This is a genomic window from Stenotrophomonas sp. STK17_22 (assembly GCF_051983905.1).
Taxonomy (GTDB): domain Bacteria; phylum Pseudomonadota; class Gammaproteobacteria; order Xanthomonadales; family Xanthomonadaceae; genus Stenotrophomonas; species Stenotrophomonas maltophilia_A.
Genome location: NZ_CP197010.1, coordinates 891,998 through 1,007,340, shown reverse-complemented (window position 1 = coordinate 1,007,340; position 115,343 = coordinate 891,998). Strand labels below are relative to the sequence as shown.

The 115,343-nt window shown below is 65.7% G+C and carries 94 protein-coding genes, 12 tRNA genes and 1 other RNA gene (1 of these 107 cut by a window edge); 32 read left to right on the top strand and 75 right to left on the bottom strand.

The features are described from left to right. Nucleotides 1-265: 265 nt before the first annotated feature. Together ACSYS9_RS04560 and ACSYS9_RS04555 are read right to left on the bottom strand one after the other, a co-directional pair. The gene (locus ACSYS9_RS04560; RefSeq protein ID WP_440569388.1) at nt 266-1,234 is read right to left on the bottom strand and encodes an IS5 family transposase; all 969 of its coding nucleotides are present in this window, start codon (nt 1,232-1,234) and stop codon (nt 266-268) included. Nucleotides 1,235-1,319: 85 nt separating this feature from the next. After that, nucleotides 1,320-2,558, bottom strand: a complete 1,239-nt coding sequence (locus ACSYS9_RS04555) for a tyrosine-type recombinase/integrase (RefSeq protein ID WP_043033702.1) — start codon at nt 2,556-2,558, stop codon at nt 1,320-1,322. Between the two features lie 507 nt (nt 2,559-3,065). On the opposite strand from ACSYS9_RS04555, the gene ACSYS9_RS04550 reads away from it, so the two are divergent. Next, nucleotides 3,066-4,172: a DUF3667 domain-containing protein gene (locus ACSYS9_RS04550; protein ID WP_071229572.1), complete on the top strand. Its 1,107-nt coding sequence runs from the start codon at nt 3,066-3,068 to the stop codon at nt 4,170-4,172. 75 nt (nt 4,173-4,247) lie between these two features. Continuing rightward, nucleotides 4,248-4,691, top strand: a complete 444-nt coding sequence (locus ACSYS9_RS04545; protein ID WP_049462946.1) for a GNAT family N-acetyltransferase — start codon at nt 4,248-4,250, stop codon at nt 4,689-4,691. Nucleotides 4,692-4,748: 57 nt separating this feature from the next. On the opposite strand, the gene ACSYS9_RS04540 is transcribed toward ACSYS9_RS04545, so the two are convergent. Then, complete coding sequence (locus tag ACSYS9_RS04540; RefSeq protein ID WP_071229573.1) at nt 4,749-15,629, bottom strand: autotransporter-associated beta strand repeat-containing protein; 10,881 nt, start codon at nt 15,627-15,629, stop codon at nt 4,749-4,751. A gap of 357 nt (nt 15,630-15,986) precedes the next feature. Further along, nucleotides 15,987-16,304, bottom strand: coding sequence for a DMT family transporter (locus tag ACSYS9_RS04535; RefSeq protein ID WP_010483859.1), 318 nt, complete (start codon nt 16,302-16,304; stop codon nt 15,987-15,989). 300 nt (nt 16,305-16,604) lie between these two features. On the opposite strand from ACSYS9_RS04535, the gene ffs reads away from it, so the two are divergent. Beyond that, nucleotides 16,605-16,701: signal recognition particle sRNA small type (gene ffs, locus ACSYS9_RS04530), an RNA gene on the top strand. Nucleotides 16,702-16,779: 78 nt separating this feature from the next. Here ffs and ACSYS9_RS04525 read toward each other — a convergent pair. From ACSYS9_RS04525 to ACSYS9_RS04515, 3 genes are read right to left on the bottom strand one after another with little or no spacing between them, the layout of a single operon-like run. After that, nucleotides 16,780-17,169: a nuclear transport factor 2 family protein gene (locus tag ACSYS9_RS04525; RefSeq protein ID WP_071229574.1), complete on the bottom strand. Its 390-nt coding sequence runs from the start codon at nt 17,167-17,169 to the stop codon at nt 16,780-16,782. After that, nucleotides 17,166-17,933 carry an MBL fold metallo-hydrolase gene (locus ACSYS9_RS04520; protein ID WP_032127780.1) on the bottom strand — a complete coding sequence of 256 codons (768 nt, stop codon included), beginning with the start codon at nt 17,931-17,933 and terminating at the stop codon, nt 17,166-17,168. Before ACSYS9_RS04520 ends, ACSYS9_RS04525 begins: the two co-directional genes overlap by 4 nt. Next, on the bottom strand, nt 17,933-18,682 hold the full coding sequence (locus ACSYS9_RS04515) for a 3-deoxy-D-manno-octulosonic acid kinase (RefSeq protein WP_071229575.1): 750 nt from the start codon (nt 18,680-18,682) through the stop codon (nt 17,933-17,935). Before ACSYS9_RS04515 ends, ACSYS9_RS04520 begins: the two co-directional genes overlap by 1 nt. A gap of 20 nt (nt 18,683-18,702) precedes the next feature. On the opposite strand from ACSYS9_RS04515, the gene ACSYS9_RS04510 reads away from it, so the two are divergent. Then, nucleotides 18,703-19,749, top strand: a complete 1,047-nt coding sequence (locus ACSYS9_RS04510) for a glycosyltransferase family 9 protein (RefSeq protein ID WP_049400633.1) — start codon at nt 18,703-18,705, stop codon at nt 19,747-19,749. Nucleotides 19,750-19,767: 18 nt separating this feature from the next. Here ACSYS9_RS04510 and ACSYS9_RS04505 read toward each other — a convergent pair whose 3' ends face one another. Then, nucleotides 19,768-20,172: a DUF6165 family protein gene (locus ACSYS9_RS04505; RefSeq protein WP_046982834.1), complete on the bottom strand. Its 405-nt coding sequence runs from the start codon at nt 20,170-20,172 to the stop codon at nt 19,768-19,770. Nucleotides 20,173-20,450: 278 nt separating this feature from the next. Continuing rightward, nucleotides 20,451-20,541 (bottom strand) — tRNA-Ser (locus ACSYS9_RS04500). A gap of 164 nt (nt 20,542-20,705) precedes the next feature. Between ACSYS9_RS04500 and ACSYS9_RS04495 the strand changes: the two genes are divergently transcribed. Beyond that, nucleotides 20,706-21,410, top strand: a complete 705-nt coding sequence (locus ACSYS9_RS04495; RefSeq protein ID WP_032129328.1) for a PP2C family protein-serine/threonine phosphatase — start codon at nt 20,706-20,708, stop codon at nt 21,408-21,410. 110 nt (nt 21,411-21,520) lie between these two features. Here the strand turns inward: ACSYS9_RS04495 and dnaQ are convergent, their stop codons facing one another. The 3 genes from dnaQ to ACSYS9_RS04480 are packed head-to-tail and all read right to left on the bottom strand — an operon-like array spanning nt 21,521 to nt 23,367. After that, nucleotides 21,521-22,252, bottom strand: coding sequence for a DNA polymerase III subunit epsilon (gene dnaQ / locus ACSYS9_RS04490; RefSeq protein ID WP_071228859.1), 732 nt, complete (start codon nt 22,250-22,252; stop codon nt 21,521-21,523). A gap of 4 nt (nt 22,253-22,256) precedes the next feature. Then, a complete protein-coding gene (rnhA, locus tag ACSYS9_RS04485; protein WP_032129326.1) occupies nt 22,257-22,709 on the bottom strand; it encodes a ribonuclease HI in 453 nt (150 codons plus the stop codon). A gap of 13 nt (nt 22,710-22,722) precedes the next feature. Beyond that, complete coding sequence (locus ACSYS9_RS04480; RefSeq protein WP_071228860.1) at nt 22,723-23,367, bottom strand: methyltransferase domain-containing protein; 645 nt, start codon at nt 23,365-23,367, stop codon at nt 22,723-22,725. Nucleotides 23,368-23,378: 11 nt separating this feature from the next. Here ACSYS9_RS04480 and gloB point away from each other — a divergent pair, with 11 nt between their 5' ends. Next, entirely contained in the window at nt 23,379-24,143 is a 765-nt protein-coding gene (gene gloB / locus ACSYS9_RS04475) for a hydroxyacylglutathione hydrolase (protein ID WP_071228861.1), read from the top strand. After that, on the top strand, nt 24,140-25,339 hold the full coding sequence (locus ACSYS9_RS04470) for a lytic transglycosylase domain-containing protein (protein WP_071228862.1): 1,200 nt from the start codon (nt 24,140-24,142) through the stop codon (nt 25,337-25,339). The genes gloB and ACSYS9_RS04470 overlap by 4 nt, the downstream gene beginning before the upstream one ends. A gap of 190 nt (nt 25,340-25,529) precedes the next feature. Here ACSYS9_RS04470 and ACSYS9_RS04465 read toward each other — a convergent pair whose 3' ends face one another. The 17 genes from ACSYS9_RS04465 to ACSYS9_RS04385 all read right to left on the bottom strand — a co-directional run bounded on the left by ACSYS9_RS04465 (nt 25,530) and on the right by ACSYS9_RS04385 (nt 36,947). Continuing rightward, on the bottom strand, nt 25,530-27,485 hold the full coding sequence (locus ACSYS9_RS04465) for a peptidyl-prolyl cis-trans isomerase (protein ID WP_071228863.1): 1,956 nt from the start codon (nt 27,483-27,485) through the stop codon (nt 25,530-25,532). Nucleotides 27,486-27,631: 146 nt separating this feature from the next. Then, nucleotides 27,632-27,708 (bottom strand) — tRNA-Asp (locus ACSYS9_RS04460). 106 nt (nt 27,709-27,814) lie between these two features. Next, a tRNA-Asp gene (locus ACSYS9_RS04455) sits at nt 27,815-27,891 on the bottom strand. 87 nt (nt 27,892-27,978) lie between these two features. Continuing rightward, a tRNA-Asp gene (locus ACSYS9_RS04450) sits at nt 27,979-28,055 on the bottom strand. 85 nt (nt 28,056-28,140) lie between these two features. Further along, nucleotides 28,141-28,217 (bottom strand) — tRNA-Asp (locus tag ACSYS9_RS04445). A 26-nt stretch (nt 28,218-28,243) separates the two neighbouring features. Continuing rightward, nucleotides 28,244-28,318 (bottom strand) — tRNA-Val (locus tag ACSYS9_RS04440). An 11-nt stretch (nt 28,319-28,329) separates the two neighbouring features. Then, nucleotides 28,330-28,602 (bottom strand): HU family DNA-binding protein, encoded by a 273-nt coding sequence (locus tag ACSYS9_RS04435; RefSeq protein WP_004146343.1) that lies wholly within the window; start codon nt 28,600-28,602, stop codon nt 28,330-28,332. A gap of 217 nt (nt 28,603-28,819) precedes the next feature. Then, the gene (gene lon, locus ACSYS9_RS04430) at nt 28,820-31,270 is read right to left on the bottom strand and encodes an endopeptidase La (protein WP_440568822.1); all 2,451 of its coding nucleotides are present in this window, start codon (nt 31,268-31,270) and stop codon (nt 28,820-28,822) included. Between the two features lie 142 nt (nt 31,271-31,412). Beyond that, entirely contained in the window at nt 31,413-32,702 is a 1,290-nt protein-coding gene (gene clpX, locus ACSYS9_RS04425) for an ATP-dependent Clp protease ATP-binding subunit ClpX (protein WP_032129320.1), read from the bottom strand. 126 nt (nt 32,703-32,828) lie between these two features. Then, nucleotides 32,829-33,455 (bottom strand): ATP-dependent Clp endopeptidase proteolytic subunit ClpP, encoded by a 627-nt coding sequence (gene clpP, locus ACSYS9_RS04420; protein WP_004146318.1) that lies wholly within the window; start codon nt 33,453-33,455, stop codon nt 32,829-32,831. A gap of 76 nt (nt 33,456-33,531) precedes the next feature. Continuing rightward, nucleotides 33,532-34,827 (bottom strand): trigger factor, encoded by a 1,296-nt coding sequence (gene tig / locus ACSYS9_RS04415; RefSeq protein ID WP_071228864.1) that lies wholly within the window; start codon nt 34,825-34,827, stop codon nt 33,532-33,534. A 189-nt stretch (nt 34,828-35,016) separates the two neighbouring features. Continuing rightward, nucleotides 35,017-35,101 (bottom strand) — tRNA-Leu (locus ACSYS9_RS04410). A gap of 139 nt (nt 35,102-35,240) precedes the next feature. Next, nucleotides 35,241-35,606, bottom strand: a complete 366-nt coding sequence (locus ACSYS9_RS04405) for a hypothetical protein (RefSeq protein WP_071228865.1) — start codon at nt 35,604-35,606, stop codon at nt 35,241-35,243. A 442-nt stretch (nt 35,607-36,048) separates the two neighbouring features. Then, nucleotides 36,049-36,124 (bottom strand) — tRNA-Lys (locus tag ACSYS9_RS04400). A 198-nt stretch (nt 36,125-36,322) separates the two neighbouring features. After that, nucleotides 36,323-36,398: transfer RNA gene (locus ACSYS9_RS04395), tRNA-Lys, on the bottom strand. Nucleotides 36,399-36,477: 79 nt separating this feature from the next. Next, nucleotides 36,478-36,554 (bottom strand) — tRNA-His (locus ACSYS9_RS04390). Nucleotides 36,555-36,722: 168 nt separating this feature from the next. Beyond that, complete coding sequence (locus ACSYS9_RS04385) at nt 36,723-36,947, bottom strand: hypothetical protein (RefSeq protein WP_071228866.1); 225 nt, start codon at nt 36,945-36,947, stop codon at nt 36,723-36,725. Between the two features lie 434 nt (nt 36,948-37,381). On the opposite strand from ACSYS9_RS04385, the gene ACSYS9_RS04380 reads away from it, so the two are divergent. Together ACSYS9_RS04380 and ACSYS9_RS04375 are read left to right on the top strand one after the other, a co-directional pair. After that, complete coding sequence (locus ACSYS9_RS04380; protein WP_071228867.1) at nt 37,382-38,302, top strand: hypothetical protein; 921 nt, start codon at nt 37,382-37,384, stop codon at nt 38,300-38,302. Nucleotides 38,303-38,311: 9 nt separating this feature from the next. After that, the gene (locus ACSYS9_RS04375) at nt 38,312-38,803 is read left to right on the top strand and encodes a hypothetical protein (protein WP_162292252.1); all 492 of its coding nucleotides are present in this window, start codon (nt 38,312-38,314) and stop codon (nt 38,801-38,803) included. 318 nt (nt 38,804-39,121) lie between these two features. Here the strand turns inward: ACSYS9_RS04375 and ACSYS9_RS04370 are convergent. After that, a tRNA-Arg gene (locus ACSYS9_RS04370) sits at nt 39,122-39,198 on the bottom strand. A gap of 39 nt (nt 39,199-39,237) precedes the next feature. After that, a tRNA-Pro gene (locus ACSYS9_RS04365) sits at nt 39,238-39,314 on the bottom strand. Between the two features lie 180 nt (nt 39,315-39,494). On the opposite strand from ACSYS9_RS04365, the gene ACSYS9_RS04360 reads away from it, so the two are divergent. Beyond that, complete coding sequence (locus ACSYS9_RS04360) at nt 39,495-40,253, top strand: Bax inhibitor-1/YccA family protein (RefSeq protein ID WP_049461430.1); 759 nt, start codon at nt 39,495-39,497, stop codon at nt 40,251-40,253. A gap of 59 nt (nt 40,254-40,312) precedes the next feature. Here the strand turns inward: ACSYS9_RS04360 and ACSYS9_RS04355 are convergent, their stop codons facing one another. From ACSYS9_RS04355 to grxC, 6 genes are all read right to left on the bottom strand, one after another. Further along, a complete protein-coding gene (locus ACSYS9_RS04355) occupies nt 40,313-41,062 on the bottom strand; it encodes a sulfite exporter TauE/SafE family protein (RefSeq protein WP_071228868.1) in 750 nt (249 codons plus the stop codon). Nucleotides 41,063-41,087: 25 nt separating this feature from the next. Beyond that, nucleotides 41,088-41,996 (bottom strand): LysR family transcriptional regulator, encoded by a 909-nt coding sequence (locus tag ACSYS9_RS04350; protein ID WP_071228869.1) that lies wholly within the window; start codon nt 41,994-41,996, stop codon nt 41,088-41,090. Nucleotides 41,997-42,049: 53 nt separating this feature from the next. Continuing rightward, nucleotides 42,050-42,793 (bottom strand): cysteine hydrolase family protein, encoded by a 744-nt coding sequence (locus ACSYS9_RS04345; RefSeq protein ID WP_071228870.1) that lies wholly within the window; start codon nt 42,791-42,793, stop codon nt 42,050-42,052. A 244-nt stretch (nt 42,794-43,037) separates the two neighbouring features. Beyond that, a complete protein-coding gene (locus ACSYS9_RS04340) occupies nt 43,038-44,042 on the bottom strand; it encodes an isocitrate dehydrogenase (RefSeq protein WP_032129081.1) in 1,005 nt (334 codons plus the stop codon). A 361-nt stretch (nt 44,043-44,403) separates the two neighbouring features. Then, nucleotides 44,404-44,796, bottom strand: coding sequence for a carboxymuconolactone decarboxylase family protein (locus ACSYS9_RS04335; protein ID WP_071228871.1), 393 nt, complete (start codon nt 44,794-44,796; stop codon nt 44,404-44,406). Further along, nucleotides 44,793-45,083 carry a glutaredoxin 3 gene (gene grxC, locus ACSYS9_RS04330; protein WP_049400919.1) on the bottom strand — a complete coding sequence of 97 codons (291 nt, stop codon included), beginning with the start codon at nt 45,081-45,083 and terminating at the stop codon, nt 44,793-44,795. The genes ACSYS9_RS04335 and grxC overlap by 4 nt, the downstream gene beginning before the upstream one ends. 88 nt (nt 45,084-45,171) lie before the next feature. Here grxC and ACSYS9_RS04325 point away from each other — a divergent pair, with 88 nt between their 5' ends. The 4 genes from ACSYS9_RS04325 (at nt 45,172) to ppk1 (ending at nt 51,208) form a co-directional block, all read left to right on the top strand. After that, the gene (locus ACSYS9_RS04325; protein ID WP_177179519.1) at nt 45,172-46,872 is read left to right on the top strand and encodes a M48 family metalloprotease; all 1,701 of its coding nucleotides are present in this window, start codon (nt 45,172-45,174) and stop codon (nt 46,870-46,872) included. Nucleotides 46,873-46,988: 116 nt separating this feature from the next. Continuing rightward, nucleotides 46,989-47,678 (top strand): phosphate regulon transcriptional regulator PhoB, encoded by a 690-nt coding sequence (gene phoB / locus ACSYS9_RS04320; RefSeq protein ID WP_005408258.1) that lies wholly within the window; start codon nt 46,989-46,991, stop codon nt 47,676-47,678. A 106-nt stretch (nt 47,679-47,784) separates the two neighbouring features. Then, the gene (gene phoR, locus ACSYS9_RS04315; protein WP_032129078.1) at nt 47,785-49,116 is read left to right on the top strand and encodes a phosphate regulon sensor histidine kinase PhoR; all 1,332 of its coding nucleotides are present in this window, start codon (nt 47,785-47,787) and stop codon (nt 49,114-49,116) included. A gap of 4 nt (nt 49,117-49,120) precedes the next feature. Next, nucleotides 49,121-51,208 carry a polyphosphate kinase 1 gene (ppk1, locus tag ACSYS9_RS04310; RefSeq protein ID WP_049400920.1) on the top strand — a complete coding sequence of 696 codons (2,088 nt, stop codon included), beginning with the start codon at nt 49,121-49,123 and terminating at the stop codon, nt 51,206-51,208. Nucleotides 51,209-51,433: 225 nt separating this feature from the next. Here the strand turns inward: ppk1 and ACSYS9_RS04305 are convergent. Continuing rightward, nucleotides 51,434-52,785, bottom strand: a protein-coding gene (locus ACSYS9_RS04305) for an IS3-like element ISStma2 family transposase (RefSeq protein ID WP_132809301.1) whose coding sequence is annotated in 2 segments (ribosomal slippage) — nt 51,434-52,338 and nt 52,338-52,785 — 1,353 coding nt in all. Because the reading frame shifts where the segments join, the coding sequence is not laid out codon by codon here. 250 nt (nt 52,786-53,035) lie between these two features. Here ACSYS9_RS04305 and ppx point away from each other — a divergent pair. The 6 genes from ppx to lpxH all read left to right on the top strand — a co-directional run bounded on the left by ppx (nt 53,036) and on the right by lpxH (nt 63,717). Next, a complete protein-coding gene (gene ppx, locus ACSYS9_RS04300; protein WP_010483920.1) occupies nt 53,036-54,562 on the top strand; it encodes an exopolyphosphatase in 1,527 nt (508 codons plus the stop codon). A 304-nt stretch (nt 54,563-54,866) separates the two neighbouring features. Then, entirely contained in the window at nt 54,867-57,836 is a 2,970-nt protein-coding gene (locus ACSYS9_RS04295) for a TonB-dependent receptor domain-containing protein (protein WP_049422614.1), read from the top strand. Nucleotides 57,837-58,173: 337 nt separating this feature from the next. Continuing rightward, on the top strand, nt 58,174-61,092 hold the full coding sequence (locus tag ACSYS9_RS04290) for a TonB-dependent receptor domain-containing protein (RefSeq protein ID WP_071229164.1): 2,919 nt from the start codon (nt 58,174-58,176) through the stop codon (nt 61,090-61,092). 145 nt (nt 61,093-61,237) lie between these two features. Then, on the top strand, nt 61,238-62,383 hold the full coding sequence (locus tag ACSYS9_RS04285; RefSeq protein ID WP_071229163.1) for a glycosyltransferase family 4 protein: 1,146 nt from the start codon (nt 61,238-61,240) through the stop codon (nt 62,381-62,383). Then, nucleotides 62,364-62,903: a phosphatase PAP2 family protein gene (locus tag ACSYS9_RS04280; protein WP_049422612.1), complete on the top strand. Its 540-nt coding sequence runs from the start codon at nt 62,364-62,366 to the stop codon at nt 62,901-62,903. Before ACSYS9_RS04285 ends, ACSYS9_RS04280 begins: the two co-directional genes overlap by 20 nt. A gap of 67 nt (nt 62,904-62,970) precedes the next feature. Then, nucleotides 62,971-63,717 (top strand): UDP-2,3-diacylglucosamine diphosphatase, encoded by a 747-nt coding sequence (lpxH, locus tag ACSYS9_RS04275; protein ID WP_032129072.1) that lies wholly within the window; start codon nt 62,971-62,973, stop codon nt 63,715-63,717. A gap of 87 nt (nt 63,718-63,804) precedes the next feature. Here lpxH and ACSYS9_RS04270 read toward each other — a convergent pair whose 3' ends face one another. Next, nucleotides 63,805-65,058, bottom strand: coding sequence for a zinc-dependent metalloprotease (locus ACSYS9_RS04270; RefSeq protein ID WP_032129071.1), 1,254 nt, complete (start codon nt 65,056-65,058; stop codon nt 63,805-63,807). Nucleotides 65,059-65,283: 225 nt separating this feature from the next. On the opposite strand from ACSYS9_RS04270, the gene ACSYS9_RS04265 reads away from it, so the two are divergent. Then, the gene (locus ACSYS9_RS04265; protein ID WP_071229162.1) at nt 65,284-66,741 is read left to right on the top strand and encodes a DUF2235 domain-containing protein; all 1,458 of its coding nucleotides are present in this window, start codon (nt 65,284-65,286) and stop codon (nt 66,739-66,741) included. A 67-nt stretch (nt 66,742-66,808) separates the two neighbouring features. On the opposite strand, the gene ACSYS9_RS04260 is transcribed toward ACSYS9_RS04265, so the two are convergent. The 7 genes from ACSYS9_RS04260 to ACSYS9_RS04230 form a co-directional block, all read right to left on the bottom strand. Then, the gene (locus ACSYS9_RS04260; protein ID WP_071229161.1) at nt 66,809-67,633 is read right to left on the bottom strand and encodes a ferritin-like domain-containing protein; all 825 of its coding nucleotides are present in this window, start codon (nt 67,631-67,633) and stop codon (nt 66,809-66,811) included. Between the two features lie 9 nt (nt 67,634-67,642). Then, complete coding sequence (gene purF / locus ACSYS9_RS04255; RefSeq protein WP_032129068.1) at nt 67,643-69,109, bottom strand: amidophosphoribosyltransferase; 1,467 nt, start codon at nt 69,107-69,109, stop codon at nt 67,643-67,645. A 30-nt stretch (nt 69,110-69,139) separates the two neighbouring features. Further along, entirely contained in the window at nt 69,140-69,919 is a 780-nt protein-coding gene (locus ACSYS9_RS04250; protein WP_049400926.1) for a CvpA family protein, read from the bottom strand. A 46-nt stretch (nt 69,920-69,965) separates the two neighbouring features. Then, the gene (locus ACSYS9_RS04245) at nt 69,966-70,994 is read right to left on the bottom strand and encodes an SPOR domain-containing protein (RefSeq protein ID WP_440568813.1); all 1,029 of its coding nucleotides are present in this window, start codon (nt 70,992-70,994) and stop codon (nt 69,966-69,968) included. An 81-nt stretch (nt 70,995-71,075) separates the two neighbouring features. Then, the gene (folC, locus tag ACSYS9_RS04240; RefSeq protein WP_071229159.1) at nt 71,076-72,347 is read right to left on the bottom strand and encodes a bifunctional tetrahydrofolate synthase/dihydrofolate synthase; all 1,272 of its coding nucleotides are present in this window, start codon (nt 72,345-72,347) and stop codon (nt 71,076-71,078) included. Nucleotides 72,348-72,388: 41 nt separating this feature from the next. Next, nucleotides 72,389-73,033, bottom strand: a complete 645-nt coding sequence (locus tag ACSYS9_RS04235) for a histidine phosphatase family protein (protein ID WP_010483945.1) — start codon at nt 73,031-73,033, stop codon at nt 72,389-72,391. A gap of 249 nt (nt 73,034-73,282) precedes the next feature. Further along, nucleotides 73,283-75,445, bottom strand: coding sequence for a S46 family peptidase (locus tag ACSYS9_RS04230; protein WP_071229158.1), 2,163 nt, complete (start codon nt 75,443-75,445; stop codon nt 73,283-73,285). A 313-nt stretch (nt 75,446-75,758) separates the two neighbouring features. Between ACSYS9_RS04230 and tdh the strand changes: the two genes are divergently transcribed. Then, complete coding sequence (tdh, locus tag ACSYS9_RS04225) at nt 75,759-76,781, top strand: L-threonine 3-dehydrogenase (RefSeq protein ID WP_010483949.1); 1,023 nt, start codon at nt 75,759-75,761, stop codon at nt 76,779-76,781. A gap of 140 nt (nt 76,782-76,921) precedes the next feature. Here the strand turns inward: tdh and ACSYS9_RS04220 are convergent, their stop codons facing one another. After that, a complete protein-coding gene (locus tag ACSYS9_RS04220; protein WP_440568810.1) occupies nt 76,922-77,617 on the bottom strand; it encodes a TorF family putative porin in 696 nt (231 codons plus the stop codon). Between the two features lie 205 nt (nt 77,618-77,822). On the opposite strand from ACSYS9_RS04220, the gene kbl reads away from it, so the two are divergent. Then, complete coding sequence (kbl, locus tag ACSYS9_RS04215; RefSeq protein WP_005408238.1) at nt 77,823-79,031, top strand: glycine C-acetyltransferase; 1,209 nt, start codon at nt 77,823-77,825, stop codon at nt 79,029-79,031. Between the two features lie 84 nt (nt 79,032-79,115). Here kbl and ACSYS9_RS04210 read toward each other — a convergent pair whose 3' ends face one another. The 4 genes from ACSYS9_RS04210 to ACSYS9_RS04195 all read right to left on the bottom strand — a co-directional run bounded on the left by ACSYS9_RS04210 (nt 79,116) and on the right by ACSYS9_RS04195 (nt 82,182). After that, entirely contained in the window at nt 79,116-79,451 is a 336-nt protein-coding gene (locus tag ACSYS9_RS04210; protein ID WP_049463434.1) for a hypothetical protein, read from the bottom strand. Nucleotides 79,452-79,535: 84 nt separating this feature from the next. Then, nucleotides 79,536-80,345, bottom strand: a complete 810-nt coding sequence (locus ACSYS9_RS04205; protein ID WP_071229156.1) for a pseudouridine synthase — start codon at nt 80,343-80,345, stop codon at nt 79,536-79,538. Between the two features lie 20 nt (nt 80,346-80,365). Continuing rightward, a complete protein-coding gene (locus ACSYS9_RS04200) occupies nt 80,366-80,872 on the bottom strand; it encodes a hypothetical protein (protein WP_049463430.1) in 507 nt (168 codons plus the stop codon). Between the two features lie 218 nt (nt 80,873-81,090). Beyond that, complete coding sequence (locus ACSYS9_RS04195; protein ID WP_010483958.1) at nt 81,091-82,182, bottom strand: OmpA family protein; 1,092 nt, start codon at nt 82,180-82,182, stop codon at nt 81,091-81,093. A gap of 357 nt (nt 82,183-82,539) precedes the next feature. Between ACSYS9_RS04195 and ACSYS9_RS04190 the strand changes: the two genes are divergently transcribed. Next, a complete protein-coding gene (locus tag ACSYS9_RS04190; protein WP_071229155.1) occupies nt 82,540-83,559 on the top strand; it encodes a zinc-binding alcohol dehydrogenase family protein in 1,020 nt (339 codons plus the stop codon). A gap of 114 nt (nt 83,560-83,673) precedes the next feature. Here the strand turns inward: ACSYS9_RS04190 and ACSYS9_RS04185 are convergent, their stop codons facing one another. Next, nucleotides 83,674-84,636 carry an IS110 family transposase gene (locus ACSYS9_RS04185; protein WP_132809226.1) on the bottom strand — a complete coding sequence of 321 codons (963 nt, stop codon included), beginning with the start codon at nt 84,634-84,636 and terminating at the stop codon, nt 83,674-83,676. A gap of 330 nt (nt 84,637-84,966) precedes the next feature. Here ACSYS9_RS04185 and yczE point away from each other — a divergent pair, with 330 nt between their 5' ends. The 4 genes from yczE (at nt 84,967) to ACSYS9_RS04165 (ending at nt 89,455) form a co-directional block, all read left to right on the top strand. After that, nucleotides 84,967-85,596 (top strand): membrane protein YczE, encoded by a 630-nt coding sequence (gene yczE, locus ACSYS9_RS04180; protein WP_071229484.1) that lies wholly within the window; start codon nt 84,967-84,969, stop codon nt 85,594-85,596. 376 nt (nt 85,597-85,972) lie between these two features. Then, a complete protein-coding gene (locus ACSYS9_RS04175) occupies nt 85,973-88,003 on the top strand; it encodes an NADPH-dependent 2,4-dienoyl-CoA reductase (protein ID WP_071229485.1) in 2,031 nt (676 codons plus the stop codon). 297 nt (nt 88,004-88,300) lie between these two features. Further along, nucleotides 88,301-88,759 (top strand): cell wall hydrolase, encoded by a 459-nt coding sequence (locus ACSYS9_RS04170; protein WP_004154513.1) that lies wholly within the window; start codon nt 88,301-88,303, stop codon nt 88,757-88,759. A gap of 84 nt (nt 88,760-88,843) precedes the next feature. Then, complete coding sequence (locus tag ACSYS9_RS04165) at nt 88,844-89,455, top strand: glutathione S-transferase N-terminal domain-containing protein (protein ID WP_032130478.1); 612 nt, start codon at nt 88,844-88,846, stop codon at nt 89,453-89,455. A gap of 67 nt (nt 89,456-89,522) precedes the next feature. On the opposite strand, the gene ACSYS9_RS04160 is transcribed toward ACSYS9_RS04165, so the two are convergent. The 6 genes from ACSYS9_RS04160 to ACSYS9_RS04135 all read right to left on the bottom strand — a co-directional run bounded on the left by ACSYS9_RS04160 (nt 89,523) and on the right by ACSYS9_RS04135 (nt 96,262). Then, complete coding sequence (locus ACSYS9_RS04160) at nt 89,523-90,578, bottom strand: suppressor of fused domain protein (RefSeq protein ID WP_071229487.1); 1,056 nt, start codon at nt 90,576-90,578, stop codon at nt 89,523-89,525. Nucleotides 90,579-90,624: 46 nt separating this feature from the next. Continuing rightward, nucleotides 90,625-91,128, bottom strand: a complete 504-nt coding sequence (locus ACSYS9_RS04155; protein ID WP_049461269.1) for a hypothetical protein — start codon at nt 91,126-91,128, stop codon at nt 90,625-90,627. A gap of 215 nt (nt 91,129-91,343) precedes the next feature. Next, a complete protein-coding gene (prpE, locus tag ACSYS9_RS04150) occupies nt 91,344-93,224 on the bottom strand; it encodes a propionate--CoA ligase (protein ID WP_049400974.1) in 1,881 nt (626 codons plus the stop codon). Between the two features lie 668 nt (nt 93,225-93,892). Then, nucleotides 93,893-94,507 (bottom strand): RluA family pseudouridine synthase, encoded by a 615-nt coding sequence (locus tag ACSYS9_RS04145; RefSeq protein ID WP_032129767.1) that lies wholly within the window; start codon nt 94,505-94,507, stop codon nt 93,893-93,895. Between the two features lie 158 nt (nt 94,508-94,665). Next, entirely contained in the window at nt 94,666-95,652 is a 987-nt protein-coding gene (locus tag ACSYS9_RS04140; protein ID WP_004153634.1) for a malate dehydrogenase, read from the bottom strand. Nucleotides 95,653-95,770: 118 nt separating this feature from the next. Continuing rightward, entirely contained in the window at nt 95,771-96,262 is a 492-nt protein-coding gene (locus ACSYS9_RS04135; protein WP_004153629.1) for a peptidylprolyl isomerase, read from the bottom strand. 273 nt (nt 96,263-96,535) lie between these two features. Between ACSYS9_RS04135 and typA the strand changes: the two genes are divergently transcribed. From typA to ACSYS9_RS04120, 3 genes are read left to right on the top strand one after another with little or no spacing between them, the layout of a single operon-like run. After that, complete coding sequence (gene typA, locus ACSYS9_RS04130; RefSeq protein WP_010483969.1) at nt 96,536-98,383, top strand: translational GTPase TypA; 1,848 nt, start codon at nt 96,536-96,538, stop codon at nt 98,381-98,383. 11 nt (nt 98,384-98,394) lie between these two features. Further along, on the top strand, nt 98,395-98,862 hold the full coding sequence (locus ACSYS9_RS04125; protein WP_049422416.1) for a DUF2127 domain-containing protein: 468 nt from the start codon (nt 98,395-98,397) through the stop codon (nt 98,860-98,862). Nucleotides 98,863-98,903: 41 nt separating this feature from the next. Further along, nucleotides 98,904-100,526 carry an amidase gene (locus ACSYS9_RS04120; protein WP_071229495.1) on the top strand — a complete coding sequence of 541 codons (1,623 nt, stop codon included), beginning with the start codon at nt 98,904-98,906 and terminating at the stop codon, nt 100,524-100,526. Between the two features lie 56 nt (nt 100,527-100,582). Here ACSYS9_RS04120 and ACSYS9_RS04115 read toward each other — a convergent pair whose 3' ends face one another. Both ACSYS9_RS04115 and ACSYS9_RS04110 read right to left on the bottom strand, forming a co-directional pair. Further along, nucleotides 100,583-101,770, bottom strand: a complete 1,188-nt coding sequence (locus ACSYS9_RS04115; protein WP_343124123.1) for a mechanosensitive ion channel family protein — start codon at nt 101,768-101,770, stop codon at nt 100,583-100,585. A gap of 660 nt (nt 101,771-102,430) precedes the next feature. Next, complete coding sequence (locus ACSYS9_RS04110) at nt 102,431-103,822, bottom strand: class II 3-deoxy-7-phosphoheptulonate synthase (protein WP_012479239.1); 1,392 nt, start codon at nt 103,820-103,822, stop codon at nt 102,431-102,433. A 221-nt stretch (nt 103,823-104,043) separates the two neighbouring features. Between ACSYS9_RS04110 and ACSYS9_RS04105 the strand changes: the two genes are divergently transcribed. Continuing rightward, nucleotides 104,044-106,170 (top strand): TonB-dependent receptor, encoded by a 2,127-nt coding sequence (locus ACSYS9_RS04105; protein ID WP_071229496.1) that lies wholly within the window; start codon nt 104,044-104,046, stop codon nt 106,168-106,170. Between the two features lie 121 nt (nt 106,171-106,291). Here the strand turns inward: ACSYS9_RS04105 and ACSYS9_RS04100 are convergent, their stop codons facing one another. From ACSYS9_RS04100 to rplE, 15 genes are all read right to left on the bottom strand, one after another. Beyond that, the gene (locus tag ACSYS9_RS04100; RefSeq protein ID WP_071229497.1) at nt 106,292-106,798 is read right to left on the bottom strand and encodes a disulfide bond formation protein B; all 507 of its coding nucleotides are present in this window, start codon (nt 106,796-106,798) and stop codon (nt 106,292-106,294) included. A 241-nt stretch (nt 106,799-107,039) separates the two neighbouring features. Beyond that, nucleotides 107,040-107,423 carry a 50S ribosomal protein L17 gene (rplQ, locus tag ACSYS9_RS04095; RefSeq protein WP_005408217.1) on the bottom strand — a complete coding sequence of 128 codons (384 nt, stop codon included), beginning with the start codon at nt 107,421-107,423 and terminating at the stop codon, nt 107,040-107,042. A gap of 191 nt (nt 107,424-107,614) precedes the next feature. After that, a complete protein-coding gene (locus tag ACSYS9_RS04090; protein WP_010483975.1) occupies nt 107,615-108,613 on the bottom strand; it encodes a DNA-directed RNA polymerase subunit alpha in 999 nt (332 codons plus the stop codon). Nucleotides 108,614-108,668: 55 nt separating this feature from the next. After that, a complete protein-coding gene (rpsD, locus tag ACSYS9_RS04085; protein ID WP_004145446.1) occupies nt 108,669-109,298 on the bottom strand; it encodes a 30S ribosomal protein S4 in 630 nt (209 codons plus the stop codon). 15 nt (nt 109,299-109,313) lie between these two features. After that, nucleotides 109,314-109,703: a 30S ribosomal protein S11 gene (rpsK, locus tag ACSYS9_RS04080; protein WP_004145443.1), complete on the bottom strand. Its 390-nt coding sequence runs from the start codon at nt 109,701-109,703 to the stop codon at nt 109,314-109,316. Between the two features lie 11 nt (nt 109,704-109,714). Then, a complete protein-coding gene (gene rpsM, locus ACSYS9_RS04075) occupies nt 109,715-110,071 on the bottom strand; it encodes a 30S ribosomal protein S13 (protein ID WP_004154500.1) in 357 nt (118 codons plus the stop codon). A gap of 347 nt (nt 110,072-110,418) precedes the next feature. Next, entirely contained in the window at nt 110,419-111,786 is a 1,368-nt protein-coding gene (secY, locus tag ACSYS9_RS04070; protein WP_005408215.1) for a preprotein translocase subunit SecY, read from the bottom strand. A 7-nt stretch (nt 111,787-111,793) separates the two neighbouring features. After that, nucleotides 111,794-112,237, bottom strand: a complete 444-nt coding sequence (gene rplO, locus ACSYS9_RS04065; protein ID WP_004154498.1) for a 50S ribosomal protein L15 — start codon at nt 112,235-112,237, stop codon at nt 111,794-111,796. Between the two features lie 6 nt (nt 112,238-112,243). Further along, nucleotides 112,244-112,435 (bottom strand): 50S ribosomal protein L30, encoded by a 192-nt coding sequence (rpmD, locus tag ACSYS9_RS04060; RefSeq protein WP_005408214.1) that lies wholly within the window; start codon nt 112,433-112,435, stop codon nt 112,244-112,246. Beyond that, nucleotides 112,428-112,970, bottom strand: coding sequence for a 30S ribosomal protein S5 (gene rpsE / locus ACSYS9_RS04055; protein WP_005408213.1), 543 nt, complete (start codon nt 112,968-112,970; stop codon nt 112,428-112,430). The genes rpmD and rpsE overlap by 8 nt, the downstream gene beginning before the upstream one ends. 161 nt (nt 112,971-113,131) lie before the next feature. Further along, entirely contained in the window at nt 113,132-113,491 is a 360-nt protein-coding gene (gene rplR / locus ACSYS9_RS04050; RefSeq protein WP_024957318.1) for a 50S ribosomal protein L18, read from the bottom strand. Nucleotides 113,492-113,571: 80 nt separating this feature from the next. Beyond that, nucleotides 113,572-114,096 carry a 50S ribosomal protein L6 gene (gene rplF, locus ACSYS9_RS04045; RefSeq protein WP_005408211.1) on the bottom strand — a complete coding sequence of 175 codons (525 nt, stop codon included), beginning with the start codon at nt 114,094-114,096 and terminating at the stop codon, nt 113,572-113,574. Between the two features lie 18 nt (nt 114,097-114,114). Then, on the bottom strand, nt 114,115-114,513 hold the full coding sequence (gene rpsH / locus ACSYS9_RS04040; protein ID WP_005408210.1) for a 30S ribosomal protein S8: 399 nt from the start codon (nt 114,511-114,513) through the stop codon (nt 114,115-114,117). A gap of 258 nt (nt 114,514-114,771) precedes the next feature. Continuing rightward, nucleotides 114,772-115,077: a 30S ribosomal protein S14 gene (rpsN, locus tag ACSYS9_RS04035; RefSeq protein WP_005408209.1), complete on the bottom strand. Its 306-nt coding sequence runs from the start codon at nt 115,075-115,077 to the stop codon at nt 114,772-114,774. Nucleotides 115,078-115,095: 18 nt separating this feature from the next. Further along, a protein-coding gene (gene rplE / locus ACSYS9_RS04030) for a 50S ribosomal protein L5 (protein ID WP_004154491.1) crosses the window boundary here: on the bottom strand, nt 115,096-115,343 show its final stretch. The gene runs 295 nt beyond the window's last position; 248 of the gene's 543 nt are visible here — the last part of the coding sequence; its start codon lies off the right edge, out of view; the stop codon is at nt 115,096-115,098.

Genomic DNA, 115,343 nt, shown 5'->3' with positions numbered 1-115,343 from the left:
ACCCAGGAGGAAAGGGGTCAATAGAGAGAAGGCTGACCCGAAATCCCTTCGGGACCTTGACGTAGAACCTGTCGTATCCAGCCTCAAGGAGCCTGTGAACGAACTCAACAGGGTCGTTCCCGTCAAGCATGCTGGCTAAGGAAGGTCTGATCAAAGCGCTCTGATACTTGGATTTCAGCGTCAAGGCGCCAAGTCGACCTCGATATGATCGATTTTGCGCCGTTTCTGACGCTTTTCGACGGGTTTCCCCGTCCAACAGACGGATTTACCCCGTCGGCAGCAACAGACGTCGCCGCGCCATCCACAGATTCGACAGCGCGAACAGCGTCAGCACCTGCGCCGTGTTCTTCGCCAAGCCGCGGTAGCGCACCTTGGTGTAGCCGAACTGGCGCTTCACCACCCGGAACGGGTGCTCCACCTTCGCCCGCAGGCTGGCCTTGAAGTGCTCCCAGCGCTCGGCGTACTTGCGCTCGCGCTTGTTCTTCAGCGCTCGCAACTTCGAGGGCTTCTCCGCGATCCAGAACGCAGCCTCCACGTCTTGCAGCTCCTCGCGCTTGTCCGCGCCGGTGTAGCCGCTGTCGCCGCAGATCGTATCTTCCTTGCCGTGCAGCAGCTTGTGCACCTGCGTCACGTCATTCACGTTCGCCGCTGTGCACTCCACGTGATGCACCAGGCCCGATTCCTCGTCCACGCCAATGTGCGCCTTCATCCCGAAGTGCCACTGGTTGCCCTTCTTCGTCTGGTGCATCTCCGGGTCGCGCTTGCCGTCCCTGTTCTTGGTAGAGCTCGGTGCCGCAATGATCGTGGCATCGACGATCGTGCCGGCCTTCAAGCTCTGGCCCTTGCGCGCCAGGTGCGCGTTCACGCGCTCCAGGAGCTGCGGCGCCAGATCATGCGTCTCCAGCAGCCGGCGGAAGTTGAGGATCGTGGTCTCGTCCGGAATGTTGTCCAGCCCGCTCAGGCGGGCAAAGCGGCGCATCACCGGCATCTCGTACAGCGCCTCTTCCATGCCCGGGTCGCTCAGCGCGTACCACTGCTGCAGAAAGTGGATGCGCAGCATCGTCGCCAGCGCGTACGGTTGCCGGCCACGCTGGCCCATCTTCGGGTAGTGCGGTGCGATCAGCGCCAGCAATACGTTCCACGGCACCACCTGCTCCATCTCCGCCAGGAAGATCTCGCGTCGCGTCTTCTTCCGCTTGCCCGTGTGTTCCGCGTCCCCGAAGCTCAGCTGCATCGTCGTCATCCGTCGAACCTTGCGCTATTGTCGCCGAGGAATTGTTCAGAGCATCCCTAAGGGCCGAACTCGAATGGCTGGCGATTCAGGCGTCATGCGGCGAGGCATCCTTCTTGGGCTTCTTTGCAGGTGGGTGAACAAAGTCGGCCCAGGCCTGCATCATCGGACGACGTTGCTCCAAGAGATCTGTGCGGTGGTAGGCGGCCTCGACCTTGTCCTTGACCGTATGCGCCAACGCCCGCTCTGCCAGGTCACGGGCATAGCCTTGCTCGCTGCACCAGTCGCGGAAGCTCGAGCGGAACCCGTGGGCGGTCGCAATACGCCCAGGCGTGTCGCTCGGTGCGTTCGCTCTCCGCAACAAGGCTGTGAGCGTCATGTCCGACATGACCGAACGAGCCTGCACAGAGGGAAAGACAAGTTCGTCGTGATGGCCTTCCTGGCGCCTGAGCAGCTTGACGGACTGTTCCGACAATGGCACTCGATGAGGCTGTTTGGCCTTCATGCGAGCAGCAGGAATCGTCCACAGCTTCGCGCGAAGGTTCACTTCCGCCCACGTCATCCCGCGCACCTCGCCGGAACGACTGGCATTCAGGATCAGGAACAGCAAAGCATTTCGCGTGACTTCGTACTCGCCAGCTCCTGCAAGTTCTGCTTTCACGAACGATGGAAGCTTCGCCCAGGGCATTGCTGGCTGATGCTCCTGCCGGACAGACTTTCCCGGCTGCAGCGGAAGCAGATGTGTTACGACATCGACCGGGTTGGCTTGGTTAAATCCGTGCGCCCAACCCCACGCCATTACCGCGTGTAGCCGCTGCTTCACGCGACTTGCCGTCTCTGCCTTGTCGAGCCAGATGGGGCGGAGGACATCCGCAACGTGCCGCGGTTGCAACTGGTCGATGGGAAGGGAGCCAATCCGTGGAAACGCGTACTCAGTCAGCGTATTAAGCCACTGCTGTGCGTGCTTGGGATTCTTCCACCCGGGCTTTAGTTCCGCGTGGAGTAGCTCCGCTGCTTCCTGAAAGGTCGGTGTCTTCGGCTTAGCGTGGTCAGCCGCCTTAACCTCCAACGGATCCTGCCCACTCGCGATCTGCTCGCGCATTTCTCGCGCCAGTTTACCCACCAGAGCAATCCCAACTTCGGGGTAGGCACCCAAGCCGGCGTTGCGTCGCTTGCCCGTGGCAGGACTGACGTAGCGCAGCACCCACTTACCCTGCCCCTTCTGTGAGGGCGACGGATGCAGCGTCAGGCCAGTTATGCCTCCGTGCGGGACAGCCTGACCGCCAGGGCTCAGGCTGCGAGCCTTTGCATCCGTGATCAATCCCATGTCCTTCCTCGGCCCCCCTGTTTCCGGTATGCCATCGAGTATGCCATTTGATGTTTGCTTCCTTTAAGTGTCGTTGGGGTCGATTGGTACGCAGCTGTAGCTAAGTTGCTGAACCGCGTGCTAAAATTTTCAAAGGTTGAGATCGGCTGGGCCCCGTTGGGCATCGCCCGAGCAGTCCCTCTCTCCGCCAGATAACTGAAAAAGGCTGCCCCCAGGGACGGCCTTTTTCAGTTATCTGGCGCGGGACGCGAAGTGCGCTGCGCGCGCTTCGCCCCAAACGTTGCTGCGCAACCTTTGGGCCCCTCCCTTTGCCGGCCTCTCCCCGCCCCAGTCGGGGCAGCCCCTCAACAGAGGGGCTTGTTCCTCCAGATCCATCAGTAGATCCACGCCACGCGTGGATGCTTTTGATCGCCTTACGCACGCTCGTTGGCACTCCAAAACAAAGCTGAACGAAACCTGAAAATTCGCTATCGTAGGCGCCTTCATCCGACGCCTGGCCCATTGCCCATGAGTTCGACCGACAGCGCTCACGCCGACTGCGAGAACTGCAACACCGCCCTGCAGGGCCACTACTGCCATCGCTGCGGGCAATCGGCGCACAACCCGCTCAAGCACGTGGGCCATGCCATCGAAGAAGTGTTCGAATCCTTCTGGCACCTGGACGGGCGCATCTTCCGCACGCTGCGCGATCTTTGGGTTCCCGGCCGCATCACGCAGAACTACCTCAAGGGCCGCCGGGTCGGATACGTGCAGCCTTTGCGGCTGTTCGTCATCCTCACCCTGTTTACGTTCTTCATCGGCAAACTGTTCGTGCACGTCGACGACATCCGCATGGGCGGAGGCGATTCGCTGTATGCCAAGTCCAACACCGTTGAACAGGTCGAGGCCGCACGCGCGAAACAGCTCGCGACGATCGATCGCCAGCAGGCCAACTCACCCGCTACCGGCAACGCCGGCTTCGCCATGGCCAGAGCGGCGGTGAATGCGGCAGCCGCACAGCGCAAAGCCGAGCTCACCGGCACCAGCAAGGAGGTCGCCACGACCGAGCCCGGCACCTTCTTCAACCACACCGTCAACGGCAAACCGTGGGACGCTGACACCAACCCCATCGTGGTGGCCGGCTGGCCCCGGTTCGCCAACAACTGGCTCAACAAGCGCCTGCACAACGGCAACGCCAACATCCAGCGCATGGGGGGCAAGACCGATCTGTACATGCAGGCGATCCTGACCGCATTGCCCGGTGCCCTGTTCTTCCTGATGCCGGTGTTCGCGCTGGTACTGCGCATCGCCTACGTGCCACGGCAGATGGGGTATCTGGAACATCTGGTGGTGGCGCTGTACAGCCACTGCTGGCTGATGATGGTGCTGCTGACAACCTTCCTCATCGCCGGCATCAGCAGCGCGCTCGCATCCCCCGCCTTCGCCGCCGCCAGCCAATGGCTGTATGCCCTGCTGTGGCTGGCGGTCCCGGTCTATCTGCTGTGGATGCAGCAACGCGTGTATGGCGGCAACAAGGCGCTGACCGTGTTGCGCTACCTTGCCATCGGCGGCGTCTACCTGTTCCTGGTGAGCTTCGTGGTGATGTATGCGGTGCTGGCGGGAATCTCGGCCTGAGGGATACACGCACGGCATCCGGCCCATGAATCCACGTGTAGCGTGGATCTACTGACGATCGTCTATCGTGGGCCCATGAACCTCCGCCTCTACCGACCCGCAGATGCCAGCGCCTGCCTGTCGATTTTCGACAGCAACGTGCCAACCTACTTCGCGCCCGAAGAGCGCAGCGACTTTGAACGCTTCCTGCGTGAGCAGGCCATGGACTGCGCCTTCCAGGTGATCGAGCGCGACCACCGCATCGTGGCCTGTGGCGGCCTGTCGCGACGCGGCGATGGTAGTGCCGGTTTCTGCTGGGGCATGGTGCAGCGCGCGCTGCACCGGCATGGACTGGGCCGCGAACTGGCGCTGGCGCGCCTGCGCCAGGCCGAAGTGGATCCCTCGATCAATCGCGTCACGCTCAGTACCAGCCAACACACCCAAGGCTTCTATTCCGGTCTCGGCTTCCAGGTGACACGTGTGGTGCGCGATGGCCACGGTGCCGGAATCGACGCCGTGGAAATGGAGCGGGAGCTCTAGCGCTCCCGCCCCGGTCCCATCCACGCCCGCCGTGGTTCTACCGCTGGCCCGCTCCCCTCAGAAGCCCACTCGCAGGTTGATCTGCCCGCCGACGTCGCGGCGACCGTCGCCGTGCTGGCCCTGCACGAACATCGACAGCTGGCTGTTTCGGCCGAGCCCAACCGCCACGCCCAGCTGGCTGACCAGCGCGTTGCGTGCCATCACCGCGCTGTACACATCGAACGCATTGCCGCCGACCGCGAAGCGGTTGCGGCTGGCCACGTCGGTGTCACCCGAAGCATGCTGCCAGCCGAGGCCGACCGTCAGCTGTGCCGGGAAGCGCTCGCCGCTGCCCACGTCCCAGCGGCCCCGCACGCCCACGGTGCTGACATTGAGCGTGTCCTTGCCGCCTTCCAGCGCCAGCGCAGCAGTGCCGCCCTGCTCCACCGCGCGATCACTGTCGACCCAGTGCTTGGTGAACTGCACGTACGGCTGCAGCTGGGTCCTGCCGTGGGCCCAGGTCCAGCTGCCCTCCACCTGGGCGATGGTCACATCCGAGTCCTGGCGGCTGTACAGGGTCTGGCCCAGCAGCGGCACCTCACGCGTGGTGCGCGTGCGGTAGTCGCCGCGCGACACGCTGCCACCGACCGCAAAGCCGTTGTTCCATTGACCCTGCGCATACAGGCCGAAGGTGTTGCCACGCAGGCGGGCGCGCGAGCTGCGATCGTACAGGCGCGTATCCAGCCGTTCGTTGCCGGCCGCTGCACCCAGCACCACGTGCTCGCCCAGCTGCCAGTCCACGCCGGCCATCAGCGCATTGCGGTTGGAGCGGATGTCGTCGCCGTTGCCATCACCATCCTGCCTGAACACCTTGCCGCTGCCGGCCAGCCAGGCCGAGGCACGCTCACCGCGCACGGTCGGCAGCTCACTGCCCAGACGCTGGCGGATACCCTCTTCCAGGTAATTGTCGTACAACAGCACCGCACGGCTGGCCGCATGCACTTCACCGGACAGCTGGTCGAAGGCCGCGCGCGCGGTACCCGCGTCATACATCAGCAGCGTGTTGTACAGGCCCAGCGCCGGACCACTCTGCGGCAGGCTGTCCAGCGCTGCGGCGGTGTTGTACTGGTTGCGCGTCTTCGCCGCCGTGGTGAAGGCTGCGGTCTGCGCCACATCGATCTGCAGATTGGCCGTGTTCGCCGTGTAGACCGGGGTGATGGTCAGGAAGGCCGACGGCGTCTTCGCCGAAGCGAACTGCCCGCTCACGCCACCGCCCGCATTGACCACGGTGTACTGCTGGCCCTGCTGGTAGCTGGTGCTCGGCGAGATGGTATTCACCTGCACGCTGCTGCCACCCACGTTGGCACTGCCACCCACCTGCACCGTGTCGCTGCCGGTGGCACCCAGATCGATGCCCAGCGTGCTGCCCGGCGACAAGGTCAGGTTGCCACCCACCGTGATCGTGCCGGTGCCATTGCCCGCACCGCTGCCATTGCCTGGGCCATTACCCGGCGACAGCACGCCGCCACTGGATACCGTCACGCCACCACCGGTACCCCCGATGGTGCCGGTGCCGGACAGCGTGGTACCGCTGCCGATGGTCCACTGGCCGCCGATGTTGCCGGTGACATTCAGGCCACCGCCGGTGACCTGGCCGGTACCGCTGAAACCACCGCTGTCGCCGCCAAGGTTCAGGCCCCCCGGACCGGCCTGCACGATGCTGCCGCCACCGCTGATGCTGCCGCCCAGCGTGGTGCCGCCACCGGTGTTGATGATCAGCCCACCGTTGTTGGTGATGTTGCCGGTGATCGAGCCACTGGCGCCGCCATTGCCAACCTGCACGGTGCCACCGGCGTTGATGGTGGTGCCGCCGGTGTAGGTGTTGTTGCCGGTCAGGGTGATGGTGCCAGCACCGGCCTGGGTCAGGCCACCGCTGCCGCTGATGGTGCCACCAACGGTGGTGTTGCCACCGACGTTGAACACCAGGCTGCCGTTGTTGCTGACGTTGCCGGCAATGGATCCGCTCGCGCCGCCGTTGCCGACCTGCAGCGTGCCGCCGGTGTTGATGGTGGTGCCGCCGGTATAGGTGTTGTTGCCGCCCAGGATCAGCGTGCCGCTGCCGGCCTGGGTCAGGCCACCGCTGCCGCTGATGGCGCCGCCGACGGTGGTGTTGCCACCCACGTTGAAGATCAGGCTGCCGTTGTTGGTGACGCTGCCGCCAATCGCACCGGTCGCGCCGCCATTGCCCACCTGCAGGGTGCCACCGGCAGTGATGGTGGTCGGGCCGGTGTAGGTGTTGTTGCCGGTCACGGTCAGCGTGCCACTGCCGGCCTGGGTCAGGCCACCGCTGCCGCTGATGGTGCCGCCCAGCGTGGTGTTGCCCGCGACGTTGGACACAAGCGTGCCGTTGTTGGTGATGTCGCCGACGATCGAGCCGGTCGCACCACCATTGCCCAGCTGCAGCGTGCCGCCGGCATTGATGGTGGTACCGCCGGTGTAGGTGTTGGTGCCGGTCAGCACCAGCGAGCCACTGCCCGCCTGGGTCAGGCCACCCGTACCACTGATGGTGCCGCCCAGCAGGGTGTTGCCCGCGACGTTGGAGATCAGCGAACCATTGTTGGTGATGTCGCCAGCGATCGAACCGGTCGCTCCACCATTGCCCACCTGCAGCGTGCCACCGGCAGTGATGATGGTGCCGCCGGTGTAGGTGTTGTTGCCGACCAGCGTCAGCACGCCGGCACCGGCCTGGGTCAGGCCACCACTGCCACTGATCGCGCCGCCGACCGTGGTGTTGCCCGCCACGTCGAACACCAGGCTGCCGTTGTTGGCGACATTACCGGTGATCGCACCGGTCGCACCGCCATTGCCGACCTGCAGCGTGCCACCGGCATTGATGGTGGTGCCGCCGGTATAGGTGTTGTTGCCGGTCAGAGTCAGCGTGCCAGCGCCGGCCTGGGTCAGGCCACCGCTGCCGCTGATGGTGCCGCCCAGCGTGGTGTTGCCCGCCACGTTGGACACCAGCGCGCCGTTGTTGGTGATGTCGCCGACGATCGCGCCAGTCGCACCACCGTTGCCCACCTGCAACGTGCCGCCGGCATTGATGGTGGTACCGCCGGTATAGGTGTTGTTGCCGGTCAGCACCAGCGTTCCGCTGCCAGCCTGGGTCAGGCCACCGCTACCGCTGACCACACCGCCCACGGTTGCGGTGCTGCCCAGGTTGTAGACCAGGCTGCCGTTGTTGGTGATGTCGCCCAGCACCGAACCGGAGCTGCCACCGTTGCCGAGCTGCAGCGTGCTGCCACCGTTGATGGTGGTGCCACCGGTATAGACGTTGTCGCCGCTCAGGGTCAGCGTGCCGGTGCCGCTCTGCACCAGGCCACCGGTGCCACTGAGCACACCGCCGAAGGTGGTGCTGCCGTTGTTGCCGCCGGTGGTCAGGGTCGCACCGCCCAGCACCACGCTGGATCCGGTTACGCCGGCCAGGCCTCCGATGCTCTGGTTGCCACCGGCACTGATGTCCAGCGTACCGGCACCGGCCAGGTTCACCGTGCTCGCACCCGACAGGCTGCCACCGGCCGCCACCGCCAGCGTGCCGCTGTTGATGGTGGTGTTACCGGTGTAGGTGCTGGCACCGCCCAGGGTGACCGTTGCTGCGCCATCCTTGAGCAGGCCGCCAGCGCCGCTGATCGGGCCGTTCAAGGTCAGCGCGTTGCTGCCGGCAAGGGTCAGCGTGCCACTGGCCAGCTGCACGGTATTGGCCAGCGTCAGCGCGCTGGTGCCGTCCAGGCTGGCATTGCCGCCCACGGTCAGCGTGCCGGTTCCCAGTGCATTGTTGTTACCCAAGGCAAGGCCACCGGCGTTGAGTGCCACGCCACCGCTGAAGGTATTGCTGCCGGTCAGGCCCTGGATGCCTGCACCATTCTTCACCAGGCCACCGGTACCGGTAATGTCACCAGCGAAGGTCGTGTTTCCTACGCCATTGAGGGTCAGCGTGCTGCCGCCGAGCGCAACCGTACTGCCGGTAACACCCGCCAGTGATCCGATGCTCTGCGCACCACCGGCAGAAATATCGAACGCTGTTCCGGCGTTGGCCAGTGTCACCGCGCCATTCGCTGCCAGACTTCCTCCGGCGCCAATCGCCAGCGTGCCCGCATTGATGGTGGTGCCACCAGTGAAGGTATTGGCACCGGTCAGGGTCTGGGTGCCGGTGCCTTCCTTGATCAGCCCACCGGTACCCCCCACCGAACCACTGAACGTGCCATTGACGGGACCACCAATGGTCAAGGTGTTGCCGCCCAGGTTCACCGTGCCGTTGCCGATCAGGGTACCGAACTGCTGCGTGCCGCTGCCCGCCGACAGATCGAAGGTCGCACCACTGGCCAGGTTGACGATGCCACTGGCATTCAAGCTCGCGCCGGCGCCCAATGCCAACGTACCGGCATTGATGAAGGTGCCACCGGTATAGGTATTGGCACCGTTCAAGGTCAGCGTTGCCGCGCCCTCCTTGGTCAGCGAGCCGGTGCCACTCAGGCTGCCGTTGAGGGTGAGGTTGTTGCTGCCGAGCACGGTCAGCCCGGCGTTGAGGACGAAGTTGTTGGCCAACGTCACCGTAGTGTTCGAATCGAGCGTACCGTTGCCACCCACCGTTACCGCCCCGGTGCCCAGCGCAGCATTGTTCCCGACCACCAGGCCACCGGCATTGAGCGTTACACCGCCACTGAAGGTGCTGGCGCCGTTGAGGGTCTGCACGCCTGCGCCGTTCTTGACGAGGCCACCATTGCCGGTGATCGCACCGTTGAACGTGCTGTCTACCGTGCCACCCAGGGTCAGCGCGCTGCCACCGAGTGCCACCGTGCTGCCGGCCACGCCGGCCAGCGAACCGATGCTCTGGTTGCCCGCAGAGATATCGAGGGTACCGGTACCTGCCAGGTTCACCGCGCCGGTCGACGCCAGGCTGCCGCCGGCGCCGATCGCCAGCGTGCCGCTGTTGATGGTGGTGCCTCCGGTGTAGGTGTTCGCACCGGTCAAGGTCACGGTGGCCGCACCATTCTTGATCAGCCCACCGGTACCGGAAACCATGCCGCCCAGGGTCAGTGCATTGCTGCCCAGCAGGTTGAGGTTGGCACCTGATGCCAGCGTGATGTTGTTGGCCAGGTTGGCCGCGGTCGAAGCATCCAGCGTAGCGCTGGCCCCCACCGTCAGCGCACCGCTGCCGAGCGCGGCGCTGTTGCCGACCACCAGGCCACCGCCGTTGAGCGCCAGGCCGCCGTTGAACAGGTTGGCGCCGCCCAGCGTGAGGATGCCGGTGCCGTTCTTGACCAGGCCACCGGTGCCGGAAATCGCGCCGTCGAACACGCTGTTGCCGTTGCCGCCGAGGATCAGCGACTGCGCGCCCAGAGTGACCGTGGAGCCGGTCACCCCGGCCAACGAACCAATGGTCTGGCTGGCACCGGACGTCGAGATGTCGAAGCCGGTTCCCGCTGCGGTAAGTGTCACTGCACCGGTGGCCGCCAGGCTGCCGCCCGGACCGATCGCCAGTGTGCCGGCATTGATGAAGGTGCCGCCGGTGTAGGTGTTGGCACCGGTCAGCGTCTCGATGCCCGCACCGACCTTGGTCAGGCCACCCGTACCTGCGATAGAGCCACTGAAGGTGCCATTGGTCGCCCCGCCGACTTCGATCGAATTGGCGCCCAGGTTGACCGTACCGTTGCCGACCAGGGTGCCGAACACCTGCGTGCCACTGCCGGCCGACAGATCCAGCGTCGCGCCGGTGGCGAGGTTCACGGTACCGCTCGCCGCCAGGCTGGCACCGGCACCCAGCGCCAGTGTGCCGGCGTTGATGTTGGTACCACCGGTATAGGAGTTGATACCGTTCAAGGTCAGCGTTGCGCCACCATCCTTGGTCAGGCTGCCGGTACCGGAAATCACCCCGTTGAGCGTCAGCGCATTGGTGCCCAGTACGGTCAGGCCTGCGTTGAGCGCGATGTTGTTGGTCAGTGCTGCCAGGCCGGTGGTGTCCAGCGTGGCGACCCCGCCGACGGTAAGCGCGCCAGAGCCCAGCGCCGCGTCATTGCCGAGCACCAGCCCGCCTGCGTTGAGCGTCACGCCGCCGCCAAACGTGTTGGCACCGGACAATGTCTGCACGCCTGCACCCACTTTCACCAGGCCGCCGCCGCCACTGATCACGCCATCGAACGCAGCGTTGCTGGCGGTTCCGAACGTCAATGAGTTTCCGCCCAGCGCCAGCGTGCTTCCGCCCGCACCGTTGAGCGCGCCGATGGTCTGGCTGCTGCCGGCACCGGAGATATCGAAGCCAGCGCCTGCGCCCAGCGTGACATCACCCGCCGCGGCAAGGCTGCCACCTGTTCCCAGTGCCAGCGTACCGGCGTTGATGGTGGTACCGCCGGTATAGGTGTTGGCACCGGACAGCGTCAGCGTGGTGGCACCGTTCTTGATCAGGCTGCCGTTGCCATCGATCACACCCGACAGCGTCAGCGCATTGCTACCCGGCAATGTCAGTGCGACACCCGAGCCCAGCGTGACCGCATTGCCGAGCGTCGCTGCAGCACCCGCATCCAGCGTGGTGCTGGCATTCACCGCCAGCGTGCCGGAACCGAGTGCGCCGTTCGCGCCGACCACCAGGCCACCACCGTTCAAGGTCAGGCCGCCACCGAAGGTATTGGTGTTGTTGAGCGTCAGCAGGCCTGCACCGTTCTTGATCAGGCTGCCGCTGCCGGCCACCACGCCTGCAAGGGTGAGATCGCTGCTGCCGCCCAGCGTCAGCTGCGTACCCCCACCGAAGTTCACGGCGTTGGCCAGGTTCAGTGCCGTCGTTCCGTCCAGGCTGACGTTGCCGCCGATGCCCAGCGTGCCCGTGCCCAGCGCCCCCGAATTCCCGAGGATCAGGCCACCGGCATCAAGCGCGACACCGCCACTGAAGGTATTGGCACCGGACAGCGTCTGCACGCCAGCACCGACCTTGATCAGCCCACCGCTGCCATCGATGACGCCGGCAAAGCTGCCATTGCTGGCGCCACCGAAAGTAAGGGTCTGCGTGCCCAATGCCACATGGCCGCCTGCCACGCCGTTCAACGCGCCAATGGTCTGCCCGGCACCCGCTGCGGAGATGTCCAGCGTCGCGCCGGCACCGGCGAGGTCCACCGCACCGATGGCGGCAAGACTGCCACCCGCGCCGAGTGCCAGCGTACCTGCGTTGACCGTGGCGCCACCGAGGAAGGTATTGGCACCGGACAAGGTCAGCGTCGAGGCGCCGTCCTTGATCAGGCCACCGGTACCACTCACCACACCGCTCAGAGTGAGATTGCTGCTGCCCGGCAGGGTCAGCGTATTGGCGCCCAGGTTCACTGCATTGACCAGCGAAACCGGGGCACTCGCATCCAGAGAAACATTGCCGCCGATGTTCAGTGCACCGGTACCCAACGCACCGTTGGCGCCGACCGACAGACCGCCCGCGTTCAGCGCCAGACCACCACTGAAGGTGTTGCTGTTGTTCAACGACAGCACGCCAGTGCCGGTCTTGATCAGGCCACCGGTGCCAGTGATCAGTCCGCCCAGAGCAACATTCTCATTGCTGGTCAGGCTCAGCTGCGCACCGGCATCGAGATCGATGGCATTGCCCAGGTTCAATGCCACCGTACTGCCCAGGGTCGCGTTCGCGCCCACGGCAAGCAGCCCGGTTCCCAGCGCGCCAGCGTTGCCCAGCATCAGGCCACCGCCGTTGAGCGTCAGCCCACCGGCGAAGTTGTTGGCGCCGTTGAGCGTGAGCGTGCTGGCGCCGTTCTTGACCAGGCCACCGGCTCCGGAAACCACCCCGCCAAGCGTGATCGCCTGCGAACCCGGCAGCGACAACACGGCCCCACTGCCCAGAGTGACATTGTTGACCAGGTTCAACGCCGTGCTGCCATCGAGCGATGCATTGCCACCCACGCTCAATGCGCCCGTCCCGAGTGCACCGCTGTTGCCCAGCAGCAGGCTGCCGGCATTGAGGTTCAGGCCGCCGCTGAATGCATTGGTGCCGTTCAAGGTCAGCAGCGAGGCACCGTTCTTGGTCAGGCTGCCGGTGCCGGTGATGTTGCCGCCCAGGGTGAGGTTCTGGCTACCCGGCAGCGTCAGCACCGCGCCAAGGTTGATGGCATTGCCCAGATTCAGTGCTGCGGTTGCGTCGAGCGTGCCATTGCCGCTGACCGTCAACGCGCCGGTACCGAGTGCACTGCCGTTGCCCAGCAACAGGCCACCGGCCGCCAGGTTCAGGCCACCACTGAAGGTATTGGCGCCGCTGAGCGTCTGCGTGCCCGTTCCCTGCTTGACCAGGCCACCGGTACCGCCGATCACGCCGCCGAATGCCTGGTTGGTGGCATCACCGAAGGTGAGCGTGCTGCCGCCCAGCGAGAGGATGCTGCCTGCCGCACCGGACAGCGCACCGATGGTCTGGTTGCCGCCGAGCGAGATGTCCAGTTCGGCGCCGGCCCCCGCCAGGCTCACCGCCCCGGTGGCCGCCAGACTGCCGCCACTGGCCAGTGCCACCTTTCCTGCGTTCACGTTCAGACCGCCGGTGAACGCGTTGGCCCCACCCAGCGTGAGCGTGGAGGCGCCGTTCTTGACCAGGCTGCCGGTACCACCGATCACGCCGCCCAGCGTCAGCGCGTTGGAGCCCAGCACGTTGAGCGAACCACCCACCCCCAGGTTGATGCCGTTGCCCACGGTCAGTGCCGAGCTGGCATCAAGCGTCACCGCGCCACCGACATTCAATGCGCCAGTTCCCAGCGCACCGCCGTTGCCGAGCACCAGTCCTCCAGCCGTGAGCGACAGCCCTCCACCAAACGTGTTGGCGTTGTTGAGGGTCAGGGTGGCCGCGCCGTTCTTGACCAGGCTGCCGGAGCCACCGATCACGCCGTTGAAGGTCAATGCCTGGTTCCCGGACAGATTGAGGATGCTGCCCGCGCCCAGATTGACCGCGTTGGTGAGAGCGAGCGCCCCGGTGCCATCGAGAGACACGTTGCCGCCAACACTAAGTGTTCCAGTACCCAGCGCGCCTGCATTGCCCAGCAGCAGGCCACCGCCGTTGAGCGTGACGCCACCTGTGAAGGTATTGGCGCCCGACAGGGTCTGGGTACCCGTACCGACCTTGACCAGCGCGCCGCCGACACCGCCGATGACGCCGGAGAAGCTGGTGCTGGTGTTCAAGCCACCCAACGTGAGGCTGCGCGCGCCAAGGTTGAGCGCACCGGATCCGGCGAGTGAGCCGATGGTCTGGCTGGCCGCAACCGAGAGATCGAGGTTGGTACCTGCGCTCAGCGAGATCGCACTTGTCGGCGACAGACTGCCACCGGCGCCCAATGCCAGCGCACCACCGGTGACCGCGAAGGAGCCCGTAAGCAGGTTGGTACCATTCAAGGTGAGGGTACCCGGACCCGCCTTGACCAGGTCGCCAGCGCCGGAGATCGAACCATTCAGGCCCAGCGCGTTGCTGCCCAGCAGGTTGAGCGTGCCGCCACCGTTGATGACGAGGTTGTTGCCCAGATTGAAGTTGGCCGAGGTATCCAGCGAAGCGTTGCCACCGACGGTCAGACTGCCGCTGCCGAGCGCACCGGCATTGCCGAGCACCAGGCCGCCAGCATTGAGGTTGACGCCACCGCTGAACAGGTTGGCGCCGCCCAGGGTGACAATGCCGGTGTTGTTGACCGTCAGCCCACCGGTACCGGATAGCACGCCACTCAAACCGAAGCCTTGGGCACCGCCCAGGTTCAACCCGCCATTGAGGGTGAAATTGTTGCCCAGCGACAGGCCTGCACCACTGGCCGCGATCGAGCCGCCAGTGACGGTAAACAGGCCGGAACCGAATGCGGCGTTGTTGTTGAAGTTCACCACGCCGCCACCGAGGGTGATCGCGCCCGTGCCCGACCACGGCCCCTGCAGGTTCCAGGTGCCGCTGTTGACGGTGAGCTTCTGGAAGCCGATGTAGTTGGTCCAGCCGATGCTCGACGCAGGCCCGTTGTTACTGGCGTTGTCCTGCAGCACCAGGGTGTTGTTGGCGGCACCGGTGCCGATGCCTGCATCAACCGTGCCCGCCGCTGCGACCTTGACCCCGGTTACGCCGGCGAGCAGGCCTGCAGGTGCGCTACCGCCACCGGTAACCACGGTGGACCCCGCCACGGCAGTGAAAGTATTGCCGCCGGTGGAATCACCCAGATGCACACTGCCCGAGATCGTGCCCGAATTGGTGAACGTATTGCCTGTCGAAGCACCCAGGCCGACACGACCGGTGATGCTGCCACGGTTGGTCACGTTGGCCTGTGCTCCGCCATAGGTCACCACCGACGTCGCATCCGCAAGCTGCCCTATCCCCAGCAGCGACATTCCAATCGAACCATCATTGACCAGCGTGGTGGTCCCACCTGCGGCATTCTGCGCGGTGACCGCCTGGCCGCCGAAACCCAGCAAAGTGCCGATGTTGAAGATGCCCTTGATCTGGCCGCCAGTCTGGTTGTTGACCGTGATCGCGCTGCCACCGGCGGTGTTGTTGCCGACCACCAGGCCGGCCGCGGCCAGGCTGAGACCACCGGTCAGGAACGGATCGATCGTGCCGGCGTTGTTGACCGTGGTGTTGCTGCCGCTCAACGTCACCGCATTGCCGCCCAACAGCAGAGGCACGCTGAACACCGCGCCATTGGCGATGTTCAACGTCAGGCCGCTGGTCGGGTTGACGTAGTTGTTGATGTTAGTGGAGCTGTCGCAGTTGACGGTCGTGGTGCCAGTGCACGCTGCGAAGGCCGAACCACTGGCCAGCGTGGCAGCCAATGCCACCACCAACTGGTGCGCCCGCAATCGCGGCACCCGCCCTGCGCAGACCGCGCTTCCGCCGGGATTCTGAGTGACCTCCGAAGCAACCTGCATTACGCCGAGGGCGCGATTGAAAACCAGACGGTAAATGCGGTTCATCGGTAAATCTCCATGAAAAGACCGGATGGCACTGCAGGCAGGTTTTTTGAAGACAATGCGGCCCACCCCGGCTCCCGACACGGGAACAAGGCCTGGCGTCATTAACTTCTGAAAATCTTCACATCTTCACGCGACCGCACCTGGAAAAGGCAGGTCAACGTGTCCGTCAAGGCGAAAACCCCCCGATTTCGCATGACGAATGGCGGCACTGTGCGGCCGATGGCGCCAGCGGCATGTGAATCACGCTCGTTATTTTCATGACGCACGTCAAATAAAACGGGAGGACAAAATGGTTTTGCCGAAAATGCATATACCTGCAGCAGGCGGAGATTCCTTTCTCCGCCCAACTAAATGCATTCAGCTGCTCGAGAGTTTCATCAGCACCAGGCCGGAAACGATCAGCACCGCCGCACCGATCCGCATCGGGCTGACCTGCTCACCGAGGAAGACGATGCCGACCACGAACGCACCGACCGCGCCGATGCCGGTCCAGATCGTGTAGGCGGTGCCCAGCGGCAGGCTGCGCATGGCCACCGCCAGCAGCCAGAAGCTGGCGATCATGCCGATGATGGTGACCACGGTAGGGGTGAGCTTGGTGAAGCCTTCGGACTGCTTCATGGACACGGCCCAGACGATTTCCAGCAGGCCGGCGAACAACAGATAGATCCAGGCCATGACAGCCCTCCTCTTGGTAGGGCCAGGCCGTCCTGGTCATTGATTCCCGATGTGGGGGAGGTCGTTCCTCCTGGCCGGCATTCTAGCAACGCCGGTCGGCGCGGGGCGTTGCCGGCAGACGCGGGTTACAGCCGATTCAGTGCACGAAGCTGGCGTCGATGTACCTGCCTGCGCTATAGTTGCCGTCTGCCATCGGCCAGCCGATGTGCAGTCCGGCTGTGGTCTCCGGCGCATCGCGCGCTGCTTCCCCTGATCCGTGAACCGGCCGCCCACTGGGCGGCCAACGTCTCTATGGTGGCCCCGTCGGCCCCTCGCGACGCTAGGTCGAAAATCCCGCCAGGGCCGGAAGGCAGCAACGGTATCGATCGACGCGGGCGCCGAGGTCAGCCGGCGGGGCCACCGCCTTTTCCGGCGACGCCCCGCCTCTGGTAGATGCCAGCCTTGGCTGGCGCCCTTCACCGGGCATCGCCCACCACTACCCCGCCGCGGGCGTGCCCTGGTGAAACACCACCCTCCATTCCTGCGCATGCCGTCGCCACAGCGAACTGCGCAACACCCAGCCCTGGGCCTGGCCATCAACGTGATAGCGGCTGCGGTAGCGCACCTGGGCCAGATCCTCGGCCAACAGCCACACCGCGTACTGTTCCGATTCGATCAGCACCTGAGCGCGCTCCAGCGGGATCTCCTGCAACGCCGCATCACGGCCGTAGCATCGCCCGGAACTGCCGATCTCGCTGAAATCCTCGTCCAGCAGGGCTGCAAGGGACTCGCGATCCCCCCGCACCTGCGGCGCATGCAGCGCGCGTTCCAGCGCCTCCAGCTCGGCAGCCAGCGCCGCGTCGGCGGGCTGGCCAGCACCGCTCACGGCGGATCCTGCACCAGCACGTGCGGTGCAGTGGGGTTGGCCAGCGGCACGCACTGCCCCGGCTGCGCCACACGGTGCCCCCGCGCGGCCAGCGCCTGGCCGTCGGCCGCGCTCGCATAGTGGTAGAGCATCATCCGCGCCTGCAGTTCGACGCTGTACTCGCGCTCCAGGTCGTCCACGCCGGTGTGCGACGGGTTGCCGTGCAGGCCGCAGTCGTGCGCGATCAGTTCATTGTCGTTGGCGAAGCGGGCCAGCATCTCCGGAATCGGCCGGGTATCGCCACTCCAGGTCAGCGCACCCTGCAGGCGCAGGCCATAGGCCGTCTCCGGCCAGTGGTGGCGCACCGGGAACACTTCCAGGCGCACGCCCTCGTGCCAGAACGCCTCGCCCACCACGACCAGCTGGAACGCATCCCAGAAGTTGGCACCGCCCTCGGCCAGCACATTCGGATAATCACCGATGCGCTTGTGCAGCAGCGGCACCACCGTGGCGGGCACGTACAGGCGCACCTTGCCGCGCCGGTGCGCATTGAAGAAGGTGTCCACGAACAGGCGCTCGAAGCCGGCCACGTGGTCCAAGTGCACATGGGTGACGAACAGCGCCTGCGGCATGTGCCCGTAGTGCGCCTTGAACGCGGTCAGTCCTTCGCCGCCACAGTCGATGGTCAACCACGGCCGACCGTCCCGTTCGATCACCGACATCGGCGACCCCAGCTCGACCGCCGACGCATTGCCGACGCCGAGGAAACGCAACGACCAGTCCATCAGGTGCCCCGGTTCCAGGCCATGTCATAGGCGCGGCGCAGCCGCGCGTAATCCTTCTGCACGTCTTCCATGCTGCGCTCGCCGCGCAGCTTGATCAGCGAGCGCAGCAGGCGCTTGAGATTGCGTTCGCGCCAGGCGGTCGCCGGGATGCGGATCACCCCGCGGTCGAAGTCGATCAACCAGCCGTGGCCGTTGCCGTCGAACAGGATGTTGTGCGCATTGAGGTCGGCATGGTCCAGGCCGGCACGATGGAAGCGGGCAATCAGCCGCCCGGTCTCCTCCCACGGTGCGCCCCGCCCCGCGACCAGCGCGCGGTCGGCCAGCGAACGGACACCCTCGATCCGCTCCATCAGGATCGCAGCCCGGTAGCGCAGGCCCTCGCGCATGTAGAACGCCGCCAGTGGCCGGGGCACCGGCAGCTTTTTCTCGCGCAGCGCGCGCATCAGCCGGAATTCGGCGAAGCTGCGCGTCCGGTCCGCGCCGCGCCAGAAGTACTGGTCATGGCTGATCTTCGCCGCCAGGCCACCGCGCAGGTAGTGGCGCAGCACGCTGGCGCCGAACGGCGCATCGACGAACCAGGCGCTGCCACGACCGCCCTCGCCCACCGGCCGAGCCCTGCTGCCCCAGTGCTGGGGCGAGAACAGGCCGATCTCGGCTTGCCGCAGCCGCTCGCGGTCGAACAGAATGGCCCCGATGCCGCGACCCTCGCGGCATGGCGTCAGCGCTTCATTGGCGTCGAATGCGACCATTTCATTGAGTCTAACAACACATGGCATCAGCGTCCTCCTCCTTGTGCCTCCTGCGCCTGTCCGCACTTGGCGATGTCACCCACGTGGTGCCCCTGGTGCGCACCCTGCAGGCTGCGCGCCCGGATACGCCGATCCACTGGATCATCGACAAGGCCGGCCACAAGTTGCTCGACGGCCTGCCCGGTGTCACCTTCCACGCCTACGACAAGAAGAGCGGCATGGCCGGGGTCAAGGAACTGCGCAGGCAGCTGCCGCCGGGGCGCTTCGAAGCGCTGTTGCAGATGCAGGTGGCGTTCCGCGCCAACCTGCTGTCGGCCTTCATTCCCGCAGAGCGTCGCATCGGCTATGACCGCAGCCGCTCGAAGGACCTGCATGGTCTCTTCATCAACGAACGCATCCCCGACCGCCCCGGCATCCATGTGCTGGATGCCATCGGCAGTTTCTGTGAACCCCTTGGCCTGCGCCAGACCGAGGTCAGCTGGGACCTGGCGGTGCCACAGTCCGCGTATGAGTGGGCTGCCGCGCAATGGCAGGACGATGGCCGCCCGGTGTTGATGATCTCGCCCTGTTCCAGCCACGTGCGCCGCAACTGGTATGCAGACCGCTACGCCGCCGTGGCCAACCACGCCGCACAGCGCGGTTGGCAGGTGGTGCTGTGCGGAGGCCGCAGCGAACTGGAGCGCAGCATGGCCGATGCCATCCAGGCGCAGCTGCACACACCGGCGCTTGACCTGGTCGGCAAGGACACCTTGAAGCAGCTGCCGGCGCTGCTTGCCCGCGCCAATCTGGTGATGACCCCGGACTCGGGCCCGATGCACATCGCCAACGCGATGGGCGCCAAGGTACTGGGCCTGCATGCAGCCAGCAACCCGAACCGCAGCGGTCCCTATTCCGACCGCCGCTACTGCGTGGACCGCTACGACGATGCCGCGCGCAAGTACCTGGCCAAGCAGGCCTCGGATCTGAAGTGGGGCACCAAGATCGAGTTCGACGATGTGATGGAACTGATCACCGTGGAAGACGGTATCGCTGCGTTCGAACGCTACGTCGCCGACCACCTGGGGTGAGCAGCAGGCTGCCCCGGATTACGCGCGCTGCGCGTAATCCTGGTAGGACTTCTCTTCCACGTACGCCGAACCCAGCGCCAGGTTGATCGCCTTCTTGATGCGCGCGCGTTCGTCATTGCGCAGGTAGACGCTGCGCGCCAGGTCGATGAAACCCTGGTCGAACGCCTGCGCCTTCTCTTTCAGGCGGATGTCGTCCTCGATGTCCCACAGCTGCTCGTTGACCGCCTTCAGCTCGGCACGCAGCTTGGCGATGTCCTTCACCGCCGCCGGGTGTGCCATCCAGGTCTGCTCCAGCGCCGACAGTTCTTTGCGCACATTGGCCAGCTTGCCCTCGTCACTGATGCGCTCGGACTTGATCTGCAGGATCGAGATCTTGTCCAGCAGCTCGCCGAAAGAAACGGGGACGAGGATTTCAGCGGTCATGGGGAAAGCTCCAACAGGTGATGCAGGCAGTTTAACCCGCAGCTCGCGATGGAATGGGCAGATCCACGCCATGCGTGGATGAGCCTGCCAGCAGGAACAGCATCCACGCATGGCGTGGATCTACTGATGCACCTGCCCCGACAGGGGCGGGGAGAGGCCGGCAAAGGGAGGGGCCCACAGGTTGCGCTGCAACGTGTGGGGCGACGCGCAGAGCGCGGCGCGTCCCGCGCCAGATTAAAGAAAAAGGGCTGCCTTTCGGCAGCCCTTTTTCTTTAATCTGGCGGAGAGGGGGGGATTCGAACCCCCGAGGCGCTATAAACGCCTGCCTGATTTCGAGTCAGGTACATTCAACCACTCTGCCACCTCTCCGGGTGGTCCCCGGCGGACCGGGGACGCGCATCATACGAGGAAGTGAGGCCGACGACAAGTCATTCCGGCCAACGAAGTGAAAATTTCCTGAGCGCACGCCTTGCCGGATGCGCGCAGCCACCCGATGATGCCTGTCTCCCCAGCAACACCCCGCCCCAGCGCCCATGATCGAATTCGGACACCTCACCCACCCCGGCATGCGCCGCGAGCTCAACGAGGACACCTACTACGGTGACAGTGAGCTGGCCCTGTGGCTGGTGGCCGATGGCATGGGCGGGCACGCCTGCGGTGAAGTGGCCAGCGCGCTGGCGCGCGAGACCATCGTGCGCGAGATCCGCCGCGGCGCACCGCTGGCGCAGGCCATCCGCACAGCCGACGAAGAGATCATCCGCGCCTCGCGCCGGCGCAACGACACGTTGCCGATGGGCACTACCGTGGTCGCCGCACGGGTACAGGGCAACCGCTATGAAGTGGCGTGGGTCGGCGACAGCCGTGCCTACCTGTGGCGCGACGGACAGCTGGCCCAGCTCAGCCAGGACCACAGCGTGGTGCAGGAGCTGGTCGCGCAGGGCAACCTGACCGCCGAACAGGCGCGTGCGCATCCGCACCGCAACGTGGTCACCCAGGCGCTGGGCGTGACCGATCCGGCGCATCTGAACGTGGCCACCACCAGCGGCGAACTGCGTCCGGGCATGCAGCTGCTGCTGTGCAGTGACGGCCTGACCGAGGAAGTGGACGACCGCAGCATCGCGCGCACCCTCGCCTTCGAGGATGCCAGCGCACAGGAATGCGTGGACACGCTGGTCGCCGCCGCGCTCGATGGCGGCGGCCGCGACAACATCAGCGTGATCCTGGTGCGCTGCCATTAACCCGTAGATCCACGCCATGCGTGGATGCGGTAGTGCCGGCCGCTGGCCGGCTCACCGGGAAACCGCGTATCACGCAGATGCCGGCCAGCGGCCGGCACTACCCCGGTGCATTAGGCGCTGGCGGCTTCTTCCACCTTCGGGCCATCCCACAATGCGTGGCCGGCCTTCTTGCGCAGCCGCTCCAGCCGCGCGGCATGCGCTTCCTGCTCCGACGGCGTCGCCACCACGCGCGGGCGCGGCAGCAGCTTGCTGGTATCGAAGGCCTGCAGCGCCGCACCGGCGCCACCACCATCGTCATCACCCAGGCCGAATCCGATCTCTTCCTGGCCCGAGGTCAGCGCGATATAGACGTCGCCCAGGATCTGCGCATCGAGCAGGCCGCCATGCAGCGCACGGTGCGAGTTGTCCACGCCCAGCCGCTTGCACAGCGCATCCAGCGAGTTGCGCTGGCCCGGGAAGCGCTCACGCGCCATCACCAGGGTATCGATCACGGCGCAGCGGTCGGTGATCTTCCCGTACTGCGGCCCCAGCAGCGACAACTCGTTGTCGAGGAAGCCGAGGTCGAACGCCGCGTTGTGAATGATCAGCTCGGCGCCATCGATGAAGGCCAGGAACTCGTCGGCGATCTGCGCGAAGTCCGGCTTGTCATCGAGGAACTCCAGGGTCAGGCCGGTGACTTCCTGCGCGCCCTGTTCGAACTCGCAGTCCGGCTTGATGTACTGGTGATAGTTGTTGCCGGTCGGGCGGCGCTTGAACAGCTCCACGCAGCCGATTTCGACGATGCGGTTGCCCTTCTTCCACTCCAGGCCGGTGGTTTCGGTATCGAGGATGATCTGACGCATGGGCTCAGTTTACCGGGCTGGCGTCGCGGATCTGGATCGCCGCGTTGCGGGCCAGCGTATCCACCCGCTCATTGTCCGGGTCGCCGGAGTGACCCTTCACCCAGCGCCAGTCGATCTGATGCCGCAGCGTGGCCGCCTGCAGGCGCTCCCACAGCTCGCGGTTCTTTACCGGATCGCCGCCAGCGGTCTTCCAGTTCTTGCGGATCCAGCCCGGCATCCACTGGGTCAGACCCTGCCGCACATACTGCGAATCGGTATAGAGCACGATGTTGCACGGCTCGGTCAGCGACTCCAGCCCGGAAATGGCCGCCATCAGCTCCATCCGGTTGTTGGTGGTGTGCGCCTCGCCACCGCTCAGTTCGCGCTCGTGGCCCTTGTAGCGCAGCAGCGCAGCCCAGCCGCCGGGGCCGGGATTGCCAAGGCAGGAACCGTCGGTGTGGATTTCGATGGTTTTCAATACAACTCCAGAATCAGGTAGCTACGGTGCCGTGCCAGCGCACCGGCAGCGGTTTCGGCCCAGGCAGGGCCAGCGTGCGCTTTTCAGCATGGAACAGGCAGGCCGCGCGCAGCGGTGCCCAACCTCCGGGACGACGGCTGCCCGCACCGCGCCAGAGCGGGCCCAGGTAACGCATATCGTCGCATTCCAGCCCATGACGGCCGAGCAGCAGGCGGATCCGCTGTGGCGTGCGCACCACCAGTCCATGCTGGCGCCATCGCGTGCGATACGGACTGAACGGATTGAGGCTGCTCAGCCACAGATGGCCGCCCGGCATCAGTACGCGCTCGCACTCGTCGAGCAGCCGATCAGCGTCGGCCGCAGTGACATGCTGCAGCACGATCGCATTGACGCTTTCATTGGCCAGCGGCAGCGGCAGCGCACAACGGGTGTCGCCGTCATAGCCCTGCCCCTGCCGGAACAGGCGCAGACCGCGTCCGCCCAACTGTGCATCGTCCAGCCAGGCCGCACTTGGTGCGATCCACAGCCAGGGCTGCGCCGGCAGCACCGACAGCTGCGGCAGCAGCAATTGCCGCTCCAGCACACGCAAGGCCTCCGCCGGTTCGCTGTCGAACCACGGGGTCTGGCTCGCTTGACGGGTGCTCTGCAGCGCGGGCATGGTCCAATTCTATGCGACTGACTGCCCTGCCCGCATTTGCGGATAACTACATCTGGACGCTGATCGACAACGAGGGCGCTGCCGTGGTCGTCGACCCCGGCGATGCCGCGCCAGTGCTCGCACTGGCCGATCAGGGCCTGCGCGTGGACACGATCCTGCTCACCCATCACCACGACGACCACATCGGTGGCGTGCCGGCACTGCAGGCTCGCTTTCCCGGTGTACGGGTCATCGCGCCGGTCGAAGAGCGCATCCCCACGGCCACCGAACGGGTCGGCGAAGGTGAACGCGTTCAGGCACTGGGCCAGACGTTCCACGTACTATCCGTGCCCGGGCATACCCGCAGCCACATCGCGTTTCACACTGCTGAACATCTTTTCAGCGGAGATTCGTTGTTCAGCCTGGGCTGTGGACGCCTGTTCGAAGGTACGCCGTCCCAGCTGCTGGCGTCGATGCGCAAGCTGGGTGCCCTGCCCGCGCAACTGCTGCTTTGTTGCGCTCATGAGTACACCGTGTCAAATGCCGTCTTCGCGCGGCATGTCGACCCCGCCAACGCTGCCTTGTGGCAGCGCCAAGAGGAGGCTTTGGCCATGCGCCGCGATGACCGTTCCACCCTGCCGGTAACCCTGGCCAACGAATTCGACTGCAATCCCTTCCTGCGTGTGCACGCTGCACCGATCCGTGCGTCGGTGTCGGCACACCTGGGCCGTGACGTCGTGGACGACGTCGACGTGATGGCCGGTCTCCGGCACTGGAAAGACGGCTTCCGCGCATGATGCGCCGAAGTCTGCCGCTGGCCCTGGGCCTTGCCTTGGGGCTGGCCGGAACCGCGGGCGCACAGTCGCTGGGCGCCGGCATCAGCCAGAACCTGACCGCCGCTGCGGCGCTGCCGCTGGATCCGTCCGCGCTGCCTGCGCCCTCGGTGCGCAATGGCCAGGAGATCTTCACCAGCTTCCGCGACGGCCTGGCCGAGCCCAGCTGCGATGCCGAGGCTACCAGCCCGCGCTGGCAGAAGCAGTTCGCCCACGCCCCCTCGCGCCTGGCCAACCAGGATGACGATGCGCTGGTGCTGTTCGGCTATGTGGTCGAAGAGCTGCGCAAGGCGAACCTGCCCACCGAATTCGCGCTGATCCCGTTCGTGGAAAGCGGCTATCGGCCCAATGCCCGCAACGGCAGCGGCCCGACCGGCCTGTGGCAGTTCATCGCCACCACGGCGCGCAACCACCGCGTCCCCATGGCCAACGGCTACGACGGCCGCCTGTCGGCGGTTGATTCCACCCAGGCCGCGGTGCGCTACCTGAAGACCCTACATGGCATGTTCGGCGGCGACTGGCGCCTGGCCACCATGGCCTACAACGCCGGCGAGTACCGGGTGCTGCAGTCCATGCGCAAGGCCGGCATGAACGCGCAGAACGCCAAGCCGGCAGCCCTGCCGGGGCTGTCGCCGGTTACCCATGCCTATGTCGAGAAGCTGCATGCCCTGGCCTGCGTGCTGGAAGACGTGGAGGACCAGCCTCGCGTGATGGCCTCGCTGGACCGCACCGTGCCGGTGTTGAAGGACCACACCCTGCCAGCCGGCACCAGCGTCCAGCAGTGGGCCGCACAGCGCGCCCTGGACCCCGCCAGGATCGCCCGCCTCAACCCGGCCCTGGCCGCCGGCAACCGCGCTTCGGGAACCACCCGGGTCCTGGCCCCGGTCTCGGCCGCCAATGCGACGGTGACGGAAGCCGCGACCACGCTGGTGGCCAGCACCGCACCGGTTGCCACGACCACGCCGACGCCGCAGGTGGCCAAGGCCGTGGCCGCGATCGCCGACCGCCCGCGCAGCCGCCGCCACACCGTGCGTGATGGCGAGTCGGCCTGGACCATCGCCCGCCGCTACGGCATGCCGGTAAAGGCCCTGCTGTCGCTGAACGGCCTGAGTGGCAGCAGCGTGCTGAAGCCCGGCGCAGTGCTGCGCGTGGAAGACTGACGCGCTCCAACCCCGCTGTATCTGCTCTTTGTAGAGTCGAGCGATGCTCGACTGCATCTGCACGACTCTACAAAAGGCGGTCGAGCAAGCTCGACCACTACCAAAGCTCAAGCGCGCCACAGACGACGCGAAGGCACAAAAAAAGGCCCGGCATTGCCGGGCCTTCTTCGATCCTGCCCCGCCGCGAGGCTTACAGGTTCTCTTCGGTGGTCTGGATCACGAACTTCCTGCGCATCGCCTCGACGTAGGCCTTGGCTGCGGCCATGCCGTCGATCTGGCTCAGCTGATCCTTGAGCTGCTTCTGCTGCTCGGCGGTCACTTCCTTGATGTCGCCCGGGTTGACCTTGTTCACTGCGAACAGCAGCGCGTGGCCGTTGACGTCGACCTTGCCGTAGCTCGGCTTGCCTTCCGCCGGCACCGGCGCACTGAAGATCGCGCGGTTGATTTCCGGGGTCGGCACCGGCTGGCTGCGCGGCAGGCCCGGCATCGGGCTCAACTGCAGCTTCTCGCTGGCGGCCAGCGACTGCAGGGTGGCACCGGCCTTCAGCTTGGCCAGCACGGCGTCGGCGGCCTTGTCGCTGGCCTGGCGCTGGCGGTCGGCGCGGATCGCGGCGATCACCTGTTCACGCGCCTTGTCCAGCGGCGTTGCCTGTTCCGGGGTGTGCGCGGCCACGCGGATGACCACACTGTGGTTGGTCGCGCCGCCCAGCGCAATCGGGTCGCTGGCGGTCCCGTCCTGCACCAGCACGTCGGAGAAGGCGGCACGCAGCACGCCCGGGTCAGCGGCGATGCCACTGGCGGTGGCACGGGTGATCGGGCCCAGCGTCTGCAGCGGCAGGTTCACTTCCTTGGCCGCAGCAGCCAGATCACTCGGGCTCTTGTTGATGGCATCGACCAGGTGGCCGGCCAGCTCGTTGAAGCCGCGCTCGCCGTCGGCCTTCAGCTGCTCGGCGGCCAGCGTGTCACGCACTTCCTCGAACGACTTGCCTTCGCCGCCACGCACCGCGGCGACCTTGATGATGTGGTAGCCGAAGTCGGTCTTGACCGGGCCGATCACGTCACCCGCCTTGGCGGCGAACAGGGCGTCTTCGAATGGCTTGACCATCGCGCCACGCTCGACCCAGCCCAGATCACCGCCCTGGTCCTTCGAACCCGGGTCTTCCGAATTGGCCTTGGCCAGTGCAGCGAAGTCGGCACCCGCCGCCTTGGCTTCGGTGGCGATCTTGTTCGCCTTGGCTTCGGCACCGTCACCGGTGATCAGGATGTGCGCGGCCTGGCGCTGTTCCGGCGAAGTGAACTTCGCCTTCTCGTCCTCATAGCGCTTGCGCAGGGTCGCTTCGTCGGCCGCGGTCGGTGCCGGCAGGTTGGCGCCATTGATCTCGACGTATTCCAGCGACACGCTTTCGGCCTGGCGGAAATCCTTGCCGTGGCTGTCGTACCACTGCTTGATCTGCTCATCGGTGACCGGCGCGGTATCGGCCGGAACCTCCGGCAGCGCGGCCAGTTCGACGTCGCGGGTCTCACCCAGCAGCTTCAGCAGGCGCTCGGTCTCGGCCTGGGTGACGAAGCCCGAGTTCTGCAGGCCCGACGGAATCACCGACTGCTGCAGGCTCTCACGCACCAGTTCCTGGAACTGGGTCGGCGTGCGCGGCGGATTGCCACCGGCCAGAGCCAGGCGGTAGTTGTTCTCGTTGAACTTGCCGTTCGAATCGAGGAAGGCCGGGATGGTGGCGATGTACTCGCGCACCGCGCCATCGCCGATCACGACACCGGCCTGCTCGCCGACCAGGCGCACGACCTGTTCGTCGATCAGCTGATCGAGCACGGCCAGCTTGTTTTCGGTGCTTTCAAACGCGCGCGGGTCGAAATTCTCGCCCTGCTGCTGGCGCTCACGCATGCGCTCCTGCTCGAAGCGGGTGCGGAAATCCTGCGCGCTGATCTCATGATGCTGCCACAGCATGCGCACCGGCCACCACGACGGTGCCGAACGCCACCAAGTCGGCGGCGCGGAAACCTTGGCCACGTTCTGTGCGCCAACGCCACCGAGGTAGCTGTTGTCGATCACGAACAGGAACGGAATCATCAGCAGCCCCAGGATCACGGTGACGATCCAGCCTGAGGTCTTGTCGCGGAGTTTCTGCAGCATGGTGAGGAATCACAAGGCCTGATTGGCGAGCCCGGCAGTGTAACCCGCTTCGTCGCAGGGACCAAAAGCAGCACCGGCGTGGCCTGCGCACCGCTTCCGACGGCACAAAGAAAAAGCCCCCGGCTTGCGCCGAGGGCTTTTAGAGTTGGCGGAGCGGACGGGACTCGAACCCGCGACCTCCGGCGTGACAGGCCAGCATTCTAACCAGCTGAACTACCGCTCCGCGCTGAAACTTTACAGGCGCCCAGTATATCCGAAGACTCCCTGGAAACCCAGCCCGATGAACACTTTTTTCAAAGTTTTTTCACAGGGACTTAAGAATTCTGCAATGGCGGAGCGGACGGGACTCGAACCCGCGACCTCCGGCGTGACAGGCCAGCATTCTAACCAGCTGAACTACCGCTCCGTTCTTGCAAAAACCTTTTCGCCTTCCTTCCGAACCTGTCGGTGAGAAGACAAGGCCCCCAGCTTTAGGCCGGGGGCCTCGATGTAGTGGCGGAGCGGACGGGACTCGAACCCGCGACCTCCGGCGTGACAGGCCAGCATTCTAACCAGCTGAACTACCGCTCCGCATTGTTGCTATTTCCTGTTTTCCCACCGGCCTGGACCGGGGAGAAAACAAAGCCTCCAGCTTTTGGCCGGAGGCCTCGTTGAATGGCGGAGCGGACGGGACTCGAACCCGCGACCTCCGGCGTGACAGGCCAGCATTCTAACCAGCTGAACTACCGCTCCACACTCAAACTTTTACCGCGGTGCTGTGGTGGGTGCTGAGGGTTTCGAACCCCCGACCCTCTCCGTGTAAAGGAGACGCTCTACCGCTGAGCTAAGCACCCCAGCGAGCCGCTTAGTTTACAGCATCCTTCAGGGCCTTACCAGCCTTGAACGACGGATTCTTCGAAGCAGCGATCTTGATGGTGTCGCCGGTCTTCGGGTTGCGGCCGGTGCGGGCAGCACGGTCGCGGACCTGGAAGGTACCGAAGCCAACCAGGGTGACCGCATCGCCGTCCTTCAGCGCCTTGGTGACGGCAGCAACGACGGCATCGACAGCGCGGCTGGACTCGGCCTTGGTCAGGTCGGCAGCTTCAGCAACGGCATCGATCAATTCGGTCTTGTTCATTCTCTACAACTCCTTTGGCGGTGGGTTCCGCTTATTCGACAGGGAAGCAACCGCACGCCTTCTGCATGCGGCCGCCATGTGGAAACGGTTCGCCGATTCAGTCATCGCTGACAGCGATCACTCATTCGCGAGTGCTGCTTTTATACCAGTGGCCCTACCCCCACGCAAGCTGGAAAGCCAGCAACGACGCGGGTTTCGGGCCATCGGACGGCGCGCGTCAATGCTTGACGCGCGCGCTTCCACTCGGTTTGGCCTTGCTGCGCACCGTGACACGCTGCGCACTCTTGCGCGCCTTCTTCGGTGCCAGCGGGCGCTCCAGCGCCAGGTCCAGGACTTCTTCGATGTACTTCACCGGCACGATCTCCAGATCGCGGGTGACGTTGGCCGGAATGTCTGCAAGGTCTTTGCGGTTCTCTTCCGGAATGATGACCGTGCGGATACCACCGCGCAGTGCGGCCAGCAGTTTCTCCTTCAAGCCACCGATGGCGGTGACACGACCACGCAGGGTGATCTCACCGGTCATCGCCACGTCGGCACGCACCGGCACCTTGGTCAGCATCGACACCAGCGAGGTGACCATTGCCGCACCGGCACTCGGTCCGTCCTTCGGCGTGGCACCATCGGGCACGTGCAGGTGCACGTCGTGCTTCTGCAGGAAGTCGCTGTCGATGCCAAAGCCCACGGCGCGCGAACGCACCACCGACAACGCCGCCGACGCCGATTCCTTCATCACGTTGCCGAGCTGGCCGGTCAGGATCAGCTGGCCCTTGCCCGGCACCAGCGTCGATTCGATCTGCAGCAGATCGCCACCGACTTCGGTCCACGCCAGGCCGGTGACCAGGCCGATCTCGTTCTCTTCCTCGGCGCGGCCGAAATCGAAGCGACGCACACCCAGGTACTTGTCCAGGTTCTTGCTGGACACGCTCACCAGCGCCTTGGACTTCTTCGCGCCCTTCTTCGCCTTCACCGGCTGCGGACCGGCCAGCGCGATCTCCTTCACCACCTTGCGGCAGATCTTGGCGATCTCGCGTTCCAGGTTGCGCACGCCCGATTCGCGCGTGTAGTAGCGCACGATGTCCTGGATCGCATCGCTGCCGATCTCCAGCTCTTCCGGCTGCAGGCCGTTGGCCTTGATCTGCTTCGGCACCAGGTAGCGGGTCGCGATGTTGAGCTTCTCGTCCTCGGTGTAGCCGGGGATGCGGATCACTTCCATGCGGTCCAGCAGCGGGCCGGGAATATTGAGCGAGTTCGAGGTGGCCACGAACATCACTTCGGACAGGTCCAGGTCCACTTCCAGGTAGTGGTCGTTGAACGCGTTGTTCTGCTCCGGGTCGAGCACTTCCAGCAGCGCCGACGACGGATCGCCACGGAAGTCCATCGACATCTTGTCGATCTCGTCGAGCACGAACAGCGGGTTCTTGCTGCCGACCTTGTTGAGGTTCTGCACGATGCGGCCCGGCATCGAACCAACGTAGGTACGACGGTGGCCACGGATCTCGGCTTCATCGCGAACGCCGCCCAGCGACATGCGCACGAACTTGCGGTTGGTAGCCTTGGCGATGGACTGGCCGAGCGAGGTCTTGCCCACGCCCGGCGGCCCGACCAGGCACAGGATCGGGCCCTTCATCTGCTTCACGCGCGACTGCACCGCCAGGTATTCAAGGATGCGCTCCTTGACCTTCTCCAGGCCGTAGTGGTCGGCGTCGAGGGTGTCCTGTGCGGCCTTCAGGTCCTTGCGCACCTTGCTGCGCTTCTTCCACGGCACGCCCAGCAACCACTCCAGGTAGTTGCGCACGACGGCCGCTTCAGCCGACATCGGCGACATCTGCTTGAGCTTGTTCAGTTCATTGCGTGCCTTGGCTTCAACCGCCTTCGGCATGCCGGCTTCGGCGATCTTGCGGGCCAGCTCTTCCAGCTCGCCCGGTGCATCGTCCAGGCCACCCAGTTCCTTCTGGATGGCCTTCATCTGCTCGTTGAGGTAGTACTCGCGCTGGCTCTTCTCCATCTGCGACTTCACGCGGCCGCGGATGCGCTTTTCCATCTGCTGCACGTCGATCTCGCCATCGACCAGGCCGACCAGCATCTCCAGGCGGTCACCGACGGCCAGCGTTTCCAGCAGGCGCTGCTTGTCGGCCAGGCGCACGCTGATGTGCGCAGCGATGGTGTCGGCCAGGCGGGCCGGCTCATCGATGCCCGACAACGTCTGCAGCAGCTCCGGCGGCAGCTTGCGATTGGTCTTCACGTACTGCTCGAACAGCGACATCAGCGAGCGGGCGATCGCCTCCACCTCGCGTGCTTCGCGCTCGTCGGTGGCGTCGATCTCCACGGCCTGGCCGTGCAGCGAACCGTTACGCTCGTCGACGTGGGTGACCTGCACGCGCGACAGGCCTTCGACCAGCACCTTGATGGTGCCGTCGGGCAGCTTCAGCAACTGCAGCACCTGCGCCAGCGTACCGACCTGATAGAGGTCGGCCGCATGCGGGTCGTCGGTCTCGGCCGACTTCTGCGCCAGCAGCAGGATGCGCTTGTCCGCCTCCATTGCCTGTTCGAGCGCGTGCATGGACTTGTCACGGCCGACGAACAGCGGGATGACCATGTGCGGGAACACCACTACGTCGCGCAGCGGCAGGACCGGCAGGTCGAGGGTTTCACTTGGGGAACGGGCCATGGGGGCTCCAGGGAAGGGGAAAACCGCCTCCGGGAGGGCATCTTCCGGAGACAAAAAAAGCCGATGGCCCCGTTATGGGGCCATCGGCTTTCAGATGCAAGGCATTCCTTGAAAATCCTTTCCAATCAACAACCTGGAAGGATCACTCGGCGCCTGCGGCCTTCTGTTCAGGGGCCGCCGGGGTCTGGTAGATCAGGTACGGCTCGGACTTGTGCTCGATCACCGACTCGTCCACCACCACCTTGCTGACGTTTTCCTGCGACGGCAGGTCGTACATGGTGTCCAGCAGGACCGATTCGACGATGGTGCGCAGGCCGCGTGCACCGGTCTTGCGCTTGAGCGCCTTCCTGGCGATGGCCGACAACGCGTCCGGACGGAACTCCAGCTCGACGTTCTCCATCTCGAACAGCTTCTTGAACTGCTTGGTGATGGCGTTCTTCGGCTCGGTCAGGATCCTGATCAGGGCCGGCTCGTCCAGCTCCTCCAGGGTCGCCACCACCGGCAGGCGGCCGACGAACTCGGGGATCAGGCCGAACTTGATCAGGTCTTCCGGCTCGACTTCGGCCAGCACCTTGCCCACTTCCTGCTTGCGCTCGCTGCTCTTCACCTTGGCGCCGAAGCCGATGCTGCCGACGTCGGTGGAACGGGCCTGGATCACCTTGTCCAGCCCGGCGAACGCGCCGCCGCAGATGAACAGGATGTTCTTGGTGTCCACCTGCAGGAATTCCTGCTGCGGGTGCTTGCGGCCGCCCTGCGGCGGAACGCTGGCCACGGTGCCTTCGATCAGCTTCAGCAGGGCCTGCTGCACGCCTTCGCCGGACACATCGCGGGTGATCGACGGGTTCTCGCTCTTGCGCGAGATCTTGTCGATTTCATCGATGTAGACGATGCCCTGCTGCGCCTTCTCGACGTCGTAGTCGCACTTCTGCAGCAGCTTCTGGATGATGTTCTCCACGTCCTCGCCCACGTAACCGGCTTCGGTCAGCGTGGTGGCGTCGGCCATGGTGAACGGCACGTTGAGCAGGCGGGCCAGGGTCTCGGCCAGCAGCGTCTTGCCCGAACCGGTCGGACCGACCAGCAGGATGTTCGACTTCGCCAGTTCGACGTCGTCGTTCTTCTGCCGGCTCTCGATGCGCTTGTAGTGGTTGTACACGGCCACGGCCAGGGTGCGCTTGGCGCGGTTCTGGCCGATCACGTACTGGTCGAGGACCTCGAGGATCTCGCGCGGCTTGGGCAGCGAACTGCGCGCCGACTGCGCCTTTTCCTCAAGTTCCTCACGGATGATGTCGTTGCACAGCTCCACGCACTCATCGCAGATGAATACGCTCGGACCCGCAATCAGCTTGCGCACTTCATGCTGGCTCTTGCCGCAGAAAGAGCAGTAGAGGATCTTGCCGGTGTCCGTGGAACGACCTTGGCGGTCTTCGCTCATGCTTCGCTTACCCAGTTACCCCACCCGCTGAACGGGGGTTCGATTCGAGAATAGCACAGGGCCGAGGGGACACCAGTCCCGCCCGACCCTGCAGGAACGGGGCCTCCATGGCCCCGTGATGGCCGGTCAGCCGGCCTGGATCGACTCGTCCGGACGACGCTCCAGGACCTGGTCGACCAGACCATAGGCCTGCGCCTCGAAGGCGCTCTTGAAGTTGTCGCGCTCGGTGTCGCGGGCGATCGTCTCCAGCGACTGGCCGGTGTGCTTGGCCAGCACCTCGTTCAGGCGCGAACGCAGGGTCAGGATCTCACGCGCGTGGATGTCGATGTCGGTGGCCTGGCCCTGGTAGCCACCCAGCGGCTGGTGGATCATCACGCGCGAGTTCGGCAGCGCATAGCGCTTGCCGGCTTCGCCCGCGGCCAGCAGCAGGGCGCCCATCGAGGCGGCCTGGCCGATGCAGGTGGTGCTCACATTCGGCTTGATGTACTGCATGGTGTCGTAGATCGCCATGCCGGCGGTGACCACGCCACCCGGCGAGTTGATGTAGATGTTGATGTCCTTTTCCGGGTTCTCCGACTCCAGGAACAGCAACTGCGCCACCACCACGTTGGCCATGTGATCGTCGATCGGGCCCACGAGGAAGATCAGGCGCTCCTTCAACAGGCGCGAATAGATGTCGTAGGCACGCTCGCCGCGGCTGGTCTGCTCGACCACCATCGGAACCAGGTTCAGGGCTTTGGTTCGGTTGTCCATTACGTGAGGTACCTATCTTGGGGGGCAACAACCCCGCGCCGGCAAAGGCGCGGGGCATCCGGTGATCCGCCCGGGCTTACTGGCGGATCGCGTCCTGGAACGACAGCTTCTCTTCGGTGTGCTGGGCACGCTCGGCGATCCAGTCGATCACCTGCTCTTCCATCACACGGTTCTGCAGGCCAGACATCAGCTGGGGGTCGTTGCGGTACATCTCAATGACCTGTTCCGGCTCTTCGTAGGTCGAAGCGACCAGACGCATCGTTTCGTTCAGGCGCTTGGCTTCCAGGCGCAGGTCGTTGATGCGGGCCACTTCACCGACCAGCAGGCCGACCAGCACGCGCTTGGCGGCCGCTTCCTTGAAGCCTTCGTGGGCATCGGCCGGGATCTCGCCGACGTTCTGGCCGTTGCGGCGGATCTGCTCAACCTGCTGGGCCAGCATGGCGCGGGCTTCGTTCTCGACCAGGCGCGGCGGCATTTCCACCGACGAATAGGCGGCGATCAGCTGCTCGCCCACTTCGCGGCGCAGGCGGTTCATCAGAGCGCCCTTCAGCTCGCGCTCCAGGTTGGCGCGGATGTCGCTGCGGAACTGCTCGACGTCGCCGCCCTTCACGCCGAAGCTCTTGATGAAGGCTTCGTCGACCGCCGGCACAACCGGCTCGGACACTTCGGCAACCTTGACGGTCACCTGCACGGTCTTGCCTGCCAGCACCGGCACGCGCCAGTCAGCCGGGAACTCGACGTCCAGGGTCTTTTCTTCGCCCTTGGCCAGGCCGACCAGGCCCTTTTCGATGGTGTCGAACATCATGCCCTGGCCGAGCACGATCGAACCCTTCTCGGTGCCCTCGGCCGGCAGGCGCTCTTCGCCGGCCTGCGACCAGGTTTCCACCGCGACCAGGTCACCGTCCTGCGCGCCACGGCTGACCGGGGCCCAGGTACGACGCTGGTTCTGCAGGTTCTCGATCATCTGGTCGATGTCGGCGTCGGTGATCTCGGCGCTGTGGCGCACGACGGTCAGCTTGCTGACGTCGATGTCGCCGAAGTCCGGCACCACTTCCACGGTGGCCACGAAGGAGAATTCACCCTCGTCGCCCTTGTCGATGCGCGGGCTGCCGACGATGCGCAGGTCGTGCTCACGCACGGCGGCATCGAAGGTTTCGCGCAGCAGGCCGTCCAGCGCCTCGCCACGGACCTGCGCGCCGAAGCGCTGCTCGATCACCTTGGCCGGCACCTTGCCCGGACGGAAACCCTTGATGCGGGTGGTACGGGCGATTTCGCCCAGGCGGCCGACGATGTGGCTCTGCAGACGCTCTTCCGGCAGCGAGAAGCTCAGGCGGCGTTCCAGGTTGCCGGTGGATTCGATCGAAGCTTGCATGTTGACTCCTGCCACCGGTGGCCCACGCCCCCGGCTCGATGATTGGGATGAAACGGTTGTAAGGACACGACGTCTGGGACGCGCCTGCTTGCCGCAGCCCTTTAGTTTCGCCCAATTCGGCCTGCACTGCCAGCGCGTGCCGGTCAAGGGGGCGCAGATGGCCCGATCAGGGCGGGGACAGGCCGGCACTGGTGCGAAAGGGGGGACTCGAACCCCCACGCCTTGCGGCACTGGAACCTAAATCCAGGGCGTCTACCAATTCCGCCACTTTCGCGTGGCCGGCTCAGGCGTTCATTGTCGCAGGCGGGGGCTGGAAGCGGAAGGCCTGCACAAAACTGAATCTGCAGCGATGCGCGCGGCCCCTGCATCGCTGCCGTCCCGGCGGGCGCACCACCCGCCAGGACGACTGCGGCTTACTGCTGCGGCACAGCGCGGGCCGGTGCCATGCCTGCATGTTCGGCGGGCGCCTCCCCCTTGCGGATCTCCACGCCCCCGTCATCGGTACGGCGCAGAGCCACCGACTCCGGCATGGCCTTGCGCACATCCACCGAACCGTCCGCATTGCGCTGCACATCCACCGCGTCAGGCAGGACCTCCGCTTCCGCAGGCTGAGCCGGCTGCATCTGCATGGCGTCACCCACCGGGCGCGCCGGAGTGCTCTCCGTGCCCGCATCGCGTTCAACGGTCTTCGCGGGATCATTGGCCGGCGCGCAGGCCGCCAGCGCCATCAACGCGAAGGGAACCCACAGCGTGCGGTGCAATCGATTGATATCAGCCATCAACATCTTCCTTCGTGCATGCGCCATCGGCGCGGAAGATCCATTGGGTGCGATGCGGGACGCGATGCGGTGAGAAGCAGCGCACAGCATTGAAAACACTGATGACGCGCATGCCCCTGATTTCAGCATCGCTTCAGTAGATTTACGCCATGCACCGTTTCAGTAGATCCACGCCATGCGTGGATGAAGCGCAACCCGGCGTGCAGGCAAGAAAAAAGCCACTTGGCGAACCAAGTGGGAAGCTGCCGCGCATTCGCGCCGCAGCCCCACGCTTTGCGCGGCAAACCGCGGGCCCCACTTCATCAGCCCCCACATCCCCGCGGCTTTGCCGCGCCCCCTTGACTCAAGGGGGCTCCACACCAGCCAGCGCACAGACATCCGCACGCCCAACCCGGCGTGCAGGCAAGAAAAAAGCCACTTGGCGAACCAAGTGGCTTTCGTCTGGTGGGCTGTCAAGGATTCGAACCTTGGACCTATTGATTAAGAGTCAACTGCTCTACCAACTGAGCTAACAGCCCGAAATCGGGGCGCGAATTATGACCCGATCCGCTCGGTGGGTGCAAGCACTTTTTTCAACATCGTTGAAACCAGCACTGCGGTCCCGCTGCGTTGCAGATCCACGGCCAGGTGAGGCTCTGCAACCTGTGAGCCATCGGAACGATGGGAGTCACACTTATAAGAAAAAAGCCACCTGGGATACCAGGTGGCTTCTGTCTTGGTGGGCCGTCAAGGATTCGAACCTTGGACCTATTGATTAAGAGTCAACTGCTCTACCAACTGAGCTAACGGCCCGTGAAACTCAGACGCACATTGTAGCGTGCCTTCTGTTTATTGCAATACCGTTTCGGCTGCGCCGATGCGGTTGAATCAGTGGGGTGGCTGAGGGGATTCGAACCCCCGACCACCGGAATCACAATCCGGTACTCTAACCAACTGAGCTACAGCCACCACTGAAACTTTCGCTCCACCGCCGATGAGGCTGACGCTGGACCTTGATGCTTTGCTCGCGGGTGGAACCAGAAGTCCGTCCCCCGAAGCGAGTCCGGCATTTTCCGGGAGTCGCGAAGGAATTGCAAGCACTTCTTCACATTGATGTGCAGGGGCCGGAACAGGAGATCAATGCTGCTCCGCCGAGGTCACGCGCGCGATGTCCGCATGCCCATCCAGGAATGACAGCGTGGCCTCCCCTTTCGGCGTGACCTGCAGCTGCAGGCGTGGCTGGCCAGCTCCGTCGAGCAACTGAAACATCACGTTGCGCGACTGCGTCCTGCCAGGAAGCACTCGACGGGTAATCGCTTGCACACCCTGCGCGTGCAAGCGCTCATCGTCGGCCCAGAACATCGGTCGCAACTGTCCATCGGCGACATCGTTTCGATCAAGTCGAACGACGTGTTGCGTTCGGCCGTCCCCCCATCAGCAGGCCAGCAAACGCCCGCAAGGCGACAGCACCGCGGCAGAAGGTAAGCCGCCGTTGGCGCCTGCGCCGCCGATGTACTTCGACCAGCACCTGCTTCACCTCACCCACGCCGTTCGAATCTGCATCCATCCCGAGCTAGAGAAGGCGCGTGCCGCACGCACCGGATGTCAGGCGCTGGCGAACAGCCCGCCCGTCGTCGGGCACGCCCCGAGAGCATGAACGCTTAGTGAACAAGTCGTGAATGAATCTCAAATAGGAATGGGGGAGATCCATTCATACAACGTTAGCTGCAGGACATGGAACGCAGGGCGCGCGTTTGCAACCATGCCGATTCCTGCAATGAAGGTGAGATCAATAGATGAGCAAGCGGCTAATCGGATTCGTCGCGCTGGCAGCCGTGCTGGCAGTGGCAGCCGTTGCAATGTCCGGCTACCGGCAGCAGGCAACTGCGGATGCCACGGCAGAGGAATCCGGGAAGAGTGGCAGCCTCGATGAACGGCCTGACCAGGGAAGGCAGCTTCCGGCGTCAGGTGCGGCGGCCGCGCAAAGGCTTGAGCGGGACAACAAAATCCCGCCGGGCTCGTACAAGGCCGTGGGCCCCAAGGCCTACGAAATCGTAAGAGGCAATGAGTTCCGGCCTCCCGGTGACGCGCTTGCCCACGTCAAGCAACTGATGCTGCGCTCCGAATCCGGAGATGCCACGGCAACCTACGAAATCTATCGAACCATCGAGCAATGCCAGACCTTCATCTCGGATCGCGCTGACAAGCTGGCGGATTCGGCCACCACGGTCGGGGCCGGCAACTGGTTCCTGGAGCGGTCGGAACGAATCCTCAAAGAGTGTGAGTCGCTGGCTCTGGATCAGGACATCTATCACGCCGATTGGCTTTCGAAGGCCGCCGCCATGGGCTCGCAGGAAGCGATGCGCGCCTACTCGCGATCGCCGGAGAAAGTCATCGGTTCGCTTGATGACGCAATCCGTGATCCCGCGGCGCTCGAGGCGTGGAAGGACACCGCCACCGGATATCTGCGCGAACTGGAATCACAAGGGAACGTCAATGTCATCAGCGACATGGCGATGGCCTACACCTATGGCGGCATCGTTCCTGCGGATCCCGTTGCGGCCCTGGCGTACACCCGCGTCCTCAACCGGCTGGACCCACGTTTTGCCACCACCGATGACATTGCCAACCATGAGAAAAACCTGAGCAGCCAAGAGAAAGAGAAAGCCCGCATTTCATCGAACGAAATCTTCAAGAACTGTTGCATCCCACGATAAGGACCTATTGTGAAAGCTAGACTGATTGGGATTATCCCTTCGCTTGGTAGAAACTCCATTCCCGCCATTGCAGGCGTGCTGCTGTTCATGGCGGCCGGGAGCCTTCAAGCGAAAAAGCTTCCTGGCGTCATCAACTGCACCGCCGGATGCACGCTGACAACCCCGTATCCCGATCCGGTGACCAACCAGCAGCTTTCCCAAGAGGTCCAGAAGCTCAATGACGGCCGGACCACGGTCTGGACTGCCCAGACGCGCGTCCAGACCGGCGATGTCCTGACCGTCTGTAACGGTATTTCCTGCGTCAACTACACGTGGCGAGGTGCAGGTTTCGACTCCGGCGAAGTGATTTCGACCGTCCTCCCGCCCAACTCCCGCGGCGGTGGTGGTGGCGGCGGCGGTGGCGGCGGTGGTGGCGGCGGCAGCGGCCCGATCAGCGGCGGCTGCCACGGCAACTGCGGCGGTGGCGGCAAGGTGCGAGTGGGCGAACTGGAACAGATGTGATCCATCCGGGGTGCACTCGACCAGAGTGCATCCATCGCGACATTGAAAAAGGCCAGCGCATAGCGCTGGCCTTTTTTCGTTGCCGGGTGCATTGCCCCATCCCAGGCGGCGCTGCTCAAGCACCTGCGGAGTGAGCCGATCGACGTCAGACGCCGGTCAACCGCAACCGGAATGACATCACGTCGTGCGACTGCACCCCATACAAAGGGCATCTTTCATCGGAAAAGAGGAAGGTGGAATGCTCGCCACCCAGGGTCGTGCAGCCATCGAATGGGAACCAATGTTCACGGATGTGAGCACTTAAACCATTGATTCCAATGGCGCGCCCGACAGGAATCGAACCTGTAACCGCCGGCTTAGAAGGCCGGTGCTCTATCCAGTTGAGCTACGGGCGCCCGAACCGGAACGGTGTCCAATCCGACGTGATGTGGGATTGGTCGGGGTAGAGGGATTCGAACCCCCGACATCCTGCTCCCAAAGCAGGCGCGCTACCAGACTGCGCTATACCCCGGTCTTGCAATCCCCTCGGGCCATGCCCGGGGAGCTGGTCATTGTCGCCAAGCGCATTGGGAACTGTCAACGCAGGATGCGCAGATCCGGCGCCTGCCACAACGCCGAAAGCGGTCATCGGCTATGCTCACGCCCATCGGCCGGATGGCCGTCCTGACCTTCATTCGCACGGAGAACGCGTATGCGCAGCGGCAACCCGGCTCTTTCCGAGTCCACCTTCCTCGACCTCGCCAGTGGCTCGGTGGTGACCAGCCCCGACCAGGCCATGACCCTCAACGGTACCGTCAACAAGACCGGCTTCCTGCTGCTGTTGACCGTGCTGACCGCCGCCTTCGCCTGGAACCAGACCATCGATGACTACGGCCAGGTCATGGCCGGAGCCAAGCTGTATGCCATGGGCGGCGCCATCGGCGGCCTGGTGCTGGCGCTGATCACCGTGTTCAAGAAGGAGTGGTCGCCGGTCACCGCACCGATGTACGCGCTGGTGGAAGGCCTGTTCCTGGGCGCCATCTCGGCCGTGTTCAACGCCAAGTTCCCGGGCATCGTGTTCCAGGCGGTGCTGCTGACCTTTGGCACCCTGTTCGCGCTGCTGTTCGCGTACCGCAGCGGCCTGATCAAGGCCACCGAGAACTTCAAGATGGGCGTGGTCGCCGCCACTGGCGGCATCGCCCTGCTCTACCTCGCCTCGTTCGTGCTGGGCTTCTTCAACATCGACGTGCCGGTGATCCACGACTCCGGCTGGCTGGGCATTGCTTTCAGCCTGTTCGTGGTGGTCGTGGCCGCGCTGAACCTGGTGCTGGATTTCGACTTCATCGAAACCGGTGTCGCCCAGCGTGCACCGAAGTACATGGAGTGGTATGGCGCATTCGGCCTGATGGTGACCCTGGTCTGGCTGTATGTTGAATTCCTGCGCCTGCTGTCGAAGATCCAGCAGCGCTGAGCCGAAACATGCCGTAGACGACAAAGGGCGCCCTTCGTGGCGCCCTTTTCGTTCTTCCCTCAGCGCGCCAGCAGTACCGGCAGCGACGACGCCAGCAACGCGATGCCTGACGCGGTCAGCAGGCCCAGCACGACCTGCCGGAAGCGTGCCTCGCTGATGCCGATGTAGACCCGCGCGCCCAGCAGGGTCGGCACCAGCATGGCCGGTGCCACGATGGCGAAGTACGGCAACATCTGCCGGCTCACCAGGCCGCTGCCGACATAGGTGGCCATTGTCACCGCCAGCATCGCCAGGTTGAAGTTCTGGATGACCGCGCGCTGCTCGTCCTTGCCGAAGCCTCGCAGGGTGCTCCACAACGTCGGCACCGGCCCGGCAAAGCCGCCGATGCCACTGAGCACGCCACCGGCCATGCCAGCAATCGCATCACCGATACGGCCGCCGACGCGGACCGGAGGCAACGAGCGCGCCATCAGCATCACCGGGCACCACAGCACCAGGAAGCCACCCAGCAGCGCCTTGAACCAGTCCATGTCCAGCCGTGGCAGCACCGTCACGCCCAGCGGAATGCCGGCCAGCCCACCCAGCACGAACGGCAGCAGCAGGCGCAGGTTGAAACCGCGGCGCACGATGAACACTGCGACCAGCTGCCCGACCAGCGCACCAAACACCGAAAGCGTCGCCGCCAGCCGCGGCTCCAGTCCCCACGCCCAGAACGACATCGCCACCATGCCGAAGGCGAAGCCGGACAGACCCTGCACGAATCCGGCGACGATCGCGCCCAGCGCGACCAGCAGATACACCGACTCCATCACCACCTCGGTTGCTGCCGCGCGACTACCCCGCCGCGCCCACCTGTGCAGCGTAGTGCGCCGCAAGGTGCTCGACCAGCGCACGCACCTTCGGCGCCAGCGCCCGCGCGTGCGGATACAGCGCGAAGTAGCGCCGCTGTCCGGCGTGCCAGGCGGGCAGCACACGGATCAGGCGGCCGGCACGCAGGTCCTCCTGCACGGTCAGCGCAGTAAACAGGCTGATGCCCATGCCAACCAGCGCGGCGGCGTACAACGCTGGCGTCGCATCCACGCGCAGGCGTTGCCCGGCCTCGACGCTCGCACTGGCACCACGCGGCCCCTGCAACTGCCAGGGCGGCATTGACGGCGTGGGACTGAAGCCCAGCAGCGTGTGCTGCGCGAGATCCGATGCCTGACGCGGCAGGCCATGACGCGCCAGGTAGGCTGGCGCGGCCACCAGGATGCGAGGGCAGCTGGCCAGTTCACGTGCGACCAGCTGGCTGTCCGGCAACGCATGCGCGATGCGCAGGGCCAGGTCAAACCCACCACCGACCACATCGACCAGCTGATCATCGGCCGACAGATCCAACGAGACGTGCGGGTAACGCTGCAGGAACGACGGCAACCAATGCGGCAACTCCTGGCTGGCCACGACCTGCGGCACACTGATGCGTACGCTGCCACTGGGTTGCGCCTGCCCGGCGCGGGCACGGTCGTCCGCCTCCTGCAGGCGGTCCAGCAGCGTTGCCGCCTCGCGGTAGTAGCCGCGCCCGGCCTCGGTCAATGACAGCCGGCGGCTGTTGCGATCGAGCAAGCGAACCTGCAGATGCTCTTCCAGCTGGCGCAGTTGCCGTGACATCGCCGAGTGGGTGGTCCCCAGGCGTTCGGCGGCGGCGGTGAAACTGCCTGCATCGACGATGGCGCGCAGCGCACGCAGGGCGGCGAAATGGTCCATCGGCGGGCAGCTCCAGGTGGCGGGGCCCGCGGCGTGCGGGCCCCGTCAGCTTATCAAGCGCCGTCGCCGGCCTTGCGTACCGGCAGGGCCAGGATTGCATCGGTGCCCAGGACGTCGCCGAAGGTGTCTTCAATCTGCGCCAGCGAGGCGTCATGCAGCGCGCGATGACCGATGCGCTGGCCTCCGGCAAGATCCAGATCACGGCTGGCAGTTGCATCGGACGACACGATGACACGGTAGCCACGCGGTGCCGCTGCGGCATCGCGGGCGGCACCGGCCACGCAGGCATGGGTCTGCAGGCCGGTGACGATCAGGGTGTCGATGCCGGCATCCTTCAGCACCTGGTCGAGCACTGCGGCCGAGTCACCGGCGAACACGCTGACGTTGTCCTTCTGCACCACGGTCTCGCCCTTGCGCGGCTGCAGGTCGCGATGGAAGGCGGCATTGACGCTGCCCTGCGCGAACAGCGGCGCACCCGCCGGCAACACGTGCTGCACATGGATCACGCGGATGCCGTGGGCATCGGCGAACTCGACCACCCGCTTCGCCTGCCGCAGTGCGGCCACGCCATCGGGGATGACCATACGGCCACCGGCGAAGCCCGGCGCAGCGCTGCCGTCGAAGTATTCGTTCTGGAAGTCGATCACCAGCACGGCGGTCTTCGCCGCATCCAGCGAAGCCACAACGGGTGCGCCAGCCATGTGGCGGATGGTGGGATGGGGCGGTTCGGCAGCGGTGACGGGGGTAACGGTGGCCATGCCGATCAGGCTGGCCAGACCAAAGGCGGTGAGGTTCATGTTCAAGCTCCTGTGCGGTGAAAAGTGGGCACAGGATGCGAAGCGGACGGCGCACGAACCAGCCATCTAAAAGCACATGATCTGTGCGAATTTCGCACAGACAATCCCCTGTAGAGCCGCCCCATGGTGGCTGCGGACCAAAGCCCCGCCATCCACGCATGGCGTGGATCTACCGAGCCGACCCACAACGCAACGAGGCGCCCGAAGGCGCCCCGCTGCGGTTCCGTCAAGGAACGCCGGCCGCTTACAGGCGGCTGGCGATGGCCTGGGCAAAGCTCATGGTGGTGCCGGTGCCGCCCAGGTCGCCGGTCAGCGAATCCTTGGCTTCCATGGTCGCCACGATGGCCTTGCGCAGGCGCTCGGCATTTTCCGGCTGGCCGACATGGTCCAGCATCTGCGCGGCCGCCAGCAGCAGCGCGCACGGATTGGCCTTGCCCTGGCCAGCGATGTCCGGCGCGGTGCCGTGCACGGCTTCGAAGATCGCCGCGTCCTTGCCGATGTTGGCACCCGGGGCCAGGCCTAGGCCGCCGACGAGGCCGGCGCACAGGTCGGAGATGATGTCGCCGAACAGGTTGGTGGTGACGATCACGTCGAACTGTTCCGGACGCATCACCAGCTGCATGCAGCAGTTGTCGACGATCATTTCCTGGAATTCGATGTCCGGGTACTGCGCAGCCACTTCACGGGCGACATTCAGGAACAGGCCCGAGGTCGACTTGATGATGTTGGCCTTGTGTACGGCGGTGACCTTCTTGCGGCCGGTGCTCTTGGCCAGCTCGAAGGCGTAGCGCACGATGCGCTCGGAGCCCTTGCGGGTGATGCGGGTGCCGGAGAAGGCGGTCTCGCCGTCGGCCGACACTTCCTGGCCTTCGGCCAGGTAGGCACCTTCGGTATTCTCACGCACGGTGATCAGGTCGACGTTGTCGAAACGCGACTTGGTGTTCGGGAAGGTGTGGGCCGGACGCACATTGGCGTACAGGTCGAAGTGACGGCGCAGGCTGACGTTGATCGAGGTGAAGCCACCACCGACCGGGGTGGTCAGCGGGCTCTTCAGCGCGACCTTGTTGCGCGCGATCGATTCCAGGGTCACCGCCGGCATCAGGTCGCCGTGCTTTTCCAGGGCCACCAGGCCGGCGTCGGCGTCTTCGTACTCCAGGCCAGTCTTGAGCTGGTCGAGCACGAACAGGGTAGCGTCCATGATTTCCGGGCCAATGCCGTCGCCGCGGATGACCGTAATTTTCTGCGTCATTGATCGATGTTCCGAACAGGGGGAAAAACGCCGTCCGGACGTGCCCGGAAACGCCGGCGCAAAGGAAGTTTCACCGGCAATTATGCCTGAGCCGGGGCCGAGGTCCCAAATAGACCATGGTCCCAGTGCCCGGCTCAGGCAGAATTGCCCGCGCACCCCACCTTATCCCCGCGCCTGCCGGCGCGCCCCCTTGAACAACAAGGGGGCTCCTGGGCTGATGGATCGCGGGGAAGGCGCCCCGCACGTCCGGTAGTGCCGGCCGCTGGCCGGCAACCTCGGCCATGTGGGGTTCACGGGATGCCGACCAGCGGCCGGCACTACCGGGAGGGCCGCAGACCCCGGTTCCCGGCGCCCGTCAGGTTCAGTGCGCGTGCGCTTCCGGGGCGGCGGCGCCGCCTTCGAGCTGGTCGAGGAAGTCGACCGCGCGGCGCAGGTGCGGGATCACGATGGAACCGCCCACCACCAGGCCGACCGAGAAGGTCTCGAAGAACTCTTCTCGGGTCACCCCGGCGTCCTTGCACTGGGCCACGTGGTAGCTGATGCAGTCGTCGCAGCGCAGCACCATCGAGGCCACCAGGCCCAGCAGTTCCTTGGTCTTCACATCCAGCGCGCCGGCCTGGTAGGTCTGCGTGTCCAGCGCGAAGAAGCGGCGCACCACCTGGTTCGGCTCGCCCAGGATCCGCTCGTTCATGCGCTTGCGGAAGTCGATGAACTCGGCGATGCGGTCCTTGCTGCCGTCGTCGGCCGCGCTCATGCCTGGCCCTGCCCGGCCAGCAGCGGCTCGAGCTTGCCTTCACGGTGCAGGGCCATCATGTCGTCGTAGCCGCCCACGTGGACGTCGCCGACGAAGATCTGCGGCACGCTGGTACGGCGGGTCAGTGCCATCATCTTCTCGCGCTCGACCGGGTCCAGGTCGATGCGGACCTCGGTCCACTGCTGGCCCTTGCTCTTCAGGAAGTTCTTGGCGGCCACGCAGTACGGGCAGACGGCGGTGGAATAGATGGTGATGGCGGGGGCACCGCCGGCGGTCTGGGCTGTCACGGGAAACTCCACGATGGATCGACGGTCTACATATGGTACCGGTGCGCTGGAATTTCCACGCCACGGCCGCAACACTGTGGATTAACGAATGGTTGCCCCCCACCCTGCCACGCTTGGTGCGCCCTGCCCGAGGACCTTCTGCTTGCGAGCCCTGCTGCTGACTACCGCCGTCACCCTGGCCCTGGCCATGCCGCTCGCCCAGGCCCAGGAGAAGCTGCCCGACATCGGCTCCTCGGCCGGCGAGCTGCTGACCCCGGCCCGCCAGGCCGAGTACGGCGCGATGATGCTGCGCGAGCTGCGCAACTACGGCTACCTGCTGGATGACCCGCTGGTCAACGACTGGCTGCAGACCATGGGCACCCGGCTCGGCTCCAACAGCGACCAGCCTCGCCAGCCCTACACGTTCTTCGTGATGAAGGACCGCCAGATCAACGCCTTCGCCACGCTGGGCGGCTACATCGGGGTCAATGCCGGCCTGGTGCTGACCGCCGAGCGCGAGGACGAGGTCGCGGCGGTGCTGTCGCACGAAATCGCCCACGTCACCCAGCAGCACGTGCTGCGCGGGGTCGAGCGTGCCCAGCGCGACCAGATCCCGATCCTGCTCGGCATGCTGGCGGCGGTGGTGGCCGCACAGGCCAGCAACAGCACGTCGTCCGGCAACGCGACCATGGCCGCGATCAGCTCGGGCATGGGCCTGATGCAGCAGCGCCAGATCAACTACACCCGCTCCAACGAATCCGAGGCCGATCGCCTCGGCATCCGCACCCTGTCGCGCAGCGGTTACGACGTGGACGCCATGGCCGGCTTCTTCGAGCGGATGGCATCGGCGATGCGCGGCAACGAGGGTGGCTACAGCGTGCCCGAGTTCCTGCGCACCCATCCGGTCAACATCACCCGCATCAGCGAAGCGAAGGCCCGCGCCGACCAGATGAAGAAGGACACGGTGCTGCTGACCACCAGCACCCCCAGCGGCGAGCGCAGGGAGCGCGTGGACCCGGCCGATCCCAGCCTGGCCGAACCCCTGTTGCGCGGAACCAACCCGCTGCTGCCCAGCAGCGTGCTGCGCATCCCGATGGGCCAGCTCAGCCGCGGCGCCAGTGGCGACTTCGACTGGGCCCGCGAGCGCCTGCGCGTGCTCAGCGCGGATTCCACCCCCGAGCTGGAACGCGAGTATGCCGATCTGGCCAAGCGTCAGAAGGACGGCCTCAACGATGCCCAGCGCTATGGCCAGGCGCTGGCGGTGATGCGCAGCGGTCGCGCCGGCGCCAGCCAGGCGCGGCAGACCCTGGCAGGCCTGCTGCAGACCCGCCCGGACAACCTGTGGCTGGCGCTGGGGCTGGGCGAGGCCGAATCGCGTGCAGGCCAGACCGCCCAGGCCAACAGCCGCTTCGAGCAGTTGCTACGTCAGCACCCCAACAGCCGTCCGGTGGCGCTGACCTATGCCGAGATCCTGAACGAACAGGGCAGCCGCGAGGCGGGCCAGCGCGCGCAGGCCATGCTGCGGCCCCTGCTGTCGCAAAGCGGTAACGATCCGGTCTTCCAGCAGCGGTACGCCCGCGCCAGCGAGTTGGCCGGCGACAGCGTGCGTGCCAGCGAGGCCTACGCCGAGGCGGCCTTCCTCAGCGGCCGGCCGGAACAGTCGCTGATGCAGCTGCAGGCGCTCAAGCGCAATCCGGCGCTGGACTACGTAGGCCGGGCACGGGTGGATGCGCGCATCGAAGCGATCACCCCCACCGTGCTGGAGCTGCGCCGGCAGGGCGTGCAGGACCCGGACCTGGACCGCCGCTGAGCGCTGCATGACCGGCCGATGGCAATCCCGACCGGTTCCGGCCAGGTAGTCACAAACATGTCATCAAACCGTAGTCTACTGGCACCACTCCAGTAACCGAGCCCTACGGTGTCCTCGTGCAGAAACGCATCCTGATCGTCGATGACGAGCCCGCGATCCGTGAAATGGTCGCCTTCGCCCTGCGCAAGGGCGATTACGAACCGGTCCACGCCGGCGACGCCCGTGAGGCCCAGACCGCCATCGCCGACCGCGTCCCCGACCTGATCCTGCTGGACTGGATGCTGCCCGGCACCAGCGGCCTGGACCTGGCCCGGCGCTGGCGCAAGGAAACCCTGACCCGCGAAGTGCCGATCATCATGCTGACCGCCCGCGGCGAAGAGAACGACCGCGTGGGTGGCCTTGAAGCCGGCGTCGACGACTATGTGGTCAAGCCGTTCTCGGCGCGCGAGCTGCTGGCCCGCATCCGTGCGGTGATGCGCCGCGCCCGCGAGGACGACGAGGACGGCAGCGTGGCGGTCGGCCCGATCCGCATCGACGGTGCCGCCCATCGCGTGTTCGCCAACGACCAGCCGGTGCCGATCGGCCCGACCGAATACCGCCTACTGCACTTCTTCATGACCCACCCGGAGCGCGTCTATACCCGCGCCCAGCTGCTGGACCATGTGTGGGGCGGCAGCGTGTACGTGGAGGAGCGCACCATCGACGTGCACATCCGCCGCCTGCGCAAGACGCTGGAACCGTTCAATGCCGAAAACATGGTGCAGACCGTGCGCGGCGCCGGCTACCGCTTCTCCACTGCTACCTGAGTCTCGTCGTGCCGGCGCCACGCACCTGCGGGTGCCGGCGCCGGCAACTCTGCTATAACCCTCGGTTCACCCCAGTGAACCGCCGCACCTCAACGACGAGATCGCAATGCCCCGCCACATCCGCTCTGCCTGGTTGAAGACCCTGGCCACCGTTGCCGCGGTACTGCTGTTCGCCGGACTGGTGGGGTGGTTCACGGGCCATCTGTGGTTGTGCATCGCGTTGGGCGCGCTGGCCACGCTGGCATGGCATTACTGGCGCCTGCGCAGCGTGCTGCGGCGCCTGACCGCGCGCCAGCGCTGGGATACCGCCGAAGAAGGCACCGGCGTCTGGAACGAGCTGGACCGCCTGCTGTACCGCAACCAGGTGGAAATGCGCGTGCGCAAGCGCCGCCTGCTGGACATGCTGCGCAGCTATCGCGCTGCGGCCGCCGCACTTCCCGATGCGGTGGTGGTGCTGGACCGCAACAGCCAGCGCGTGCAGTGGTTCAACGAAGCGGCCACCGCCCTGCTTGGCCTGCATCATCCGGGCGACCTCGGCGAGGCGCTGGTCGAACGCCTGCAGCCGATGCCGCTGGCGCACTGGCTGGCCGGCGGCCGCAACGCCGAGCCGATCCTGGACGTGCCCTCACCCGTCGATCCTGCGATCCGCCTGAACCTGCGACTGATTCCGTATTCTTCGGACTACTGGCTGCTGATCGCCCGCGACGTCAGCAAGCTGCTGCGCCTGGAACAGGTGCGCCGCGACTTCGTCGCCAACGTTTCACACGAACTGCGCACGCCGCTCACCGTGGTCCACGGTTACCTGGACATGATGGACCCGGAGGATTTCCCGGGCACCGGTCCGATGCTGGAAGAAATGCGCAAGCAGAGCCAGCGCATGGCCCAGCTGGTGGAAGACCTGCTGACCCTGTCGCGGCTGGAGTCGCAGGAGCACAGCGAGGAAGAGACCGTCGCGATGCAGCCGATGCTGGCCACACTACGCCGCGAGGCCGAAGCGCACAGCCAGGGCCGCCACCAGATCAGCATCGACGATCTGGCCGGCGTCGACCTGCAGGGTTCCACCAAGGAGCTGCATAGCGCCTTCTCCAACCTGGTCACCAATGCGGTGCGCTATACGCCAGCCGGTGGCCGCATCGCCGTGGAGTTCCGCCGCGAAGGCGATGGCGCGGTGCTGGCAGTGCGCGATTCCGGTTACGGCATCCCGGCTTCCCACCTGCCACGCCTGACCGAACGTTTCTACCGTGTCTCCAGCAGCCGCTCCCGCGAAAGCGGTGGTACCGGCCTGGGCCTGTCCATCGTCAAGCACATCCTCGGCCTGCACCACGCCCGGCTGGAGATTGAAAGCGAGGTCGGCAAGGGCTCGGTGTTTTCCTGCCATTTCGATGCCGACCACGTGCGCCCGCGCGAGTCCGCCCCCCTGACTTCCATCGAAGAATGACGCCATGAGCAGCCTCGGATCCCTCCCCCTCCCCGTGAGCCCGGACAACGATCCGTTACGCGACCCGGCGCTCTACATCAACCGCGAACTGTCGCAGCTGGACTTCAACTTCCGAGTGCTGGCGCAGGCGATGGATCCGCAGGTGCCGCTGCTGGAGCGCCTGCGCTTCATGTGCATCTCCTGCACCAACCTGGACGAGTTCTTCGAGATCCGCGCCGCCGCCGTCCGCCACGCGCAGGAATTCGGCCTGCCACCGGCACCGGACGGGATGAGCCCGCAGGCCATCCTCAACGCCATCCATGACCGCGCCGCGGAACTGGTGGACCAGCAGTACCGCTGCTGGAACGAGACGCTGCGCCCGGCGCTGATGGAGGCCGGCATCGGCGTGCTCGGCCGCCATTCCTGGACCGATCGCCAGAAGCGCTGGCTGCGTGCGTACTTCCGCAACGAGATCATGCCGGTGCTGTCGCCGCTGGGCCTGGACCCGGTGCACCCGTTCCCGAAGATCCTCAACAAGTCGCTGAACATCGTGGTGGTGCTGAAGGGCACCGACGCGTTCGGCCGCGCCGGCCACCTGGCCATCGTGCGTGCGCCGCGCTCGCTGCCGCGCATCATCCAGCTGCCGGAAAAACTCGGCGGTCCGCAGAACTTCGTGTTCCTGTCCTCGGTGCTGTCCACGTTCGTCGATGAACTGTTCCCGGGCATGGAAGTCCAGGGTGCCTACCAGTTCCGCGTCACCCGCAATTCCGAGCTGGTGGTGGACGAGGAGGAAGTGGAGAACCTGGCACTGGCACTGCGCGACGAACTGGTCGACCGCGGCTACCGGCCGGCAGTGCGCCTGGAAATCGCGCAGGACATGCCGCGCGACATCGTGCGCACCCTGCTGCAGAACTTCGGCCTGACCGAGAACGCGGTGTACCGCATCGACGGCCCGGTCAACCTCAACCGCATCATCCAGCTGTACGACCTGATCGCACAGCCAGACCTGAAGTACCCGCCGATGACCCCGCGCACGCTGCGCGACAGCGACGGCATCTTCGAGACAGTGGCGCGCCACGACCTGCTGCTGCATCACCCGTTCGATGCCTTCACCGCCGTGCTGGACCTGATCCGGCAGGCGGCGGTCGATCCCAACGTGCTGGCGATCAAGCAGACCCTGTACCGCACCGGCAAGGATTCGCTGATTGTCGATGCACTGATCCAGGCCGCACGCAACGGCAAGGACGTGACCGTGGTGGTCGAACTGCGCGCCCGCTTCGACGAGGAAGCCAACCTCGGCCTGGCTGATCGCCTGCAGGAGGCCGGCGTGCAGGTGGTGTATGGCGTGGTCGGCTACAAGACCCACGCCAAGATGCTGCTGATCGTGCGCCGCGAGGGCCGCAAGCTGCGCCGCTATGTGCACCTTGGTACCGGCAACTACCACAGCGGTACCGCCCGTGCGTACACCGACATCAGCCTGATTACCGCCGATGCGGACATCGGCAACGATGTGCACCTGCTGTTCCAGCAGCTGTCCGGGCTGGCCTCGAAGATGAAGCTCAAGCGCCTGCTGCAGTCGCCCTTCACCCTGCACACCGGCATCCTCGGCCGCATCGAGCGCGAGACGCGCATCGCCGCCGCAGGCCGCCCGGCGCGGATCATCGCCAAGATGAACGCCCTGAACGAACCGCAGGTGGTGCGCGCGCTGTACGCCGCCTCGCAGGCCGGCGTGCAGATCGACCTGATCATCCGCGGCGCCTGCACCCTGCGCCCGGGTGTGCCGGGCATCTCGGACAACATCCGCGTGCGCTCGATCGTCGGCCGCTTCCTGGAGCACAGCCGCGTCTACTGGTTCGGCAACGACGGCGCACCGGAGATGTACTGCGCCAGCGCCGACTGGCTGGAGCGCAACCTGCTGCGCCGGGTCGAGACCTGCTTCCCGATCCTCGATCCGGAGCTGGCCAAGCGGGTCTACCGCGAGGTCCTGCAGAACTACCTGGACGACAACCTCAATGCCTGGGAACTGGATGCCGACGGCATCTACCACAAGCGTGCGCCCGCCCACGACGAGGCACCGCATTCTGCGCAGATGGCACTGATGCAGGGTCTCTGACCCGGTAGGTGTCGACCTTGGTCGGCACGTTTGGATTCATCCACGCATGGCGTGGATCTACCGTGTCGACCAAGGTCGACACCCACCAACAGCCGCGCAGAACGCCGTCCCGGCAGATCGCAGAGAACTGTCGAAGGCGGGGTGGGTCCGGTGGCAGGGGTGTGAGCCGCATGGATGCGGCGACCAAGCCCCCATGGTGAAGTGACCCCCGAGACTTGGACGGGGTCAGGCGGCCGATTGGGCCTGCTCCCGGTACTTTACCGGGCTCAGACCTTTCAGTTTCAGTTTGATGCGTTCTTCGTTGTAGTACTGGATGTATTCCACCAGCCCAGCCTCCAGACTCTCGAGGCTGTCAAAGCTGTTCAGGTAGAAGAACTCCGACTTCAGCGTTCCAAAGAAGCTCTCCATCGCCGCATTGTCCAGGCAGTTGCCGCGCCGGGACATGCTTTGCTTCAACGAGTGCTTTTCCAGCATGTGCCGGTAGTTTTCATGCTGGTACTGCCAGCCCTGGTCGGAGTGGATCATGGGGCGCTCATCCGGGGAAAGCTTCTTGATGGCCTCCTCCAGCATTTGACCCACCAGATCAAATACGGGCCGACGCTTGATCTGATAAGCCACGATTTCGCCGTTGTAGAGGTCCATGATCGGCGACAGGTACAGCTTCATACCCTGCACCTTGAACTCGGTCACGTCAGTCACCCACTTCTGGTTGGGCCGCTCTGCATGGAACTGGCGATTGAGGTCATTGCCAACCACAACATTGGCCGCCCCCTTGAAGGCCTGGTAGCGCTTCACACGCACCCGCGATTTCAGCCCCATCTCCCCCATCAGGCGCTGAACCCGCTTGTGATTGGTCCGATGGCCCTGATTGGCTAATTCCAGCGTCACCGTGCGATAGCCATAGCGCCCTTGGCTTTGATCGTAGATTGCACGGATGCGCTCGCACAGGGCTGCCTCATCCTGATCCGGATGGGCCAGGACATGGTTCTGGTAATAGAACGTACTGCGTGACAGCTCAGCTGCTTCGAGCAGAAGCGACAGCGTATGAACCTGCCTCAATCCTTGGACGGCTTGCGCTTTGCGTCCTGCGCCGCCTGCTCTTCCCGGATCAAGGCATCGAGTTTTTTTAGGTAGTCGGTCTCCGCACGCAGATAGGCGACTTCCTTGAGCAGCTCATCGCGGCTCATATCTTCAGGCGGCTTGGACGAACGGGTCTTCTTCATCGGCTTTCGGGGCGGCGGCGGAGGGGGTGCCAACGCTTGGGCACCGCCTTGAGCATACAGGCGCCGCCATCGCCCCACCGCGCCGGCATCGCCAATTTGAAAGTAGGTGGTGGCCTCGCGCCCGGACAGGCCGTCCTGGCTCATCTTCTCCAGGACAGCCAGCTTGAACGGGAGGTCATAGGACCGGGCCTGGCGATGAAATCCCCGCCAACCATGCAGCCGATAGGTCGCCACCCAGCGCCTGACCGTGGAGAACTCCAGGCCGTGGCGACGGGCAATGGCTTTGACCGATGTGGAGGTCTTGCAGGCCTCTTTGGCGACCTGCAGTTTGAAACGCGCGTCGTATTTGTTCATGTATCCCTCGGGGTTGGATCTAGCGTCCAACTCCCGGGGGTCACTTCATGGACGGGTTCACGGCGTCCCCTGCCATCGGACCCGCCCCGCCATCCCACGGATAGCCCGCTGTTGCTGTTGCTGTTGCTGTTGCTGTTGCTGTTGCTCTGGCCTCTGCGGGTGCAGGGCGCAGCCCTGCCGCACTCCCCTCTTCCAAAATGTGAAGGCCGCGCGGTGACGAGCACACCGCCCCTTCGGCTAACATTCGTCCATGCCGCACACCACCACGACTCCGCCCGCATTGCAGGATGGCGACCTGCTGGCCGCCATCGACCTTGGCTCCAATAGTTTCCACATGGTCATCGCGCGCTACACGCTCGGCCAGCTGCGGGTAATCGACCGCCTGCGCGAGACGGTGCGCATGGCCGACGGCCTGGATGGCAAAGGGGGACTCTCCTCCGCTGCCCGGCAGCGCGCGCTGGAATGCCTGGCCCGCTTCGGCCAGCGCATCCGCAATGTACCGCCGCACCGGGTGCGCGCACTGGCCACCAACACCGTGCGCCAGCTGCGTTCACCGCAGTCGTTCCTGGTTCCCGCCGAAACCGCGCTCGGGCACGCCATCGAAGTGGTCAGCGGCCGCGAAGAAGCGCGCCTGATCTACCTGGGCGTGGCCCATGCACAACCGCCCAAGCCCGGCCAGCGCCGGCTGGTCATCGACATCGGCGGCGGCTCCACCGAGTTCATCATCGGCATGGGCATGCAGACCCTGGAGCGCGAAAGCCTGCAGGCCGGCTGCATTGCCAGCACCCGGCGTTTCTTCCCCGGCGGCAAGCTGAGCAAGAAGCGCTGGAAGGACGCGCTGGCCGAGATCGGTCGCGAGTTCCAGCCCTTCGCCAGCAAGTACCGCGCGCTGGGCTGGCAGGAAGCGCTGGGTTCTTCGGGCACGCACAAGGCGATCAGCGAGATCTGCGCGACGATGAAGCTGAGCAAGGGCGCGATTACCGCCGAGGCCCTGCCGCAACTGCGCGACGAACTGCTGAAGGCCAAGAAGATCGACGACATCCAGTTGCCGGGACTGTCCAGCGACCGCCGCCCGATCATTGCCGGCGGCATCCTGGTGCTGGAGGCCGCCTTCCAGGCACTGGGCCTGCAGAAGCTGCTGGTCAGCAAGGCCGCGATGCGCGAAGGCATCCTCTACGACATCGTCGGCCGCGCTGGCGAGAACGATCTGCGCGATGAATCGGTGTCCGCGCTCAGCCAGCGCTACGGCATCGATACCGTGCAGGCCGACCGTGTGCAGGACACCGCGCTGTCACTGCTGGAACAGGTGCAGGAACGCTGGCGGCTCGATGCCGACGACGCGCGCATGCTCGGCTGGGCCGCGCGCCTGCACGAGCTGGGCCTGATGATCGCGCACAGCGGCTACCACGTGCATGGCAGTTACGTGCTGGAACACTCGGATATCGCCGGCTTCTCGCGGCAGGAACAGCAGATGCTGGCCGCGCTGGTGCGCAGCCATCGCCGCAGCGTGACCAAGACCGCCTTCGACGCCCTGCCCGAGCGCCTGCTGCTGACCGCTCGCCGGCTGGCCGCCCTGCTGCGCCTGGCGGTGCTGCTCAATCGTGCCCATGAGGACGATCCACTGCCGGCGTTGGAACTGACCGCCGACGACAACCGCCTGTCGTTGATCGTGCCGCAGGCCTTCATTGATGCCCGGCCACTGCTGCGCGCCGATCTGATCGGCGAGACCGACGGCATCGCCGGGCTGGGCATCCAGTTCCGGCCCTTCGTAGCCTGAGGCTCACGCTTTCCCGCGAGGGAAAGAAGGTCACACACCGTTACGGTTCGCGCATGCGCCCCCGGTTGACCTGCTGCGACGCAGCAGATCAAGTCGGGGGAGCGCATTCAGCGTTACAGCTAAGCGACTGCTTTTGTTGAGCTTTCGTGAAATCTGACGATGAAGCCCGGTACAAATCGACACGACCTCTTTACAGAGCATTAACCAACGAGACTACTATCGGGTCATCGGTCCGCTTGTGGGCGGCCGATTTCTTCGACGCCCCTTTTGGCGTCCCTGCACGACCTGAGAGAGAGAGCTCGTCATGACTTCACGTACCACCCCCCTGGGGCAGGCCATCCGCTACGCCCTGGCAACCACTGCGACGCTGGCCGCCCTGCCTGCGTTCGCCCAGAGTGGCAGCACCGCCGCGCCGACCACCCTGGATCGCATCGAGATCACTGGCTCGCGCATCCGCCAGGTGGACGTGGAGACCGCTCAGCCGGTCCTGGCACTGAGCCGGTTGGACATCGAGCGCCAGGGCTTCAGCTCGGTGGCCGACATCCTGCAGAACGTGACCGCCATGGGCAGCCCGGCGATCAGCCGTGCAAACGCACTGAGCTCGGGCGAAAACACCGGCGGCACCTACATCGACATGCGCAACCTGGGCGCGCAGCGCACCCTGGTGCTGGTCAACGGCAAGCGCTTGGGCATCAGCACCTCGGGCCTGCAGGATGTGTCCTCGCTGCCGGTGTCGGCGGTGGAGCGCATCGAAGTGCTGAAGGATGGCGCGTCGGCCATCTACGGTTCCGATGCGATGGCCGGCGTGGTCAACATCATCACCCGTTCCAACGTCAACGGCGTGACCGCCAACGTCTACCACGGTCAGTACAGCGAAGGTGACGGCGCGCGCGATCGCTTCGACGTGGTGGGTGGCTGGAGCAATGACCGCGTGTCGCTGACCCTGGCACTGGAGCACTCCGAAGAAAAGAGCGTCTGGGCCAAGGACCGCTGGTTCAGCAAGTACGGCGTGAGCGACCGCCACCCGAACGATGCCTCCAACTGGACCACGCTGAGCCAGTGGGGCCAGGTCACCGGCCTGAAGGGCGGCCCGGGCTGCACCAACACTAAGGACGGCTGCGGCTATTCGCTCAACCGTGGTGCTGACCCGACCAACCCGGCCAACTACCACCTGACCGATGCGACCCCGTTCACCGGCGACGTCAGCAACGCCAACGAACAGATGCACGTCATGTATCCGCTCAAGCGTGATTCGGTGTACTTCGACGGTCGCTTCAAGATCACCGACCAGGTCAACCTGCGCACCGAATTCGGCTACAACAAGCGTTCGGCCGAGCGCCAGATTGCAGGCTACCCCCTGCAGTCCAGCTCGGTGTCCATCTCGGGCGACCCGACCGCCACCGGCCTGATGTCCAAGGACAGCTACTTCAATCCGTTCGGCAACCAGCACGGCTATGCCAAGCCAACCGACGTGGCCTGGAACCGCCGCACCTGGGAAATCCCGCGTGTGAGCACCAGCGAACTGAAGACCTACCGTGCGGTAGTGTCGCTGGATGGCAGCTTCGAGATCGGCCAGCGCTACTTCGACTGGGACGTGGGCTACCAGTACAACCGCAACGAGCTGACCGCTACCGCCACCGGCAACCTGCACAAGAAGCGCGTGCGTGACGCCGTGGGTCCGTCGTTCCTGGATCCGGCCACCGGCAAGGTGATGTGTGGCCGTCCGGGCGCGGTGATCAGCGGCTGCACGCCGTGGAACCCGCTGGTGCCCTACGGCAAGAACGATCCGAACGGACTGACCGGCAATGAAGAACTGATGGCCTGGCTGTTCCCGGCGGAGCACACCACCGGCCGGACCACCACCAAGAACGCGTTCGCCAACCTGTCCGGCAGCATCATGACCCTGCCGGCCGGCGACCTCGGCTTCGCTTTCGGCGTGGAAAGCCGCAAGGAAGATGGCCGCTACACCCCCGATGCCCTGGCCCAGACCGGAGCTACCACCAACCTGGCCGCAGGCCCGACCGGTGGCAGCTACAACGTGAAGGAAGCCTACCTGGAGCTCAGCGTGCCGGTGCTGGCCGACCTGCCCGGTGCGCGTGAGCTGAGCTTCAGTGCCGCCACCCGTTACTCCAAGTACAACACCTTCGGCAACACGCTCAACAGCAAGTTCGGCTTCAAGTGGAAGCCGATCGACCAGCTGCTGGTCCGTGGTACCTGGGCAGAAGGCTTCCGCGCCCCGACCATCAACGACCTGTACGGTGGTGGTTCGGAAACCTTCGCGCAGTTCAGCGATCCGTGCGACACCGTGTTCGGCTCGGCCAAGGGGAGTGCCGAAGTCCGCGCGCGATGCGCACGTGACATCGCCGATGCCGCCAACTTCCGCCAGCTGAAGCAGGGCAACGCCCCGGTGACCACGGCGCAGGATGCGACCCCGACGCCGTTCGTGTCCGGTTCGAACCCGCTGCTGGTTCCGGAAACCTCGACCAGCAAGACGCTGGGCCTGGTGTGGAGCCCGACCTTCCTCAGCAACCTCAACGTGGCGCTGGACTGGTGGAAGATCCGCATCGACAACACCATCGTCGGTGACAGTCCGAACCAGATCCTGAGGGACTGCTACGAGCAGGGCATCGAATCGCGCTGCAGCCGCTTCAGCCGTGACCCGTCCAACGGCATCGTCACCGGCCTGAAGTTCGGCAACCGCAATGCCGGCTTTGCCGAGACCGAAGGTTACGACCTGGATGTCAGCTACCGCGTCGACACCAGCTACGGCAAGCTGAGCGCAGGCTGGACCAGCACCTACGTCAGCAAGAACGTCTACCGCTCCACCAACGATGTCCGCGAAGCGATCACGCCGATCAACGGCGTTGCCAACACCATCGGCACCGCCACCAGCCTTGCGTTCCGCGTGCGCTCGAACCTGGTGCTGGGCTGGGATGTGGGTGACTTCGGCGTCAGCTGGACGGCACGCTACTACTCCGGTGTGAAGGAGCGCTGCCTCAACGCCTCGCGTTATGCGGACGAATGCTCCGATCCGACCTTCCTGGCTCCGTGGCTGAAGTCGCCGACCGCGTACAACGAGCGCGGTGCGGTGACCTTCCACGACGTGCAGTTCCGCTACAACCTGCCGTGGGATGCCACCGTTTCGGTGGGCGCGAACAATGTGTTCGGCAAGGAAGCGCCGGTGATGTACAGCAAGCCGAACTCGTCGTTCTCCTACTACGGTGGCTACGACATCGGTCGTTTCATGTACATGAAGTACCAGCAGCGCTTCTGATCCATCCGCGCTGTTGAAGCTCGACGACCACGGCCCTTCGGGGCCGTGGTTTTTTTCTGCCTCCGCGCAGACTGTCGCTTTCCACATTGACCGTGATGCGTTCAATCAGGGACACGGTCCTCTGCGCTGCGTCCGCCGCGATGCCACAGGTTGGAGCAATCGATTGATTTGCTTCCGCTTTGTGCAGAAGCGTCACGGCCGTCTGCAGCGCTTTCGTCGCTTGCCCATACGTCTCCCCATCCATCTTCACTAGGTTCGAACATCCACCGCCGCGGTGGAGTTGACGCAGCCCCGCTTGGCTGTGTTCCGAAGACTTCGAAGACTGAGAGAGAGACCCATGACCATCCGTATTCCCGAGCTCGGGTTGGCGATCCGTCGTGCACTGGCGATGACGGCCACCACCGCACTGGCCGCCCCCGCATTCGCCCAGCACGCACCGGAAGCCACCACGCTGGACCGTATCGAGATCACCGGTTCGCGCATCCGCCAGGTCGACCTGGAAACCGCGCAGCCGGTGCTGACCATCAGCCGCGCCGACATCGAGCGGCAGGGCTTCAATTCCGTTGCCGACATCCTGCAGAACCTGACCGCAACCGGCAGCCCGGCCTTGAGCCGTGCCAGCCCGCTCAGTGCGGGCGAGGCCGCAGGCGGCAGCTACGTGGACATGCGCGGCCTCGGTGCACAGCGCACCCTGGTGCTGGTCAACGGCAAGCGCCTGGGCATGACCACTTCTGGTTACCAGGATATATCCAGCATTCCCGCCGCTGCCGTGGAACGCATGGAAGTGCTGAAGGACGGCGCCTCGGCCATCTACGGTTCCGACGCGATGGCCGGCGTGGTCAACATCATCACCCGGCGCAACGTCCAGGGCGTGACCGCCAACGTCTACCACGGGCAGTTCAGCGAAGGCGATGGTGCCCGCACCCAGTACGACGTGGTTGCCGGCTGGTCGAATGACCGCGCTTCGATCAGTGTCGCCGCCGAGCATGTCGAAGAAAAGGGCGTTTGGGCGAAGGACCGCGGCTTCAGCGCCTACACCTATACCGATCGTCATCCGGACGATGGCTGGACCACGGTCGGGCAGTGGGGGCGCATCGTCGGCTTCAAGGGCCCGGGCTGCAGCAGCGCCCGTGGCTGCAGCTATTCGCTCGATCGCGGCAGCCAGCCGGGCGGGCCGGACAGCTTCCACCTCAGTGACAACACGCCGTTCACCGGTGATGTCAGCAACAGCAATGAACAGATGCACGTGCAGACGCCGATCAAGCGCGATTCGCTCTTCGTCGATGCACGCATGGATCTGAACGACCAGATCCGCTTCAACACCCAGCTGGCCTACAACCGACGCACCACCACGCGCCAGATTGCCGGCTATCCGTTCCAGTCCGGTGCGGCCGGCATCTCGCCGATGTCCGCCGACAGCTGGTTCAATCCGTTCGGCCGCCACCACGGCTATGAACGCCCAAGCGACGTGCACTGGAACCGCCGCACCTGGGAGATTCCACGCGTCAGCACCAGCGAACTGACCACCTGGCAGGGTGTTGCAGCGTTTGAAGGCAGCTTCGCCGGTCGCGACTTCGATTGGGAAGCCGGCTACCAGTACAACCGCAGCGAGCTGGAGCAGCGTGCCACCGGCGACCTGCACAAGCAGCGCGTTGCCGATTCCACCGGTCCTTCGTTCTACAACCCGGCCACCGGCAAGGTGGAATGCGGTACACCGGATGCACCGATTGCCGGCTGCAAGCCCTGGAATCCACTGGTGCCGTATGGCCAGGATGACCCGTACGGCCTGACCAGCAATGGCGAACTGCAGGACTGGCTGTTCCCCGAGGAACTCACCCGTGGCCGCAACACCACCCGCAACCTGTTCGCCAGCCTCAGTGGCGGCCTTGCCACGCTGCCCGCCGGGGAACTGGGCTTCGCCCTGGGTGTGGAGAGCCGCCGCGAGGAGGGTCGCTTCATTCCCGATGCGCTGGCCCAGACCGGCGCCACCACCAATCTGGCGGCGGGCCCCACCGGCGGTGGCTACCGTGTCGACGAGGCCTATCTGGAGCTGAGCGTGCCGGTGCTGAGCGACCTCCCCGGTGCACGCCAGCTGACCCTGGACATGGCAACGCGCTACTCGGACTACACCACCTTCGGCGGAACCCTCAACAGCAAGTTCGGCATCTCGTGGAAGCCGATCGACCAGCTGCTGGTCCGTGGCACGTGGGCACAGGGTTTCCGTGCGCCGACCATCTCGAATCTGTACGGTGGCGGCTCGCAGACCTTCACCACCGGCTTCCGTGACCCCTGCGATACGGTCTATGGCGCCGCCGCCAGCAGCCCGGAGGTACGTGCACGCTGCGCCGCCGACATCCCCAACGCGGACAGCTACCGCCAGCTCGGCCAGGGCAACGAGCCGATCACCGGCAGCAGTGGGCAGACGCCCCTGCCCTTCACCAACGGCTCCAATCCCGACCTGAAGCCGGAAACCTCGACCAGCCGCACGCTGGGCCTGGTCTGGAGCCCGACGTTTGCCGAAGGACTGAACATTGCGTTGGACTGGTGGAAGATCCGCATCGACAACACCATCGTCGCCGACCATCCCAACGACATCCTCCGCGACTGCTACGAACTGGGCATCGCCGAGCGCTGCGGCAGTTTCACCCGCGACCCGGAACTGGGCATCGTCAACACGCTCAACTATGGCAGCCGCAACAGCGGGTTCCGCCAGGCCGAAGGCTATGACCTGGAGATCGGCCACAAGATCGAAACGTCCTGGGGCACGCTGAGCGCCGACTGGAAGACCACCTATGTGGTCGCCGCGGAAGAACGGACCACCAACGAGGCGGATGCCCCGCCCATTCCCAGCAATGGCATCGCCAGCAACGGCGGCATCGGCTTCCGTGTGCGCTCCAACGCATCGTTGGGCTGGGAGCGTGGCAACCTCGGCCTAAGCTGGGGCCTGCGCTATTTCTCCGCGGTCAAGGAGCGTTGCCTGGATGCAGCCACGTATCCGGGTGAGTGCTCGCACCCGGGCCAGCGCGCGCCGTGGTTCAGTGGCAGCCGTGACTACAACCGTCGCGGATCGGTCACCTTCCACGACGTGCAGGCGCGCTACAACCTGCCATGGGATGCGACCGTCTCGATCGGTGCCAACAATGTGTTCGGCCGCCAGGGACCGGCCATGTACAGCCAGCCGAGCGCCAACTTCTCCTACTACGGTGGCTTCGACATCGGTCGTTTCATCTACATGAAATACCAGCAGCGCTTCTGATCCACCCCGCCATCTGCACGACCGCCACGGCCCTTCGGGGCCGTGGTTTCGTACAGGGACCTGACCACCGTCATCCCGTGGTCGCAAAGCGGTCATATCGGCTACATCGCCAGGCCCGAGCATGCCGGAAACCCGGAGGCCCGCCATGCGCTATGCCATCGTCACCGAGACCTACCCGCCGGAAGTGAACGGCGTTGCCCTCACCGTGCAGGGCCTGGAGCAGGGACTGCGCAATTCCGGCCATGACATCGACCTGATCCGGCCACGCCAGACCAGCGAAGCACTGGACTCGGCACCGGGCACGCTGCTGGTGCCGGGCGCCGCACTGCCGCGCTACCCCGGCCTGCGCTTTGGCCTGCCTGCACCGATCAGGCTCAACCGCCACTGGCAGCAGCAGCGTCCCGATGCGGTCTACATCGCCACCGAAGGCCCGCTGGGCTGGTCGGCGCTGCGCACCGCGCGCCGCCTTGGCATTCCGGTCGCCAGTGGTTTCCATACCCGCTTCGACGAGTACCTGCCCGACTACGGCGTGGCCTGGCTGCAGGCTGCCGCGATGCGCTGGATGCGCCGGTTCCACAACCAGGCCGATGCAACCCTGGTGCCCACCCGCGAGCTGCAGCAGTTCCTCGGTGAACAGGGCTTCGAACGCGTGCGCCTGCTGGCACGCGCGGTCGACAGCCAGCAGTTCGATCCGGGCCGGCGCGACCCGGCGCTGCGCGAGGAATGGGGCGTGGACGGCAACGGCCTGGTCGCGATCCATGTCGGCCGCATCGCTGCGGAAAAAAACCTTGGCCTGGCGGTGAAAGCCTTCCGCCGCCTGCAGCAGATCCGGCCCAAAGCCCGCTTCGTCTGGGTGGGTGATGGTCCGGCCCGCGAAAAACTGGCACATGAAAACCCCGATTTCATTTTCTGCGGCATCCAGCGCGGCGAAGCCCTGGCACGGCATTTCGCCAGCGGTGACCTGTTCCTGTTCCCCAGCCGCAGCGAGACCTTCGGCAACGTGACTCTGGAAAGCATGGCCAGCGGTGTGGCCACCGTGGCCTTCGACTATGGCGCCGCCCGCGAATACCTGCGTGATGGCGAGAACGGTGCGGCCGTGGAAAACGATGAGCAGTTCATCGAGGCAGCGGTGCAGCTGGCCGCCGATGATGCACGGCGCCGCGAATTCGGCAGCAGCGCCGCGCGTGCGATGAAGCGCCTGCATCCACAGCAGGTGGTTGCCGAATTCGATGCCCTGCTGGCCGAGCTGGCCCAGTCGCGGAGGAGCGGCCATGCGCACCACGCCGCTTGAGCTGCTGGCTGGCCGCGAGGCGCGGCTCTGCCGCCGGGCCAACCACTACTGCCGGCGTCGCCGCGTGCGTCGCCTGTTCTCGGTCATCAGCCGGCTCGGCGATGGCGTGTTCTGGTACGTGCTGATGGGCGCGCTGGTGGCGCTGGACGGCTTCGACGGACTGCGTGCATCGGTGCACATGGCCGCCACCGGCCTGGCCGCACTGCTGCTCTACAAAAGCCTCAAGCGCTGGACCCGGCGTCCCCGCCCGTATGCGGCCGATCTGCGCATCCGCGCCTGGGTGGCGCCGCTGGACGAGTTCAGCTTCCCCTCCGGGCACACCCTGCACGCGGTGTCGTTCACCATCGTCGCGCTGGCCTACTACCCGTGGCTGGCGCCGCTACTGGTGCCGTTCACCTTCGGCGTCGCGCTGTCGCGGGTGGTGCTTGGCCTGCACTACCCGTCCGATGTACTGGCCGCCACCGGCATTGCCATCCTGCTGGCATCGGCCAGCCTGGCCTGGTTGCCGCTGCCGGTGTAGCCCCCGGGGTCAGATCCCTTCGGTAGCGCCGGGCCATGCCCGGCGGTGGATGCCCTAGAATGCCTGCATGACCACGCTGTTCATTTCCGACCTGCACCTGGACCCCAGCCGTCCGGAGATCACCGACCTGTTCCTGCGCTTCCTGCGCGAGCAGGCGCCCGGCGCCGATGCGCTGTACATCCTCGGCGACCTGTTCGAAGCCTGGATCGGCGACGACACGCCCTCGCCTGCTGCCGATGCGGTGGCCGACGCGCTGAAGGTACTTTCCGACAGCGGCGTACCGGTGTACTTCATCCGCGGCAACCGCGACTTCCTGCTCGGCGAAGACTATGCGCGCCGTGCCGGCCTGCGCATCCTGCCCGACCCGTGCGTGATCGAGCTGTACGGCCGCCCGGTGCTGCTGCAGCACGGCGACCTGCTGTGCACGGACGACATCCCCTACCAGCAGTTCCGTGCACAGACGCGCGACCCGGTCTTCCAAGCGCAGTTCCTGTCGCAGCCGCTGGCCGCACGCATCGCCTTCGCGCAGAAGGCACGCGACGCCAGCCAGGCCCGCCAGTCGGAAATGAAGCAGGATGATCGTGCGCAGTTCGAGTCGGTAACCGACGTGTCACCCGCCGAAGTCGATGCCACCTTCGTGCGCCATGGCGTGGACACCATGATCCACGGCCACACCCATCGCCCGGCGGTACACACGCTGCAGGCCGGTGGCCGCGCCTGCAACCGCATCGTGCTGGGTGACTGGTACGAACAGGGATCGGTGCTGCGCGTGGATGCCGGCGGCTGGTCGCTGGATACGCTCGCGCGCGAATGATGGATCGCGGGGTGCCAACCAAGGTTGGCATCTACCAGGGCAGGTGAACGCACCCAGGTAGACGCCGACCTCGGTCGGCGGTTGGCCTCAGCGGAAGGCCGCGATGGTGGCCTTGGTATTGACCAGCACGCGCTGGTTGTCGGCGGTGCTGGCATTGCCCATCGGGATGCCGTTGTAGTTGATGTTCGGGTTGGACCAGTAGTTCAGGCGCGGGCAGCCGGCCGAGCAGTCATAAGCCATGATCGTGCGCCAGCGCGAACCGGAGGACGGCTCGTAGCGATAACCGTGCCCATAGGCATAGGGCGACGTGCTGGGATCACTGGCGATATCGTGCCGCGCACTCTGCAGGTGGCCGATCTCATGCGCGAAGGAGTAATAGCCGGTCGCGCAATCCCAGTACACCGCCGCGAACGCCGTCGATGCCGTCGAACCGATGCCCGAGGCCAACCCGCAGTAGCTCGTGTTGTTGATCAGCAGCACGCCGACATCGGCCGCAGTGTTGTTGCGGCTGGTGTGGATGCTGTCCATGTAGCCGTCGCTGGTGTTGCGGAAGCGGGTCAGGTCGGTGGTGAAGTTGCCGGATTCGGTGTAGCTGGTGGTTTCATAGCCGGCCAGCTGCAGGGTGATGCCCACGTTGCTGTTGACGTAGCCCTGGTTGGATTCGGCTACCGCCAGCTGCACCAGCGACTGCATGTTGCCGCCATAGGCCGTTACCGCTGCATTGGTTGCCACCACCAGCACGCGGATGGTGGCCGGGGTACCGGACGAGGCCTGCGCGATGCCGATGCGGTCATTGTTGCCCATCGGGATTTTCGGCAGCTGGTTGTAGTCGGCCGGATGGTCGGCCGGCATCCGCGACTCATCCACTTCCACCAGTACATGGCGGTTGCCCAGTGGGCGCAGGCGATACAGCTTGCCGTCCTTGCGGATCGAACCGGTGAGGGTGTTGCCCGAACGCACCAGGATCACTGAATTACCAGGATCATCCTGGCCATTCGAAGTGGCGGCAGTCAGCCGATCGGACGGCGAGCGCAACTGGCCGTACCAGATGCTGCCGCCATCGGGCAGGGCTTCCACCTTGCTGCGCACCGCCTGCACACGCTGGCCAAGCAGTTCGAACTCCAGCTGCGGCTGCGCAGTGGCAGCAGCGTCGACACGCACTTCCTGTACCGTCGCGGTGGACGGGGTGGCCAGCAGCTTGCCCAGCGCGGGCTCACTGTTTGCCGATGCGCGGCTGATGACCGTCACCGGCTCGAACAACGGTGCCGCATGCGCGGCCGCTGCCACCGACAAACCCAACACCAGGCCACCTGCCGCTTTGCCAATCGATCTGGACAACATTGCGTCGCTCCTTGAATGATGTGAACAGCGTTGATGCAGCACGCCCGGGTCTACCGGGTTTGGCCATCTGGCCTGCGCGGGTCGTGTGAATTCAATAGAAGATGGGAATGAAAATCAGGAACTGTGATCGACCGCATCTGCGTTAAGTAAGGTCAAAAGCGTCACTACACTTCGCCAATACACCGCTTTCGCGCTACCGTGACGCAGCCACGACGGGGAATGCACATGGCACCATCTCAGGACACGGACGAAGATGTCGGCTTGCTGCGGATCGGCCTGTTCTTCGATGGCACCCGCAACAACGCACACAACCTGGCACGCGGTCGCCCACAGGTTCCGCAGCCACGCCCGGCGCAGCTGCGCGCGGATGATGATTCGACCTACCAGAGCCGGCTGACCAGCAGCTACGACAACGGCCTGACCAACATCGCGCGCCTGCAGCAGCTGTATCCGGACAGCCGCCGCGATGCGATGGCCGCGCCTTCGCTGTCGATCTATGTCGAGGGCGTGGGGACCCGCGATGATGCCGATGACGACCTGATCGGACTGGCCTTCGGCATCGGTGCCAGTGGCGTTCGCGCGAAAGTGCAGCGCGCGCTGCAGGTGCTGCTGCCGGCGGCACTGGCCGAGCTGTCCGCGCGCTGGCAGCGACCGCTGCGTGGCGTGCAGCTGGATCTGTTCGGCTATTCGCGCGGTGCTGCCGCGGCACGTGATATCGCAAACCAGCTGCAGGCCTGGGACAGCGCGCGCTGGCGCCAGCTACTGCAGGGCGCCGGCCTGCCCTGCACTGCGGACTTCGCCGCCGTCACGCCGGTGCTGCGCTTCATCGGACTGTTCGACACCGTGGTTGCAGTCAATGGTGGCCGCGCCGATGAGCGGCCGCAGCTGGCCCTGCACAGCGGCATCGCCGGTCGCGTCGTGCAGCTCACTGCACGCGATGAACATCGCCAGCACTATCCGTTGACCAGCGTGGCACCGCCGTTTGCCGAGATCGCCCTACCCGGCGTACACGCGAATATCGGCGGTGGCTACAACCAGCTGGAAGAAGGTCCCAAGCTGCTCAGCCGCCCGCGCCGGCAACAATTGCGCCGCCCCGCGGTTGCCGACTACCAGGTCCCTCCACTGGCGTTGCTGCGGGCCACCACGGTCTACGCCGAAACGCAGGCCGACGCCGAACGCTGGCGGCAGCAGCTGGGCGTGGGTGAAAAGGAGATCTGGGTGGATGTCTGGCACCAGTGGCAGCAGCAGCGTCGCGCCGGCAGCCGCAGCGTGCTGTTGTCGCCGGTGCTGTATGTGACCGCCGCGGTGGTGCTGCGTCGGCGCATCGACTGGCGTTACCAGCTGATCGCACTGCAGGTGATGCAGCAGCAGGCCATCGATGCTGGCGTGCAATGGACCGCCAATGCCGCTGGAGTTCCCGGCTGGGAGCTGCCGTCCGCCCTGCAGCCGATTGCACGCCGACTGGTGGCCGGACAGCCGCTGACGCAGACACAGGAGGCGCTGCTGCGACGGCGTTACCTGATGCAGTCGGCGCACTGGAACTTCGATGCACTGGGCGACACCGCACTGACCTACACCGCCGATGCCGGCGTCAGCGAACTGCCGTACCGGCCGGGTCCCGGCCTGTTCTACATCAACCGGCCAACGGTGGATGGCAAGCGCGTGGTGTTGCCGAACGCATGAAAAAAGGGACGGAGGGGATTAAGTCGTTTGTGCCACAAACGACTTAATCCCCTCCGTCCCCTTTTCTTCAACCGGCCTGTTCAATCAGGTTGGCCAACTCATCCGCATCGAACCCGGCCAGCAGGCGCGCTTCGATGTTGAATGGCCCATGCAGGTAGCCGCCGGCGTACTCCACCAGCAGTTCCTTGAAGCGCGCACGCGGCTCGACAGCGGCGCGGTCGCAGTACCAGCGATACCAGCGCGAACCGGCAGCGACGTGCGCCACTTCCTCGCGCAGGATCACTTCCAGCACATCGGCGGTTTCGCCATCGCCGACATTGCGCAGCTTCCCGATCATGCCGGGCGTTACGTCCAGGCCGCGCGCTTCCAGCACGCGCGGCACCAGCGCCATGCGTGCCAGGCCGTCATGGGCGGTCTTTTCGCACATTTCCCACAGGCCGTTGTGCGCTGGGAAATCGGCATAGTCGTGACCATGCACCTGCAGGCGTTCGCGCAGCAGCATGAAGTGCCGCGATTCGTCGTCGGCACAGCTGACCCAGTCGGCATGAAACGCCGGCGGCAGGCCACGGAAGCGGTATACCGCATCCCAGGCCAGGTCGATCGCGTTGAGTTCGATATGGGCGATGGCGTGGATGAAGGCGGCACGCCCTTCCACACCGCCCAGTCCACGCCGCGGCACTTCACGCGGATGCACCAGCACCAGCTGCGCCGGCCGGCCGGGCATGCGGATCGGCTCCGGCGGCGGTGCATCGGCCGCCACCTTCAGGCGGCCAGCACGGAACGCGGCGGCATAGGCCTGGGTCAGCGCCACCTTGCGCAGCGGGTCGGCTTCGGCCAGGCACTGCTGCGCAGCGCGCAGCAGGTCGCCACCAACGTCGGGTACATCGACCACGCCTGGACCTCAGGCGCGGCGCTTGTGCTTGGCGTCGTCCGAACGCAGTTGCTGGATGCGCTCGAAATAGCCCGGCTCGATACCCGTCGGGTAGTGTCCGTTGAAGCAGGACGAATCGAAGTTGCGCAGCGCCGGATTGCCCTCGCTCACCGCCGCTTCCATGTCTTCCAGGTCCTGGTAGATCAGCCAGTCACAGCCCAGGTGGGCTTCGATCTCTTCCACGGTACGGTTGTGCGCGACCAGCTCTTCGGCCGCCGGCATGTCGATGCCGTAGATGTTCGGGTAGCGCACCGGCGGTGCCGCGCTGGCCAGGTAGACCTTGCGCGCGCCCGCATCACGGGCCATCTGCACGATCTGCTGGCTGGTGGTGCCGCGCACGATCGAATCGTCCACCAGCAGCACCACGCGGTTGCGGAACTCCAGGTGGATCGGGTTGAGCTTGCGGCGCACCGACTTCACGCGTTCGCCCTGGCCCGGCATGATGAAGGTGCGGCCGATGTAGCGGTTCTTGATGAAGCCTTCGCGGTACTTCACCCCGAGCACGTTGGAGATCTCCAGCGCGGCATCGCGCGAGGTATCCGGGATCGGGATGATGGTGTCGATGTCGTGGTCCGGGCGCAGGCGCAGGATCTTCTCGCCCAGCTTGATGCCCATGCGCATGCGCGCCTTGTGTACCGAGACGTTGTCGATCATCGAATCCGGGCGCGCGAAGTACACGTATTCGAAGATGCACGGGGTGTGCTCGGCCGGCTCGGCGCAGATCTCCGAGAACAGCTCGCCACGCGCGGTGATCACCAGCGCTTCGCCCGGCTGCACGTCGCGCACGCGCTGGAAGCCCAGCACGTCCAGCGCGGCCGACTCGGAGGCGACGATGTACTCGTCACCTTCGGCGTGGCTGCGCTTGCCCAGTACCAGCGGCCGGATGCCATGCGGGTCGCGGAAGGCGACCAGGCCCAGGCCGAGCACCACGCTGACCACCGCATAGCCGCCCTTGCAGCGGCGGTGCACGCCGGCCACCGCGCGGATCGCGGCTTCCGGGCTGAGCTGGCGCTGCTGCTCCAGTTCATAGGCGAACACGTTCAGCAGCACTTCGCTGTCCGAATCGGTGTTGACGTTGCGGCGGTCCTGTTCGAACACCTGCTGGCGCAGCGCTTCGGTGTTGATCAGGTTGCCGTTGTGGGCCAGCGCGATGCCGTACGGCGAATTGACGTAGAACGGCTGTGCCTCGTCCATGCCTTCCGAACCGGCGGTCGGGTAGCGCACATGGGCGATGCCGACGCTGCCTTCCAGGGTGGACATGGTGCGGGCATCGAACACATCGCGGACCAGGCCGGTGGCCTTCTGCACGCGCAGGCGGCTGCCGCTGGCGGTGGCGATGCCCGCCGCATCCTGGCCACGGTGCTGGAGAACGGTCAAGCCGTCATACAACTGCCCGGCGACGTTCTGGTTGCCGACGATTCCGACGATGCCACACATGGTGCGAGGTCTCCGCTGGGCTGTGCCCAGTTACAAGGAAGGTGGCCGTACCTGGCCGCGGTGGTCGCCGCGCGCGCGGTCGACGTTGGCCGGATCGCCCGGCTCGATACTGTCCGGCAGTGCAGGAGCGTCCGGGCGCACTTCGGCCGGATCGTAGGAATCGCCCTGTTCCGCTTTCGCAGGCCGCAGCCATCCGCTGCCTGCCACTACCTGGTTGAGGATGCCATTATCGCCTGCCGCGCCCGGCTTTCCCAACCCGGCGCCTGCGTTCTTGCCCAACTCCATCAATGCAGATGGGGACAGCGCGTCGGTCGGCAAGGCCTTGGGCAGCAGATCGGCCCCGGGAACCTCCCAGTGCGGCAGTTTGCTGTTCATCCAGGCCACGGTCGGGTTCAGCAACGGACGCACCGCCGAGCGCTGCCAGGAGGGTTCGGCGGTCAGCGGGGTGAAGCTGCCCAGCAGCAGCAGGACCGCGGCGATCAGGCCGCCTCGCACCGCGCCCAGCACCCCGCCCAGCAGGCGGTCCAGGCTGGTCAGCATGCTGCGGTGGACCAGGGCTTTGATGACCATGCCGATGACCGCGACCACGATCATCACGCCGATGCCGACCCCCAGGTAGCCACCGACGAAGTGTTCGCCACCGGGGGCCGCCGGAGCGGCCCACCAATGGGCGGCATCATTGCCGAAGGCGAAGGCCGCCCACGCGGCCAGCAGCCACGACAGGGTGCCGATGACGATTCCGACGAAGCCGCGCAGCATCCCCAGCAGGGTCGAGGCGGCGATCACGATCAGCAGCACCACGTCGATCATGGCGCCCCGCTCCTTCGGCGGCGCTGGCAACGGGGCTGCGCGTGGGTCATGGGTGCGGTCGGACCATGCCGGCCACGCCGACCTTGGCGGCGACCTGCGCCTTCAGCTGCTCGGCGTCAGCGCGGTTGGCCACCGGCCCGACGCGGACGCGATGCAGGGTGCCCTTGTCCGTGCGCACCTGCTCGACGAAAGCGCTGAAACCAGCGGCACGAACCTTGTCGCGCAGGGCATTGGCATCGTTGGCCTGACCGAACGCGCCCAGCTGCACGGCAAAGCCGACGCCGCTGGCAGCCTGTGCTGCCGGTGTGGTCGGCACCGTCGCCGGCTTGCTGGCGGTGGCCTCCGGCTTCGGTTCGGGCTTCGGCGCCGGCTTCGGCGGTTCCGGCTTGGCGGCCGGCGGCGCGGTCGCCGTTGGCGTGCTCGGCGGCAGGCTTTCGCTGCGGACCGGGTTGCCGCTGGCCGAGGGCGCAACAGCTGCGGACGGGGTGCTGGCGCTCGGCGCAGCCGGTGCCGGGGTGGCCGCAACCGGGGCACTGCTGCCGGCCGCCGCGTCCAGGGTGATCACTTCGGCCTTCACATCCGCACGGATCTTCACCGCCTGCAGGCGGGCCGCTTCGGCCTGGGCACGGTCGGCGTAAGGTCCAACGCGAACGCGCCATGCCTGGCGGCCGTTGATGGTGGCCGTTTCAGCGAAGCCCGGCAGCTGCGAGCGCTTCAGGTAGGCGATCACCGCATCGGCGTCGGCCTTGCTGCCGTAGGCACCGAAGGTGACCGCATAGTTGCCGGCGGCGACTGCCGGCGAGGTGTCCACGGTCGGCGGCGTAGCCGGCGTGGCAGCCTCCTGCAGCGGCTTGGCCTGCCCGGTCTGCAGGCCGGTGGCACCACCGGCCGGGGCGACCAGAGGCAGCTCACGGGTTTCGAACTGGCCATCGGCCGGCGCATCCGGCGCGGCGATCGGCACATTGGCGACACCGCTGTCAGGTGCGGGTCCCTTGACCAGCATCGGCAGGAAAATCACGGCCAGTGCCACCAGCACGATGGCACCAATCAGACGCTGTTTCAGAGGCGTATCCACGTGAGGCAGGCAACTGTCCGGAGATTGCCGTCGATTATACGGGTGCCGGACCGGCCGGCGTCGGCGTTGGCTGAACGCGGATCAGGCGTCGCCCTGCAGCCACTGCAGGGCCGCAGCGGCGGTATGGAAGGAGCCGAACACCAGCACCCGGTCACCCCGCTCAGCCTGGGCCAGCACCTGCGCCAGGGCCTGTTCGACGCTATCGGCCAGCGGTGCCTTGGCCGCCACCGTACCGCTCAAGCGTGCCTGCAGCTGAGCGGCGCTCTGCCCACGCGGACCGTCCAGCCCGGCCAGGGTCCACTCGCCCACCACGTCCTGCAGGGCCTGCACCACACCCGCCGCGTCCTTGTCCTGCAACGCGGCGTACACCGCCAGGGTGCGGCCGGCTGACACTTCGGCCTTCAGCGCACGCGCCAGCTGGCCCGCCGCCTGTGGGTTGTGGCCCACGTCCACGCGGATCTGCACGCCGTCGCGCTCGAATGCCTGCATGCGGCCGGAGATTCGCGCTGCTGCGATACCCGCGGCCCACGCCGCACGCGGCACCGGCTTGTCCAGCGCGCGCAGGGCGGCGATGGCAGCACCGGCATTGGCCAGCTGGATCGGGCCGGCCAGCGCCGGGGTCGGCAGCTCCATGCGCAGGCCGACGTCGCGCCAGCGCCAGCGCTGGGCGTCGATCGGCTCGTAGAAGTAATCGCTGCCGCCGCGGATCGCGTTGGCACCGACCAGATAGGCACGCGCCAGCACGCTGGACGGCGGATCGGTCTCGCCCAGGATCACCGGCTTCCAGCCACGGATGATGCCGGCCTTCTCGGCGCCGATCGCTTCGCGGTCCTCGCCCAGCCACTCGGCATGGTCGATGTCCACGGTGGTGATCACCGATACATCGGCGTCGACGATGTTGACCGCATCCAGGCGGCCGCCCAGGCCCACTTCCAGCACCGCCAGGTCCAGCCCGGCGTCGGCGAACAGCTGCAAAGCAGCGAGCGTGCCGTACTCGAAATAGGTCAGCGTGGTGTCGCCGCGTGCCGCTTCGACGGCATTGAACGCAGCAACCAGCGCCGCATCGTCCACGTCCTGCCCGTCGATGCGCACGCGCTCGTTGTAGCGCAGCAGGTGCGGCGAGGTGTAGGCACCCACCTTCCAACCGGCAGCACGGCCGATGGCCTCGATGAAGGCCACGGTGGAGCCTTTGCCGTTGGTGCCACCGACCACGATGGTGCGCCCGGCCGGCGCGCCAAGACCCATCGCCGTGGCCACAGCGCGCACGCGTTCCAGGCCCATGTCGATGGTCGCCGGGTGCTGGCGTTCAATGTAATCCAGCCAATCGGCCAGGGTGGTCGGGGTGTTCGTCACGGCAGTGCTTCCAGCAGGTACAGGTGGTTCGGTGTGGCGGGTCAGAGTGCGCGGTGCTTGGCTTCGCCGAAGAACGGCGTGTGGTGGGCGCAGTCGTTCAGGCGCACCACTTCCAGGCTGTCCAGGTCGGCGCCTTCGAGCAGGTTGAGCGTGGTCGGTGCCTGGCGGAAGGTCCACAGGCGGGAAATCGGCAGGCCCAGCACCTTGCACAGGATCACGCGGTTGACCGCATCGTGCGCAACCACCAGCAGGGTGTCGTGCTCGCCGAGGCCTTCGGTGGCACGGGCCAGACCACGCCAGCTGCGTTCCAGCACCAGCCGCAGCGATTCGCCACCGGGCATCAGCACGGTATCGGGCTCCTCGCGCCAGGCCTGCAGGCGCGACGGATCCTTTTCGTTGATCTCGCTGGCGAGCAGGCCTTCCCACTCACCGTGGGCGATTTCCTGCAGCTCCGGCTCGGTCAGCAGCATGTCGGCACGCGCGGCGCCAAGCGCCAGCTGCGCGGTGCGCTGCGCGCGCGACAGCGGCGAGGCGACGGCACGGGTGATGTCCACCGAGGCCAGGCGGGCACCCAATGCCTGGGCCTGGGCTTCACCGATCGGCGAAAGCGGAATATCGATCTGGCCCTGGTAGCGGCCTTCGGCGTTCCACGGCGTTTCGCCGTGGCGGGCAAGCAGGATGCGCATGCGTGCAAGGGGTCCTGGGGGGAGGAGGTTTCCGCGTTTCGTTCACATCCTGTGAAGTACGCGGAACAGGGATGATACCTGTTCGGCGCACCCGGCCGGGCCGGGCATGAAAAAACCCCGCGACGTGGGTCGCGGGGTTTCGGAAACTCCGACTATCTGGTCGAGGTTGCCGGCCAGCGGCCGGCACTACCATCGGTACAGGCGGTAGATCCACGCCATGCGTGGATGGACAGCCCCGAACCGCGAACCTTACTTGACCAGGTTCAGTTCCTTCAGCAGCTGCGGCGCCGGCGCCACTTCCTGCATGATCCACTGCATGTAGCGGCTGTCGACGGCGATCATGCGGGTCATCACCGGGTCGAACACCCAGTTGGAGCTGACCGATTCCCAGTTGCCATCGAAGGCCAGGCCGACCAGCTTGCCGTTGGCGTCCAGCACCGGCGAACCCGAGTTGCCACCGGTGATGTCCAGGTTGGACAGGAAGTTCACCGGCACCGAACCAATGCGCTTGTCTTCCAGGCCGCCGTAACGCTTGGCCTTGACTGCATCAAGCAGCGCCTTCGGCGAATCGAACGGATCCTCACCGGTTTCCTTCGCCGCCACGCCTTCCAGGGTGGTGAACGGGGTGTACTTTACGCCGTCCTTGCCATAGCCCATGACGTTGCCGAAGGTGATGCGCAGCGACAGGTTGGCGTCCGGGTAGACGAACTCACCCTGGCTCTTCTTGTAGTCGGCCACGGCCTGCAGGTACAGCGGGCGCGCGGTCAGCGATTCGCCTTCGCGGATCTTCTTCTGCTCTTCCTGCTTCAGCAGCGCCGGCATGACGGCCACGGCGTACTGGATGGCCGGATCGTTGCTGGCCTCAAACGCGGCGCGGTCGGCCTTGAACCATTTCAGGCGTGCGTCCAGGCTGCCCAGCTCGGTGCCCGACAGCTTGCCCACCAGCGACTTGACCGCAGCGGCATCGCTGCCGGCCAGCCACTTGTTCAGCACTTCGTTGTCGCGCTGCGCGGCCGGCAGGGCCACGTACTGGTCCAGCCAGTAGGTCTGCAGCTGCTGGTCCATCTTTGCCACGTAGCGACGGTCCATCTGCTTCAGGCCACCTTCGATGGTGGTCAGGTCGCGTTCCTGGTAACCGGCTTCGCGCTCGGCATCCGGCTTGCTGCGCTCGATCGACAGGCGGTACAGGGTGATCGCTGCGCCAACGGCCGAGGTGTTGTTGAACTGGCCGACGAACAGGTCGCGTTCGCGGGTCGACTTGCTGGTATCCAGATGCTTGAGCAGCTGCGCGTGGGCGGCCAGGGCCGGCTTGCCGGCAGCACCCTGCTTCTTCAGCCAGGCCAGCACGGCGGCTTCTTCAGCCTGCTTCTGGCCGGCGGCGTCGATGCGCTTGAAGCCTTCCAGCTGGCCCAGGTAGTTCTTGGCCACGTTGTTCATGCTGGCGGCGGTCGCTGCGTACTTCACCTTGACGTCGGCGTCGGCCTTGCCGGCGTCGGCGATCATTTTCAGCACTGCGTTGTAGTGCTTGGCGATGGTCGGGTAGGTGAAGCTGGCGGTTTCGTTGAACTCACCGGCCAGTGCATAGCGGTTGGTGCGGCCCGGGTAGCCGGCCACCATCACGAAGTCGTCGGCGCCCAGCGGCTGGTCGGCGAACTTCAGGAAGTGCTTGGGCTGGTACGGCACGTTGTCGGCGGCGAAGGCGGCCGGCTTGCCGTCCTTGCCCACATAGGCGCGGTAGAACGAGAAGTCGCCGGTGTGGCGCGGCCACATCCAGTTGTCGACGTCGCCACCGAACTTGCCGACGCTGCCCGGGGGCGCGTAGACCAGGCGCACATCCTTGATTTCCATGTTGCGGAACAGGCGGTAGGTGTTGCCGCCGGAGAAGCTGTACAGGCGGCAGCGGAAGCCGGCATCGGCCTCACAGGCGGCGACCTGGGCCTTGTCGAAGGCGTCCAGCGCGCGGCTGCGGGCCAGCGGGTCGTTGCCGGCGGCAGCGATGGCGGCCTTGGCCTGGGTGGTGACGTCGGTGATCTGGTCGAGCACGAACACGCGGGCGTTCGGGCCGGCGCTCAGTTCGTCCTTCAGGGTCGGCGCGTTGAAGCCGTCCTTGATCAGGTTCTTCTGCGCGGTCGAATTCAGCTGGATGGCGCCATAAGCGCAGTGGTGATTGGTGACCACCAGGCCCTGCGGCGAGACGAAGCTGGCGGTGCAGCCGCCGAGGGCAACGACGGCGCCCATCGGGTCGCCGGTCAGGTTGGCCAGCTGTTCCGGGGACAGCTTCAGGCCGGCCTTCTGCAGCGGGCCGGCGATTTCCGGCAGCTGCTGCGGCACCCACATGCCTTCAGCGGCATGGGCGACCTGGGCCAGCCCGAGGCTGGCGACGATGGAGAATGCAAGCAGGTTCGAGCGCATGGAGCGGCCCCTGGTAGTGGAACCTTCGATTGTAGCCCGCCGCCCTGCCCCGGCCCGAACCCCGGAAGTCATGGGCCTGCTTCTTGCTCTGCCACGCGCACGTGGGCCGCGCACACGGAAATCGTCCAGAGGGGGCGTGGTCACCCTCCCCCGAACCAGGGAGGCGCTGCTGTTCGCAGCACGTTCGAAACGCCCGCCGGCGCACGCCTTTCGTTCCGCCACTGCACCCGCAGCGCAACATGGGAAATCCGCGCGGCACCCTATAATCCGCGCTTTCCCCCTGATGAGTTCCACCCCGATGGCGCAGCAAACGATGAAGGCCCTGGTCAAGCGCGAAGCGGCCAAGGGCATCTGGCTGGAAGAAGTTCCGGTTCCGACCCCGGGCCCGAACGAGGTCCTGATCAAGCTCGAGAAGACCGCGATCTGCGGCACCGACCTGCACATCTACCTGTGGGACGAGTGGAGCCAGCGCACCATCAAGCCGGGCCTGACCATCGGCCACGAATTCGTGGGTCGCGTCGCCGCACTCGGCTCGGCCGTGACCGGCTATGAAATCGGCCAGCGCGTCTCGGCCGAAGGCCACATCGTCTGCGGCCACTGCCGCAACTGCCGTGGCGGCCGCCCGCACCTGTGCCCGAACACCGTCGGCATCGGCGTCAACGTCAACGGCGCCTTCGCCGAGTACATGGTGATGCCGGCCAGCAACCTGTGGCCGATCCCGGACCAGATTCCGTCCGAGCTGGCCGCGTTCTTCGATCCGTACGGCAACGCCGCGCATTGCGCGCTGGAGTTCAACGTGATCGGTGAAGACGTTCTGATCACCGGTGCCGGCCCGATCGGCATCATCGCCGCCGGCATCTGCAAGCACATCGGTGCACGCAACGTGGTGGTGACCGACGTCAACGACTTCCGCCTGAAGCTGGCCGCCGACATGGGTGCCACCCGCGTGGTCAACGTGGCCAACCAGTCGCTGAAGGACGTGATGAAGGAACTGCACATGGAGGGCTTCGACGTGGGCCTGGAAATGAGCGGCAACCCGCGCGCGTTCAACGACATGCTCGACTGCATGTACCACGGCGGCAAGATCGCCATGCTCGGCATCATGCCCAAGGGCGCCGGCTGCGACTGGGACAAGATCATCTTCAAGGGCCTGACCGTGCAGGGCATCTACGGCCGCAAGATGTACGAGACCTGGTACAAGATGACCCAGCTGGTGCTGTCCGGCTTCCCGCTCGGCAAGGTGATGACCCACCAGCTGCCGATCGACGACTTCCAGAAGGGCTTCGACCTGATGGAAGAAGGCAAGGCCGGCAAGGTCGTGTTGAGCTGGAATTGACCCTTCGCCGCGCGCGATGGGTGGGTGCCGAGCTTGCTCGGCACACCTTGAAATTGAAAAAGGCGCCCGATGGGCGCCTTTTTCTTTGCCATCCCGACGTTGCCGGCCAGCGGCCGGCACTACCGGTAACGCCTGCGGCGTTACTTGCCGATGGCCACGCTCAGCATCACGCGGCTGTGGGCCAGCTTGCCGGAGTTGTCGCGGCCGTTGCCGTCGGTGCCGTAGTAACCCAGGCCGACCTTGGCCATCCCGAACTGGCGCTCAACGCCGACATTCCGGTCGGTGTAATCCTTGGCGATGCCGTCTTCAAACGTGCTGCGGCCGACATTGGCATTCAGGGTGAAGTCCTTCGGCAGGCCCCAGCTGCCGCCCAGGCCGAAGTACCAGCCATCGGTGCTGCTGTTCCATACATCGTTGGTGTAGGCCACCGTCAGCTTGTAGGTGTCATCCAGCGTGGTGGTGGTGATCAGCTCGTTGTAGTTCTGGTGGCTGGACTTCAGGTAGGTGTAGCGGTTCAGCAGCACGTCGACGTTGACGCGCTCGGTGACGTCCACGCCGTAGCCGATCAGGTAGTCGACCTCGGTCTTCGGATCACCTGCACCGAAGTCCACGCCCGAACCCCACACGCCGGCATACAGGCCAACCGGGCTGGTGTAGGTGAAACCGGCCTGCAGGGTCGGATCCTCGTCGGTCTGCGACACACCACGGAACAGGTAATCGGAAACAGCGGTGACGTTCCAGCTGTACGGCGATTCGTTTTCCTGGGCGCTGGCGGCGAACGGGGCGGCCAGGGTCAGGGCAGCGGCAATGGCGAGGCAGGCACGGGCGTGCTTCATGAGCGTCTCCGGTGGGGGCGGTGGCGTGGAAGGCGGGAGCGGGCGTAGCGGCCGGAGCGGGACAGCTCCGGTTCACGAATTTTTAACCAGTTTGCTATTGCGATGCAACATGTGCCGGCCGTGGCGATGCCCCATCCGGGCCGGTCGGCAAGCGGCGATGCCCGGTAGAATCAGCGGTTTCCCCGTTCAGAGCCGTGCCCACGCCATGACCGACGCCTCCTCCGCCCTGACCCGCCACTACGCCGAGGAACTGGACGCCATCCGCGCCCAGGGCCTGTTCAAGTCCGAGCGGATCATCACCAGCCCGCAGTCGGCCGAGATCACCCTCGAGGACGGCCGCAAGGTGCTGAACTTCTGTGCCAACAACTACCTGGGCCTGGCCGACCATCCGGACCTGATCCAGGCCGCCAAGGATGCGCTGGATACCCACGGCTTCGGCATGGCCTCGGTGCGCTTCATCTGCGGCACCCAGGACCTGCACAAGCAGCTGGAGAAGCAGATCGCCGACTTCTTCGGCAAGCAGGACACCATCCTGTACGCGGCCTGCTTCGATGCCAACGGCGGCCTGTTCGAGCCGCTGCTCGGCGAGAACGACGCGATCATTTCCGATGCGCTGAACCACGCCTCGATCATTGATGGCGTACGCCTGTGCAAGGCGAAGCGCTTCCGCTATGCCAACTGCGACATGGCCGACCTGGAAGCCCAGCTGCAGGCCGCCGACGCCGCCGGCTGCAAGACCAAGCTGATCACCACCGACGGCGTGTTCTCGATGGACGGCTTCATTGCGCCGCTGGACGAGATCACCGCGCTGGCGAAGAAGTACAACGCGCTGGTGCACATCGACGAATGCCACGCTACCGGCTTCCTCGGTGCCACCGGCCGCGGCTCGGCCGAAGTGAAGGGCGTGCTGGAAAAGATCGACATCATCACCGGCACCCTGGGCAAGGCCATGGGTGGTGCACTGGGCGGCTTCACCTGCGCCAGCGCCGAGGTGATCGAGCTGCTTCGCCAGCGTTCGCGCCCGTACCTGTTCTCCAACTCGCTGCCGCCGCATGTGGTGGCCGCCGGCATCAAAGCGTTCGAGATGCTGGCCGCCGCTGACGATCTGCGCGACACCCTGGTGGAAAACACCCGCTACTTCCGCGAAAAGATGGTCGCCGCCGGTTTCGACGTGAAGCCGGGCGTACACCCGATCAGCCCGGTGATGCTGTACGACGCACCGCTGGCGCAGAAGTTCGCCGAGCGCCTGCTGGAAGAAGGCATCTACGCGATCGGCTTCTTCTTCCCGGTGGTGCCCAAGGGCCAGGCGCGCATCCGCACCCAGATCAGCGCCGCGCACAGTCGCGAGCATCTGGACCGCGCAATCGATGCGTTCACCCGCATCGGTGTCGAGCTGGGCGTGATCAAGGGTTGATCCCCACCGGCCAAAGCGTGCCGACCAAGGTCGGCACCTACCAGGCGTGAGGGCGTGCCGACCGAGGTCGGCACCTTCCCGGCATCACTTCTTTTTCTTCTTGCCCTTCGGCTCGTCCTTGCTGGCCACCACCACCGGCTTGGCGGCAGCATCCTGGCCGTTGCCCTTGGCAACGCGGATGCCGTTGGCCTTCATCCAGGCGTCGAACTCGTCGGCGGTCATCTTCTTGTCGCCGTTGCTCATCAGGAAGCGGTAGCTGCCGCGACCATCCAGCTCCGGGGTCTTCACTTCCACCACCGGGGTCTCGGCCGGCATTTCCGCCTTGGCCACCTTCTTGTGGCCACCACAGGCGGTCAGCAGCACCATCGGCAGCAGCAGGCCTGCGCAGCGCAGGGTTTGGTTGAGGGTCGGGTGGTACATGGCAGGCTCCGTTCGGGAAATTCAGCAGCCAGACGCCCCCTACGCCTGGAACGGTGGCCGGCAACGGCCGGCCGCGGGCGATGATCAGCCCGGTGCAGCGGCCCCCAGCCGCTGCTGGTCACTGACCTCCAGCACCCGCCACTGGCCCTTGCCGAGATCGCCGAGCTGCAGCCCGCCGATCGCAACCCGGACCAGGCGCAGCACCTGCAGGTCGAAGGCCGCCAACAGGCGGCGGATGTGGCGGTTGCGGCCCTCGTCGAGGACCACCTCCAGCCACGCGGTCTTATCGCCGCTGCGCAGCACGCGCACAGCCTGGGCGACGAGGAACTCGCCCTCGTCTTCGACACCGGCGCGCAGCGCGGCCAGGGTGTCCTCATCGGGCAGACGATCCACCTGCACGTGATAGGTCTTCTGCGGGCCGGTCTCTGGATCGGTCAGGCGCGCGGCCCACTGCGGATCGTTGCTGAACAGCAACAACCCTTCACTGGCCTTGTCCAGGCGCCCGACCGGCGCGATCCACGGCAGGCCGGCACCATCGAAGCAGCGGTACACGGTGTCGCGGCCACGTTCGTCCTGCGCGGTGGTCACCACCCCACGCGGTTTGTTGAGCATCAGGTACAGGCGCTGCGGCGCGCCCATCGGCTGGCCATCGACCTCGATCGGCGGCGCCGGCTGCCCAATCGGGAATTCGGGATCCCGCACGATGCGGCCGGAGACGCGCACGCGGCCATCGGCGATCCAGCGCGCGGCCTCGCTGCGCGAACACACGCCGGCCTTGGACAGCACGCGCGCCAGACCATGACGGACACCGGCGGCTGTGGCAGCGGGAGTCGCACGCCCACGCGGTGCGTGGGAGCGGGCGGCGGGGGCGGCAGGTGGGCGGCGCGTGCGCAAGCCTCTGCTCCCCGCGGTGCTTACTTCTTGTCGACCGGCTTGGTCTCAGCCGGTGCTTCGGCCGGGGCCGGAATGGCGGCCGGAGCCGGACGCGCCTTGACCACACGCACGCCACGCGCCTTCATCCAGGCGTCGAACTCTTCGGCGGTCATGCGCTTGCCGTTCTGGCTCATGTCGAAGCGCCAGGGCGTGTTGTCGAATTCGGTCTGCGGCTTGTAGGCCGCCGGATCGTTCGGCTTCACTGCAGGGGCGCTCGGAATGGCCTTGGCGATGTTCTGGCAGCCATCGATGCGCAGGCGCTGCAGCACCTGGTCCAGCGACTGCGACGGATCGTAGTTGCTGCTCAGCACGCCGGCCGGCATGCCCAGCTGGTTGCCACGGATGTAGAGCTCGTCGGCCACCGGCGCGATGGTCGTGGCCGGCAACGGCAGCGGCGAGGCGCTGGTGTTGACCGAGCAATCGACCGCAGCGTGGGCGGCGGGAACCAGGGCCAGCGCCAGGACGGCGGCCGATGCAGAGCGCAGCATGAAGGGCATCCAGAAAAGGAAGTGACGCGGCGAGTTTAGCAATGCCGCGACAGCTTTCAAGCGCCACTTTCAATGAATACGGCAACCCATTGGTTTTACGGACAAAAACCCGACGAACGGTTACCCCGGACCGGCAGGCACCGGATTCCGGGCCGCAGAAACAACAAGACCCGGCCGAAGCCGGGTCCTGCTGTGTCCTACTGGCAGAGCGTCAGAACTTAGTTCTGGACGTTCAGCTCGGTACGACGGTTCTTGGCGCGACCTTCCGGGTTGTCCGAACCATCCGGGTTGGTGTTCGGAGCAATCGGACGGCTCTCGCCGTAGCCGATCGGGCCGACCAGGCGACCGGCGTCAACGCCGTTCTTGGTCAGGTAGTTGTACACGGCGGTAGCACGACGCTCCGACAGCTTCTGGTTGTAAGCGTCGGTACCCTTCGAGTCGGTGTGACCGGCGACTTCAACGCGCAGATCCGGGTAACGCTTCAGGATCTCGGTGGCTTCGCTCAGGATCGCCACGGCGTCCGGACGCAGGTTCGACTTGTCGAAGTCGAAGTTGACGCCCTTCAGGTCGATGGAGACCGGAACCGGGCAACCGTCCGGACCGATGGTCTGACCCGGCTGCGAGTTCGGGCACTTGTCGTCGCAGTTGTTGACGCCGTCACCGTCGTCATCCAGGTCGGCGCAGCTCGGGGCAACCGGAGCCGGAGCCGGAGCAGCCGCGACCGGAGCCGGGCCCAGCGGGATCACGACGCCGACCGAAGCCAGCACGTCACCGAACCAGTCTTCCTTCGGAGCGGCAACGCTCTGGTCGTCGAAGTCAGCGCGGTAAGCCACTTCGGCGCGGACAGCAACGCGCTTTTCGAAGGTGGTCTGCAGGCCGACGCCCAGCTTGGCGGCAACGTTGCCGTCCTTACGCTGGCGCGGACCGTTGGCATTCAGCGCCGGGTACTCTTCTTCCGACTTCTGGTAGCCCAGGCCACCGACGATGTACGGGTTCCAGCCGCGGCCTTCCTTGATGAAGTGGCGACGCAGGTCCAGCGAGACGCCGTACTGCGACCAGTTCAGGTCCTTGTTCGAATCGAAGTTCGGGTTCTGATAGTTCAGCTCACCGTCCAGCGACCAGTTCGGGCTGATGAACTTGCCCAGGCCCAGGGTCACGAACGGAGCGTCATTGGTCAGACGGTCGCTGTCCTGGAAGTTGAAGCCGGCCGAACCGGTCAGGTACCAGCGGTCATCGAACTCCTGCGCCGAAGCTGCCTGGGCAAAAGCCAGGCCGCCCAGCAGCGCGGCAGTAAGGATCTTCTTGTTCATTGAGTACAGCTCCTATTTCGGGGGTATGAAACCGGTAGAGGCATGGGCCAGCACAAGTGCGTCGATGTACGACAGCCGATTCAGCACGCCACCGCCGCGAACATTATGCTCAGGCGGGTGAAGGCCATGTTAACAGTCCCGTAACATGTGAAGTGTTGCGCCCGACCGTCCGCCGGTCCGACGTTGAAACCCTATACAGGATGATGAAAATCCGCAAGACCCTCACGCTGCAAGGGTTTGACGGGGTTTAGGCGGGGAAAACGACATATTGCGCGGCGCGCTGCATCAAACGGTTCAGCGCGTCTGCGGAAACGTGAGGAACCTTATGATGGAGCCACGAACCCAGCCGGAGCCGTGATGAAAGCCGTCGCCCTGAGTCGTGAATCCGCCCCTGCCCTGTGCGATATCCACCTGCCTCCGCCGCTGCCTCCCCGGGGCCGTGACCTGCTGGTCCGGGTCGAGGCGGTTTCAGTCAACCCCGTCGATGGCAAGCAGCGCGCCAGCACGGATCCGGCCACGCTCCAGGCACCCCGCGTGCTGGGTTGGGACGCTGCCGGCGTGGTCGAGGCAATCGGCGACGAGGCGAGCCTGTTTGCCTCCGGTGACGAGGTTTATTACGCAGGCGATGTCACCCGCCCCGGCTGCAATGCGCAGTACCACTGGGTGGATGAACGCCTGGTCGCGCGCAAGCCAACCACGCTGGATTTCGCTGAAGCCGCAGCGCTGCCGCTGACCACGCTCACCGCCTGGGAGCTGCTGTTCGAGCGCATGCCGCTGCGGCTGGACGATCGCCGCCACGCCGGCCAGCACCTGCTGGTGATCGGCGGTGCGGGCGGGGTCGGCTCGATGGCAATCCAGCTGGCCCGCCATGCGGGTTTCGAGGTGATCGCCACGGCGTCGCGCGAGGCCTCGGCCGACTGGTGCCGGCAGATGGGTGCCCGGCACGTGATCGACCACCGGCAACCACTTCAGGCCCAACTGCAGGCGCTGGGCATCGACACGGTGCAGGTCGCACTCAACCTGGCCGACACCGATCACTACTGGGACGAACTGGGCCTGCTGCTGGCGCCGCAGGGACATGTGGGCCTGATCGTCGAGCCGCGTGGGCCGCTGCGCATCGGCGATCCCTACAAAGCCAAGTGCATCGGCATCCACTGGGAGTTCATGTTCGCGCGCTCGCGCTTTGCCACTGCCGACTGCATCGAGCAGCACCGCATCCTCAGCCGCACGGCCAGCATGATCGATGCCGGCCAGCTGCGCGGCACCCTCAGTGAAAGCCTGGGCCCGATCAATGCGGCAAATCTGGACATCGCGCATCAGCGCCTGGCCAGCGGACGCACGGTGGGCAAGCTGGCGCTGGCAGGCTGGGGCGACTGAGCCAGGCTGGAGCGCCGCTGTAAAGCCGAGCCCATGCCCGGCCGTGCGGTCTGATCGTAGCGCCGAGCGTGCTCGACTGATTCATCAGGAGCAGTCGAGATCCTATGTTCGTGGTCAAGCCTGCTGGAAGCAGGCTTGACCCACCTTCAGCATGGCCGGATCGAAGTCCCGGCCGCTTTTGAAGACACCCCAGGCGATCCTGGCCAGCTTTCTGGCCAGGATGTTGAAGACGGCGGTGCTGGGGTGACCGCGTTTTGACAGCTCGTCGTAGAGCGGTTGCCCCTGGCGACACCGCTTGAGCCCCATGGCGGCCATGTAGAGCATCTGGCGCAGCACTGGCGCGCCCTGTTTGGACAGCCGACGCCGTCCCGTTCTGCCGCCAGACTCGTTGGGCCGGGGATCCAGGCCCGTGCAGGCGATCCACGCGTTGGCGTTGGCCAACGGCCAGCGCGTCATGTAGTAGATCAGGTGAGCGGCGACGGCGGGGCCGATACCAGGGATGGTCAACAGGCGCTTGTAGAGCGTGCCATGCTCTCCATCGCGACCCAAGCGCTGCAGTTCGCTTTCCAGCTCGGACAGCGTCCCAGCCAGAGCGCAGAACAGATCTGACAGCTCCCCGGGGGCACTTTTGCTTACCCCGAAGGATTGCTCCAGGCGCGCGCGTGTCTTTACCAGCGTCTGCCGCTTGCGCAGCAAATCGTGCATCTGCTGCTGCTCATCGGTACGCGGTACGTATTCACGCAGGCGATCGTTCTCCTTCTTCACGTACCGGGCGATCGCTTCGGCGTCCATGGCGTCCGTCTTGCCACGCGAGCCCGTCGCCCGGCCGTAGTGCTTGATCAGACGTGGATTGATCACATAGACAACGTGGCCTGCCTGGCCAGCCATCCGAGCCAACAACTCGTAGTATCGCCCCGTCGCCTCCATGCCAATCCGGCATCGCTGGGGCAAGGTGTTGAGCCACTGGGCTATGCCGGCCCGGGTGTTGGCGATCCTGTCGCCGGCCTTGCGGTCGGCCACTGCCGGTACGAACTCCTTGGAGTCCACGTCCACGCCAATATCGAGAGAATCAGACATTTGTACGGCTCCCAGCTATCTTTAAGGGGCTGGGGTGGTACCGCACCGACGTTAGCTTGCCTACATCGACGATCCCCTTTGGGGGCCGTACGATCCTTTATCGACGTTCGTGTGCGGGATGGGGATCGCTCGACTCGTCTGTCGGCTAGTATCCGCAGATGCATGCTTGACGGTCCCTCCACCCTGGCTCCTACATACCTCGTAGGAGCCGGGAGGAACATACAAGCACGCTCGACGCCACTGTACCGGCGGATTGATCGGCATCTGTATCTATGGAAGTGACTGAATCGGGATTACGGTGGGAACAGATTCCCCTCCCCCGAGACCGTCATGCCCACCGCCCTGCCCTTGCGCCTGCTGCAACTGATCACCGGCCTGTTCCTGTACGGCTTCGGCGCCTCGCTGATGATCCGTGCGGCCATCGGCGTGGCGCCCTGGGATGTCCTGTCACAGGGCATCGCCGCGCAGACGCCGCTGTCGTTCGGCCTGGCGACCAATGTCATCGGCGCACTGGTGTTGCTGCTGTGGTGGCCGCTGCGGCAGAAGCCGGGTGTAGGGACCGTGCTCAACGTGATGCTGATCGGCCCCTCCGCGCAGTTCGGGCTATGGCTGCTGCCGCCGGCCGTCGGCCTTGGCTGGCAGCTGGCAATGTTCTGCGCCGGCATGCTGCTGGTCGCGCTGGCCACCGGCCTGTACATCGGCGCCAAGCTCGGCCCCGGGCCCCGCGATGGCCTGATGACCGGCCTGCATGCCCGCACCGGCTGGCCGATCTGGAAGGTGCGCAGCCTGATCGAAGGCAGCGTATTGCTGCTGGGCTGGTGGCTGGGCGGCAATGTCGGCCTCGGCACCCTCGCCTTCGCCCTGCTGATCGGCCCGCTGTGTGGTGTCACGCTGGGCTGGTTCGGGATCGGTCGCACCCCGGTAGTGCCGGCCGCTGGCCGGCAGCCGCAGTCCCCCTGAGCTGATCGGGATGCCGGCCAGCGGCCGGCACTACCGCCCCCGGAGTTCGGGGGCAGCGCCGCAGGCGCGGGGGCGTAGAGGCCGGTAAGTGGGGCCCGCGGTTCGCGCAGCGAATTGCGGGAGCGACAGCACGCATGTGCCGAGCGTACCCGGCCAGCGGCCGGCACTACCCCCCGGAGTTCGGGGGGAGCGCCGCAGGCGCGGGGGCGTGGAGGCCGGTAAGTGGGGCCCGCGGTTCGCGCAGCGAATTGCGGGAGCGACAGCACGCATGTGCCGAGCGTACCCGGCCAGCGGCCGGCACTACCCAAAGGCCGGCCCTTGCCCCGGCCGCCGTTTCGCGGCACGCTTCGCGCTTCCGTACGCAAGCGTATCGACAATGTCGCCAGCCAACGAAAGCGCCTACCCCCATCTGTTCGCCCCGCTGGACCTGGGCTTCACCCAGCTGCGCAACCGCGTATTGATGGGCTCGATGCACACCGGCCTGGAGGATCGCGCCCGCGACTTCCCGCGGCTGGCGGCCTACTTCGCCGAACGCGCCGAGGGCGGTGTCGGCCTGATCGTCACCGGCGGCTTCGCGCCGAACGTGGTCGGCTGGCTGAAGCCGTTCGGCGGCAAGCTGTCCTGGCCCTGGGAAGTACGCCCGCACCGTCAGCTCACCGCCGCCGCGCACCAGCACGGCGCGAAGATCTGCCTGCAGCTGCTGCATGCCGGCCGCTATGCCTACCACCCTTTGTCGGTGGCACCGTCGAAGCTGAAGGCCCCGATCAACCCGTTCACCCCGCGCGCGTTGTCGGCCAGTGGCGTCGAGCGCCATATCGCCGACTACGCACGCAGCGCGAAGCTGGCCCGCGAGGCTGGCTACGACGGTGTGGAAGTGATGGGCTCGGAGGGCTACCTCATCAACGAGTTCATCGCCCCGCGCACCAACAAGCGCACCGACCGCTGGGGCGGCGATGCGAACCAGCGCATGCGCTTCGCGGTCGAGATCGTGCGCCGCATCCGCGAGGCCTGTGGCCCGGACTTCATCATCATCTACCGCCTGTCGCTGGTGGACCTGGTGGAGGACGGCAGCAACTGGGAGGAGATCGTGCAGCAGGCGCAGGCCATCGAGGCCGCCGGCGCGACGATCATCAATTCCGGCATCGGCTGGCACGAAGCCCGTATTCCGACCATTGCCACCTCGGTGCCGCGCGCCGCCTTCGCCGGGGTCACCGCCAAGCTCAAGCCGCATGTGAAGGTGCCGCTGGTGGCGACCAACCGCATCAACATGCCCGACGTCGCCGAGCGCATCCTCGCCAGCGGCGGTGCCGACATGGTGTCGCTGGCGCGCCCGCTGCTGGCCGACCCGCAATGGCCGAACAAGGCCCGTGCCGGCCGCGCCGAGGCGATCAACACCTGCATCGCCTGCAACCAGGCCTGCCTGGACCACGTGTTCGAGAACAAGCTGGCCAGCTGCCTGGTCAATCCGCGCGCCGCCCACGAGACCGAGCTGGTCTATCGCCCCACCGCCACGCCGAAGAAAGTTGCCGTGGTCGGTGCTGGCCCGGCAGGCCTGGCGTGTGCCACCGTCGCTGCCCAGCGCGGCCACCAGGTCACCCTGTTCGATGCCAACGAGGAGATCGGCGGCCAGTTCAACGTGGCCAAGCGCATCCCCGGCAAGGAAGAGTTCCACGAGACCCTGCGCTACTTCCGCCACACGCTGGCCGAAACCGGCGTGCAGCTGCGCCTCGGCACCCGCGCCGATGCCGCCACCCTGGCCGGCTTCGACGAGGTGATGCTGGCCACCGGCATCACCCCGCGCAAGGTCGACTTCCCCGGCGCCGACCACGCCAAGGTGGTCAGCTACCTGGACGTGCTGCTGGGCCGGGTTGAAGTGGGCACCAATGCGGCGATCATCGGCGCCGGCGGCATCGGCTTCGATGTCGGCGAGTTCCTCAGCCACGCAGGTGAGTCACCCTCCCTCGACCCGCAACGCTGGATGGCCGAATGGGGCGTGGACAGCGCGTTCGAGGCCCGCGGCTCGCTGGGCCGGCCCGAGGTCGAGGCGTCACCGCGTCGGCTCTGGCTGCTGCAGCGCAGCCCGGGCAAGCCCGGCGCGCGACTGGGCAAGACCACTGGCTGGATTCACCGCGCCACACTGAAGGCCAAGGGCGTGCGCATGCTCGGTGGCGTCGAGTACCTGGGCGTGGACGACGAGGGCCTGCGCATCCGCGTGGAAGGCAGCGAACAGCTGCTGCCGGTCGACCACGTGGTGATCTGCGCCGGGCAGGAACCGAACCGTGCATTGCAGGCCGAACTGCAGGCCGCCGGCATCAACGCGCAGCTGATCGGGGGTGCCGATGTGGCCGCCGAACTGGATGCGAAGCGCGCCATCGACCAGGGCAGCCGGGTGGCCGCCGCGCTCTGATGTGCGCCTGAATGGGGGGCGGAATGTGATTTCCGTCACCCCTGCCGAACCTGAATGTCAAGCCGGGCGGTTCACGATGCGTTCGGCTATCCCCCCCTACCTTGCGCCATCTTTCCGCTCACCAGCCAGTTTCCGGTGAGCCGGCGCAGCCCCTCGATCGGTACTGATCGTTTCTTTTGGGGCTGCCCACGGGGCGGCCCCGATGGCCGCCTCCCCATGACGCCAAGTCGTACCCCGCCTCCTGTCGCCCCCGCGGCCGGAACCGGAGCGTGCGGCCCATACGGAGCAAGGAGTTATATGAAACTGGCCTGGATTCTCTGGCTGTCGCAGTTGTTGCCTCAGCCGGCCGCTGATTCATTGTGTTTGAGCACCACCGTTTACCTGGAAGCCCGCGACCAGACCCTGCGTGGCCAGCAGGCCGTCGCCGAGGTCGCCCTGCGCCGCCTCGACAGTGGCCTGTGGGGCGACTCCATGTGCCAGGTGGTCACCGCGCGCAAGCAGTTCGCACCGACCATCGTCTCGCCCGGCACCCAGCTGGGCAATGATGCGGCCTGGAGCGAGGCGATGAACGTGGCCTTCGACGCCGAGCGCAACTGGGCGCTGCCGGCCGGCGAGCGCCGCGAGATCGTGCCCGGTGCCAGCCACTTCGCCGCGCTGTCCATTGCCAGCCCGAACTGGCGCAATGCCTACCAGGTGGCCACCATCGGCGATCACACCTTCTATAAGGTGCAGAACCTCAAGCCGCGGCAGTCGTAACGATCCGTGCTGGCGGCAGCGTTGCCGCCCGCTGGCAAGCTCTGGGATAGTGGGCGTTTCCCGCCCGCATCACCTGGAGTTCCCATGAAGCTGTACAGCAAGCCCGGTGCCTGTTCCACCGCCGACCACATCGCCCTGCAGTGGACCGGCCAGCCGTTCGAGGTTGAACTGCTGAACAAGGACACCCTGAAGGGCCCGGAATTCCTCAAGATCAATCCGGCCGGTGCCGTCCCCGCACTGGTCGACGGCGACTTTGTGCTGCTGCAGAACGCCGCGATCATGGGCTATATCGCCGACAGCTTCCCGCAGGCCGGCCTCGGCGGCGACGGCAGCCCGCGCCAGCGCGCCGAAGCCACCCGCTGGCTGGCCTTCGTCAATTCCGATGTGCATCCGGCCTTCTCGCCGCTGTTCGCGCCGGGCAAGTTCATTGCCGACGAGAGCCAGTTCGATGCGATCCGCGCCGCCGCGCACAAGCGCCTGCGCGCCCTGTTCGAGACAGCCGACAAGCAGCTGGCCGACAAGCCGTGGCTGGCCGGCTTCCGCAGCTTCGCCGACCCGTACTTCTACATCACGCTGCGCTGGGCCGCCGGCACCAAGGTCGACCTGTCCGGCCTGGACAACCTGGCCGCCTACAAGGCGCGCATGGATGCCGATGCCGGCGTGCAGGCCGCGCTGAAGGCCGAAGGCCTGGCCTGAGCCAGACCATGGGTCGGAGCCGTCTGCACAGCAGACGGCTCTGCCCCCATCGGTGCAATCGCCACGCTCAGCCGATCTGGCGGATCACTTCGCCCTTGGCATCGCGCAGGTAGGTCGGCACCACTTCGATGCGCAGCGCCGCCGCCACCGGGTAGATGCCGCGCTCGGCACGCACGCCCGCCAAGGCTTCCAGACCCGTCTCGTCCAGTGCCCAGCGCGCGCTGTCGGCCGATACCTCGCTGGTTTCACCGCCCGCGGCCGGAATGAATTCCCACTGCCGCTCGCGGCTGACCAGTTCCAGTGATTTGCCGTGGCGCAGGCGCAATGGCAGCAGCTCGCACACGCTGGCCACCTGGCCCGCACCGAGCACCAGGGTGGTGACGCCCGCCTCCTGGCGCCAGTCCAGCGTCTCGATGAACAGCATGCCGGTGCTGGAGCCCTCGCGCTCGCTGCCGGTCTGCACCTGTGCAGCCAATGCCGGATCCTCCAGCAGGTTGCCGCGATGCAGGTCGCTGATCCACAGCGGCATCGCCGGTTGCAGCGCCTGCAGCACGCCGCGCGTCGACCAGCGCTTGACCGCTTCCATCTCCTCATCGGTCAACCCGACCAGCTGCAGGAACTGCAGGTGGCCATTGGCGGTGTCGCGTGCGGGCAACTGCGGATCTGCGACGAAGGCCAGATGGCACAAGCGCGTGTTGGTCTCCAACGCGATCGGGCCGTTGGCGTTGAGGTGGTGGCCATCCTCGAACACGTTGCCACTGCCGAACACATAGCGCGCCAGGTTCTGCAGCAGGTTCATCGGCCACACCGGCGGCGTGCTGCCGGCGTTCTCACCGGCGTCGGCAGCGAGGCGGAAGGTCAGCTCGAAACCATAGCCACTGGCGGTGGCATCACTGCTCTCCTTTGCGTACAGCTCGGAGAAGCCGTAGGTGATGTAATGCCAATGCGGTACCGGCGCATCCGCCCAGTACACGCTGATGCCATCGAGCGGATCCTGGCCACCGAGCGTGTACGGAAGCGCGGTGCCGAAGTGACGCGGTTCCTGCCCGGCATACAGCGGCGCCAGCGCCGCATTGATCGCGTCCCAGCCGGGGGTATCGGTGTCGTCGTGGTCGTCCTGCACGCGGGACTCCTTGTGGGGAAGTGAACCGATCACTTTACGCGGTGGCTCAGGCCTGCACGACCTCGCCGCCACCATTGACCACGGCCGCCTGGGTCTCCTGCCACCAGCGCTGCGCCAATGCCGGGCTACGCGCCTTGCCCACCGCCGCCAGCAGTTCCGGGCACAGGCGCTCCAGTGCCAGCGCATCGGTGCAGCGTTCGATCTTCAACTGCATGAAATAGCCCTTCAGGCCCAGATGCCGACGCACGGCCTCACTCATCGCGTCGTACAGCTGCTGGTACAGCGCCGGGTCCTGTTCACGGCCGGTGCTGATGCTGCGCGTCGGTGCGGTTTCGACACTTCCGCCGATCACTTCAATCAGGCCCAGCGCGGCCAACTGCTCCAGTGCATCCGGCGGTGCCCGCAGGCCTTCGAACAGGCCGCGCAATTCAGTGTCATCGCGATGGCCGTCGACCATCAGCAGGATCGAACGCAGTGCCGCCGGCAGACGCCGACCACGGTCTTCGATTTCCTGACGGCCAGCAGCCGTCTTGGCGTGCAGCAAAGCCATTGCCTCCCCCTCCCTCGATGCGCAATGCCGGCGCGCCCTGGCGGGCACGCTCCCCTGTGTGCCATCCCCGGACGGCACGCGCCTTCCCCGGCGCGCACCGTGTATTGCAGGTCGATGACAGGCCGAGCTTAGCGCAAGTGCTGCGGGTAGTGCCGGCCGCTGGCCGGCAACCTCGGGATTGATGGGGGGGCCGGACAGCGGCCGGCACTACCGGGTCAGCGTCCCAGCGCGCGGCGGATCTCCTCCAGCGCGCTGGGATCATCCAGCGTCGACAGGTCACCCGGGTCGCGCTGCTCGGCCAGCGCCTGCAACGAGCGCCGCAGCAGCTTGCCAGAGCGGGTCTTGGGCAAGGCATTGACCACGTGCACGTGCGCCGGGCGCGCGACCGCACCAAGCGAAGTCGTCACCGTCGCCATCATCTCGGCCACCACCGGCGCCGGATCCTCGCCATCGAGCCCCTGCTTGAGAGTGACGAACACCAGCGGCACCTGCCCCTTCAGTTCGTCCTTGACCCCGATCACCGCCGCCTCGGCCACGCGCGGATGACTGGAAATGGCCTCCTCGATCTCGCGCGTGCCCAGGCGGTGCCCGGCCACGTTGATCACATCGTCGGTACGGCCGAGGATGAAGGTGTAGCCATCGTCGTCACGGATCGCCCAGTCCAGCGAGCTGTACAGCAGCTCCTTGAAGTGGCTGAAGTAGCTCTGCAGGAAACGGCTGTCGTCGTTCCACACCGTGCTCATGCAGCCCGGCGGCAGCGGCGGCGACACCACCAGCACGCCCTTCTGCCCCGGTGCCACTTCCTCGCCGGTGTTCTCGTCGATCACCTTCATCCGGTAGCCGAGATTGGGGAACCCGGGCGAGCCGAAACGCACCGGCTTCATCTCCAGGCCCGGCAGCAGGGTCAGTGCCGGCCAGCCGGTTTCGGTCTGCCAGTAATTGTCGATGATCGGCTTGCCGAGCGCTTCGCTGATCCAGTGCGCGGTCGGTTCGTCCAGCGGCTCGCCGGCCAGGAACAGGTACTTCAGCGCGCCCAGGTCGTGGCGATGGATGAAGTCCGCGTCGTGCTTCTTCAGCACGCGGATGGCGGTGGGCGACGAGAACATCGTGCGCACGTTGTACTGCTCGCACAGCGCCCACCAGATGCCCGGATCCGGGTTGGTCGGCAGCCCTTCGTAGAGCAGCGAGGTGCAGCCGCCGATCAGCGGGCCGTACACGTTGTAGGAATGGCCGACCGCCCAACCGACGTCGGAGGTGGAGAACATCACCTGGCCCGGCCTGCAGTCGAACACCGTTTCCATCGACTGCGCCATCGCCACCGCATAGCCCCCCACATCGCGCTGCACGCCCTTCGGCTTGCCGGTGGTGCCGGAGGTATACAGCAGATAGCTCGGCTCGCTCGCTTCCAGCCACTGCACCGGCACGTCGACTTCACCGATCTGCGCACGCAGCTCGGCGTAGTCCACATCGCGGCCCGGCACGCGTGGTTCGGCGGCATCCAGCCCACGCGACACGATCAGCACGTGCGGCGGTGGCGACGTGGCTTCGGCGCAGGCTGCATCGACCATCGGCTTGTACGGAATCAGCTTGCCACCGCGCATGCCGGCATCTGCCGCGATCAGCAGCTTCGGCTTGGCATCGTCGATGCGCAGCGCCAGGTTGTGCGCGGCGAAGCCACCGAACACCACCGAGTGCACCGCACCGATGCGCGCGCAGGCCAGCATCGCGAACACGGCTTCGGCCATGTTCGGCATGTAGATCACCACGCGGTCACCGTGACCGACGCCGAGGTGCTTGAGCACGGCGGCGAAGTCGTTCACTTCGCGATACAGCTGGCGATAGGTGATTTCGCGGGTGCTGTTGGTTTCGGTGGAGATGGCGACCAGCGCGAGCTGGTCGGCGCGCTCGGCCAGGTGGCGGTCGACGGCGTTGTAGCAGAGATTGGTTTCACCACCGACGAACCAGCGCCGGAACGGCGGGTTGCTGTAGTCGAGCACCTGCTGCGGCGGTTTGTGCCAATGGATGCGCTTGGCTTCCTCGCCCCAGAAGGCCTCCGGCTCGTCGATCGAGCGACGGTAGGTTTCCTCGTAGTTCATGACGCAGCCCTCCCAGACAAAGTCATGGGTTCGAGGATAGTCCGGCGCTGGCGCGCGGGCCGCCCTACCTTGGTAGGGGGTGGGGTTCTGTTCTGCAGGGCTTGCAGCCCTGCACCTGCAGAATCAACGTCAACGTCAACGTCAAAAGCGGGGCCATTGAGGGATGGCGGGGTGGGTCCGGTTGCGGGGGGCGCCGTAAATCCGTACATGGAGGCTCGGTCGCCGCGTCCATGCGGCTCACGCCCCCGCAACCGGACCCACCCCGCCTTCGACAGTTTCCTGCGATCTGTCGGAACGGCGTATTGCTCTGGTAGATGTCGACCTTGGTCGACTGCTCTGGTGGGTGTCGACCTTGGTCGACACGGTAGATCCACGCCATGCGTGGATGATTCAATCGATATCTGAAAGGAAAATCGTGTCGACCAAGGTCGACACCTACCAACAGCCGCGCGGAACAAAGCCGCAGCTACCAACAGCCGCGGGAACCTGTCGAAGGTGGGACGGTGTCGGAGTGCGGGGTGTCAGCCGCATGGATGCGGCTGCCAAGCCTACAGGGACGTACTTGCGGCGTCCCCGCACTCCGACACCGTCCCGCCAACCCACGGATAGCCCGCTTCTGACGTTGACGTTGATTCTGCAGGTGCAGGGCTGCAAGCCCTGCCGAACCCCTAGAACGGAGTCGCGGACTCGAACGCGAGCGCCTCGCCCGTCACCGGATGGGTGAACCGCAGGCTGCGCGCATGCAGATGCACACGCTGCGCCGGCGCGGCGTCATACAGCACATCGCCAACGATGGGATGGCCGAGACTGGCCATGTGCAGGCGCAGCTGATGGCTGCGGCCAGTGATCGGTTCCAACGCCACGCGGGTGCGCTGCGCTTCAACATCACGTGCCATTACGTGCCAACGTGTCAGCGCCGGTTTGCCGCGTTCGTGATCGACCATCTGCTTCGGCCGGTTCGGCCAGTCCACGATCAACGGCAGGTCCACTTCGCCGGCATCGCCTTCAAGCAGCCCCTCCACGATCGCTTCGTAACGCTTGCCAACCTGGCGCTGCTCGAACTGCATCGACAACGCCACCTGCATGTCCTTGCCGCGCGCATGCAGCAGCAGGCCGGAGGTCACCTGGTCCAGGCGATGCACGGTCAATGCATCCGGGTACAGCGCCTGCAGGCGCGCGACCACGCAGTCCTGGTTCTCGGCGCTGCGGCCAGGCACGGACAGCAGGCCTGCCGGCTTCTCGGCCACCAGCAGCGCGTCGTCGATGTAATGCAGGTGGATCATCAGTTCCTGTATTCCTCAAACAGCAACGGGGAAGCCTGAGCTTCCCCGTTGCTGCGTACCGACCAACGGTCGGTACCTACCTTCTGGATCACGTACCGGCCAACGGCCGGCACCTACCTCGATGGAAGACGTACCGGCCGGAGCCGGTACCGCCTGCATCAGCCCAGCAGGTGGGCGACGCCGGCGCGCTCTTCTTCCAGCTCGGCCAGGGTCTTGTCGATGTACTTCTGGCTGAAGTCGTCGATCGGCAGATCCTTGACCAGGGTGTACTTGCCGTTCTCGGTGGTCACCGCGAAACCGAAGATCACGCCTTCCGGAATGCCATAGGAACCGTCGGACGGCACGCCCATGGTGACCCACTTGCCGTTGCTGCCCAGCACCCAGTCACGCACGTGGTCGATGGCTGCGTTGGCGGCCGAAGCAGCCGAGGACGAGCCACGGGCTTCGATGATCGCCGCGCCGCGCTTGCCGACGGTCGGGATGAAGGTGTTGGCGTTCCACTCCTGGTCGTTGATCGCATCGGCGATCGACGCACCATCGGCGGTGGCGAAACGGTAGTCCGGGTACATGGTCGGGCTGTGGTTGCCCCACACGACCAGCTTCTCCATGCCACCGACCGGCTTGCCGAGCTTGGTCGACAGCTGGCTCAGCGCGCGGTTGTGGTCCAGGCGCAGCATGGCGGTGAAGTTCTCCGGCTTCAGGTCCGGGGCCGACTTCATCGCGATGTAGGCGTTGGTGTTGGCCGGGTTACCGACCACCAGCACCTTCACGTCACGGCTGGCGACCTTGTTCAGCGCCGCGCCCTGGGCGGTGAAGATCTTGGCGTTTTCCAGCAGCAGGTCCTTGCGCTCCATGCCCGGGCCACGCGGACGCGCGCCGACCAGCAGGGCGATGTCGGCGTCCTTGAACGCGACTTCGGCATCATCGGTGCCGACCATGCCGGCCAGCAGCGGGAAGGCGCAGTCTTCCAGCTCCATCATCACGCCCTTCAGGGCGGCCTGGGCCTTGTCGACCGGCAGTTCCAGCAGCTGCAGGATGACCGGCTGGTCCTTGCCCAGCATTTCGCCGGAGGCGATGCGGAACAGCAGGGCATAACCGATCTGGCCGGCGGCGCCGGTCACGGCAACACGAACGGGTGCTTTCATGGGGGTTTCCTCTTGCTTGCAAGCGTTTGATGGGACGCCGCGGGCGTGGCCACGCAGGCCTGGCGGGCGGCGGGGAACAGGGAAACGGCCACCCGAGGGTGGCCGTTTCGAAGGGGGATCAGGCGGCGAGGTGCTTGTTCCACTCCGCGACGCGCTCGGCCTGGGCGGCCAGCACGGCGTCGACGTCGCCTTCCAGGGTGATCGAATGGATCACGTCGCCCTGCTTGACCGAATCAACGATGGCCTGGCCTTCCAGGACCTTGCCGAAGACGGTGTGGCGGCCGTCCAGCCAGTCGGTCTTGATGTGGGTGATGAAGAACTGGCTGCCGTTGGTGTTCGGGCCGGCGTTGGCCATCGACAGCGAGCCGACCTCGTGCTTCACGCCATTCTTCTCGTCTTCGAACTTGTAGCCCGGGCCGCCGGTGCCACGACCCTGCGGGCAGCCGCCCTGGATCATGAAGTCGGCGATCACGCGGTGGAAGATCAGGCCGTCATAGAAACCGTGCTTGACCAGGTTCACGAAGTTGGCCACGGTCAGCGGCGCCTTGTCGGCGAACAGCTCGACCTTGATCGGGCCCTGGGTGGTGTCGAAAGTGGCGATGAGGGACATGAAGATCCTTGATGCAGATGGGGAACGCGTCTAGCCACCTAGTTTACACCTGCCTCGTGGCGGCGGCGGCTTCGACCATGGGCGCAGATCCGGGCTTCAGCCACGGGACGGGGTGCCCCGCGGTGTAGGCCAGGCGGCCTCGACCGGCGCCACGGCCCCCAGCTGAATGGGCCCCATGACGGGTGTGAAATCCACCTTTTCGCGAATCGTCAAGTTCGACGTATAATGTTGGACTTCTTTTTCCAAATCCGGCGCCGACTGGCCCCCTTTCGTATGTCCATCGAAAATCTTCGCAACATCGCCATCGTCGCCCACGTCGACCATGGCAAGACCACCCTGGTCGACCAGCTGCTGAAGCAGTCCGGCACCCTGTCCGAGCGCACCGTCCTCGCCGAGCGCGTGATGGACAGCAACGACCAGGAAAAGGAACGCGGCATCACCATCCTGGCCAAGAACACCGCCATCACCTGGGAAGACAAGAAGACCGGCATCAAGAACCGGATCAACATCGTCGACACCCCCGGCCACGCCGACTTCGGTGGTGAGGTCGAGCGCGTGCTGTCGATGGTCGACACCGTGCTGATCCTGGTCGATGCGATGGACGGCCCGATGCCGCAGACCCGCTTCGTGACCCAGAAGGCCTTCGCGATGGGCTTCAAGCCGATCGTCGTGGTCAACAAGGTCGACCGTCCGGGCGCCCGTCCGGAATGGGTGATCGACCAGGTCTTCGACCTGTTCGACAAGCTCGGCGCCACCAACGAGCAGCTGGACTTCCCGATCGTCTACGCCTCGGGCCTGAACGGCTACGCCGGCCTGGAAGACACCGTGCGCGATGGCGACATGACCCCGCTGTACGAAGCGATCATGCAGCACGCGCCGCGTCCGGAAGTGGACCCGGAAGGCCCGTTCCAGATGCGCATCAGCCAGCTGGACTACAACAACTTCGTGGGCGTGATCGGCATCGGCCGCATCCAGCGCGGCACCCTGAAGAAGAACATGCAGGTCGCGGTCATCGACCGTGAAGGCAAGAAGCGCAACGGCAAGGTGCTGCAGGTGCTGGGCTTCATGGGCCTGGAGCGCATCGAGCAGGATTCGGCCGAGGCCGGCGACATCGTGGCCATCTCCGGCATCCAGGAGCTGACCATCTCCGACACCATCTGCGCACCGGACTTCCCGGAAGCGCTGCCGGCGCTGACCGTCGACGAGCCGACCATCTCGATGACCTTCCAGGTCAACAACTCGCCGTTCGCCGGCAACAAGGACCTGTCCGGTGGCAAGTTCCTGACCAGCCGCCAGATCAAGGACCGCCTGGACCGTGAAAAGGTCCACAACGTGGCGCTGAAGGTCGAGCAGCTGGAAGACGCCGACAAGTTCCTGGTTTCCGGCCGTGGCGAACTGCACCTGTCGGTGCTGATCGAGAACATGCGTCGCGAGGGCTACGAGCTGGCCGTGTCGCGCCCGGAAGTGATCATCAAGGAAATCGACGGCCAGATGATGGAGCCGATCGAGCAGCTGGTGGTGGACATCGAAGAAATCCACCAGGGCGGCGTGATGGAAAAGCTGGGCACCCGCAAGGGCCAGCTGAAGAACATGGAATCGGACGGCAAGGGCCGCGTGCGCCTGGAATACTCGATCCCGGCCCGTGGTCTGATCGGTTTCCAGAACGAGTTCAAGACCCTGACCCAGGGTTCGGGCCTGCTGTTCCACGTGTTCGACCACTACGGTCCGAAGGAACAGGGCGCGATCGCCAAGCGCATCAACGGCGTGATGATCGCCAATGCGCCGGGCACCACGCCGGCCTACTCGCTGGGCCCGCTGCAGGAGCGCGGCAAGCTGTTCGCTGCTGAAGGCGACAACGTGTATGAAGGTCAGCTGGTCGGCATCCACTCCAAGGACAACGACCTGACCGTCAACGCGATCAAGACCAAGCCGCTGACCAACATGCGCGCTTCGGGCAAGGACGATGCGATCCAGCTGACCCCGGCGATCAAGTACTCGCTGGAACAGGCCCTGGACTTCATCGAAGACGACGAGCTGGTCGAGATCACCCCGAAGGAGATCCGTCTGCGCAAGAAGTTCCTGACCGAAAGCGACCGCAAGAAGGCTTCGCGCGGCGGCTGAGCCAGCACCCCGTGAACCTGAGCGGCTACAACCCGGATCCACACCGGCATCCGGGTCTCCATGTCATCGCCCTGCTCGAAGCGAGCAAGGCGATGCTGGCGCTGTTGGCCGCCACCGGGCTGGAAGTGCTCGGACCGCAGCCGCTACGGCACGGCATCATGGCCCTGATCCGGCGTTTCAGCCTGGATCCGGACCATGGCACCCTGCCCTCGCTGCTGCACATGATCAGCCCCGACGCGGTCCACCTGGCCGCGGCGGGGATGATCGGCTACGGCCTGCTGCACCTGGTCGAAGCCTGGGGCCTGTGGCGGGCCAAGGCCTGGGCCTCCTGGCTGGGCTGCCTGACCGCCGCCCTGTACCTGCCTTTCGACATCTTCGCGATCATCCGCCACCCCGGCTGGCCGTCGTGGACGATCCTGGCGATCAACCTGATCGTGGTCTACGTGCTCGCCCGCGACCTGCGCAAGCGCCACCGCTGAGCACCGGCTACACTGGGGATTGGAGCCGACCAAGCCGCCCCATGCGCCCGTCCTTGCCGCCTCTGCTGACCTGCCTGCTCGCCGCGCTGCCGGCGCTGCTTTCGGCTGGCTGCAGCCCGGCCACGCCCAGCGCGCATGCGGCCGAACCTGCGAGCCGCAACGTGCCGTTCCCGTACGCCGAAACCGATGTTGCCGACCTGCAGGCGCGGATGACCGCCGGGGAACTGGACAGCACCACCCTGACCCAGGCCTACCTGCAGCGCATCGCCGCGCTGGACCGCACCGGGCCGCGCCTGCGCGCGGTGATCGAGCTCAACCCCGATGCCCTGAAGGAAGCCGCCGCGCGCGACCGCGAACGCCGTGGCGGCCGCCTGCGCGGCCCGCTGCATGGCATCCCGCTGCTGTTGAAGGACAACATCAACGCCGCGCCGATGGCCACCAGTGCGGGTTCGCTGGCCCTGCAGGGCTTCCGTCCGGACGATGCCTACCTGGTGCGCCGGCTGCGCGACGCCGGTGCGGTGGTGCTGGGCAAGACCAACCTCAGCGAATGGGCCAACTTCCGCGGCAATGATTCGATCTCCGGCTGGAGCGCGCGTGGCGGCCAGACCCGCAACCCCTATCGCATCAGCCATTCGCCGTGTGGTTCCAGCAGCGGCAGCGCGGTGGCCGTGGCCGCCAACCTGGCCAGCGTGGCGATCGGCACCGAAACCGACGGCAGCATCGTCTGCCCGGCGGCGATCAACGGCGTGGTCGGCCTGAAGCCGACGGTCGGCCTGGTCAGCCGCGACGGCATCATCCCGATCTCCTTCAGCCAGGACACTGCCGGGCCGATGGCACGCAGCGTCGCCGACGCTGCCGCCGTGCTGACCGCGATCGCCGGCCGCGACGATGCCGATCCGGCCACCGCGACCATGCCCGGCCGTGCGGTCTACGACTACACCGCGCGACTGGACCCGCAGGGCCTGCGCGGCAAGCGCATCGGCCTGCTGCAGACACCGCTGCTGAAGTACCGTGGCATGCCGCCACTGATCGAACAGGCGGCGACCGAGCTGCGCCGCGCCGGCGCCGTGGTGGTGCCGGTGGAGCTGCCCAACCAGGGCGCCTGGGCCGAGGCCGAGCGCACGCTGCTGCTGTACGAATTCAAGGCCGGGCTGGAGCGCTATTTCAGCACCCACCGCGCACCATTGCGCAGCCTGGCCGAACTGATCGCCTTCAACCAGGCGCACAGCAAGCAGGAAATGGGCCTGTTCGGCCAGGAGCTGCTGGTGGAGGCCGATGCCACCGCCGGCCTGGCCGACCCCGCCTATATCCGCGCCCGCAGCGATGCGCGCCGGCTGGCCGGCCCGGAAGGCATCGATGCTGCCCTCGCCGCCCACCAGCTCGATGCGCTGGTGGCGCCGACCACCGGCGTGGCATGGCCGATCCGCAGCGAAGGCGACGACTTCCCCGGTGAAAGCTACAGCGCCGCCGCCGTGGCCGGCTATCCCAGCCTCACCGTGCCGATGGGGCAGATCGATGGTCTGCCGGTCGGTCTGCTGTTCATGGGCACCGCCTGGAGCGAGCCGAAGCTGATCGAGATGGCCTACGCCTATGAGCAGCGCACGCGCGCGCGGCGACCACCGCACTTCGATACCGACGCACTGATCGACGCTGGCGAGCCGTGATCCGGTAGTGCCGGCCGCTGGCCGGCAGATCCGGCGTTGCCGGCCAGCGGCCGGCGCTACCGTCCGGGTTCCGGCTCCACCGGCACGATCGCCGCCTCACCATCTTCAGCACCCGGCGAACGCACATCCGCGGTGCGTGCACGTGGACCGCGCGGCATATCCAGCTCATCTTCGTGTTGCAGCCGCGCACGCACCTGCGGCAGCGACTGCGGATGCTCGCTCGCGAGGAAATCGAGCATGCGCTCGCGCACCAGGCAACGCAGATCGAAGGCATCGCCCGAGCTGCGCGCGCTGACCAGCAGGCGCACCTGGATTGCACGCTCGCTGGTCTCGGTCACCTGGGTCACGCAGACCCGGCCATCCCACAGCGCTTCGCCACGGCAGATGCGTTCCAGCTCAGCGCGGATCGCGGCAATCGGCGCACGGTAGTCCAACCACAGGAACGCGGTGCCGAGCAGGTCGGCGCTACGCCGCGTCCAGTTCTGGAACGGGTTTTCGATGAACCAGGTCAGCGGCACCACCATCCGTCGCTCATCCCAGATACGGACCACGACGTAGCTGCTGCCGATCTCCTCGATACGGCCCCACTCGCCCTCGACGATCACCACGTCATCCAGCCGGATCGGCTGCGTCACCGCAATCTGCAGGCCAGCGATCAGGTTGCCGAACACCGGCTTGGCCGCGATACCCGCCACCAGGCCGATCAGGCCTGCCGATGCCAACAGCGCGGTGCCGATCTTCTGCACCATCGGGAAGGTCAACAGCACCAGCGATGCGCCGAGCACGATGATGCCGCCCATCAGCACGCGGCTGAGCACCCGCGTCTGGGTCTGGATGCGGCGCGCTTCCAGATTGTCGGCGACATCGATGGGATGACTGCGCAGGATCGCGCGCTCGCCCGCCGCCACCGCGCGTACCAGCAACCAGATGAAGCACGCGGTCAGCGCGATGTGCAGCACATGCTGCAGGTTGCCCAGCACTGGATCCTGCAGCGGCGTGGCCTGCAATGCGGGGATCAACAACAGCAGCGGCCATGCGGTGGCCAGTGGCAACCCGAGCACGCGACCGATGCGTGCGCGCCGGCGATCACGCCCTTTCAATCGATGGTAGATCCAGAGGATCAGCCACGCGCCGATACCGCCCACTACTGCTGCCAATCCCAACGGCCATGCGTAGGCCTGTGCGATTTGCCAGTGCACCGTTGCCACCTCCACTCGAACAGCCAAGCGGACAGCCTCGCGCATGACGCATGAGTGTCACGTCAGTCGTTCGTAAGAAGGGTGTTGGTCGGCAGGGCTTGCAGCCCTGCACCTGCTGCGAGCCGAAGCAACAGCAACAGCAACAGCCGAAGCAGAAGCGGGTTTCCTGTGGGGTGGCGGGGCGGGTCCGGTTGCGGGGGACGCTGCAAGTCCCCCTCCGGGGCCCGGCCCAGCCGCCGGCGGCTGTGCGTTCGGGCGCTTGCGAAGCAGTGCTTCGCAAGCAAAGCGCCCTCACCCATGTAAGCTCGGTCGCCGCATCCATGCGGCTCACGCCCCCGCAACCGGACCCACCCCGCCTTCGACAGTCTTCTGCGATCTGTCGGCATTTCTGTAGAGCCGAGCCATGCTCGGCTCAAATCTCACAGATATCGAAATATTCGATTTCCATAGTGATTCATCCACGCATGGCGTGGATTACCGTGTCGACCAAGGTCGACACCTACCAACAGCCGCCGGAATCTGTCAGAGGCGGGGCGGTGTCGGAGTGCGGGGTGTCAGCCGCATGGATGCGGCTGCCAAGCCTACATGGACGTACTTGCGGCGTCCCCGCACTCCGACACCACCCCGCCAACCCACGGAATGCCCGCTGTTGACGTTGACGTTGACTGCAGCAGGTGCAGGGCTGCAAGCCCTGCCGAAACCCCCTTACCGCACTTGTTCCTGCTTGCGCACGATCGCCATCGCGATCTCCAGCGACTGCTCGTAATTCAACCGCGGGTCCACCGTTGAGCGATACGCACGCTCCAGGTCACGCTCGGTCAGTTCGCGCGCACCACCGGTGCATTCGGTCACGTCCTCGCCGGTCAGCTCCAGGTGCACGCCACCCAGGCGCGTGCCCGCGGCCGCATGCAGATCAAACGACATCTCCACTTCGCCACGCACGTTGTCGAAGCGACGCGTCTTGAAGCCATTGGCAGTGCTTTCGGTGTTGCCATGCATCGCATCGCACACCCACAGCACGCGGCGGCCATCACGCTTGACGGCATCCAGCAGCGGCGGCAGCTTCTCGGCGATCTGCGCCGCACCCATGCGGTGGATGAAGCTCAGTCGACCCGGTTCGTCGTGCGGGTTGAGCACATCGATCAGGCGCAGCAGCTGGTCCGGCGTCACCGACGGGCCGACCTTGATCGCAATCGGATTGCGCACGCCACGCAGGTATTCCACGTGCGCGCCATCGAGCGCAGCCGTGCGCATGCCGATCCACGGGTAATGCGTGCTCAGGTTCAACCAGCCCTGCTGGCGCGGCACCTGGCGGGTCAGCGCCTGCTCGTAGGGCAGCAGCAGTGCTTCATGCGAGGTGTAGAAGTCGATGCGGTTCAGGTTGTGCACGCGGGCCCCGGCCAGGGTCTCCATGAAGTGCACCGCATCGCCGATCGAGGCCACCATCTTCTGGTACTCGGCCGCCAGCGGCGAGTGGCTTACCCACTCCAGGTTCCAGTATTCGGGGTGGTGCAGGTCGGCGAAACCACCGTCGATCAGCGCACGCACGAAGTTCATCGTCATCGCCGAATGCGCGTGGGCCTGCAGCATCCGCTTCGGGTCCGGCAGACGCGCTGCTTCAGTGAAAGCGGGGGCGTTGATCACATCGCCGCGGTAGCTCGGCAGGGTCACGCCGTCGCGGGTCTCGGTATCGGCCGAACGCGGCTTGGCGTACTGGCCGGCAAAGCGGCCCACGCGGATCACCGGCTGGCGCAGGCCGTGCACCAGCACCAGGCTCATCTGCAACAGTACCTTCAGCCGGTTGGAGATGGTGCCCGATTCGCAGTCGCTGAAGTTCTCGGCGCAGTCGCCGCCCTGCAGCAGGAAGCGCTTGCCTTCCTGGGCCTCGGCCAGCTGCTGCTTCAGCGCCAGGATCTCCCATGAGGTGACCAGCGGTGGCAGCCGCTTCAGCTCGTGCAGGGCCGCCTCCAGGGCTACCGGGTCGGGATAGGTCGGCATCTGCAGCGCGGTCTTGCCCCGCCAGCTCTCCGGCGACCAGGCAGCGCCGGCGGCGGTCGCGGCGGGATCGGGCACGGGCGGAACGGCGGACAGGCTCATTGCAGACTTCCGGGATGGGGGGCGGTCATGGTCGCAGAGCCGGCCGCTGACGCAAAGGGCCGGTCCGGCCTACCGGTTCGCCTGAACGGCAGAGAAAGGCCGACGCCAGCGGCCAGATCCTGCATGGTCAGCCGCTCGGGACAGGCGCATGATTTGTTACGGAGTAACACTTCAATGTCATGGACCGGCCCCTTCCACATCCAGCCGCCACCTCTCCCACCATGAAGCCCTCGCCCCTCGCTACCGGCATCACCTTCGCCCTGGCCCTGGCCAGCCTGCCCGCCTTCGCCTCGGCAGCCGACGCCCCCGCTTCGTCCGTCAAGGATCTGGATGCGGTCACCGTCCACGCCCAGCTCGACCAGGCCCGCAACACGCTGTCGCCGGACATCGGCAGCAGCCAGTACCAGATCACCGCCGAGGACATCCAGAAGCAGCCGCTGGGTGCCTCCGCGCCACTCAGCCAGGTACTGCTGCAGGCCCCTGGCGTGGTCCAGGACTCCTATGGCGGCGTGCATGTGCGTGGCGACCACGCCAACCTGCAGTACCGCATCAACGGCGTGCTGCTGCCCGAATCGATCTCCGGCTTCGGCCAGACCCTGGACGCGCGCACCATCAAGAGCATCCGCCTGATGGACGGCGCACTGCCGGCGCAGTTCGGCGAGCGCACCGCAGCGGTGGTCGACATCACCACCCGCAACGGTGCCGAGCTGGGCAATGGCGGCAGCGCGGGGCTGACCACCGGCTCGTTCGGCAAGATCAATCCGAACGCCTCCTGGTGGGGCAACCAGGGGCGCTGGAGCTGGTTCCTGACCGGCAACTACGACCAGCATGAGGTCGGCCTGGAGAACCCCACCAACTCGCGCAAGCCGCTGCACGACGATACTCACCAGGGAAAGGCCTTCGCCGACCTCACCTACCTGGTCAACAACAACACCCGCGTGAGTGTGTTCGCCGGTTTCGCCAACAACCGCTTCCAGATCCCAGTCAACCCGGGCCAGACGCCACAGTTCGGATATCTGGACACCACCACCTTCGACTCCAGCCAGCTGGATGAGACCCAGCGCGAGACCACCCGCTTCGGCATGCTGGTGCTGCAGGGCACGCTGGGCAGCACCGCGTACCAGCTATCGGCCGGACAGCGCTACAGCGACGTGGCGTTCAACCCGGACGTGGTGGGCGACCTGGTGTTCAGCGGCGTCGCCTCGCAGGTCCAGCGCAGCAACCGCGCCAACACCCTGCAGGCCGACTTCTCAACGCCGTTGGGCAACGACCACACGCTGCGCTATGGCCTGTACGGCAATTACGAGAACGCGCGGGCGAGCAGCAACAGCTGGGTGTTCCCGGCTGATGACGGCGGCCAGCAGTCCGGCACGACACCGCTGCTGATCCCCGACCGCAGCGCGTTCCACGCCAGTACGCTGGCACTGTACGTACAGGACGAGTGGAAGATCGGCGACGACTGGACCGTGAACTACGGCCTGCGTGGCGACCGCTACAAGGCCTTCGGCCGCACCGAAGGCCAGCTCAGCCCGCGCGTGGGCGTGGTCTGGAATGCCAGCGACAGCACCACCGTGCACGCCGGCTATTCGCGCTACTTCACGCCACCGGCCAGCGAGTTGATTGCCAGCAGCGACATCGCGCTGTACGACGGCACCACCAACCAGCAGCCCAGCGGCGGCAACAACACGCCGCTGGCCGAGCGCAGCGACTACTACGACATCGGCGTCTCGCAGCAACTGGGCGAGCACCTGACCCTGGGCCTGGACGCGTATGACCGACGCGTCGCACGCCTGCAGGACGAAGGCCAGTTCGGCGCTGCCTACATCTATTCGACCTTCAACTACCGCCGTGGCCACATCCGCGGCCTGGAGTTCAGCGCCGACTACAGCAACGGTCCGTTCAGCGCCTACTTCAACGCCGCGCTGAACAAGGCCATCGGTACCGACGTCATCACCAGCCAGTACAACCTCGACCCGGAAGCGCTGGCCTATGTGGCCAACCACTGGATCCACCTCGACCACGACCAGAAGCTGACGTCATCGGGTGGTCTCAGCTACGCCTTCGCCGGACACAACCGGATCGGCGCCAACTACGTGTTCGGTAGCGGCCTGCGTTCGGACATCGAGGGCGTACCCAACGGCGGCGAGCTGCCGTCGTACCTGCAGGTGAACCTCAGCGCCGGGCACGATTTCAATGCCGACAGCGGCCATCCGCTGCACGTGCAACTGGCCGTGATCAACGCATTGGATCGCAGCTACCAGCTGCGCGATGGCGGCGGTGTTGGCGTGTTCGCGCCGCAGTGGGGGCCGCGCCGTGGCGCCTACCTGAGCCTGCAGCAGGACTTCTGAGGTAGTGCCGGCCGCTGGCCGGCATCCTCACGGTGTGCCGGCCAGCGGCCGGCACTACCCTGCGTCAACGATTGGGGTCAGGGCCCTTTGCGATGCCAAGGGACCCGACCCCGTTTCGCTTTCAGCGCTTGACCTTGCCCAGCGACACCACCAGCGCCCAGAACGCCAGCAGCACGAACCACACGCCCGACCACATCGGCATGGTCAGGCCCAGGAACGTCCAGTCGATATTGCCGCAGTTGCCGGTACCGGTCAGCACCGTGCGGAACACTTCCAGCGGCCCCATGGTCTCGCGCAGGAAGCTCAGCGGCGGGCCGCAGGTCGCCCCCATCTCCGGTGGCAGCATCTGCACGTAGACGTGGCGCGCAGCGATGCCTACGCCGACCGCGGCGGCAATGAAGGCGAGCACGCCGTAGGTTGCCCGGCCAGGACGGTTGGAGGGCCCGTGCAGTGCACCGATCAGGAACAGCAGGCCCAGCGCGGCGAACGCCAGCCGCTGGAAGATGCACAGCGGGCACGGCTCCAGGCCCATCTTCAGCTGCAGGAAGATCGCGTAGCCCAGCAGGCCGGCGCAGATCAGGAAGCCCAGGAAGAACTGGGCGCGGAAGGGCCAGCGCAGTGGATTCATCGTCAACGCTCGAATGGATCAGGCGCCAAGCGTAACCGAGAGTGCATGCCATTCGAACCGCCACAGGTGACGCCTGTCGGAACGGTGCAGGTCAGATCCCTTTGCGAATGCAAAGGGCTCTGGCCTGCGGTGCTGCACGCTCGGGGTCAGAGCCCTTTCCTGCGGAAAGGGATCCGAGCCCTGGAAACGCAAAAGCCCGGCAGAGGCCGGGCTTTTGCTGTGTCGCATTGGAGCGGTCCGATTACTCGGCCACTTCCTCGGCCACGACCGGACGGTCAACCAGCTCGACGTAGGCCATCGGCGCGTTGTCGCCAGCGCGGAAGCCGCACTTCAGCAGGCGCAGGTAGCCGCCCGGACGGTTCGCGTAGCGCGGGCCCAGGATGGTGAACAGGTTGCCCACGGCTTCGTTGTCGCGCAGGCGGGCGAAGGCCAGACGGCGGTTGGCGACGGAGTCGACCTTGGCCAGGGTGATCAGCGGCTCGGCAACGCGGCGCAGTTCCTTGGCCTTCGGCAGGGTGGTCTTGATCAGCTCGTGCTTGAACAGCGAGGCGGCCATGTTCTTGAACATCGCTTCGCGGTGGGCGCTGGTGCGGCTGAACTTACGGCCAGACTTCTGGTGACGCATGGTGATATTCCTTGGTTAATGATGTGGCTGTGTGGATCGTTGTCGCCATCCTGGCGTTGCTGCGCGGACTGCGGTTGGTCCTGGCCACCCGTCCTGGGCGACCTGCCGCGCGAACCTGGGGTTCGTCATGGCATGGTGTGTTGCGTTGAAGGCCCCACCGCGAACGGTGGAGCCTTCAGGCATTACCGATATCAGCCCAGCATGCCGTGGCTGGCGACACCGGCCGGCGGCCAGTTCTCCAGCTTCATGCCGAGCGACAGGCCGCGCTGAGCCAGCACTTCCTTGATCTCGGTGAGCGACTTCTTGCCCAGGTTCGGGGTCTTCAGCAGCTCCACTTCGGTCTTCTGGATCAGATCGCCGATGTAGTAGATGCTTTCAGCCTTCAGGCAGTTGGCCGAACGCACGGTCAGCTCCAGATCGTCGATCGGGCGCAGCAGCACCGGATCCACGCCGTTGTTCGCCGGCTTGGCTGCACCGCGGTCGCGGTGGGTGAAGTCGCCGAACACCGACAGCTGGTCGCTGAGGATGTCGGCGGCGGTGCGCACGGCTTCCTCGGCGTCGATGGTGCCGTTGGTCTCGATATCGATGACCAGCTTGTCCAGGTCGGTACGCTGTTCGACGCGGGCCGCTTCCACGGCATAGGCGACGCGGCGGACCGGCGAGAACGAGGCATCCAGGACCAGACGGCCGATGGCACGGGTTTCTTCGTCCGGACGACGACGCGCGGCAGCCGGCTGGTAGCCGAAACCACGTTCGATCTTCAGACGCATGTTGATCGCCGTATCCTTGGTCAGGTGGCAGATCACGTGTTCGCCGTTCAGGATCTCCACATTGTGGTCGACCTTGATGTCGGCAGCGGTGACAACGCCCGGGCCCTGCTTGGACAGGGACAGGGTGGCGCTGTCGCCGGAGTGCATACGGATGGCCACGTCCTTGAGGTTCAGCAGGACTTCGAGCACGTCCTCCTGCAGACCTTCGACCGTGGTGTACTCATGCAACACGCCGTCGATTTCGACTTCCGTGATGGCGAAGCCCGGGATGGACGACAGCAGCACGCGACGCAGGGCATTACCCAGCGTATGCCCGTAACCCCGCTCCAAAGGTTCGATAACGACCTTTGCACGGGTGTCGGTAAGGCGTTCGATCTGCGGACCGCGAGGACGCAGAACCTGGTTGGCGGTAACCGTCATGTTGCGGGTTCTCCTAGTGAACCCCCGGCCGTCGCCGGGGGCTCTCCAATGTGAATTACTTCGAATACAGCTCGACGATCAGCGCTTCGTTGATGTCCGCAGGCAGATCCGAACGATCCGGAACAGCCTTGAAGATGCCGGTGAACTTCCCGGAATCCACTTCAACCCACGACGGGCTCAGGTCATGCTGGGCGGCGACGGTCAGGGCTTCCTGGACGCGCAGCTGCTTGGCAGCCTTTTCAGACAGAGCGATGGCGTCGCCAGCCTTGACCTGGTACGAAGCCAGGTTGACCGACTTGCCATTCACGGTGACGCCGCGGTGCGACACCAGCTGACGGGCAGCCGGACGGGTCACGGCGAAGCCCATGCGGTAGACGACGTTGTCCAGGCGGGTTTCCAGCAGCTGCAGCAGGTTCTCGCCGGTGTTGCCCTTCTTGGTCGAGGCCTTCTTGTAGTAGTTGCGGAACTGACGCTCCAGCAGGCCGTAGATACGCTTGACCTTCTGCTTTTCACGCAGCTGGGTGGCGTAGTCGGACAGCTTGCCCTTGCGGGCAGTGGCGCCGTGCTGGCCGGGCTTCTGCTCCAGCTTGCACTTCGAGTCCAGCGCACGCGCCGGGCTCTTCAGGGACAGGTCGGCGCCTTCGCGACGGGCGAGCTTACAGGTAGGACCGATATAACGAGCCATTTCTTATCGCTCCCTTTAGACGCGACGCTTCTTCGGCGGACGGCACCCGTTGTGCGGGATAGGCGTCACGTCGATGATGTTGGTGATCTTGTAGCCGACGTTGTTCAACGAACGCACGGCCGACTCACGGCCCGGACCCGGGCCCTTGATGCGGACTTCCAGCGACTTCACGCCGTAGTCCAGCGCAGCACGACCGGCCTTTTCAGCCGCCACCTGGGCAGCGAACGGGGTCGACTTGCGCGAACCGCGGAAGCCAGCGCCACCGGAGGTCGCCCACGACAGAGCGTTGCCCTGGCGGTCGGTGATGGTGACGATGGTGTTGTTGAACGAAGCGTGGACGTGGGCAACGCCGTCGGTGACGACGCGCTTGATCTTCTTCTTGGTCTTAGCAGCGGGCTTAGCCATTTCTCAGTCCCTTACTTCTTGATCGCCTTGCGCGGACCCTTGCGGGTGCGGGCGTTGGTACGGGTGCGCTGGCCACGCAGCGGGAGGCCACGGCGGTGACGCAGGCCGCGGTAGCAGCCCAGGTCCATCAGGCGCTTGATCGCGATGCCGATCTCACGGCGCAGATCGCCTTCCACGATGTACTTGCCGACTTCGGCGCGCAGGCGCTCGATTTCCGGCTCCGACAGATCGCGGATCTTGGTGGTCGAAGCAACGCCTGCGACTTCGCAGACCTTCTTCGAACGGGTACGGCCGATGCCGTAAATGCTTTGCAACCCGACCCAGACATGCTTCTGGGCTGGCAGGTTGACGCCTGCAATACGCGCCATGACGCGGTTCTCCAGCTGAGTGATGGCCGACAGCGCGCCTCGGGCACGCCAATCCGGCAGGATGGATCAAAAAAGTGAACTAGCGATACTAACAAGGTTCCGGTTTACATGGAAGCCCGTGAAACCATTGGTTTCATGAACCCGGCCTGGGGAGTGTGCCCAGGCTCCGGCGCCGGATGGGGTTGGACCTGGGGTTTCCCCCGGGGCCGCCCGCGCTACTCCAGCGCGGGACCACCTCATCACACCCCCACCCGGAACCGCTGCGGGGACCGCCCTTCGTTTGTGTGGCCGGAGTCCGCGAAGCGGAGGGACCATCACGTCAGGAAGACGAAAGTATAACAGGCCAATCAGCCGCGGGCAAAACCGCCGCGGTTGCCGCCCTTCAGGTTGGCCTTCTTCAGCAGGCTCTCGTACTGGTGGGACATCAGGTGCGCCTGCACCTGGGCGATGAAGTCCATCACCACCACCACCACGATCAGCAGCGAAGTACCACCGAAGTAGAACGAGGCGTTCAGCTGCGTGCGCATCAGTTCCGGCAGCAGGCAGACGATCACCAGGTAGGCCGAGCCGGCTGCGGTCAGGCGGGTCAGCACGCCATCGATGTAATCGGCGGTGGCCTTGCCCGGACGGATGCCCGGAATCAGCGCGCCCGACTTCTTCAGGTTGTCGGCGGTTTCCTGCGAGTTGAACACCAGCGCGGTATAGAAGAACGCGAAACCGGTGATCAGCGCAGCGAACACGATCATGTGCAGCGGCTCGCCCGGGCCGAGAGCATTGGCCACCTTCTGCAGGACCTGGCCGAAGCTGCTCTGGTTGGCAGCCTGGCCGGACCACATGGCCAGGGTGGCCGGGAACGCCAGCAGGCTCGAGGCGAAGATCGCCGGGATGACGCCGGCCATGTTGAGCTTCAGCGGCAGGAACGAGGTCTGGTTCATGTACGCGTTGCGACCGCCCTGGCGGCGCGCGTAGTTGACCGTGATCCGGCGCTGGCCACGCTCGACGAACACCACGAAGAAGGTGAAGGCGAGCACGACGATGGCGATCAGCAGCAGCTGGATGAACTGGATGTTGCCGTCGCGGTAGGCGTCGAAGGTGTGGATGATCGCACCCGGCAGGCCAGCGACGATACCGGCGAAGATGATCAGCGACACGCCGTTGCCGATGCCGCGTTCGGTGACCTGCTCACCGACCCACATCAGGAACATGGTGCCGGCGGTCAGCGCGACCACGGCGGTGAGCACGAAGCCCATGCCCGGCGCATACACGACCGGAGCGCCCGACGGCGAGACCTGGCCCTGCAGGGCCAGTGCGATCGAGCCGCCCTGCACCACTGCCAGCAGCACGGCGCCGATGCGCGAATACTGGGTGATCTTGCGGCGGCCGGACTCACCTTCCTTCTGCATCGCCTTCAGGGCGGGGAAGATGTGCACGGCCAGCTGCATCACGATCGATGCCGAAATGTACGGCATCACGTTCAGCGCGAAGATGCTGAAACGGTGCAGGGCGCCGCCCGAGAACATGTTGAACATGTCCACGATGCCGCCGCCCTGCTGTTGCATCATGGCAAGCATGGCATCGGGATTGACGCCCGGCACCGGCACGTAGCAGCCGATGCGATAGACGATCAAAGCCCCGACGACGAACAGCAAACGTTGGCGAAGTTCAGTGAACTTGCCCATTCCGCCCGCGAGGTTACCGATGCCAGCTTGCGCCATGATTTTCTTACTCCGTTACGCTGCCGCCGGCAGCTTCGATCGCAGCCTTGGCACCCGCCGTGGCAGCGATACCCTTCAGGGTGAACGCCTTGGTCACTTCGCCCTTGACGACGACCTTGGCCTTCTTTGCAGTGCTCGGGACCAGCTTGGCAGCACGCAGGGCGGCGAAGTCGATCTCACCGGCCGGCAGCTTGTCCAGCGCGTACAGCAGCACTTCAGCGGTGTCCTTGGCGATCGGCGAACGGAAGCCGATCTTCGGCAGACGACGCTGCATGGGGGTCTGGCCGCCTTCGAAGCCAGCCTTGATCTTGCCGCCACCCTTGCGGGCGAACGAACCCTTGTGGCCGCGGCCGGCAGTCTTGCCCAGGCCCGAGCCGATACCGCGACCGACGCGGGTACGCTCGGTGCGGGCGCCCGGTGCCGGGCTCAGTTCATTGAGACGCAGAGTCATGGTCGATTACTCCTCAACCTGGACGAGGTACTGAACCTTGTTGATCAGGCCGCGCACCTGCGGGCTGTCCTTCAGTTCACGCACATCGTTGAGCTTGTTCAGGCCCAGGGCACGCACCGACAGGCGGTGACGCGACTGGGTGCCACGCAGGCCACGCACCAGGCGGACCTTGACAGTCTTGTTGGACTCATTAGCCATGGTTGAGTTCCTCCACCTTCTTGCCGCGCTTGGCCGCGATGCGGGCCGGCGACTGCGCAGCAGACAGGCCCTTCACGGTGGCACGCACCAGGTTGATCGGGTTGCGCGAACCGGTGGCCTTGGCCAGCACGTTCTTCACGCCAACCGCTTCCAGCACGGCGCGCATGGCACCGCCGGCGATGACGCCGGTACCTTCCGAAGCCGGCTGCATGAACACGCGGGCTGCGCCGTGACCATCCTTGATGGTGTGCCACAGGGTGCCGTTGTTCAGGTCAACACTGACCAGGTTCTTGCGGGCCTGTTCCATCGACTTCTGGATGGCGACCGGCACTTCGCGGGCCTTGCCATAACCGAAACCGACCTTGCCTTCGCCGTCGCCGACAACGGTCAGGGCGGTGAAGGTGAACTGGCGGCCACCCTTGACGGTCTTGCTGACGCGGTTGACCGCGACCAGCTTTTCGATCATGCCGTCGTCGATCTTCTCTTCGCGGTTACGGTCGCGATCGCGACCCCGCTGCTGACGCTCTTCTGCCATGTTGATTCCTTGGTTGTTTGGGTATGTACGGCTCGAAGCCGCTTATGGTTGTGGCGTGACGCGGCGTTCCGGTGGGCCGCTGCAGAAGAGCGGCGCCGTCCAGCCTCACTCAGGCTGGCGAGCAGGCAGGCAGGAGGCCAATGGCCCCCTGCCCTTGTCCCTTAGAACTGCAGGCCGGCTTCGCGGGCGGCTTCTGCCAGGGCCTTGATGCGGCCGTGGTAGCGGTAGCCCGAACGATCGAAGGCAACCTTCTCGACGCCGGCGGCCTTGGCGCGCTCGGCGACGATGCGGCCAACCTTGGCGGCGGCATCGGCGTTCTTGCCGTTCTTCAGGCCTTCCATGACGTCGGTCTGGGTGGTGTTGGCGGCAGCCAGCACCTTGGAACCGTCGGCGGTGAAGACCTGGGCGTACAGGTGCTGGCCGGTGCGCAGCACCGACAGGCGGGCGACGCCGAGCTCACGGATGTGGGCGCGGGTCGACTTGGCGCGACGCAGGCGGGCGATGTTCTTGTTCATTTTGATTATTCCTTGAAAGCTGAAGGAAGAGCTTTTCCCTGAGAAGTCCGCACAGGGATGTGCGGGCTCTTGCGAGGGACTCGCGCTTATGCCTTCTTGGCTTCCTTACGGATGATGACTTCGTCGGAGTACTTCACGCCCTTGCCCTTGTACGGCTCCGGCTTGCGGAACGCACGGATCTTGGCGGCAACTTCACCGACGACCTGCTTGTCAGCGCCCTGGACCAGAATCTCGGTCTGGGTCGGGGTCGACAGGGTGATGCCTTCCGGCGCCACGAACACGACCGGGTGCGAGAAGCCCAGCGACAGGCTCAGGTCCTTGCCCTGCATGGCAGCGCGGTAACCCACGCCGACCAGCTCCAGCTTGCGCTCGAAGCCTTCGGACACGCCCTTGACCATGTTGGACAGGATCGCACGCACGGTACCGGTCAGTGCGACCAGGTCGGCGTTCTCGGTGCTCAGGGTGGCAACGCCGTTGTCGACGTTGATGGCAATACCGGCCGGCTTGGCCAGCGACAGGGTGCCCTTCGGGCCCTTGGCGGTGACGCTGTCCGACTGGACGTTCAGTTCAACCTTACCCAGGTCGATCGGCTTCTTGGCTACGCGGGACATAGTTCTACTCCTTTCGCCTTAGGCCACGAAGCACAGGACTTCGCCGCCGACGCCCAGCTGGCGCGCCTGCGCATCAGTCATGATGCCCTTGGAGGTGGAAATAATGGAGATACCCAGGCCGTTCATGACCTTCGGCAGCTCGCTCTTGCCGCGGTACTGGCGCAGGCCCGAACGCGAGAAGCGCTTCAGGGTCGCGATGACCGGCTTGCCTTCGAAATACTTCAGCACGATTTCCAGCTCGGACTTGTTGTTTTCCAGCTGGGTCACGCGCAGGTCGGTGATGTAACCCTCGTCCTTCAGGACCTGGGCAATCGCAACCTTGATCTTGGACGACGGGGCTTTCACCGTCTGCTTGCCAACCGCGGCCGCATTCTTGATGCGGACCAGCAGGTCGGCGATGGGATCAGTCATGCTCATATGAGTACCTTTGAGTGCACCGATATCCGCTTTCGCGAAAATCTGTTGTCTCCTGGAAACGGGCCAGGTCCCTTGTTGCAGCGGGCCGGAAGCCCACTCCTACAACCCCGTCTGCACAGGGCAAGACGCGGGAGTATACGCCAAAAGAGCCCGGCTTGCGCCGGGCTCTTCGGTTTTTTTGCGTCGGGAAAGCTGAATGCCTCCCCTGCCCGGTTCAGGAACCCCCGAAGGGGCTCCTGATCGCAGGGCCGGCTGGGATTACCAGCTGGCCTTGCGCAGACCCGGGACGTCGCCACGCATGGTGGCTTCACGCAGCTTGTTACGGCCCAGGCCGAACTTGCTGTAGACGCCACGCGGACGACCCGACAGCTCGCAACGGTTGCGCTGGCGGCTCGGCGACGAATCGCGCGGCAGCTTGGCCAGCTTGGTTGCGGCGTCGATCTTCTCTTCGTAGGTCGCGTCCACGGAGGACACGATCTTCTTCAGAGCTGCACGCTTTTCAGCGTACTTCTTTGCCAGCTTTTCCCGCTTGATGTCGCGGTTGACCATGGAGGTCTTTGCCATTTCGGTTTCCTCGACAGATCAGTTACGGAACGGGAACTTGAACGCTGCCAGCAGCGCCTTCGCTTCCGCGTCGGTCTTCGCAGTGGTGGTGATGGCGATATCCATACCGCGGATCGCGTCGACAGCGTCGAAGTCGATTTCCGGGAAGATGATCTGCTCCTTCACACCCATGTTGAAGTTGCCGCGGCCGTCGAAGGAACGACCGGAAACACCACGGAAGTCGCGCACGCGCGGCAGCGAGATGTTGATCAGGCGATCCAGGAACT

Bases quoted from the DNA above. Each gene is read 5' to 3' on its own strand.
- ACSYS9_RS04545 (WP_049462946.1), top strand. From the start codon at position 4,248: ATGAACCTCCGCCTCTACCGACCCGCAGATGCCAGCGCCTGCCTGTCG.
- ACSYS9_RS04210 (WP_049463434.1), bottom strand. From the start codon at position 79,451: ATGTACCACCCGACCCTCAACCAAACCCTGCGCTGCGCAGGCCTGCTG.
- rpsD (WP_004145446.1), bottom strand. From the start codon at position 109,298: ATGGCTCGTTATATCGGTCCTACCTGTAAGCTCGCCCGTCGCGAAGGC.
- typA (WP_010483969.1), top strand. From the start codon at position 96,536: ATGTCCATCGAAAATCTTCGCAACATCGCCATCGTCGCCCACGTCGAC.
- ACSYS9_RS04155 (WP_049461269.1), bottom strand. From the start codon at position 91,128: ATGGCTTTGCTGCACGCCAAGACGGCTGCTGGCCGTCAGGAAATCGAA.
- ACSYS9_RS04355 (WP_071228868.1), bottom strand. From the start codon at position 41,062: ATGGAGTCGGTGTATCTGCTGGTCGCGCTGGGCGCGATCGTCGCCGGA.
- ACSYS9_RS04165 (WP_032130478.1), top strand. From the start codon at position 88,844: ATGAAGCTGTACAGCAAGCCCGGTGCCTGTTCCACCGCCGACCACATC.
- ACSYS9_RS04280 (WP_049422612.1), top strand. From the start codon at position 62,364: ATGCGCACCACGCCGCTTGAGCTGCTGGCTGGCCGCGAGGCGCGGCTC.
- rplQ (WP_005408217.1), bottom strand. From the start codon at position 107,423: ATGCGTCACCAGAAGTCTGGCCGTAAGTTCAGCCGCACCAGCGCCCAC.
- ACSYS9_RS04385 (WP_071228866.1), bottom strand. From the start codon at position 36,947: ATGTTCTGGGCCGACGATGAGCGCTTGCACGCGCAGGGTGTGCAAGCG.
- ACSYS9_RS04510 (WP_049400633.1), top strand. From the start codon at position 18,703: ATGGCATCAGCGTCCTCCTCCTTGTGCCTCCTGCGCCTGTCCGCACTT.
- ppk1 (WP_049400920.1), top strand. From the start codon at position 49,121: ATGAGCAGCCTCGGATCCCTCCCCCTCCCCGTGAGCCCGGACAACGAT.
- ACSYS9_RS04265 (WP_071229162.1), top strand. From the start codon at position 65,284: ATGGCACCATCTCAGGACACGGACGAAGATGTCGGCTTGCTGCGGATC.
- ACSYS9_RS04230 (WP_071229158.1), bottom strand. From the start codon at position 75,445: ATGCGCTCGAACCTGCTTGCATTCTCCATCGTCGCCAGCCTCGGGCTG.
- yczE (WP_071229484.1), top strand. From the start codon at position 84,967: ATGCCCACCGCCCTGCCCTTGCGCCTGCTGCAACTGATCACCGGCCTG.
- ACSYS9_RS04140 (WP_004153634.1), bottom strand. From the start codon at position 95,652: ATGAAAGCACCCGTTCGTGTTGCCGTGACCGGCGCCGCCGGCCAGATC.
- clpP (WP_004146318.1), bottom strand. From the start codon at position 33,455: ATGGACAACCGAACCAAAGCCCTGAACCTGGTTCCGATGGTGGTCGAG.
- rpsM (WP_004154500.1), bottom strand. From the start codon at position 110,071: ATGGCGCGTATTGCAGGCGTCAACCTGCCAGCCCAGAAGCATGTCTGG.
- ACSYS9_RS04250 (WP_049400926.1), bottom strand. From the start codon at position 69,919: ATGATCGACGTGGTGCTGCTGATCGTGATCGCCGCCTCGACCCTGCTG.
- ACSYS9_RS04190 (WP_071229155.1), top strand. From the start codon at position 82,540: ATGAAAGCCGTCGCCCTGAGTCGTGAATCCGCCCCTGCCCTGTGCGAT.
- dnaQ (WP_071228859.1), bottom strand. From the start codon at position 22,252: ATGCGTCAGATCATCCTCGATACCGAAACCACCGGCCTGGAGTGGAAG.
- rpsK (WP_004145443.1), bottom strand. From the start codon at position 109,703: ATGGCTAAGCCCGCTGCTAAGACCAAGAAGAAGATCAAGCGCGTCGTC.
- ACSYS9_RS04145 (WP_032129767.1), bottom strand. From the start codon at position 94,507: ATGATCCACCTGCATTACATCGACGACGCGCTGCTGGTGGCCGAGAAG.
- rpmD (WP_005408214.1), bottom strand. From the start codon at position 112,435: ATGGCTAATGAGTCCAACAAGACTGTCAAGGTCCGCCTGGTGCGTGGC.
- ACSYS9_RS04465 (WP_071228863.1), bottom strand. From the start codon at position 27,485: ATGCTGCAGAAACTCCGCGACAAGACCTCAGGCTGGATCGTCACCGTG.
- ACSYS9_RS04505 (WP_046982834.1), bottom strand. From the start codon at position 20,172: ATGACCGCTGAAATCCTCGTCCCCGTTTCTTTCGGCGAGCTGCTGGAC.
- ACSYS9_RS04175 (WP_071229485.1), top strand. From the start codon at position 85,973: ATGTCGCCAGCCAACGAAAGCGCCTACCCCCATCTGTTCGCCCCGCTG.
- ACSYS9_RS04335 (WP_071228871.1), bottom strand. From the start codon at position 44,796: ATGAGCGCGGCCGACGACGGCAGCAAGGACCGCATCGCCGAGTTCATC.
- rpsN (WP_005408209.1), bottom strand. From the start codon at position 115,077: ATGGCAAAGACCTCCATGGTCAACCGCGACATCAAGCGGGAAAAGCTG.
- ACSYS9_RS04540 (WP_071229573.1), bottom strand. From the start codon at position 15,629: ATGAACCGCATTTACCGTCTGGTTTTCAATCGCGCCCTCGGCGTAATG.
- ACSYS9_RS04470 (WP_071228862.1), top strand. From the start codon at position 24,140: ATGATGCGCCGAAGTCTGCCGCTGGCCCTGGGCCTTGCCTTGGGGCTG.
- rpsE (WP_005408213.1), bottom strand. From the start codon at position 112,970: ATGGCAGAAGAGCGTCAGCAGCGGGGTCGCGATCGCGACCGTAACCGC.
- ACSYS9_RS04495 (WP_032129328.1), top strand. From the start codon at position 20,706: ATGATCGAATTCGGACACCTCACCCACCCCGGCATGCGCCGCGAGCTC.
- ACSYS9_RS04345 (WP_071228870.1), bottom strand. From the start codon at position 42,793: ATGAACCTCACCGCCTTTGGTCTGGCCAGCCTGATCGGCATGGCCACC.
- ACSYS9_RS04120 (WP_071229495.1), top strand. From the start codon at position 98,904: ATGCGCCCGTCCTTGCCGCCTCTGCTGACCTGCCTGCTCGCCGCGCTG.
- rplO (WP_004154498.1), bottom strand. From the start codon at position 112,237: ATGACTCTGCGTCTCAATGAACTGAGCCCGGCACCGGGCGCCCGCACC.
- ppx (WP_010483920.1), top strand. From the start codon at position 53,036: ATGCCGCACACCACCACGACTCCGCCCGCATTGCAGGATGGCGACCTG.
- ACSYS9_RS04550 (WP_071229572.1), top strand. From the start codon at position 3,066: ATGAGTTCGACCGACAGCGCTCACGCCGACTGCGAGAACTGCAACACC.
- ACSYS9_RS04555 (WP_043033702.1), bottom strand. From the start codon at position 2,558: ATGGGATTGATCACGGATGCAAAGGCTCGCAGCCTGAGCCCTGGCGGT.
- ACSYS9_RS04090 (WP_010483975.1), bottom strand. From the start codon at position 108,613: ATGACGGTTACCGCCAACCAGGTTCTGCGTCCTCGCGGTCCGCAGATC.
- ACSYS9_RS04360 (WP_049461430.1), top strand. From the start codon at position 39,495: ATGCGCAGCGGCAACCCGGCTCTTTCCGAGTCCACCTTCCTCGACCTC.
- gloB (WP_071228861.1), top strand. From the start codon at position 23,379: ATGCGACTGACTGCCCTGCCCGCATTTGCGGATAACTACATCTGGACG.
- ACSYS9_RS04200 (WP_049463430.1), bottom strand. From the start codon at position 80,872: ATGCTGCGCTCTGCATCGGCCGCCGTCCTGGCGCTGGCCCTGGTTCCC.
- tdh (WP_010483949.1), top strand. From the start codon at position 75,759: ATGAAGGCCCTGGTCAAGCGCGAAGCGGCCAAGGGCATCTGGCTGGAA.
- ACSYS9_RS04100 (WP_071229497.1), bottom strand. From the start codon at position 106,798: ATGAATCCACTGCGCTGGCCCTTCCGCGCCCAGTTCTTCCTGGGCTTC.
- kbl (WP_005408238.1), top strand. From the start codon at position 77,823: ATGACCGACGCCTCCTCCGCCCTGACCCGCCACTACGCCGAGGAACTG.
- ACSYS9_RS04535 (WP_010483859.1), bottom strand. From the start codon at position 16,304: ATGGCCTGGATCTATCTGTTGTTCGCCGGCCTGCTGGAAATCGTCTGG.
- ACSYS9_RS04285 (WP_071229163.1), top strand. From the start codon at position 61,238: ATGCGCTATGCCATCGTCACCGAGACCTACCCGCCGGAAGTGAACGGC.
- prpE (WP_049400974.1), bottom strand. From the start codon at position 93,224: ATGAACTACGAGGAAACCTACCGTCGCTCGATCGACGAGCCGGAGGCC.
- lpxH (WP_032129072.1), top strand. From the start codon at position 62,971: ATGACCACGCTGTTCATTTCCGACCTGCACCTGGACCCCAGCCGTCCG.
- ACSYS9_RS04515 (WP_071229575.1), bottom strand. From the start codon at position 18,682: ATGGTCGCATTCGACGCCAATGAAGCGCTGACGCCATGCCGCGAGGGT.
- rpsH (WP_005408210.1), bottom strand. From the start codon at position 114,513: ATGAGCATGACTGATCCCATCGCCGACCTGCTGGTCCGCATCAAGAAT.
- ACSYS9_RS04170 (WP_004154513.1), top strand. From the start codon at position 88,301: ATGAAACTGGCCTGGATTCTCTGGCTGTCGCAGTTGTTGCCTCAGCCG.
- ACSYS9_RS04115 (WP_343124123.1), bottom strand. From the start codon at position 101,770: ATGCGCGAGGCTGTCCGCTTGGCTGTTCGAGTGGAGGTGGCAACGGTG.
- clpX (WP_032129320.1), bottom strand. From the start codon at position 32,702: ATGAGCGAAGACCGCCAAGGTCGTTCCACGGACACCGGCAAGATCCTC.
- ACSYS9_RS04340 (WP_032129081.1), bottom strand. From the start codon at position 44,042: ATGACGCAGAAAATTACGGTCATCCGCGGCGACGGCATTGGCCCGGAA.
- ACSYS9_RS04435 (WP_004146343.1), bottom strand. From the start codon at position 28,602: ATGAACAAGACCGAATTGATCGATGCCGTTGCTGAAGCTGCCGACCTG.
- secY (WP_005408215.1), bottom strand. From the start codon at position 111,786: ATGGCGCAAGCTGGCATCGGTAACCTCGCGGGCGGAATGGGCAAGTTC.
- ACSYS9_RS04110 (WP_012479239.1), bottom strand. From the start codon at position 103,822: ATGAGCCTGTCCGCCGTTCCGCCCGTGCCCGATCCCGCCGCGACCGCC.
- ACSYS9_RS04325 (WP_177179519.1), top strand. From the start codon at position 45,172: ATGGTTGCCCCCCACCCTGCCACGCTTGGTGCGCCCTGCCCGAGGACC.
- ACSYS9_RS04405 (WP_071228865.1), bottom strand. From the start codon at position 35,606: ATGGCTGATATCAATCGATTGCACCGCACGCTGTGGGTTCCCTTCGCG.
- tig (WP_071228864.1), bottom strand. From the start codon at position 34,827: ATGCAAGCTTCGATCGAATCCACCGGCAACCTGGAACGCCGCCTGAGC.
- purF (WP_032129068.1), bottom strand. From the start codon at position 69,109: ATGTGTGGCATCGTCGGAATCGTCGGCAACCAGAACGTCGCCGGGCAG.
- ACSYS9_RS04480 (WP_071228860.1), bottom strand. From the start codon at position 23,367: ATGCCCGCGCTGCAGAGCACCCGTCAAGCGAGCCAGACCCCGTGGTTC.
- ACSYS9_RS04195 (WP_010483958.1), bottom strand. From the start codon at position 82,182: ATGAACAAGAAGATCCTTACTGCCGCGCTGCTGGGCGGCCTGGCTTTT.
- rplF (WP_005408211.1), bottom strand. From the start codon at position 114,096: ATGTCCCGCGTAGCCAAGAAGCCGATCGACCTGGGTAAGGTTGAACTG.
- ACSYS9_RS04220 (WP_440568810.1), bottom strand. From the start codon at position 77,617: ATGAAGCACGCCCGTGCCTGCCTCGCCATTGCCGCTGCCCTGACCCTG.
- ACSYS9_RS04185 (WP_132809226.1), bottom strand. From the start codon at position 84,636: ATGTCTGATTCTCTCGATATTGGCGTGGACGTGGACTCCAAGGAGTTC.
- ACSYS9_RS04560 (WP_440569388.1), bottom strand. From the start codon at position 1,234: ATGCAGCTGAGCTTCGGGGACGCGGAACACACGGGCAAGCGGAAGAAG.
- ACSYS9_RS04105 (WP_071229496.1), top strand. From the start codon at position 104,044: ATGAAGCCCTCGCCCCTCGCTACCGGCATCACCTTCGCCCTGGCCCTG.
- phoR (WP_032129078.1), top strand. From the start codon at position 47,785: ATGCCCCGCCACATCCGCTCTGCCTGGTTGAAGACCCTGGCCACCGTT.
- ACSYS9_RS04295 (WP_049422614.1), top strand. From the start codon at position 54,867: ATGACTTCACGTACCACCCCCCTGGGGCAGGCCATCCGCTACGCCCTG.
- ACSYS9_RS04235 (WP_010483945.1), bottom strand. From the start codon at position 73,033: ATGCGCATCCTGCTTGCCCGCCACGGCGAAACGCCGTGGAACGCCGAA.
- lon (WP_440568822.1), bottom strand. From the start codon at position 31,270: ATGGCCCGTTCCCCAAGTGAAACCCTCGACCTGCCGGTCCTGCCGCTG.
- ACSYS9_RS04135 (WP_004153629.1), bottom strand. From the start codon at position 96,262: ATGTCCCTCATCGCCACTTTCGACACCACCCAGGGCCCGATCAAGGTC.
- ACSYS9_RS04270 (WP_032129071.1), bottom strand. From the start codon at position 65,058: ATGTTGTCCAGATCGATTGGCAAAGCGGCAGGTGGCCTGGTGTTGGGT.
- ACSYS9_RS04520 (WP_032127780.1), bottom strand. From the start codon at position 17,933: ATGGACTGGTCGTTGCGTTTCCTCGGCGTCGGCAATGCGTCGGCGGTC.
- ACSYS9_RS04290 (WP_071229164.1), top strand. From the start codon at position 58,174: ATGACCATCCGTATTCCCGAGCTCGGGTTGGCGATCCGTCGTGCACTG.
- ACSYS9_RS04350 (WP_071228869.1), bottom strand. From the start codon at position 41,996: ATGGACCATTTCGCCGCCCTGCGTGCGCTGCGCGCCATCGTCGATGCA.
- ACSYS9_RS04380 (WP_071228867.1), top strand. From the start codon at position 37,382: ATGAGCAAGCGGCTAATCGGATTCGTCGCGCTGGCAGCCGTGCTGGCA.